Raw genomic sequence first — 115,343 nt, 5'->3', positions numbered from 1 at the left:
CAACTATTCCAAAGTGTAACTCTTTAGCCACGTTTCGACCTAATTGTCGAACCGCAACGATGTCCCACTCATTTAATATCTCTACGCAGGATTGGAGCTCCATAAAGTTAATCCCCCAGTTCCTGTTGTAATTTCTCTAAACCACTATCTAGGTCTATTGCAGTTAGGACATCCTCCAACCGAATCCCCAGTTCAATCAAGGTGATTGCGACGGCTGGCTGAATCCCAGTTATGACAACTTTAGCCCCCATAAGTTTTGACATACTTATGACATCTCCAAGAACCTTCGCAATAAAAGAGTCGATAAAATCGATGGAAGTAATATCGATCACAACACCACGTGCACTTGTTGCATGAATTTTATGTAATAGATCCTCCTGAAATTCCAATGCTGTTTGGTCATCCAGTTCCCATTGAATGGATATAAGCAAACACTCTTTTAGTTTTAAAATCGGTATTCTCACAGTGCACCCTCCCACTTCACAATTTTTCGATTTGTTGCTTCCAATGCTTGCTCTATGCCTTTTCTTAATGTGCTCGTTGTAATAATTTGTGACAAATTAATCCCTAGGTTAATGATCGTTTGTGCAATTTCAGGACGTATTCCTACTAACATACATTTTGCACCTACTAAACGAACGGCATCAGCTGCTTGAATAATATGGTGAGCAACCATTGTATCGACAACGGGAACACCGGTAATATCGATTAACACGACTTCCGCACGATGTTTTACCACTCCATTTAAAAGGTTTTCCATAATAAGTTTTGCTCTTTCAGTATCGATTGTCCCAACAAGAGGCATAACCGATATTTTTTCAAATACAGGAATTAATGGTGCCGATAATTCTTGAAGGGCAATTTTTTGTAAAGAAACGGTTCTTTCCCAAGTACTGTTATATGCTTTAATAATTTCATTATTTATTGGTGTCATCCATTTTTCAAAAATGGTAAAGTATTCGAGTTTTTTCTCTGAAGAAAATAATTTTGTTTCATTTACTTTTTCAAAAATAACTTTATTTAATGTAGAGATACCAGTAGTCACAAAAGTTAAAGGCCAACCAAGTCGAACAAGCCTTTCTGCGAAATCAGTAAGTTTCTCGTTATAGCTTTCACTTGAATCCGTTAATCTCGATAATATGACATTAACAAACTCACTGCTCGTATTAACAAATACTTGATCGGAAACAACATTTATAAAGCGCTCATCCTCGTCACTTTTCATTCGTTTCATCCACTCATCTAAAATCTCGTCTTTGTGGGTTGGAATATATTCTACTAAAAAATTGTACATCTCGACCTCTCCTATCTCAAATCTATTTCTAATTACTTTCTTTTCCATCACTTATCTATATTTATGTTATCAAAAAATAAATAACTTAAATATTTTTTATATCCTTTCTTGGACAAAATAGGTCGTTTTTCCTACCACGTTTTATACTTATAAAAAAAGAAACCCCCCATCTGACTGAGTGTTTCTTTATTGATTCATCCTATTAAAATTCTATAAGTCCTAAACTAATTTGTAATGCATCGTCCACTTTTTCCATCATTTCTTCGTCTAAATGTGTGATTTTGTCTGTTAAGCGTTGTTTATCAATTGTGCGAATTTGTTCAAGCAAAATAACAGAATCGCGTTCAAAGCCATAACGCTTTGCATCAATTTCAACATGTGTAGGAAGTTTTGCTTTTTGGATTTGCGCTGTAATAGCAGCAACAATTACAGTGGGACTAAACCGATTCCCAATGTCGTTTTGAATCACTAAAACAGGACGTACTCCGCCTTGTTCGGAACCGACAACAGGGGAAAGGTCAGCAAAATACACGTCACCACGCTTAACAATCAAAGGACTAACCCCCGCTTACTAAGCGTTCTACTGTATGTTCTGCTTCGTATTCTGCTTGAATCGCCTCAGATGCTATCGCTAAATTAATTTTAGCCATTTCCATGTAGCCACGTCTCATTGATTCACGAATTTGTCTTTTTTTACGCTCACGCAGATACATTTTTGTAGCGCGATAAATAAATTCATTACGATTCACATTCTCTTGTTCTGCAAATCCATCAAGTTCTATTAACAATTGTTGCGGTAACTGAATTAATATTTCTGTTGTTGCGCTGGATTCAGACACAAACTACACCTCCACCAATCACTACACACCGATTCTTAAATACCAATTTAATAATACCACCAAATTTACTATATGCAAATATATTTTAAGCATTCCTAAGTATTATCGCCAAAAAAATCTATTAAATATGCAAATGGATAAAATAATTTTCTAAACATCTATAATTACGATTAATAAAAACAATCAGATTAAACGATTATCCACTTCAATGATCTCACCATGTTGGATGTATACTCTAGGGATTCTTGTTGAAATTAAACATGGTATTTCATAATTGATGGTTTCAAGTTTTTTTGCTATCTCATCCATCGAGATGTATTCAGTTCCTTGTTTTCCGACTAATGTTGCTTTTGTTCCAATCGGTACTTCACGTTTTAGCCTGATCATGCATTGATCCATACAAATACGACCTACAATCGGCACTCTTTCTCCTTCCACGAGCACTTCTTGGCCTTGTAATTTACGGATCCATCCGTCTGCATACCCTATTTGGAGTGTTCCTATCCATTCCTCTTGCTCCGTTTTATAGACAGAACCGTAACTAACCCCTTCACCCGGTGGAACCTTTTTCACGTTTGAAATCCTCGTATGAAGTGAAAACACCTCATGCAAAGGAAACGGAAGAACGCTTTTCATTTCTTCGGACGGGGAAAGCCCATACATTCCAATCCCATATCTTACCGCATTAAATTCGGATTGATCAAAACGTAAGGATGTAGCACTGTTTGCACAATGAATAAATGGAGGTTTTTCATTTAATGCTGCTACCATTTCTTTAAATTTGAAAAGCTGCTGATTATAGTATTGTTGATCAAGTTCATCAGCCGTTGCAAAATGAGTAAATAGACCTTCAAATTGAAAACAATCTGAATGATGAAGAAACGATTCAATCTCTTTTAAATCACTTATTTCCCTTACACCAATCCTTCCCATCCCAGTATCACATTTTACATGGACGAGAAGCTTCTGTTCTTTATTTAAGTGCTTTTCTGCTTGTTCTAGCCACTCTTTTTGAAAAACAGTTAATGAAATATTATATTGGGCAGCTATATATGCATCTGTTGGTCTGCTTGCCCCTAAAACAAGTATAGGTGACATGATTCCTTTTTTCCTTAACGAAATGGCTTCATCTAGAAAAGCCACCGCTAATCCGTAAGCACCCGCTTGTAATGCTGCTCTACCAATTTGTACATCCCCATGCCCATAAGCATTCGCTTTCACTACTGCAAAAATTTTTATTCCACTAGGTAAGTGCTTTTCAATTTGCTTTAAATTCTTAATTAATTGATCTAAATCGATTTCGACCCAAGTATCTCGAAAAAACGGTGTTTTTTCATTCATTCCATCCACTTCCCTAATTAACCTATATGATTATTTCCATCATTATTTAAACATATAACAGACAAAAAAGAAAACAGGTTCCCTTAAAACTGAACCTGTCTGCATAAATATTGTTTACTATTCTTTTTATGTTATATTTCATTTATTTTACGGGTTCTGATTGTACCGATTGAGCTACCTCAATTAATTCATTTTCTGTTAACTCTTTCGATGCAATCATATAATCAACACCATCTTGAGTCCAAGATATGGAGCCTTTTGTTAAAGTACCGATAGCAAATCCTAAATCTACCATATCAGCATCAGCAATTGATGTAGGAACCATCGTTGCCGTTTGCATCGCTTCTGCCTTCTCTTGTATCATCGTAAACGATTTTTTTCCAGTGTATGTCAATACTACACGTTTCCCGTTTTCTGTATTAATTTCTTTTTCATCCAATAGGGTTGTATCACCAATTTTCGCAGTAGGATATTTCACCGTTAACTCAGTTCCCTCTGGTTTTGCACTGGCAGGTATTTCATCTAATATAGAACTCGTTAAATTTTTATGTGTGTCAAATGCATTTTTATCGAATTTCGCATTGAAATCCACTTTCGTAAATTGTACAGAAACTAGTGTTTTACGGTCTGTATCCATAACCTTCACACTTTTCGGAGATAAGTTTCTTTTATTAAAAACAATCTCCTGATAGGGTAACATTTTATTGTTTTGGTAACGAGTCTTTGTTTCAAATACGTATTGGTCTTTCGTTGATTTAAACGTTGCATCTTTATCCAATAAAATATCTTTTACAAGCGATTCAAATAAATATGCTTGGCTGCTGTTTTGTGGCCACTCACTTTGAAATTTATAACTTTTATTAAGAGCAGGTGTTAATACGTACACCCCTTCTTTATTTCTTAAAATCATTTGACTTTGCTCTTTTATATCATTTTTCAAAAGTACTCGATAAAAGTTTGGCTTATTATGCCAAATTTCAATGTCATAGGTTTGTGGTTCATTTCCCACTTGCAACGTCATTTTCGCTTTTGCCTTATACCCTTTTAAGTCCTCTATCTTTTCTTTTAAATTTCCTACTACATCTTCTTGCGACTTGGATCCACAAGCTGATAGTACGATCATTATTGCAAGAGCCATCACAAGCATCCAAACCTTTCTTTTCATCCCTTCAACCCCTTCATAGTGTAATATTCGTTGGTGAAGAGAAAGGCCAGCATAAATCAATTACCAAAAGTCTCTGACTTTCATCATCTACTTATAGCAATGTTCAAATAAGCCTTGTCTCTCCTATCGCACTATGAATATATGAGACAACCTTTAAGAATATGCAAAGGGGCAGTAATTTTTATATTGTCTCAATTACAACTTGCGCAGCCGCAAATTGCTTACTATGTGTGATGGAAAGATGAACACCCTTTTCATGGGGTTTACGAAAGTAGGGCTTTCCATTGTTATCTACCATAATCTCCATATCTTGCAAAGAAAGCTCCTTTCCTATGCCCGTTCCCATCGCTTTCGAGAAAGCTTCTTTTGCAGCAAATCTGCCTGCTAAGTATTCAGATTTTCTTGATTCCTTTAGTTCTAAATATAGTTCCAATTCACTTTCGGTTAAAATTTTTTCGGGAAATCGCGGTTGACGGGTTCTTAATTGATGTATTCGGTCAATTTCAATAATATCTATTCCTATCCCTTGAATCATTTTATTCAATCCCTTCTATCACTATAAGTTGTTGCATATGATGTACAAGACTTTTTGCGAGAGGAGTATATTCTATGTATATTCGTAACGAAGGTTTCTTTCAATATATAAAAAACTACCCAATCGTTAGCACTATTATTTTACTACATGTATTGTTGTTCATAATGAATTTTATCCCACTTATCCCTCACAAATACATTTTCCAATGGTTATCCGGAGTAAATCTTTATATAGCAGATGGACAATTTTGGCGACTCATTACTCCCATTTTTGTACATGCGAGTTTCCCACATTTACTATTTAATTCATTTTCCCTACTCATCTTTGGACCATTTTTAGAAAGATTAGTAGGAAAATTGATTTTCTGCATATTTTATCTTATTTGTGGAGTGATTGGAAATATCGCTACATATCTTTTATTACCACTTACATATAGCCATGTAGGTGCTAGCGGGGCAATTTTTGGTTTATTTGGTATGTATTTAGCGATGATTGTTTTAAAAAAACATATGTTGACGATGACTATTCACCAAGTAATTATACCAATTGTTGTCATTGCCCTCGTTATGACTTTCCTTGAACCAAATGTGAATATCATCTCACATATTTTCGGAATATTGTCGGGCTATTTGATGGGAATTGTATATCTTACTGCTAAAAAAAAGGGCATCCAATAAATTTTTTTGATGATGCCCATTGTCTTTTATTTACGATACCACTGATAAATCCTATTCACATCTGATAATTCTAAGTGATAAACCTTTGAAGTTTTTCCTGACCCGGATGACTTAACTGTGGAAAAGATTGACGCTAAATGCAGCTTTCTTTGAAACCAGCTTTGTTTTACCATCATACTTTGAATACGATTTTTCCTCATAAATATGGTATGTTTTAATAATCCTCGATAGCGAAGCGATAACTGATCTTGTTCCACTCTCCATCCTGCAGCACGATAGCGCAAAAGACCGAAGACTGCAAAGAATGCTAATAATATTATACTTAATAAACCAATGGGCCAGAAGGCGATGGCTAAACCTGCTGATATAGGGAGAACTTTCAATATTTCGCGAATGATATATCGATTTTTCGCACGACTTGGTGCTTTATGAAAAGAAGTATGAAAATTATAGTCTGTTAAAACATCACCTAAAATACTGGGGATTTTGCTTTTTTTCACTATTGGAATAAGTACGACATTCATACTTTCTTTATCTGCAACCGAACCGCCGGCACTTTCAATAAATACCGATGCGTAGCCCCATAATTGTCTTAGCGGGTTTTCAGTAATGCGTACCGCTTGAATTCGATGAAGAGGAATGGTCGTTTGACGTCTTTCTAATAACCCTCTAGTAATAATGAAGTTGCCATCACTTAGTTTCGTTGTAAACCCATTATATTTAATCAATGTAACAACAATTGATCCGATCCAAGCAACTAACAGAATTAGTACGATTAAAAATATAATTAGAAATACACCACTTTCAACGAGGTGACTCAGCTCTTTAAATATTTTTTCATAAGGGATCATTTCATTAAATTGTGAGATAAAGGCTAACAAAGCCGATACAATCACACCTGCGCCTCCGGAGGTAGATGCCATAATAAACATTTCTTTATTAGAAATTTGATAAATGATTTCATTTGATTGTTCGACATCAAATGTGACATCATTAGTTTCAATTTTTACCGATGACTTTTTCGCCTCTGTTATAATCTGTTGAATTTCATCGGCTTCGCTTTTTTTAATCGCTGTTAACTCAGCCTCCGCCTCTGTTACATTGCTGTTTCCCGCTGTTTCAATTTTCACTTTAACTAAACCGAATGGACGATGTAGAATTCCTTCGGATAAATCCAAACTTTGAATTCTTTCGAAAGGTATATAGCGTTTTTTCTTTACAAGTAAACCGTATTCAATTCGCAGTTCCCCCTCTTCCAAACGATAGGTAAACCGGCGCCATTTCACAATCCCTGAAATTAATACAATTAAGATCATCAACATCATAAAGAATATAGGTATATATTCCCATATAGATTCTTTATGCCCTCCTCTACCGATAAAAAGGAAGATGATAATCGGAGCAATCAATTGTTTCAATTCATTAAGAAAATTTGAAATTGCGGTGATCGGATGTAATCTCTTATAATTAGACATCATCTTCATCCACCCTTGCCAACGCAGAAATCGAATGACGTAAACGATCAGCCTCAAACATATCAACAGCCGGGATATGATGAACAGTCGCAGCCGTGGAAATCGTTATTGTAGCAAGATCGTAGTTTCGTAAAAGCGGCCCTTGAACAGTATCAACATGTTGGACACGAATCATCGGAACGAGCGTCCGCTTAATAATAAAAACGCCATGTTGTAATTCTATTTCTTGTTCCCTCACTTCATATTTCCATCTTTTCCATCTTATTTGTGGAATGATGAATATAAAAAGAACTGAATACAATAAGGCGATGATTAGAGCTAATCCAGTAAACCAAGTACTCCAATCCCATAAAGAAATGATAAATATTACCGCTGCACACCCGATCCAAACAAGGAGTGAATGTAAGATGCCGGTTATTTTCCACACCTTTAAAGCAAGCTTTGATATCCTTTTCTGAGGTTCTCTTATTTCCATACCCTACCTCCATCTAATGGACTATGTATATATACGTTTAACTAGAGCTTTTGTTTCATTTTTAAATGAATATTGGATTAAAAAAAGCAACCGGACATCGCTCCGATTGCTTTTTGTTTGCAAGCTCTATGTTCATAATAGCCAGCGTATTGATCGCTTACTCTTTTTTGGCCCTATTACATCAATTTATAATCGCGTTTTATGATCTGTTATGATCTCTTTTGTAATCTTTATTATTATCTCTGTTGAATTCTCTTCTTCCAGATCTTCTTGGCTTACGGTTGGCATTTCCACCGCTTCCACCTTTATTTCCATAAGATGGTTTCCCGCGTCTAGAGGAAGATCTTTGCCCATCTCTCTTCGATGGAAGAGGACGCTCTTCTGTAATATGGACAGGTGTTTTATCAGGCTCTTTCGTCATTAATTTAAGAGCAGCTGCAACAATTTGCGTCGCATCATTTTCTTCTAATAATTCCTTTGCGACATTAGCATACTCATTAAGATTATTTTCTTTCACAATATCCGCTAGTTTCTCCATTGAAACGCGAATTTGCCCTTCAAATGCCTCATCCCAACTTGGTGGACGCATTGGCATCATTCTCTTTTTCGTTGTTTGCTCAACGGTTTTTAAATAACCCATTTCTCGAGGAGTAACAAATGTAATGGCCATTCCTTCTTTACCTGCACGACCTGTTCGACCAATACGGTGAACATAGCTTTCAGGATCTTGCGGAATATCATAATTGTATACATGTGTTACACCTGAAATATCTAATCCACGTGCAGCAACATCTGTCGCCACTAAAACGTCTACTTTTCCATCTTTGAACTTTCTCAGAACAGACAAACGTTTAGCTTGACTTAAGTCTCCATGAATACCTTCCGCTGTATAACCTCTAAGATTTAAGGCATTTGCCAATTCATCGACACGTCGTTTCGTACGGCCAAAGACGATAGCAAGTTCCGGTGATTGAACATCTATTAAACGAGAAAGAACGTCAAACTTTTCTCTTTCCTGTACTTTTACATAATATTGTTCAATTAAAGGAACCGTCATTTCTTTTGCTTTTACGCGTACTAATTCAGGATCTTTCATGAATCTCTCAGCAATTCTTCGAATCGGATCCGGCATTGTTGCTGAGAAAAGTAATGTTTGGCGTTCTTCCGGAACACTAGATAAAATAGATTCAATATCATCAATGAATCCCATATTTAACATTTCATCTGCTTCATCGAGTACTAATGTAGATACTTGATCAAGCTTTAATGTGCGACGTTTAATATGATCTAGAATACGACCCGGAGTTCCAACAATAATTTGCGGACCTTTTTTCAACGCTTTAATTTGGCGTTGAATATCTTGCCCGCCATAAACTGCTAAAACACGCGTTCTTGCATCATATCCAATTTTATATAGTTCTTCAGATACTTGGATCGCTAATTCACGTGTAGGAGCAATAATAATTCCTTGAATATTAGGGTTTTTCGTATCAATTTTTTCAATTAGCGGAATCCCAAAGGCTGCAGTTTTACCAGTTCCTGTTTGCGCCTGACCAATAATATCTTTTCCTTGGGTACTTAATGGGATTGTCTTTGCTTGAATTGGTGATGCTTCTTCAAAGCCCATTCGTTTTAATGATTTTAAAATTGCCGGGCTTAAATTTAACTCTGAAAAATTCGTCAATCTTCTCATTCTCCTTTATTACTTAACAGGGCCAAGAAAACCTAAAATGGTTTGTTTCCCCGATACTATACAAAAAAAAGTCACTCATTTGTAAAATAAAGAGTTGCGGCAAAAAGTGTAAACGATGTATGGGTATCGTACCATTAATTAGCAGGGATTTCAACGAGCAAGAAATCCCAAATTATCTTCTTATTTAATGAATACGAAATACCTTCCCGATTATTATTCCCTATTTACCAAATAAAATATAAGGACCCTGTAAAAATTTAATTTCTTTTAATTTTCAATCAAGGACTTAACTACCTCTTCTAACTTCATTCCTCTAGAACCTTTTACAAGTATCCATTCATCTCCTTTAATAATAGATTTTAATGACTGTATGAGTTCTTGTTTGTCCGAAAAGTGGAAAACTCGTGTTGGCGGAAATTGTTCCGATGCACTTTCTGCTATATATTTTCCCAATTCTCCATAAGTAAAAACATAATGGATTTTTTCCGGATTTAATATACTTCCCACTTCTTTATGGAATTGGATTTCATTTTCTCCAAGCTCAAGCATATCTCCGAGAACAACAATTTTCCGTTCATCCTGATCAAGGTTTTCTAACATATGAATGGCAGCTTTCATCGATGTCGGACTTGCATTATAGGCATCATTTATCACTTGTGTTCCTTTTATTCCGGAATGTAGTTCCATTCGCATAGCTGAGAGCTTTAATGATTTTAGCCCGGACTCTATTTCCTCCAGCGACAAGTCTAATTCAAGCGCTGCGATTATACCCGCCAAAGCGTTTAAAACATTATACTCTCCTAGAACCGGTAGAAAGAGGTGTTTATCTGGTGCGATATTAACGGAGAATATGCTTCCATGATCTTTTTTCTCAATATAAATTGGGAATACATCATTCGACTTAGACTTCCCAAATGTTTTCACCCTAAAGTTGTTGTATAAATGTTCCCGTTCTTTTAAAAGTGGTTCATCACCGATATAAATAAATAATCCATCCTCAGATAAACCTTTCGTAATTTCTAACTTAGCTTCAGCTATTCCTTCCCTTGATCCGAGATCTTGAAGATGTGCTTCACCAATATTCGTGATAATCGCGATGTCCGGTTTTGCCATTTTCGTCAAAAATTCGATTTCTCCTCTAGCACTCATTCCCATTTCGAGGACAGCAACATCAGTCTCTTCATTTAATGAAAGGATTGTGATTGGAAGACCTAAATGATTATTGTAATTGCCTTCTGTTTTTTGCACGACATACTTCTCACTTAACATAGCGGTTACGATGTCTTTTGTCGTTGTCTTTCCGTTACTGCCGGTAACACCAACAATTTTAATAGTAAGTTCTGAGCGATAGTTTCTTGCTAATTCTTGCAAGGCAACTTCGGTATTTTCTACTATGATTATTGGTAAATGCGTAGGCGGATTAGGAACATCCTTTTGCCATAGTGATCCAGCTGCTCCGTTCTTTATCGCATCTTCGACATATTTATGTCCATCGACATTTTGGCCTTTAAAAGGGATGAAAAGATTCCCGGATTGTAATTTTCGAGTATCAATACATACTCCATTAATCATCGTATCAGCAAACGGGGAAACATCATTTTCAACCTTAATCATTTTAGTTATCTGCGAGATCGTTCTTTGAATCATTATTCATTTCCTCCAGGCATTTAAAAAGAATAATAAGGGTGTCTCTACTTGATTTATGAGATACCCTTATAGATATTGAAAATTAAAATGTGTGTTTAATGTTTTGTTTATCCTTATGTCGCTCTTGTGCCAGCTCTACCAATCGTTCAATTAATGCAGGATATTCAACTCCGCTATGCTTCCATAGAAGTGGGAACATACTAAATGGTGTAAAACCAGGCATTGTGTTTACTTCATTAATCAACACTTTCCCTTCGCTTGTAACAAAGAAATCGGCACGAACAAGGCCTGAACAATCTAATGCTTTAAATGCTTGAATAGCCGTTTTTGTTAATTCACGGTAAGTATCTGACGAAATTTCAGCCGGAATAATTAATGCTGTATTTCCATCCTCGTATTTTGCTTTATAATCGTAAAAGTCTTTTTTAGGAACAATTTCTCCAGCCACAGAACATTCTGGATCGTCATTACCAAGCACACCAATTTCTATTTCTCGAGCAATAATCCCTTCTTCAACAATCACTTTTCGATCAAATTGAAAAGCTTCTTCAAAGGCTGCTCCCAACTCATTACGATTCATACATTTACTTATCCCAACACTGGAGCCAAGATTTGCGGGTTTTACAAAGCAAGGATATCCTAGTTCTTTTTCAACTTTTTCATATGCAGCTTCGCGATTACTTTCCCAATTATTGCGGATAAACCAGACATATTTAACTTGTTCTAAACCTGCCTGGGCAAATAAATTTTTCATAATCACTTTATCCATTCCGGCAGCAGATGCTAAAACTCCGTTTCCAACATAAGGTAAATTTAATAATTCAAGCATCCCTTGCACAGTACCATCTTCACCATTTGGTCCATGTAAAAGTGGGAAAATTACATCATACCCACTGTTTGCCTCTGACTCGGAAGGCGCACTTACTAATGAAGTCGAAAGTGCATTAGGAGCGATCATTTCTCCCGTAGAAAACTCTAAAGCTTTAACACTTTCAATCGGACCTGTAATTGCTTCCCCTTTTATCCATTTGCCCTCTGTATTTATATAGATCGGATTGATATCAAATTTTTCATGATCAAGTGCCTGTATAACTGCTTTTGCTGTTTGCAAGGATACTTGATGTTCAGCAGATTTCCCGCCATAAAGTAAGCATAATTTGGTTTTCATGTTTTTCCTCCATCATAATAACTACAAATAGTTTAGCATTATTCCATTGATTGTTGATTTAGGTCATTTGCCTAAATTATCTTATGTAAAAAGTCCGATTTCTGTGCTGGGTCATTTTATTTCACAAAAGCCTTCCATTCTTTAGCTTTTCGATCATAAACAATTTTCCCATCTAATTGACGCCGATCGCGTTCCTTATATTCCTCGTACATTTCGTCCATATCATAGTAATCACCAATGACCCAAATCGGTATTTCTACAGTAGTTCTAGTGTAGGTAGCCTCTTCAATCGCAAAGAGCATTCCCTCTTTCATATCTTCAATAAATGGATAAAGGATTTCGACTGGTATTGAAGGAATATCCTTTTTCTTTTTAAATCCAAGAAGGGTTTTCTCTGCTTTTTCATTTAACCGGTTGGATATGGTGGTTCCTAAAGTTGTATAGAAGTCATCAAAGCGACGATAGTAAGTTTTGTTAACCCAGCCATCGTCATGGGATAAATAGGCAAACCGATTATTCAACTTTCGATAAAATGGCAGACGCAAGTGAGATTTTATATGGCTTAAATATAATAATTCTGCAATCTCCTGACCATCTAGATGATTTAATGTATCCTCATCCTCAAAATCAATCCAGCAAAAATCTTCATAATGATAAATGTTGTCTTTTGTCATTTTCGGAATCAATTCAGCGTCAACATAATCAAGTAATGTATGGAGATTAAAATTCGCATCCTCAAATTGATGTCTTAGTAAAAGAAGATTAGGTAAATCAGGAAAGGCTTGATAAAAATCATAAAAATCAATGCCATGTGATAAGACATAATGATCCACAACATTTGTATGAACGTAGATGACTCCCCGATTCGCAACACGATTTTTCAATAGAGTTCCCTCCGAATTAATATCTCCTAATGGGATACGTAAAAAACAGCTTCATTTTGAAAGGGCTGTTTCACAAAAAACTTTCGTTACTTTTATTTTACCAAATTTTTATGATAAATCCTTAAAATATTTTCTACATATTTTATCATCGATTGTTTTGCAACCTTTTTTATTTAGATTTATTCTGTATGATTTTCGGGTACATTATCAATAAGAGGAGGTGCAAGTTTTACTTATTAGTAAAACAGTCCTATGCCAATAGTCAATTTTATCATTATTATTATTCTTATTGCCATTACTGCTTTTTTCGTCGCTTCAGAATTTGCTATTGTTCGTGTGCGTACTTCTAGAATCGATCAATTAATTGCGGAAGGAAACCAGTCAGCTATAACAGCAAAAAAGGTGATTTCCAATCTTGATAGTTATTTATCAGCTATTCAGTTAGGTATTACCGTTACTTCCCTAATATTAGGATGGCTAGGTGAACCGACAGTCCAAGTGTTATTAAACCCAATTTTGGAAAAAATTCATTTTCCGCCGTCCATTTCTAGCATTATTTCGTTTATTATTTCCTTTGCCCTTATTACTTTTTTTAATGTTGTATTAGGTGAACTGGCGCCAAAATCATTTGCTATTCAAAAAACAGAAGAGATTACTTTATTTGTTGCCAAACCTTTAGTTTGGTTCAATCGCATTATGTTTCCCTTTATTTGGACATTAAACAAATCATCACGTCTCGTAACCAAACTTGCCGGACTAAAACCTGCCTCGGATAGTGAAATTGCACCTACAGAGGAAGAGCTTCGCATCATTTTATCGGAAAGTTTAAAAAGCGGTGAGATTAATCAATCCGAATATAAGTACGTGAATAATATTTTTGAATTTGATAATCGAATTGCAAAGGAAATTATGGTACCGCGTACAGAAATGGTGACATTGGAAAAAGAAGCAACAATTGATGAAATTTTAGAAACTGCAAAGGTTGAAAAGTTCACAAGATATCCTATTACAAACGGTGATAAAGATAGTATTATCGGGATTGTAAACATTAAAGAAGTCTTAACCGATTGTATTTTTGATGAATGTCTCGAAGAAAACCCAATTGAAAAATATATAAAACCTGTTCCAAAAGTGATTGAAACAGTCCCAATAAAAGGGCTTTTATCTAAAATACAAAAAGATCGTACACATTTGGTAATTTTACTTGATGAATATGGCGGGACCGCAGGGCTAGTCACTGTTGAAGATATTCTTGAAGAAATCGTCGGAGAAATTCGTGATGAATTTGACTCAGATGAAATTCCGCTCATTCGAAAGATTAATGATTCCCATTATATTTTAGATGCAAAAGTGCTAATTGAAGAAGTTAACGATTTACTAGGGACCCATATTTTTGATGAAGAGATCGACACCCTCGGCGGTTGGCTCCTTACGAAGAAATATGACTTAAAGAAAGGTGATATTGTGGAATGGGAGAATTTTGAATTTATTGTATCAGATATGGAACAATCACATGTCCAATATGTTGAAGTGAAAAAAATATAGTAGAAATCTAAAAAGTTTTCAAGTGATTGACGCTTTAAAAACAGCACAGAGTGGATTGAGCGGAAAGGAACGGACATAAAAAAAGGAAACCTTTTCTTAAAGTAAGACGTCTATAACTATTGATGTGTTACATAGAAATTAGGTGAAAAAAGTGAAAAAGCAACAAAAAGTGATCGATAAAATTGATTGGACATTAGTGCTTATCTTGTTCTTATTTTTAATAATTAGTTGCATCTCTATTTCAAGTGCACAAACATCTGCTCAATATAAAGGAAATTTTGTTCTGCAACAAGGTGTTTGGTATGTGATTGGCTTTACGATAATCGGAATGGCTATCATTCTAGATCCTAGCCAGTATCGAAAACTTTCCTATTATTTTTACGGATTTGGGATTTTATTACTAGTAGGATTGCTCGTTGCACCACATTGTATTGATACAGGATGTCTAGTTCCTAAAAGGAATGGCGCTACGAGTTGGTACGTATTACCAGGATTAGGGCAAATACAGCCCTCTGAGTTCATGAAAACATTCTTAATTCTTGCAGTAAGTAATATAATTGCCTCTCACAATGAAAAAGTGACCGTAAAAACAACAAAAACAGATCTGTTTCTTTTGCTAAAAATAGGATTAATTACAGCGCTGCCACTTGCTTTAATTTTACTTCAACCGGATTTGGGAACCGGTTTGGTTTTAATTGCGATTGTCGCCGGATTGGTGCTTATTTCGGGGATTACTTGGAAAATCATTTTACCATTATATACGTCCATTCTGACTATCGGGGGCACAGTATTATATTTTGTCATATGGGCACCTGAAACACTTGTAAAATACCTTCCTGTTAAAGCATATCAATTCGATCGAATTTATGCTTGGCTCTACCCCGAAAACTACCCCGAAGAGAGCTGGCATCTCCTTCTCTCGATGAGTGCTATCGGGTCCGGTGAAATATCAGGTAAAGGCTTTTTTAACAAAGAAGTTTATTTACCTGAAAGACATACGGATTTTATTTTTAGTGTAATTGGAGAAGAATTCGGATTTGTTGGAGCAAGTATTGTTATTTGTTTATACTTTTTCTTAATTTACCATTTAACGAAAACGGCCATTTTCACAAAAAGTCCATTCAACTCTTACGTTTGCGCCGGCATTATTTGTATGATTACTTTTCATGTGTTTCAAAACATCGGAATGACCATCCAGGTACTTCCAATCACAGGCATTCCGCTTCCGTTTATCAGCTATGGTGGAAGCTCTTTAATGGGGAATATGTTAGCTTTAGGATTGATATTTAGCATCCGGTTTTACCACAGGGATTACATGTTTTCTTCGGAAAATTGATAAAGTCGATTTTGGAAAAAAATCGACTTTTAATATTAAATATAAAGCATAGTGTACAATATAACTCCATAAATTATGTTAAAGAAGTATGAAAAGTATCACGTTTGACTGTATGGTTTATTTTTTTTATAATATGTTTAACATTTTATTAAGGGGTGATCGAATGGGGCTGTGTACCGAATCGGTGAATTAGCATCAATAGCGAATGTTTCAAAAAGAACAATAGACTACTATACTAGTATTGGCTTATTGAAAGCAAGTCGATCAAAGTCGAATTATCGAATATACGAAACAGACGCAATAGATGACTTGAAATTTATTGAAGACTGTAAAAAGCTGTCCCTGCCTCTTGATACGATCCGAAAAAAATTGGAAATCAAAAAAGGCATTACATTAGATGAGAAGTTACTTTTACAGCGCGTTGATTTTGTCCATCATCAAATAAAACAATTAAATAATGAGCTATCAGATTTAATTTTTGCAATTGAAAAACTAAATCAAGAAGAAAAGGAATCTTTTTACCAAAAGCTAATTTCTGAAAGTACTTGTTTAGTAAACTCTTTAAATCTATTAACAAAATAGGAGGTGACTCCTATCTCGTGTTCATACGGGATAGGTAAACTTATTTGGACGACATATTTAGGCTTGTGCTTGTTTTTATTATCATAGCACTTTCCGCATTCTTTGTTGCATCGGAATTTGCAATTGTAAAGGTAAGAAGTACTCGAATTGATCAGCTAGTAGAAGAAGGAAACAAGAAAGCTCTTGCTGCCAAGAAAATTCTTTCTAATTTAGATGAATATTTATCTACAGTGCAGCTAGGTATTACAATACTTTCGTTAGTATTAGGGTGGATTGGTGAGGCAACGGTTTCCAAGTTACTTATGCCGGTATTTTCTTTTGTCCATATTACTGGACCATCCGTACACGTAATTTCTACCATTCTTTCTTTCCTACTCATTACATTTGTACACGTAGTTGTAGGTGAATTAGCACCAAAAACGGTGGCTATTCAAAAAGCTGAATCGATTAGCTTATTAACTTCACGACCACTTATCTTTATTCATCGCATATTATTCCCATTCGTATGGCTTTTAAATACTTCTTCACGATTGGTAACAAGACTGTTTGGTCTTAAGGAAGTAAATGAGAATGAATTGGCCCATACTGAAGAAGAATTGCGAATTATTGTTTCCGAGAGCTACAAAAGCGGTGAAATTAACCAATCTGAGTTTAAATATGTGAATAAAATATTTGAATTCGATAATCGAATTGCAAAAGAAATTATGGTCCCACGAACCGAAATTTCTTCACTTTCGAAAGAAGATTCTTTAGATGCATTGTTACAAACGATTCGTGAGGAACGATACACTCGCTATCCAGTAATCGATGGGGATAAAGATCACATCATTGGGATGGTTAATGCAAAGGAATTTTTAACAGATTTACTTGGTGATCCTGATACGAAACCAACGCTTAATTCATATATCCGTCCGATTATCCGGGTAATCGATACGATTCCTATTCAAGAGCTTCTATTAATGATGCAAAAGGAACGTATTCATATGGCCGTATTAATTGATGAATATGGCGGAACATCAGGACTTGTGACAGTAGAAGATATACTAGAAGAAATTGTTGGTGAAATCCGAGACGAATTTGATATGGATGAGGTGCCACTTATCCGTAAAGTGAAGGAAAATCATTATATTATTGATTCAAAAGTATTAGTTACTGAGGTGAATGATCTCCTTGGCACGCATATCGACGATGAAGATATCGATACAATTGGCGGTTGGGTTTTAACAGAAAATTATGAAGCCAAACAAGGTGATGTCATCGAATTCGAAAATTTCGATTTCACTATTAAGGAAATGGAAGATCTTCATGTGAAATATGTTGAAGTGAAAAAAAAGCCAACACAAGACGTAAAGCTTAAAAAGCAGCTCCCAATCACAAATTCTGAAGCTGCACTTTAATATAACAGGAAAGCACTGCTTAGCAGTGCTTTTTTATATTTCTTAATACTATATTAGTGCTGTCCCAATACCCCTTTTATCATCGCTGTTTTTTCACAGCGTTTGAACACAACAACACCAAGAAAGAGGTACACTGCAGCGTTAGCAATTAGTGATGTATAATCAACAATTGAAAAATTCATTAAACTTGAGTGATGAATCATAATCCCCCTTGCCATATCTACCCCTTTCACAACCGGAAGAATCGTTAAATAAGGCATAGTTGAAAGCGGGGCAAAAGTTAGACCCATTAATATAAACTGAAAAATTTGAAGAAACGAACCAATTTGTTTAAAAATAATGGCCAAACCGGCAATCATAAAACTCACACCAACCATACTTATTAATGTAAAAATTAATATTGGAAGGATAGACAAAACATCTACATTTAGCCAAGTATTGGTTGTTATCATCGATAGGTATAAAAGAATGACAATCATAACAAGTTGAAGAATAGTAGATGAGATAATTCGGGCGAGTAAAATTTTCCATGCCCCCATTGGTGACATATACATTTGTTCTAGTGTACCTAGTTGCGCTTCATTCATAATGCTCCATCCAATCCCCTGCATCACCATCATAGCTAAAAACCAAAATAAATAATTCACAATCGTATTTTGTACATTCACTTCTACTGTGGACGGGTCACCAACAATTTGAATGCCAAAAAACAGAAACAAGAAAATCGCATAAAAAGTGATAAGTTCACTGATCGTGTTTGGTAAATATCTTTTTAAATAAATATACTCTCTCCGAAAGTTCGCCTTAAACAGATACAGCCACTTCATTTACCATTTCCCCCTTAACAATTTTCATAAAGACTTGCTCAAAGTCAATAATTGAACGATCTACCTTTTCAATGACGATATTTTTCTCTTTAAACATTTCAATGACTTTATAAAAATCATCGCTATGTTGAATGGTCACTGTCACGATTGATTGCCCGGAATCATTTGTGCCTTCTTGTACAATAAAGTGCTCCTTTATTTCTTCAAGAAATTGATGGGACAATGCAGTCCCCAGTGTAAAGGAGTATGCTTTTGTATCAAAAAGAGAAAGTAAGTTACTAACACTATCATCAGTAACAATTCTCCCCTCGTTTATAATTACGACTCGTTCACATATTTCTTGAACGACAGGCATGTCATGTGAGCTTAATAAAATGGTTTTATTATATTCTTTCGCTACTTCTTTTAGTAAATTTCTAATTTCATAGCTAATTTCCACATCTAGCCCTAGTGTTGGTTCATCTAGGAAAATAATCTCTGTATCAGCTAGGATCGCAATTGCAATTGACAGTTTTTGTTGCATTCCCCTCGATAACGAATTCACCAGTTCATTTGCCTTTTGTGTCAAATTTAGTCGTTCAAGTAGCTCATCGATTTTATTTGATATTTCCTTTTTCGACAATCCTCGATTTCCCGAGAAATATTCCATGTTTTCTCGCACCGTCATTCGCCAATATAGATTTCTATTACCTTCTAGCACTGCCGAAATATGTCGAAGGGCTTTAAGTCTATGTTTCACCATATCGATTCCATTTATCGTTACCGTTCCTTCGTTTGGAAGCAAAAGACCGCACATCATTTTAATTGTCGTTGTTTTCCCCGCACCGTTCGGACCAAGCAAACCGACAACTTCCCCTTTTTTCACTTGTAGAGATATCCCTTTTACTGCATCAATAATTTCATTGGATTTTCTTTTTTTATAACTCTTTTTTAATTGTTGAATATCAATTACATATTCCATACCCACACCCCTAATCGCAATATTCTGTATTTATAACACAATAATATCACCCATGGTTTTCCAACTCTAGAATAACTTTGTATTTAGCCAAAAAAATAAGCCCGATAAAATATCGGACTTATTTTATAATAACTAATGATGTAGTTTCGGATATTTTGGGATGTTTTTTACGTCTTCCAGCACTTTGAAGATTTCTAGTCGGGATTTTGTTTTTGAAAGTTTTACCCCAATTTCCGCAAAGTTAGTAATTACCTTCTTCAGTTTATCATGATCTCTTTTCAAGGAAGATCACCTCTTCGAATTTAACATCATATATTATTTTACCCTAAACTATCAATGATGTATATCAATTTCAAAAAATTTTAACATTTTGTTCGCCTTTTTATTTCGCTTTACTAAACACCATTTTTTCCTTACTCATTAAAAATATAAGTAAGAACGCTAATCCAGCGGGCACTAACCCCCACATAAAAGTATGAACGATGGATGAAGATAATGCAGTCGTTATTTTTCCTAAAATTTCAGTTGGAATGTGGGCACGTGCCTGTTCATTTAAAAGTGCATTTGGGTCGATGGCAGTTCCCTTTGGCATTGGGCCCATTTCTAAAAACGCACCATCCATTTTATTGGCAAATATATTCTTTTGAATCATACCAAAAATCGTAATCCCTATCGTCATTCCTAACGAACGAATAAAGTTGCTTGTTGATGTTGCCGATCCTCGTTGCTCCATCCCAAAATTATGGATAGCTGCCATTTGAAGTACCGAAAAGGAGAATCCAACGCCTAAACCAGTGATAATCATATAGATGGTAAGCATGAACCGTTTTGTTTCAGGTGTTATTGTCGTCAGTAAGAACAACCCAACGATAGTAATGACTCCTGAAATAAACATGATGTTTCGATAGCTTAATTTTGTCGTCAAAAATCCACCTAATTGTGCTGTTACAACTGATCCTAGCATCATCGGAAGTAAGATTAATCCCGAATTCGTAGCACTTCCTCCATATACACCTTGAACAAACATTGGTATAAATAAAGTAGCGGTCATAAATGCCGCTCCATAAAATAGTGCTACTAGTGTACTACCCGCAAATAGTCGCTGTTTAAACATAGGAAATGAAATAATAGGCTCTGAAACTCTTTTTTCTATCAAGATGAAAATAAAAGATAGAATAACAAAACCGGCAAAGAGACTGATGATTGTCGTTGAATCCCAATCATATTTTTTTCCGCCTAATTCTAAAGCAAACATAAGGCAAACGACAGCTCCAACTAGTGTAATAGCCCCCCACCAATCAATTTTTTGTTTCACATGCTGTTTTGATTCATGGTAGAACAATGTAACAAAGACAAGTGCAAGAATACCTAATGGTAGATTGATTAAAAACACCCAATGCCAACTGATATAATCAGTAATATAAGCGCCGATAAGCGGGCCAAAAATACTTGATAATCCAAAAACAGCTCCAAACAATCCGCCCATTTTTCCCCGATTTTCCGGAGGGAAAATATCAAACACAATCGTAAATGCTATCGGTACTAAGGCTCCTCCGCCAATCCCTTGAATGGCACGATAAATACTAAGTTGAGTAATGTTTCCTGCCGTTGCACAAAGAATGGAACCTATCATAAATAAAATTAATCCCATCATAAAAAATCTTTTCCTACCAAACATATCTGATAGTTTACCAAATATTGGCATCCCAGCCATCTCCGCTACCATATAAGCAGAAACTACCCATACAAAACTTTCTAGTCCGCCTAAATCTCCTACAATTGTACCCATCGCTGTAACTACGATGGTATTATCCATTGATGCCATTAGTATCCCCAGTAGTAAACCCGCGACAACAAATCCTATTTTACTTTTATTACCAATCATATATCCTTCCCCTTCACCTATATTTTTCTATTTTCTTTTACGTTCGAGTTTTTATGTTGCTTGAAGTTTTCCTTATATTCGACTATCTCGATATTGCATCCAGGTCCAATTTCTATATTATTTCCACGAACGATTTTTGCATCAGTATACTCTATATAAATTATGTCTCCCTCAATCAATTCAGTTGTCATTTTCCCAAAATGTTTGCTCATCCCAAGAAATGAAGGTTTTTTACGAATCGTAATTGATTCTCCGCCAATTTCATTTACTCTGCTTTCTCCGTATTTCATTCCAATGTTAATACTTCCCGCATTTAATAGTCCGCTAATTTGAAACCCGCCATCTAATTGAAAGGTTTCTGCTTCACAATTCCCGTTAACAGACAGACTTCCTTTGATCTCTACTTTTTCCCCATAAAGATTTCCATCAATTTCTCCATTGCCTCGAATTAAAATCTGATTTCCCGAGATATCACCATTGCTGTCCATCGTTCCATTGATTTTTACTACATTTGATTTCAGATTTTCTTTTATATCGACCGTTCCATAAATAATAAATGATTCGGCTTTTACGTTACCTAACAATTGGCTATTTCCATGCGTTTTGAATTCTTGACAGTCAATATCACCTGTTACTGTTCCATCGCCTTTTATTTTCACCTTTGCATAGTGACCACCGGAATAGCTTCCCGAACCAAATATATTTAAATTTCTTCGCTCCATTCTACTTTCCCCTCTTTCATAGTTGTACTACAGCTTAATGCACTCTTTCACAGTTGAGCCTTTATCTATAGAAGATTCTTCATAGTATTCAACTAAATCTATTTCACAATTGCTGCCAATCGTAACATTGTTACCTCGAACGATTTTTGCTCGGACACCTTCCAAATAGATATCATCGCCTTCAATAATGTCGGTTATCAAACGAGTGGGGAACAATGAACGTAAAAATTTAATGATTCCATACGGTTTTTGCCGAATTCTTATGGACTGTCCACCAATTTCCTTTGCTTTACATTCACCATATAAAGCTATATCAATTTCTTCAGCATTCAAAAGACCGCCAATAGTAAAAATACCTTCAGTAACAAATTCCTCGGTTTCACAATCTCCGCCAATCAATGCTTTCCCATTTATTTTCACTTTATCGCCTTTCACTGTTCCACCGATAGAACAATGACCGGAAATCCTAAGTGATTCATGTGAAGTATTTCCGCCTAATGAAGCGTGTCCATCAACCGTAATATCTCTTGCAACAATATTGCCATTGATTTTCCCCTTGCCATTTATTCGTACTTTCTCCGCTGTCACATTGCCATTTAAAGTTCCCATTCCATTGCAGTCATACATCTTGCATTCGATATCACCATCAATCGTACCTTTACCGTTTAAAACAACATCTTCAAATTGGCCACCATTTGATCTTCCAAAGCCATTAATCACTAAATCGTTTTTCCTATCCAACCCCATGGTCAATTCCTCCATTATGTCCATTTTGATTTCAATTCTTCCAAGCAACTAGCTAACGAAAGCCGAACGACAACTTTTGTCCCCTTCTCAAAGAAAAGTTCGTCACTATTTGATGCAAGAAAACAAGTTGACATTCCTAATTTTCGAATAAAAATCAGCTCTGCTGTTTTGGAATCTACTTTCCGATAATGCTCCTGTAGTACATGCAGAACCATTTTTCCTTCTTCCAGATTAATGTCTCCGGACTGAAGCATCTTTTCAAGAATATAAATCGTTAATGTTTGTTCAAAGGAAAACTCTGTTAATTGACCGATATTTTCAATAAAAAAGTCTATAATAGGTTTTGATGAGATGCTTCGTTTTAATATTTCTTCCTTACTTAGACTTACATTCGTTAATTCAGGAGAAAATACATCAGCTAATTCGTCTAAAGATAAGTTTTCCTTCATTAATTGAATCTTTTCAATTCTTTCCAATATCTTTACCTTAGGGAAAAATGTCTCTTGTCCTGTAAAAGTTGATTTTCGAATAAACCATTCTTCTGGTATTAAATTTTTTCGTTTCCATCTATACAATTGCCCATAGGAGATTCCTGTCAGGTCTAACAAGTCCTTTTTGGATATTAAATCTTGACTCATCACATAACGCCCCTTTCATGAAATTAATGTAACATAACACTGTTACGTTATGCAAATGTTTTTTTAAAACAATGGCTGTTTTCGCAAACTTTGTTGCTATTGATAAGTATGCAGGTGATTTCCGCTCCAGGGTGCTCGCTTTCCGCGGGGCAGGCGGTGAGCCTCCTCAACGCTTCGCGTTTGCGGGGTCTCACCTGTCCCGCTGATCCCGCAGGAGTCTCGCACCCTTCCGCTCCAATCAATCTTTTTTAACGGAACTTCAAGTTAAAACAATTGAGAAAAGAAATTCAATAAATCGCTGTATTAACAAATATGAAAACGCAGAGTGGATTGGAGCGAAAGGAATGGTCTATGTTCAAAAAACAACAAAATTTACACAAAGATCCTTTAGAAAAGAGCCTAAATAAAAAACAGCATGACATACATGTCACACTGTTTTCTTAACATTGTTTTATTCCTATATGGTCCCCTTGATTCGATTATATCCATCCACCAGTCCTTGGATTAACTCGCTTACTGTTTTATTTTTGCTTAATCTAGGGCTCTGTCCAGACCATAACGACATGAAGTTAGGATTGTTTTGTTCGCCCGCTGCTTTACGAATATCTTTTGTTAAAGAATTTTGAACGGGATAGCTCGGAATAACTCCTTCGTAAACACTCATCTCTTTAATAAAACGATTATTGATTCCCCTGGCATTCTTACCTGAAAAAGCTGAAGTTAATACTACTTCCTCTTCAGTTGCTTTGAGGATGGCAGCTTTATGCAACTCGTGTGCACCACTTTCTACACAAGTTAAAAAAGCCGTTCCCATTTGTACCCCTTGGGCTCCTAGACAGCGGGCAGCCATTATGCCCCTTTCATCCATTATTCCCCCTGCGGCAATGACAGGGATATTTACTTGGTCAACAATTTGAGGAATGAGAGATATTAATCCGATCATGCTACTTTCCGTTTTTCCAAGGAATGTTCCACGGTGTCCCCCCGCTTCGCTGCCTTGTGCGACAATTGCGTCCATTCCTGCTTTCTCTCCATATTGCGCTTCTTTAACTGTTGTTGCTGTTCCCATTAAAAAGATCTTTGCTTCTTTTAGCTGTTTCACAATTGGTTCCGCCGGTAATCCAAATGTAAAAGTACAGATTGGAATACCTTCTTCGCTGATGATCCTTACTTGCTCTTCGAATACACTGTTATTACTTATTGTTGGCATTTCCATTGGAAGATTTAATTCTTCACGATACTTTTGTAAATGAGTATTCATTTTCAAAATTTCCACTTCTTCTACTGCATTTTTCTCTGGTACGAACAAATTAATCCCAAACGGATTAGATGTAAGTGACTTAACCTCTCGAATGATCTTCCTCGTTTGCTCTGCATTCAAGTAACCCGCTCCAATCATTCCAAGTCCCCCGGCATTTGAAACAGCAGCGACCAGTTCTGGTGTCGTGATCCCGCCAGCCATCGGCGCCTGTATGATTGGATAGTCTATATGTAATGTTTTAATCCAGTTACTGTGAAACATTATAATCCTCCCTTTCGCTTCTTCTAATTATTGTACCAATGATCCTATTCGAATTTAAATACTATCCTTCGAGCTAATTCACCATAATATTACTTATTTTTTTGAAAGGTTGTAATATTTATGTAAAATAAGATAGAATAATGGTAGATATTTTGCCCGACGGAGGTTTATGCATGGTCTACCAATCTCGTATTTTTCACTTATTTAAACCGAAGACTACTTTCTTTCAACTAGGTAAAGCAGAAGTCATTTACGGACTCAAAATGAGACTGTTTTTAATGATTTTATTTAGTGCAGTTATTTTTACATTGGAAGGTTTATTGGGGATTGGATCCGCCTCCATCTCGAAAACTCTCACTCTTGATCCGAAAGGAGTATTCGAATGGCATAAAGCACTTTTCGTCATGGGAAAAACACTTTCAGGAATTATTTATTCCGTTTGTATATTGTACATCACTCCACTTGTATTTAGTGTATTTGCAGATGTATCTTATCGAAAACTCGTAGTGATACAAGTATTTGTATTATTCATCCTCTTAATTGAACATATGACCTATTTCCCTCTTGTATTATGGCTTAACTTGGACTGGTATTCTTCTCCGCTTTCTTTCGGAGTAATCGGCCAATACATTACAACCATTCCATTTCTAATAGCATTATTAGGCTGTCTATCAATCTTTAAGATTTGGGGAATATATATTCAATATAAAAGTTTATGCGCACTTTCTGAAAAAAATCGTATATCCTTGCTAATACTGGTGATTGTCGTCAACCTTATCTTCTGGGGCATCACAGCATTATTTACCGATATCGATTTTTATCGTTTATTTTAAAGTGGGGGTGAATCGTGATGAAAAAATGGTCCTTTTTATTAATAGCATTTGCCCTACTATTTATAGCGGTGAATGTGTATTTAATAGAAAAAAAGAACAATAAAATTGATCGTTTACAGTATGTTTCAAAATGGGAAACTGTAAAACAAAGCCATTTAATTGAATCATTTTCAAGCGATGGAGTTGTCGCACCATCCGAAACACATTATTTCTATGTAGACAAAAAAGCCGGATTTAATCAGTTTTTAGTAAAAGAAGGTGACACAGTCGAGACAGGGACCCCTTTATTTGATTATTCCACTTTAAATATTGAGAAACAAAAAGAGTTACTAGATACAGAAATTGATCGAATCGAACAAGAAATTGATAGTATTGATTCCCATCTGCAAAATCTGTCCTCTTTACTTTCAGATGCCGAAAAGGATGAAGCAACACAAGTGAAGACAGATAAAAAGGAGGAAGAATCAACTTCCATTCCTAAAACCGTATCATATTCAATTAAAATAGAGATTAATCAAAAAGAGCTAGAAAAGGAAAAACTTGAACATCAGCTAAAGCAATATGAAGAGCAAAAAGACAACTATGACAGTGAAGCTAGAAATCTAACGATTGTTAGTAACACTTCCGGAATTGTTAAAAATATTTCTTACAATTTAAAAAACCCTGTCCTTACAATTGTCTCAACATCACCTGTCATTCAAGGAACATTATCAGAGGAACAACTTTCCCAAGTGGAAAGCGGTATGAAAACAATCTCTACCTCCCCTTTATTTAAGGGGAAGATTACCGGTGTATTAGAGAAGATTTCCACTTCACCTAAAAACAAACCAAAAGTAGAAGAAAAGTCACTCTACCCTTATGAAATATCGTTGGATGATTTCGAACAAAAATTACATGAAGGTTATCATGTAAACACCGAAGTGATTACAAAGGAAATAAGTAATGCAATAGTCATTAATAAAGACAGTATGTTCATGCAAAAAAAGAAATATTATATTTGGGTTTTAGATAAAGGATTAATAGAAAAGAAGCCGATTACGCTTGGTTTTCAAATAAACGACAAGCAGCAGGTTAATAGCGGAACACAAATCGGGGAACTTTATATTAGTGAACCTGATTCGATTAAACAATCTGGCAGATTCATCACTCCACTTGATTTAGGAGATATTGATAAAAAATCAATTAAACAAGTGAAGTGGAAATCCGCACTCAAATATGTGACAATCGGGATCCTGCAAAAATAAGAAGAAAAAGTGCCACCAAAGGCACTTTTTTTCATATGAAGAATATTTTTTCGTCAATCTCAAAACCTAAAGTATTAATAGGTTGAGGTGAGTTTATGATGAAAAAAGTTCTTATTATCATGCTATTTCTTTTTCAAACTTCATTATCCTCCATTCATGCAGATACTCAAAAGCCAAGAAACGTAATCTTTATGGTTATGGACGGAACAAATTCCGATGTCGTAACCCTTGCAAGATGGTATAAAGGGCGCCCACTTTCACTAGATAGCATCCTAGTAGGTGGTGTACAAACCTATTCATTACGGTCAGGAATCACTGATTCTGCCGCGGCCGCTACTGCAATGGCAGTAGGAAAAAAAACAAATGAAGATATGATTGGAATGATTCCCTTTTTAGACAAAAACCACGGTTTTGTAGCGAGGCCAACGGTTAATATACTAGAGGCAGCAAAAATGAAGGGGTTGGCCACCGGACTCATTTCTACCTCCCCTATTCAGCATGCAACACCCGCTGCCTTTTCTGCACATTCTGCATCTCGAAATGATTATGATGATATTGCCGAACAACAAGTTTACCAAGGAATCAATGTCGTATTAGGAGGAGGAAAAATAGCTCTCCTTCCAAAAAATCCAGATCTGAATCAACTTCCGCAACAACCAATAGGGATCGGTTCAATACTTCCGCAATATCGAAAAGACGGAGAAAACTTAATTCAGACAATAAAACAGAAAGGCTATCATTATATCGAATCGAAGGAACAATTAAAACATATATCAGGCACAAAAGTATGGGGCAGCTTTGCAAATGAAGATATTGCTTATGAAATTGATCGTCAAAAACTGGCACCTAACCAGCCTTCCCTGGCAGAGATGACGAAAAAGGCGATAGAACTCTTGGCGAAGCAGAAGCAAGGTTTCTTTTTATTTGTTGAAGGAAGCAAGATCGATTGGGCCGCGCATAAAAATGATCCTATCGGAATGATTAGTGAAGTTCTAGCTTTTGATGCAGCCGTTAAGGAAGCACTTCGTTTCGCCAAAAACGATAAAAATACATTACTAATTGCTGTAACAGATCACGGGAACAGTGGGTTAACAATGGGGAATGACGATACGAGACATTCCTATTTTAAAACACCTGTACAAAACTTCGTAAATCCACTTAAAAAGGCGAAATATTCACTGGCCGGCGCAATCTCTCAATTGAATACTGAACACACGAATATTAAACAGGTAGCTAAATCATATGGGTTAGATCCGTTATCCAAACAAGACTTTATTCGCTTAAAAAAAGCAAAAGATATTGAAGAAGAAATGGTCACTCAATTAGCTAAACGCGCCCATTTAGGATTTACAACAAGGGGACACACTGGTGAAGATGTCTTTTTATATGCTTATGGACCGAGTAAACCCGTTGGTCTCATAAATAATACAGAAATCCCGAAAATAATAGCAGAATTTTTAAATGTTCCCTCCTTTAATAAACTGAATCATTCCCTTTTTGTTAATGCGAACGAGTATTACAAAAACTTGGGGTATGAGACGAAAATTGACCTTACAACAAAGGAAAATCCGATTTTCATTGCAAAAAAAGGAGAAACAACGATAACCTACCCTGCAAATAAAAACATTAAAGTTTATAATGAAAATGTTGTAGAATTAAAAGGGATTACGATATTCAACGGAAGTAACTTTTGGATTAGTCTTGATTAGGGAGGATTGATCATCACATGAGCGAAGAGATAAAACAGTACGGAAAACAGCTGCAAGAATTATTAGACCCTGCTAGTGATATCCACCAAAAGCTTGTCCAAAAAGGATTATTACTATATCGACAACAACTTGTTTACAATAAAAAGAAGTCACCGACAGAAATTATCGGTAAAGTACAGGATGTAACCCCTGTCCAAGTAACTTTGACATTGGAAAACCCATCCACTAGTTATTGCAGCTGTCCCCAAGAAGGGATATGCCGTCACCAACTAGCGCTTTTCTTTTCTGCATATAGCGAAAATGGAAGTGTTTTTGAATGGATACAAGATTGGAAAAGGGAAGAATCGACGACAAATATTTTAGCTCATATAAAAAGAGGCAGTGATCTATTGAAAGAAAAAACACCTGCCACTTTGGATGGAGTAGAGGCGTGGCTGGCGCGTTTTCGACATGCCTACCAAGGGATTGATCCGAGAAATGAATTTGTCCTCGAAGTGACCTGTAAAAATAAATACCGCAGTCTAATCGAATACGCTCCCGTTGAAAGAGAATGGAAACCACTCTATCAATTGTTTGCTGCATATGAATCGATGAAAATAGTGAATCAATTATGCTCCGAATATCATATTCGGACGTTTAAACGATTTTTCGAATTCATGCTTGATGAGGCAGATGAAGCTTTAAAAATATTAAAGGTATCGGCTGCACCGTTTGCATTTGATCCATACTTAAGTTATTTACGGGAAGATAGCATTTTTTTATTAAAAGAATCATCATATTATGAATACGAATTAATAGAGTTGTATCAGTTACTTTGGACATTTTTATTTAAACAAACGATCTGGAAAAAATTAGAATACAATCGTTTATCCGATTTAGTAAAAATAGATAATCGAAAGCGCATTAAAATCGGGTTGATTCATCTCGCTATCATGTGCGGATATGACGATACTGCAATCGAGGAAATTAAACAATATGGAGGTGAAATTGCCTCCTTCTCATCTTTTTGGCTAAAATACTTAAATGAACAAAAGCTGTACAATCGTCTCTATTTATATTTAAACACGATTGCTGCTTTCGTACCATCCTATTTAGAAAACGCTAGTGAATATGACCGTTACGCGTTCATTCGGTCATTTTTTCAGTTTATTAATGAGGGCGTTCTGGCGGAACAAAATCCGCTTTTATTAGAAAAAATATATAATCAAACATTGCCACATACCTTTTATCAGTATAGTGACTATTTATTTACAAAAGGGAGATTTAAAGAGTGGGTGGAACTCCAGCAATATAAAGGAATTGAGCTAGAGTTTATCGACCGTTCACGACTTGAAGCAATAGGAAAAAGCCGACCTCACTTACTTATGCCACTTTATCATGAAGCCATCGAACATTTGATTGCTGAACGAAATCGGGATTCTTATAAAAAGGCAGTAAGATATTTAAAAAAGCTCCGAACCCTTTATAAAAAACAAAAAACTTCTGATATATGGGAACGTTTTTTTGAAAGCTTATTACTCAAAACGAAACGATTACGTGCGTTTCATGAAGAATGTAAAAGGGGCAAATTGATACATGCTTAAAACCAGGTTATTACATGTAGTAATAGAAAAATGTGAAGATGGAATGTTCTTTATCCATACTACTGATGAAAATGGAACTCATGTGGATCCAACGGATTGGAAGCGCCAATTATTTATATGGCACCAAGAAAGTTTCTTTGGAACCTCTCTGTCTTTTGAAAAACATCATTCAATTGAAGGAGTGAAAGTAACTAGTTGGGAGCTATTAACCCTATTAGCCACAGAGGGTTTCAGTTCGATGATCCAGTGGGAATGGGATGAACTAGGACAAATATTCTTATCCACCGCCTATACAATGCATGAGGCTATAGTAAAAGGGGCTTTCTCTCCCCTTTTCGCACAAGATGAGCAGATGATCCAATGGCCACTCCCTTCACTCGTTATCGATGATTTCCATGATTCATTTTGGGAGCAAAAATACAATGATATGACCGTCAAATCAATCGTTGAAAATTGGTTTCAATCTGCCGTTGAACACTATTTTCAAACTAGACCTGAATTAATTGATAAAATTAATAGCTTAATGAGCTCCGGACTATCTGCAGAAAAGTTGACTTTGTATTTTGATGAAGTAAGCTTTCAAAAATGGTTAGGATTAAAAAATGATCGTCCATTCAAGATTGCGCTTCGGCTTTCGGAACCGGAGGAACATGAAGATAGTTGGAAACTGGAGACTGTACTACGTGACCGAAGTTTCCCGGATCGTTTATATTCAATGAACGATTCTCCTGCAAAATGGAAACCATTCATCGCTGAGGTACAAGAAGAACACCGAAGATGGGTGAAACTTTTCCCTTGGCTTAAAGGTGTTAACGGCTTGAACGATGAATTAGATGAAGATCAAGCATGGATTTTTTTAACAGAAGCAAGTGAAAAACTCCACGTATTGGGAGTTGAGATATTATTGCCTTCATGGTGGATGGCAATGAAAGATGCTCAAATAGCAGTGAAAGCGAAAATGAAACAAACGAACACTAGTTACTCTCCCTCCTTTGTCGGCTTAAATGCCATGATTGATTTTGACTGGCGGTTATCGGTTAATGGGTCGGAGCTTTCAGAAGATGACTTTCAGCAGTTAATCGAAAGCCAAAGAAAATTAATTAAATTAAATGGCCAGTGGGTACGCTTTGATCCAAAAATGATCAAGCAGATTCAAGATTTAATGCAACGTGCAAAAAAGGAAGGGCTAACAGTACGAGACATCTTTGAACAAGAATTAATTACTGCAGATGAAGAAATAGATGAAGATTTTAATCCAAAAGCATTTGCCAAAATCCAAATTGAATTAAATCGATCAATTAAGAAATTAATCCAACAGCTTACCGATTTAGCAGATATTCCACAACTGTCCGTACCTAATAAGTTTCAAGGGCATTTACGTCCCTACCAAGTACAAGGGTTTAGTTGGTTAGCTTTTCTAAGAAAATTTCAGTTTGGCGCCATTCTTGCCGATGATATGGGTCTTGGAAAAACCATTCAGCTCATCACGTATTTATTACATGTAAAAAATACAATTGGGATTCATACCCCTTCCCTAATCATATGTCCAACTTCTGTTCTCGGCAATTGGCAAAAGGAATTCGAACGCTTTGCACCAAGTTTAAAAGTAGTCCTTCACTATGGGCCGAATCGCCCAAAAGGTGAACATTTTGATGAATCTCTAAAAGATGTCGATGTCATTCTTACCACGTATGGTATATCCCATCTAGATTTTGACGAGCTTTCTGGAATTCATTGGAGTACGATAGCAATTGACGAAGCGCAAAATATTAAAAACTCGGGGACGAAACAATCTCGCGCAATTAGAAAACTAAATGGGGAGCACAAAATTGCCTTGACAGGAACACCGATGGAAAACCGCTTATCTGAATTGTGGTCAATATTTGATTTCACGAATCACGGCTTTCTTGGAACGTTCTCGCAATTTCAAAAGAAATATATACTCCCAATCGAAAAGGACGGCACGGAAGGGAAAATACGAGAACTTCAATCACTTATTCGACCATTTTTATTAAGAAGAACGAAACAAGATCCTGAAGTTGAATTAAATTTACCAGATAAAATCGAAGAAAAAGAATACTGTCCATTAACAACCGAACAAGCTTCTCTTTACGAACAGCTTATCCGTGATACATTTGATCAAATTGAAACATTATCGAGCTTTGAGCGTAAAGGTCTTATTTTAAAAATGCTCAATCATTTAAAACAACTTTGTAATCATCCCGCTTTATATTTGAAAGAGGAAAGACCAAACAATGTAGTGAAACGATCTCATAAAATTGAAAAACTCATTGAATTGCTAACATCCGTACTTGATGCAAACGAAGGATGCTTAATTTTTACTCAATATATAGGAATGGGAAGAATTATTCAGGAAACATTGAATTCCCATTTTAATTTGGATGTACCATTTTTAAATGGGAGTATGCCTAAAGCGAAACGTGATGAATATGTGCAATCCTTTCAGAATGGGGAGTTTCCTATTTTTCTAATCTCTCTAAAAGCCGGGGGGACCGGATTAAACTTAACAGCAGCCAATCATGTCATTCATTTTGATCGCTGGTGGAACCCCGCTGTCGAAAATCAAGCGACTGACCGTGTCTATAGAATTGGTCAAAGTCGTTTTGTTCATGTTCATAAATTCATTACTACAGGCACTTTAGAAGAGAAAATTGATGCGATGCTCGAAAAGAAACAAGCATTAAATGATGAAATTATTCAAAGCGATAATTGGATTACTGAGCTTTCAAATATAGAGCTACAAGATTTACTAGCATTGTCCTAATAATGGATAGAATCAAAAAAAGCGACCAGCGTACGTAGCTGGTCGCAATTTTTTGAGGGAAAATGGGGATATGAAACTACTACTTTTATCTGATGAGGATTGTTTGGAGTAAAAAGATAAATGGTTGTTCTTATGAAACATGTTTTGTAGATAATGTGTGGTCATTTCGATGATTTTTCAGTAGTTGATTTTCTAGATGAGTGGTTTGTATAGAAAGATTAAATACTCTTTGATTGGCTCTTCCTAACATAAAAATAAGGTCTTCTACTAAGTTCTCTAATTTTTCTATTCTTTGTTTTAATTCTTCCATTATCTTGTCCCTTCTTTTTAAGTTGTATGGAGCACCCTATCTTCTGAAGGCTTTCCACCTAAAAATTTCACTGAATCGGCTACTACCTCAGTCACATACACCTTCTTCCCATCTTGATTTTCATAATTTCTCGTTTGAATTTTTCCAACGACGCCTAAAATTGAGCCCCTCGTACAATATTTTGCTGTATTTTCTGCAGCCTTATTCCAAAGTGTACATAGGACAAAATCGGCATCATATTGACCTGCACTATTCTTATAATGTCGATTAAGTGCAAGTGTGACATTTAGTACCGCTTTCCCTTCCAACGTATAACGAAGCTCCGGTTTTTTCGTTAACCTCCCAACTAAGGTCACTTGATTTAGCAAAAATATATCCTCTCCTTTCATTTTCTGTTATTATCATAACTTGATTTAGTCATATGGTAAAATTAGCAAAATAGTATTTTTTGTTCACTGAATTATTGAAAATGACAATTTGCGCAGGATGTATTCTATATTTAGAATTAATTTTCCATTTAAAAAACTTTTTTAAGCATTTTAATTTTTATTTTCATATGAGTGATGTATTTTCTTCATCCGGTGATAATGTGATATAATTTAACAAATATGGAGGAGGAGTTTAAATGAAAACCTTCAAAATTGTATCGTTACAAATTGTTGATGATGGAAATATGATGAATATTCCTTTAGAAGATGGGTTAATTATTAATAAAGAAGATGGGAAAGCAACCTGGCTAATAGAGGCGTACACCGATAAAAAATTTTATGATTATTTTCGTATCATACAGCAAAAAAATGATGATGTTAATGTCCAAGTAATCATCACACATGAAGGGAATGACCCTGCCCCATTTAGCACACATATACGTGGAATAAAGAAATTCGAAAAAAATATAAGCGTACTATTAGAAGGGCATTTAAATGTGAAACGAAGCAAATATGCGGAGCTATTACTAAATGAATTAGTCAATGATGGTTTTAGTGGAGATGAATTAGTACAGGAATTTTCAAACCGTATGAATAAAAAGAAGCGATTTGCGGTTCCGAAAAGTAAGCTATAAAGGGAACGGAATCCGCAATATACATTAGCGCCCTTTTCTTTTCTTTAGAGGAAATGAAAAAGGCGATAGTAACAGATAAGTTTATTTATTTTTATCCTTATCTTTATTAGTATTCATATCTAAATCTGTATCTTCTTTATCAATTTTATTGTCTGTGTCATTCGTTTTATTGTCATGTAAATCGGTTTTATTATTATTTAGGTTGCTATTATCTAAGTTTTTATTTTTTACATCATTTTTGTCTACATCGTTTACACCTTTATTGTTGTTAGGTGGTGGTTTTTGATCATTGTTTGCACAGCCAAATAGCAGCATGGTTGCTAGCAGTGAACCCCCTGCTTTTTTCAATAATTTACCCATAATAATCACCTTTTTCATATTGTTTTTCAAGACCAAAGTGTCGGCCTGCCATTAATATTCCCTCACAATTTAAATGAATACAAAAAAAGAGATTTGTTTTCACAAATCTCTTTCAAAAAGTTATTTACCTAAAGCAAACATCATTTCTGTTTCGCAAACTAATTCACCGTTCACTGTTGCTACACCTTTTCCTTTACCGATCGGCCCTTTAAAACGAATCATTTCTACTTCAAGTCTTAATTGGTCACCGGGCTTTACTTGACGCTTAAAACGGCAGTTATCAATTCCGGTAAAAAAGGCTAGTCTTCCTCTGTTTTCTTCCTTTTTAAGCATGGCTACCGCACCAACTTGTGCTAGAGCCTCGACGATTAATACACCCGGCATGACTGGATATTCAGGAAAATGCCCATTAAAAAAGTCTTCATTGCCAGTGACGTTTTTTACTCCAACAGCACTTTTGCCTTCTTCTACTTCTAATATTTGATCAATAAGTAAAAAAGGGTAGCGGTGTGGAATAATCTCTTTAATTTGTTGAATATCTAACATTTCAAAAAAACCTCCATTTTCAAATAAGGCTCTGCTAAACTTACCTGTTGATTTCCGCTCCAGGCACTCGCTTTCCGCGGGCGGTTCGGGAGCCTCCTCGTCGCTTCGCGCCTGCGGGGTCTCCCGTATACCGTTTATCCCGCAGGAGTCTCGTGCCTTCCGCTCCAATCAACATAGTTGCAAATTCAACAATATGATTTAACATAGACTTCATTAAAAAAGAAAGGGCGTCTACCCTTTCTTATTTTTTATTTACTAAGTCAATTATATGGGTCCAGGTAGATTTTTTCAATGCGTCCATCGGTTTTCCATCTCCAATTACTCCATAACCTATGATTACACCGAGTATTAAACTAATGAACAAAGTAAAGATCACAATGATTACCCTTAACCAAATTGGAATTAAACGAACGCGTACTTTCCTTTTTTCTTTGGTAGATGCCTTTACTTTCTCTTCTTTTAGTTGTTCACGTGTCTTTGGATTGTGCTGGATTTCCTTTTCTGTCATTGATTTAACCCCTTTTAACGAATACCATTTATTAGACCCATCATTTGATCTGACATCGTAATAGCTTTCGATTGAAATTGATAGGAACGTTGTACATTAATCAAATCAGTCATTTCTTTTCCTGTGTCAACATTCGATGTCTCGAGCGAACCTCGTTTCATTGATATTTGATTTCTTAAAGGACCCGTCATCTCTGTTAAAACATCATTGATGTTTATGTTCGCTTTTGCAGGAATTCCTAGAAGATTTTCTCCTATTTGTTCAAGAAACTGAGGCTTTCTTACTGAGATCATACCTAAATTTGCTGTTTGTTGTTTGCCATTGGCTAAAGTAACGGTAATCTTTCCATTTTCTGAAATGGCATAATCCTTCGCATTTTTGTTAAAAATAATCATTTGATTTTTTTCATCCAGTACCGGGTAACCACTACTATTTACAAGAACTACTTCATTCGTTCCCATCGGTGATAACGAAAAGTTTCCGTCACGTGTATAACAAACTTCGTTTTTCCCATTTTTATTTGTCATTACTTTAAAGAATTGCTTTTCATTCGTTAAAGCTACATCTAACGGTCTACCTGTATCTTTAATGTTACCCTGAGTCAATACAAGCTGGGCTTGTGCCATTTTTGCACCTGTCCCTAAACGTAGCTTCTCAGGGGTTAGTCTACCGATTTCATCGTTTTTATTCGGTTGATTATTAAACGATTGGGCTAATAGGTCGGTAAAAGTAGCTTCCCTTTTTTTAAACCCATTTGTATCTGCATTTGCCATATTGTTACTAATAATATCAAGCTGTTTTTGCAGTTGATTCATTGTATTAGATGCGATTATCATTGATCTATTCACAATTCGATTCCCTCACATTAATTTTCTCTTAACCATTTACACGACCAATCTCATTTACCGCTCGTTCCATGCTTTTATCATACGCCTGAAGAACCTTTTGATTTGCCTCAAATGAACGATATGTTGAAAGCATGTCAGTCATTGTTTGAGAGATATCTACATTCGAACGTTCGAGAAATCCTTGCTGAAGACGATATTGATTATTGGCTGCATTGGGAAGCTCACGATTATTTTCAGTACGGTATAAACCGTCCCCTTCTTTCATTAATTTCTCGGGATTATTTGAATACACGATACCTAATTGAGCTCTCGTTCCATCGCCGGTTATCGTTCCATTACTACTAACCTCAAATTGATCACTGTTCAAACGAATCTTATTTTGCTGATTATCTAAAACATACATACCATTCGCAGTTGTTAGGTATCCATTTGGGTCAATTGTAAAATTCCCATTACGGGTATATTTCGTTTCTCCCTTTTGATCTTGAACAGTAAAAAAGGCACTGCTTTTGTTTCCATTTAAATCGATAAGTGCTAAATCTGTCTTTAAACCTGTTTCTTGCATATCGCCTTGCAGAAATTTAGGGATCGCTTCTTGTAAATAAACGCCTGTATTAAGAGCACCAATTTTTTGAAATCTAGAATAAGAAATACTATTTTCAACAGGGATAGATTTCTTGTCAAGTCGTTGTAACAACATTTCAGGAAATGCTCTTATTGCTGATTGGTCACTTTTAAAACCTGGTGTATTTGAATTTGCCATATTATTTGTTAACAGGTCGGTTTTTCTTTGTTGTGCAATCATTCCTGATGCTGCTGTATAAAAGCCTCTTAACATTGTCTACACCTGCCATAATATATTGAATATCCGTAAAAATTATTAAAATCTTCTGCTTGCAATTTTATCCATGTTCTCAAGCATAATGCCCGTACCAATTGCTACCGAGTCCATTGGCTCCTCAGCCACTAATACAGGGACTTTTAACTCTTCAGCTAGTAATTGATCTATTCCGTGTAAAAGAGCGCCGCCGCCTGTTAAAATCACTCCACGATCGATGATATCAGCTGATAACTCCGGTGGGGTTTTCTCTAACACATTTTTAGCCGCTTGTACGATTACAGAAACCGATTCTCTTAACGCTAATTCAACTTCTTTTGAATTAACCGAAATTGTTCGTGGTAAACCGGTGACCATATCACGACCGCGAATTTCCATTTCCTCATTTCTAGAACCTGGGAATACTGTACCTATATTAATTTTAATATTTTCAGCTGTACGTTCTCCAATCAATAGCTTGTATTCTTTTTTTATGTATTGAAGGATCTCGGTATCGAATTTATCCCCAGCCATTTTAATTGATGCTGAAGTAACGATATCTCCCATAGAAAGAACAGCAACATCTGTTGTTCCACCACCAATGTCGACTACCATATTCCCGCTTGGCTGAAAGATATCCATTCCAGCTCCAATCGCAGCGACCTTTGGCTCTTCTTCCAAGTAAACCTTTTTACCGCCGCTTTTTTCTGCTGCTTCTCTAATTGCTTTTTGTTCTACACTCGTAATGTTAGTAGGACAGCATATTAAGATCCGAGGTTTTGATAAGAATCCCTTTACATTTAATTTATTGATAAAATGTCTAAGCATCGTTTCCGTCACATCAAAGTCAGCAATAACCCCATCTTTCAATGGGCGAATCGCCACGATATTTCCTGGAGTTCTCCCAACCATACGACGGGCTTCTTCACCAACCGCCAATACTTTATTCACATTTTTATCAATGGCAACAACAGATGGCTCATTTAAAACAATCCCCTGTCCTTTTACATGTATCAATACATTCGCTGTTCCTAAGTCGATTCCAATATCCTTTGCAAACATTTAATATATACTCCTTCCGTCTTAAATCACGCATTTTAAAGGGTTATCTATGTAAAGTTTTTCTGTCCAAAAGTTTTTATTTCCCTAATTTAATATTCTAGCATATTTTTGTCGATTTTAGGAATGACTTGTCATAAAATATTTTTTAAAATATGGAAAAAATATGTGAAACTTTTCTTATATAAAATAGTCATTAATAAAATAAATTAAAGAAGCAATCTTATTTAGATTGCTCCCCACTCCTCTAATTACTTTGAAATTCTTCTTTTTTATATTTTTGTTTTGTTGCTTCACCACCACGAAGGTGTCGAATTGATTTATGATAATCTAATATTTCCTTTACTTCATTGGCAAGTTCCGGATTTATTTCTGGTAATCGTTCTGTAAGGTCTTTGTGGACAGTACTTTTGGACACGCCAAACTCTTTCGCAATTACGCGAACTGTTTTTCTCGTCTCCACGATATACTTTCCAATCTTGATAGTTCTCTCTTTGATGTAATCGTGCACACCACTCGCCCTCCCCAAATTGGATGTGAGAAGTGTGAAATGAGACTCGTTTATTTTCGACTGAAAATACTGTATTCCCCATATGATACTTTAAAACTTTGCTTTCATATGTGGCAGAAGGTGATTCAAACACCTTCTGTAGGTACTGAGACTAATCAAATATATAACTAAATCTATAGGATCTATGGTTAACGATTCCTCACCTCAAACACTCTCTTTGTTTTTGTCAAGTTTGTAACATTTTATTAGCTTGGGTTAAAATATATGCACAAAAACCGTAACAAGGACAAGGTTTATTACTAAAATTTCTGACGAATAAAAATACGACTTTTCACACGACAAAATCTTTAGGAAAATAATACAAAAACAAATAAAAAAGGACAGAATCTATTAAATTCTGCCCCTTTGGTTATTATCCTTGTGTATCTTCTTGATCGGTACCATTTGTAGTGTCTTCTTTATTATCCTGTTGTTTTGATTGATCACTTTCATCATTTGACTTTTCATTATTTTGATCAACCGCTTGTTCTTTTACAACTTCTTCAATAGAAGATGCTGGTTTATCGAAATAAGAAACAGGATTCACAGCTATATTGTCTTTTCTAATTTCAAAGTGAAGATGTGTTTTTGCTTTTTCGTTTAGTTGACTTGTACTTGCAGTAGCAATAACTTGTCCTTGTTTTACCTTATCTCCAACACTAACTTTATAGTCTTTAATGGATTGATATTGTGTAACAACACCATCTTCATGTTGGATTTCAATGACGTTTCCAAGTACAGAGTCATCTTCCACTTTTGAAACAGTACCACTTAATGCTGCAACAACTTCAAAGTCTTTTGCATCCTTCATGGTAATGTCAATTCCACGATTAGGTTGATACGTTGAACCATAAACAATCATTGCTGCCTCTTGCTTGTCTTCAGAAGCCTTTTCGTCATAGAATTCTTTGTCAATTTGGGCCTGTTCCGTATTTTTGACTGGCCATTTAAAGTTTTCTACAGATTTTCCTACTTCAACCGCGTCATTCTTGTTGCCGTTTTTACCTAGTTTATCCCCTTGCATACCAAATTCATTTTTTGCTGATTGATTACCTGATGATTGGTACCAAAAGATTGCTGAAATAATTAATGCAGCACTTGCTAGATAAATAGCAGGATAAACCCAACGTTTTTTTAAGAAGCTTTTTTTACCCTTTTTTTGAGAAGTTAGTTTCTTTTCTTCCTCTCTCATTTTCATCACCTCAGCAACCATTTTGAACACAAATGCGAAAATATATACATTTTTACGAAAATTTTTTTAATAAATAAAAAAATAGCTTGAAAATCACAAGCTATTGGGCTAAATATTATTTTTTTGCGGTTACTTTATCTAATAATTGCTTTGATTCACTAATCTCTATTCCTTGGTAATAATGTTGTACAATCTCCTTATAACTCTTTCCACTTCGAGCCATACCATTTGCTCCATATTGGCTCATCCCTACCCCGTGACCATATCCTCTCGTTGTCACGATAATTTTATTGCCTTTTCTAGCTAAGCTAAAGTCGGAGGATCGAAGACCTAATTTTTCACGCACCTCTCTTCCGGTAAATTTTTTTCCACCGATGATTACTGTTCCAATTCTTTTACCTTCTGTTAACGTAAAGTTTGTACTTACTTCTTTATTATCTCTTAAAGTCACGCCTAGTTTTTTCTCAACATCATTAACTACAAATTCTTGTTGGTATTGATATTTTGGGGACTTTTTATCCCACGGACTTTCCACACTTTTTAAATACGGAATCGCATTTGCCCAGTAATCCTGCGAATTCTCGGTATATCCATTACTTGTCGAAAAAAACGAGGCAAAGATCGGCTTTCCATCATACGTTAATATTTTTCCTTCTGTTGCTTTTACTGCTTTCGTAATTTTATTTATGTTCTTTTGATATTTTGAACCCCAATGTTTTTTTAATTCCTTTTTATTTTGAAACACCTGATCACTCACTGTATCGGTTACATTGGCTCCTTTAGGAATACCCTTATTCCCGCTTAATAGTTGCCTAACAATATATGTTCGTGCTGCTAATGCTTGTGCCTTGAGTGCTTCCTCTTCAAAGGTTGCATGCATTTCTGAAGCAACTACCCCTACTACATACTCTTCTAATGGTACTTGTTCAACTTTTTGACTAGTATTTCTGAAAACAGCTATATCAATAGATGATTGTAATGTACTTGTATTTTTTTCTTTCATATTTTCATCAAGCTTTCCACTTGCCTTTTCTTTTGAAAAAGGCAGTACAAGGAGCGATGGAATGGCGAATGATACGGCGAGAATTAGGATACTGACAAGGACAATTGGCTTAATATGTTTCATGCTTGATGCCTCCATATTGGTAATTTATTTATTTTCCTCCTTTCATACATATGGGTTAGGACAAGCATTTATGACTGGAAAAGCTAAAACGCCTTGGTCAGCAATGAAATGTTATACTTTCTTAAAACATAAAAAAGGCAGAACTGAATTTGTAATTAACAAATCCAATTCTGCCTTTTACCAGTTTCGGCTGGCTCCGCCTCCACCGGAGGAGCCTCCGCCGCCTCCACGATTTCCACCACTTCCTCCTCCGCCATTTCTCAAAATAGAGGAAAGGAGATTGATTAACACATATGTGAGTGCACCACCGAAAAATTTCATATCGATAATAATTAATATGATGATTCCAATGGCTATTAATATCACTTTCCAAGTAGAAAAAGAGGATTCTTGTTGATAAGGTTCTGCCTTTGCAACATCCTTAATATTATATTCATTTGCCACTTCATTTAAAAGCTGTTTATACGTATTAACAATAGCTAGGTCTGCTTTATTATCTTTTAAATATGGCAACGCATATCGATCAAGGATTCTGCCTACTTTACCATCTGGTAAAGCACCCTCTAGTCCGTATCCAACTTCTACTCTAATCTTCCTATCTTCCTTCTTTTTCCCTATAACTAAGAGTAACAACACGCCGTTATTTAACTCTTTGTTACCTAGCTTAAACTTCCTAAAAGCAGCATTTGCATAGGATTCGATATCTTGGCCGTTAAGAGTAGAAACGGTTAATACGGCTACTTGGGCTTTTGTTTGATCATCGACCTGTCGTCCAAGGTTAATTAACTCTGCCTTTTCTTCCTGTGTTAATACATTTGCAGTGTCTTGAACATATATATCCCCGGTTGGATTAGGTATTTCCGCACTGGCGATTCTTCCTAACAAACTTATTGCTAATACGGCAACAATAGATATGCTAAGAAGGGTCTTTCTAATCATTGACCATTCCCCTCAAAGTCAACTTTAGGAGCTTCCTCAGCCCCATTCTGAGCTTTAAAGTATTGCTTCTGATCAAACCCAAACATACCTGCCATCATCGACCCAGGGAATCGTTTGACCTTTTTATTGTACTGGGCGACTTCATCATTATAATCCTTTCGAGCCACAGCTATACGATTTTCAGTACCTGCCAGCTCATCCATTAGTTGTTGGAAGTTTTGGTTCGCTTTTAAATCTGGATATTTTTCAACTACTACAAGAAGTCGACTTAATGCACCCGAAAGGTTATCATTTGCTGCTGCTTGGTCTTCCGGCGTTTTAGCACCAGCAAGCTTAGCACGAGCATCTGAGACATCTTTAATAACTTCCTTTTCATGTGAGGCATAACCTTTTACAGTGTTTACAAGGTTAGGAATTAAATCAACTCTTCTTTGAAGTTGTGTGTCAATATTTGAATACTTTTGATTAACATTCTCTTCTGCGGAAACAAACCCATTATAGCTTGAAACTGCCGCAATAACACAAATAGCTATAACAACGATGATACTTATTAAGATAATACTTCCCTTTTTCATCTTCTCACTCCTCTTATATGTATACCGATTTGGATAAAAAAAGCCTCTACAAATTAATCATTAATCAAATGTCTGCCGATTATAACATAAAATTAATAATATATTTGGTCCTATAATTATTTTACACAATAAAAAAACCCAAACAATGAATTTGGGCTTTTTTTGTGATTAAAGTTGTTCGGAAAGAAATTCTTTTCTATTTGTTGTTGTAACTTCTACTTCATCATTGACTCTTTCGATATCCGCGCCTAATGATGCTAATTTTTGATGGAAATTCAAATAACCTCTATCCAAATGTTTTAATTCAGTTACTCTCGTATAGCCATCTGCTCTTAATCCAGCAATGATTAAGGCTGCTGCTGCTCGAAGATCAGTAGCAGATACTTCTGCACCTTGAAGCTGACAAGGTCCATTAATAATAACAGATCGACCTTCGATTTTTATATCTGAATTCATTCGACGGAATTCTTCAACATGCATAAATCTATTTTCAAAAACCGTTTCCGTTATCATACCTGTACCTTCTGCGACAACTAGTAGAGACATCATTTGTGATTGCATATCAGTCGGGAAACCAGGATGAGGCATTGTCTTAATATCAACTGCTTTAAGCTTTTCAGGACCAATTACACGAAGACCTTGTTCTTCTTCAATGATCGTTACGCCCATTTCCTCAAGCTTAGCAATCAGCGATGTTAAATGTTCAGGAACAGCACCTTTTACAAGTACATTGCCACCAGTAATAGCAGCGGCAATCATAAATGTACCAGCTTCTATTCTGTCCGGTATGATTGTGTGATCAGCGGCATATAGACGTTCCACACCTTCGATACGAATCGTACCTGTTCCTGCACCCTTTACTGATGCACCCATTTTATTTAAGTAATTAGCTAAATCTACGATTTCTGGTTCCTTTGCACAGTTTTCAATTGTTGATGTTCCTTCTGCCAAAGTTGCAGCCATCATAATATTTTGTGTTGCGCCAACACTAGGGAAGTCTAAATAAATTTTCGCACCTTTTAAGCGACCTTCCGTTTCGGCTTCGATAAAGCCATTCCCGACTTTTACCTTTGCTCCCATTGCCTCAAAGCCTTTTAAATGTAAGTCGATTGGTCTTGAGCCAATCGCACAACCACCAGGTAATGCAACACGTGCTCTTCCCATTCTTGCTAATAGCGGTCCCATAACAAGGACAGAAGCACGCATTTTTCTTACATATTCAAATGGAGCTTCAATTAACAACTCTCTTGATGCATCTACAGATATTTTATTTTCTTGAAACGTTACATCAGCATTTAAATATCGTAACACTTCACCAATTGTATATACATCGGAGAGTGATGGTACATCACGAATAATACTTCTTCCTTCACTAGCTAACAATGATGCAGCGATAACAGGCAGTACAGCATTTTTTGCACCTTCAACTTGAACTGTACCGTTTAGCCGTTTTCCGCCGCGGACGATGATTTTTTCCAAAAGTATTCCCCTCCGCGTCCATTTTCTCTATATTAATATTCAATCGTTATGATAGGTGTGCCAATTACAAAGCTCGTATTGGCGCCCATTCCAGTTTTTCGTAAGCCAATTTGCAGATTCATTCGGTTATCTTTTGTTGGGACTGATTGCATAAACTCCGATGAATATGCAGAAATAGAAACAAAATCTTTTTCTTTTAACGCCTCTTTTTCATTTGCATGTAAGCTTGTCAATATTTGACTTACTTCAGACAATAAAACCTTATCCATTTTATCACTGAATTCGCCTTTTATACAAGAGAAAAACACTGGTTTCTTACTGTAAAGAGCATCCAATTTTACACCTATTGTTTTATTCACATTGAGCGCAATTTGGCTATTCCAATGAATACCTTTTACCTCATATATTAAATACGAAGTATATTGATTATTTGTAGGGGTCGACAAAAGTTTTATTGATTCGACAATATTTTTTTTACTTGATAAGCCTTCTGCTTGCCACTGCCCTTTTTCTTCCCTCACATCCCACTTCAGTTGAGGAAATTGCTCTTTTAATAAGTCTACCTGCTTTAACCAATCATTTTTTGAAGAAATATTTATTGATTCTCTTGTATATAGAGACCATTCAGAAATTTGTCCGTGTTCACGTTTTATTTCTTTGACCAGCATGTCTAAATCAGTAGTAAAATTTGCTAATACCGTTCTATTCCCAATAGTTACACAAAACAAACTAAAAAAAATTGATATTGTTAACAGATATAGTACGCTTTTTTTCATTTGGATTTCCCCTCTCCTTAGTTAAAGTCTTTACCAGTACGGAAGACTACATACTTAGGAAAAGTCGTCATCTTTTGACAATCGAAATGAAAATAAAACAAATAATCTGCCCTTTTATTTAGACGTTATAAATTAAAGAAAGTAACAAATTCCACATACAAAATTAATCATAATCAATATTTATTCAATATGATACAGGAAAGATAGGCCAATTATTACAAAATGATGACAAATTTTAAAATAAAAGTGGAATCTGTTTTGACCATAACAGATAATCTAAGAAGAAGTTACTAATTGCGGATCCAATTGCGATGGTAATTAAAACATAAAGTAATCTTGCCTGTATAACACGATTAGGTTTTAATAATTTTTCAAAGTTTAGTGCTCCAAGTGCCCAAAATGTTAAAACGATAAAAAACAAATGTGAGATTATACTGAGCAACGCTTGTTGTCCAAATTCCGGAACCATATGTATCTCTCCTTTCCAGATAGAAAAAGTTGTAACATATTTATTTAAAAACACCTTCTGACGGCTAAATCAGAAGGTGTTTTAAGCATATTTTAGAAACGGTGTTCGAAAACATTAATACGATTTATTGCTCGTCTTAATGCTAACTCCGCACGCACTCGATCTACTTCAGGTTGGTTTGATTGAATTCGACCTTCTGCACGAGACTTCGCTTCTTTTGCACGCTCTATGTCAATGCTTTCTGCCTTTTCAGCTGATTGAGCTAAAATGGTTACTTGCTCTGGACGTACTTCAAGAAAACCACCGCTAACTGCTACAAGCTCAGTGTTATTGCCGTTTTTTAGTCGTACAGCACCTATTTGAAGTGGTGCCACCATTGGAATATGTCCCGGCAAAATACCCAATTCACCACTTTGGGCTTTTGTACTTACCATTTCAACATTTGAATCATACACTGGGCCGTCTGGAGTGACAATACTGACTTTTAATGTCTTCATTTTGCGATCCTCCTGGTCCCTTATTATACCTCTACGCCCATCTCTTTAGCTTGTTTGATAACATCATCGATTGAACCAACAAGACGGAATGCATCTTCTGGAAGATGGTCATATTTTCCTTCTAATACCTCTTTAAATCCTCTTACAGTTTCTTTTACAGGAACATATGAACCTTTTTGACCTGTAAATTGTTCTGCAACGTGGAAGTTTTGTGATAAGAAGAATTGAATACGACGTGCACGTGCAACGATTAATTTATCGTCGTCACTAAGTTCGTCCATTCCTAAGATGGCAATAATATCTTGTAATTCTCGGTAACGTTGCAATGTTTGTTGTACTTGGCGTGCAACATTGTAATGCTCTTCACCAACAATTTCAGGTGAAAGTGCACGCGATGTTGATGCAAGAGGATCCACTGCAGGGTAAATACCCATTTCCGAAAGTTTACGCTCTAAGTTTGTTGTTGCATCTAAGTGAGCAAACGTCGTTGCTGGAGCCGGATCTGTATAGTCATCGGCAGGAACGTAGATTGCTTGGATAGATGTTACAGAACCTACATTTGTAGATGTAATACGTTCTTGTAATTGACCCATTTCAGTTGCAAGTGTTGGTTGGTAACCAACGGCAGAAGGCATACGACCTAATAAGGCAGACACCTCTGAACCAGCTTGTGTAAAGCGGAAAATATTATCGATAAATAAAAGAACATCTTGACCTTGAACATCACGGAAATATTCAGCCATCGTTAAGCCTGTTAATGCTACACGCATACGAGCACCAGGCGGTTCATTCATTTGACCAAAAACCATTGCTGTTTTCTTAATAACACCTGAATCAGTCATTTCCCAATATAGGTCATTTCCTTCACGTGTACGTTCACCAACACCGGCAAATACAGAAATACCACCATGTTCTTGTGCGATATTGTTAATAAGTTCCTGAATTAATACCGTTTTACCTACACCGGCACCACCGAATAGACCAATCTTACCACCTTTAATATATGGTGCAAGTAAGTCTACTACTTTAATTCCTGTTTCAAGAATTTCAACCTCAGTTGAAAGTTGCTCAAATGATGGTGCAGACCGATGAATTGGGTCACGACGTACATCTGCAGGAATTTCATCATTTAAATCGATCGTGTCACCTAATACGTTAAAAACACGACCAAGTGTTACGTCACCTACAGGAACAGAAATAGGTGCCCCACTATCAATTACTTCCATACCACGTTGAACCCCATCAGTAGAGTCCATCGCAATTGTACGAACGGAATCATCACCTAGGTGAAGAGCAACTTCTAAAGTTAAATCAATATCAACTTCAGTCGCAGTTTGAGCTTTATATTGAATTTTTAACGAATTATAAATATCTGGAAGTTGACCGTTTTCAAACTTGACGTCAACAACCGGACCCATTACTTGAAGAACGCGTCCAGTGTTCATCCTTTTCCCTCCTATCTTGCATTAAAGAAAGACTTAGGTGCTATAAATTTTCCCTAAGCTTCTTGTATTCAATTGGTATGCTAATACAATCTATTCAAGCGCTGCAGCTCCACCAACAATTTCAGTAATCTCCTGAGTAATTGCAGCTTGGCGTGCACGGTTATAAGAAAGTGTTAACGAATCAATCAGTTCTTTCGCGTTATCTGTTGCACTCTTCATCGCAGTCATTCTGGCTGCGTGCTCACTTGCTTTACCATCTAATAATGCTCCATAAATAAGGCTTTCAGCGTATTGAGGAAGCAATGTTTCTAAAATATCCTCTGCAGAAGGCTCAAATTCATAAGAAATAAGCTTATTAGATGAAGTAATATCCGTTAGCGGCAACAGTTTTTTCTCCGTTACTTCTTGACTGATTGCATTTACAAAATGGTTGTAGTACATGTAAAGTTCATCATACGTACCATCAGCAAACATACTTACTGTTTTATTCGTGATTTTCACAATATCTGCAAATGAAGGATGATCGGGAAGTCCAATAACATCTAATACGACATTCATATTACGATTTCTAAAATAATCGGCGCCGACACGGCCAATCGCAACAATGACATATTCATCATCTGAACGATGTCTTTCACGAATTTTATTATGAACTAACTTTAACACGCTGCTGTTATAAGCTCCTGCTAATCCACGATCAGATGTAATGACTAAATAACAAGTTTTTTTAACAGGGCGTGTTTCAAGCATTGGATGACTTGCATCTTTACTGCCTAATGCGATGCTGGCAACAACCTCTTGAATCTTCTCCATATATGGAACGAAAGATTTTGCATTCATTTCTGCTCTATTTAATGCAGATGCAGAAACCATTTGCATCGCTTTTGTAATTTGACTAGTTTTTTTCGTCGAATTAATACGAGATTTTAAATCACGTAAGGATGCCACTATTTCTCACCACCCTTGTTTTTAAGTAGGCCTCACCCTTTAGGACAATTGCTAAAAGGGAGCGAAGGCCTTCATTATTACCTTTATTAGGAAAAAACATTATTCTGATTTAGAGAATGTTTTCTTAAATTCATTGATAGCTGAAGCCATATCTTCATCAGCCGGAAGTCCACCAGTTGTACGAATTTGGCCAAGAAGTTCGGCACGATTTGCATCTAACCAAGTGTAGAATTCTAATTCGAAACGAACAATATCCTGAACTGGAATATCATCTAAGAACCCTTTTGTTAAAGCATAAAGAATCATTACTTGTTTCTCTACTTTAATTGGCTTATTCAAATCTTGCTTCAATACTTCAACAGTACGTTGTCCACGAGCTAATTTAGCTTGTGTTGTTTGATCAAGGTCAGATCCGAATTGTGCAAATGATTCAAGCTCACGGAATGAAGCAAGGTCAAGACGTAGTGTACCTGATACCTTTTTCATTGCTTTAATTTGAGCTGATCCCCCTACACGGGATACAGAAAGACCTGCATTGATCGCCGGACGCACACCTGAGAAGAATAAGTCTGATTGTAAGAAAATCTGACCATCTGTAATAGAAATTACGTTTGTTGGAATATAAGCAGAAATATCGCCTGCTTGTGTTTCAACGAATGGTAGAGCTGTTATCGAACCGCCGCCTAAGTCATCGTTTAACTTAGCTGCACGCTCCAATAAACGAGAATGTAAGTAGAATACATCACCGGGATATGCCTCACGACCTGGAGGACGACGTAATAGCAAGGAAAGCTCACGATATGCAGCAGCTTGTTTCGATAAATCATCATAGATGATTAAAACGTGCTTGCCATTGTACATAAATTCCTCTGCCATTGTTACACCTGTATAAGGTGCAAGGTACAATAATGGTGATGGTTGTGCAGCAGAAGCCGTAACAACGATTGTATAATCCAATGCACCATGTTTACGAAGTGTTTCTACAGTACTTCTAACAGTTGATTCTTTTTGTCCGATTGCAACGTAAATACAAATCATATCTTGGTCTTGTTGATTAATAATTGCATCGATTGCTACAGTTGTTTTACCAGTTTGACGGTCACCAATGATTAACTCACGTTGACCACGACCAATTGGCACAAGTGCATCGATCGCTTTAATCCCTGTTTGTAGTGGTTCATGTACAGATTTACGAGCCATTACACCAGGTGCTTTCTTTTCAATTGGGCGAGTTTTTGCAGTGTTGATTGGCCCAAGACCATCAACAGGCTGTCCTAATGAATTGACAACACGTCCAATTAACTCCTCACCTACAGGAACTTCCATGATTCTACCAGTACGGCGAACTTCATCGCCTTCACGAATATCAGTATATGGTCCTAAAATAATGATACCTACATTGTTTTCTTCTAAGTTCTGAGCAAGACCCATCACTCCGTTAGAAAACTCTACAAGTTCACCAGACATTGCATTGTCGAGACCATGAGCACGAGCAATACCGTCACCGATTGAAATAACAGTACCAACATCGCTAACCTTCATTTCAGACTGATAATTTTCAATTTGCTTTTTTATCAGCGCGCTGATTTCTTCAGCTTTAATGCTCATGAATTTCACCCCTCATGTTAAATTTAGCTAATTAAACTGCGTTCTAGACGGTCTAGTTTGCCACGTAGGCTGCCGTCGAATATTTTATTTCCAATTCGAACCTTCACTCCACCGAGTAGATCCGTATCAATGACATTTTCAATATTTAATGAAACTCTGCCAACTTTTTTTGCAAAAACAGATGATATCGCTTCGCTTTCACTTGCGTTTAACGGTCTTGTGGAATATACAATTGCTTCAGCTATTCCGTTATTTAAGTTAGCAAGCTCGATATATTCATCTGCAACACTAGTTATTTCATTCACACGATGGCGCTCAGTTAATAACATTAGTGTATTTACAACTACATTTGAAGCCGAATGAAAAATCTCTTTAATCATGTCAATTTTCTTTTCAGAAGAAAATTTTGGAGATGTTAAAAGATTAATTAATTCAGGATTATCTTTGATAGCTTTTTTTATGGCACGAAGTTCATCTTGAACTTGCTCCAATAGATTTTGTTCTTTGGCTAGCTCAAAAAGCGCGGTAGCATAGCGTTTTGCAACTGCATTGTTACTCATCGTTTTTCTCCTGCCTCTTGAATATAGTCATTAATTAGCTTCTCTTGATCAGCTACAGTTAGTTCTTTCTCAATCACTTTAGAAGCAATTAATACAGATAAGGATGCCACTTGTTCACGTAAAGCAGCTACTGCCAATTCTTTTTGTTGTTCGATTTCTACTTTTGCACTCTCTTTTAAGCGATTTGCTTCCGCACGTGCAGTAGTAATAATTTCTTCACGTTGAAGATCGCCTTGCTTTTTCGCATTTTCAATTAATCCTTGTGCTTCTACACGTGCTTCTTTTAATAATGCACGTTGTTCTTCTAATAGATTGCTTGCTTCTGCACGGCTTTTCTCCGCTGCTTCAATTTCATTTGCAACATGTTCTTCACGTTGCTTCATGATTCCCATTAATGGGCCCCACGCAAACTTTTTAAGTAATGCCAACAATATAATAAACATGAGCAGCTGGAAAATAATATCACCAGTGTTCAAAAATTTATGTCCACCTTCAGCTACTCCAAGTACAAAACTACTTGTTAACACGCTCTATTCACTCCCTTCAAGAGTCAATACCTAAAACAGGTTTTATATAAACAATCTCTTTTAATCTTTAGTAAAATATACTGATTTCACTTGTTACCCATAAGTAAAATCCATAGACTTTTCGCTTGTCGTAACATAAAGCAATGGCGAAGGTTCTATCAGATGATCTTCGCCATTTTGAATGCTAAAACTATTTATTAACAACCATGAACGCGATTACCGCTGCGATAATCGGTAGGGCTTCTACTAACGCAACCCCGATAAACATAGTTGTTTGAAGCATACCACGTGCTTCTGGTTGACGAGCAATCCCCTCAACTGTACGAGATACAATAAGACCGTTACCAATACCTGCACCAAGTGCACCTAAACCGATAGCAATTGCTGCTGCGATTACACCCAAACTCATTATAAAGTTCCTCCTTTAAATGTATAAAAAAATTTTTTATAAAAATAGTTTTTGTCCTATTGGACGAATATTATATTAATGGTCCTGACTCACTTTGTGTGCCATATACACCATTGTTAACATAGTAAAAATAAATGCTTGAATTGTCCCTACAAAGACTGAGAATCCTTGCCATGCAAGCGTTGGAATGATAGCTCCAATCCAACCGCCGGGACCTGACATTGCAAGACCACCAGCTAAAAGTGAAAGTAAAATTTCACCTGCATAGATGTTTCCGTAAAGACGGAGACCTAATGTTAAAGTGTTTGAAAATTCCTCAATAATTTTGAAAGGAACCATAAACGCAAACGGCTCTTTAAAGCCTTTTAAATATCCACCAAACCCTTTTTGTCTAACACCATAAAAATGAGTTAATCCAACAATCATTATCGCTAAAGTTAGTGCGATCGTAGGGTCGGCAGTAGGTGATTTCCACCATAAGTCTCCTTTTATAACTACTGAAAATGGAAGACCTAACATATTGGAAACAAAAATGTACATAATAATCGTTATGCCTAAAACGTGAAAGGCACCACCTGTTTTCCAATCCATGTTACTCTTAATAATTCCTTTAACAAAGTCCATAATCCACTCAAAGAAGTTCTGCATACCTGTAGGTTTCATCGCTAATTTTCTTGTAGATAGTAACGCGATAATAAATACTATTAATGAAGCAACAGTAATCATTAGCACGTTTGCCAAGTTAAAGGTAAGCCCCATAAATTCCCATAACGGCGCTCCGTGTTCCAATCAAATTCACCTCTCTTCCTGCTATTTATGTGATTGTATAATATGATGAATAATAAAATCTATCATAATGACAACATAAGATGTCACTAATCCCAAAATAACACATAAGAAATTAAAATACTCAGGATACTTCGTAGCAATCATAACTGCTAGGACCGCCGCTATCATTCTCGTGACAGTACCGAACGATCGAAAGCTTTTCCCAGTTTCTATTGCTTCACCAAAACGTTTCGTTCTTCTTACCATGAGCCAATGATTATATAAGCTAATTGAAGTACCAAGAATCAAACCTAAAAAGACAGATTGATATTGGGTAAATCCCCAACCTAAAACATAAAGGGATAAAAGATACAGCATATACTTGCGGTGCCTATTAAACATTAGTTGGAGTTCCGGCATGTCTTTCAAATCTCTCCCGAAAAGAAATGTCGGACTGTATGAAGCAAGACTATTATTTACTAGTAATAGTCAAGGAGTAGTCCGATGAAAAAATTAGTGGTTCAGTATTAAAATGAGGATCTACTCAACTACAGCCAAGTATTTCTAAAACACTGGTTAAGTTTTTATGACTAACTACATTTTTGCGTACCTAGCATACTTCAATTCTCACCTTGCATAAGATGAATGGACAAGAGGTTTTTCATTGTGAAAGCATACTGAAAACCCTATCATTCAACACCCTCTGTTAGCATACAATAGGGTATTATCAATGTCAATTGGTTTCTGTGAAAAACCGCACTATCTCAACCATCCACACTAAAATTGTCACAAAATCATCAAATTTTATAAATAATTTGTTTTTCGAAAATTTATAAATTTTATATCAAACTATTTATTATTTACGTCTACTATTTTATCTATTTTATTTATCGCGCACCACATTTATTTTTTTCCATTATCATTTTGCAATAATTTTAGCGAATGTTCTTGGATGTCCTCTTGCCCATTGTTACGCGCAAAAGCTACCGCTACTACTTTGTTCAAATATTTAGGGGCTTTAAATTCAATTTGGTTTTCTTTTAAACCTGGTCCTACTTTCTTCCTTTCTTCAAGAAATCCTATAAATTTTAATGTATCTTCTTCAAATAATGCGATACCAAACTCTTCTGCACCCATCGGTAAATAAACTTCATAACGGAAAGTTTCCGGTGAATCTCCGGGCACTATTGAAAAGCCCATCAACCTCGGAAAACTCGGTTCCTTTTTTATAAATAGAAAAGGAAGATCAATACTTTTGTCTTTTTCAATCAATGAAAGATATCCATCAATCATTTCTTTATTAGTATGGAAGCTTCTTTTAATAAAAGCGGATATTGACAAGGTTCTTTTCTCTCCGGGTTTTAACGTAAATGGCAGCGGAAGTTTCCAATCTATATTTTCATCATACTTTAAAAGTTTAAAATGATAATGCTTTGTTTGATTACTTATATTTGTTATTGTTACTTGCTTTTTGTTTTCGTCAAATTGTTTTGTAAGTATCCCAAACGATAGACTACTTGGTGAAACTAATGTTTCGGTATGTATCGCTTGATCAATATTAATTCTTCCCGCTCCTTGTTCATAAACTTTATACCGATTTCCCTTTTCATCGTGGAGGATTGTTGCCGTGTTCATAATGGAAGATTTAATTTCGGCAGGCCCCCACTCCGGGTGAGCTTGTTTTATTAAAGCAGCCGCACCGGCAATATATGGTGCTGACATACTCGTCCCTTGTAATTCAATATACCTTTTATCGGGAATCGTACTTTTAATTGCCACACCAGGGGCCGTAATATCAGGTTTTATTGACCAATTTACTGTTACGGGACCTCTTGAGCTAAAATCGGCAAGAAGGTCTTTTTCCACTTTATAAATGGTTGAAGCCAAAATAGGAGATTTTTTGGGGATTAAACTTTCCCCATCAACCATGGATATCGAAACTGCAGGGATATCGATTTCACCATCAATTTTCCCTACGAACGGTCCTTTCGTATTATTAAAAATAATCACGCCAACCGCACCTGCGGCTTCTGCATTTTTTACTTTTTTTGAGAACTCTATCTCTCCGCGTTTTATAAGTGCGATTTTACCAGCTACATTTTTCATATCTTTCTTTTTTCCAATTCCGACGTATTGAACTGGATACGTATGGTTTAAGTTCCATTTTACGCTTCCTACAAAAGGGACTAGTTTGATTGGACTTTTTAATTGAACAGCTGACAAATAAGGTACTTTCAGCACAGGGGTTGAGGCTCCAACTGAAATGGCTTTTGAAGATGTCCCCGGAGTTCCTACCGTCCATAGATTTGGACCTGAATTCCCGTTGGATGTAACGGCCACGATCCCTTTTTCAACTGCCTTATTTAATGCAATGCTAATAGGTAAATCCGGACCATTAACATCTGACCCTAAAGAAAGATTAATGATATCAAGTTTACTTTTCACTGTTCTTTCAATTGCCGCCAATATTTGCTCGGTAGTGCCTTTACCACCCGCTCCTAATGCTCGATACGCGTAGATCTTTACATCCGGTGCAACCCCTTTCATCCTTCCGTTTGCACCGATTATGCCGGCCACATGTGTCCCGTGAATGGTTGGTTCACCTTCATGGATCTGTGTCTCAAGCGGATTATTATCCTCATCAACTAGATCGTAGCCACCACTATAATTGGACCTTAAATCCGGATGGGTATAATCAATCCCAGTATCAATGACCCCTACTTTAATTCCCTTCCCTGTCAGACGATTACCTTTGGAATCATAGTAATTTTGTGCTTTTTCCGCCCCAATTAAAGATAATGCAGACGGATTTAGCTTTTCTACACTGTAGGATTGGTTATCATAAGTAGCCGAGATTTTGCGATACATTTGTGATAATTTGAGTAAGTCTTGTCTTGAGCCGACAACGGAAAATCCATTAAACGTTTCGGAAAAAAGATACCTAAGTTTGATTGAAGGATATTTTTTTATATAATTCTCTATTTCTACCTTGTTAGGTGTTCCTTTTGTTGCAAAAATCATAACTACTTTTTCTAAAGGGGAAGGTGGTGGAAGTGAAGGTATGTTCCAAGCCTTAGCCGAAATACTTGGCGAGAAAGTCAAAAAAAACAAGAGTCCAATAAGTAATTGCTGCCGTTTCACTAGAGGAAACCCTCCTTATTACTTTTTTATTAGCTTTTCACGAAAGGGTAAGGTTATGCAGCAAGAGCATTAAAAAACAAGTCGGATTACTCCGCCTTGTTTTAAAGTGGTTTATATGGTTTCGGTTTTTCATTAATATTTTTAAAATAGTATTGAATGGCTTCTACAATACGTTTAGATGCTTGTCCATCACCATATGGATTGGCAGCCTTAGCCATTTTCTCGTAGGATTCTTTATTTGTTAATAATTCTGTAGCAAGTTGATAGATTGTTTCCTCCTCGACTCCTGCTAACTTAAGAGTACCCGCTTCAATTCCTTCCGGACGTTCAGTTGTATCGCGAAGCACAAGAACAGGAACACCAAGTGATGGTGCTTCTTCCTGCACCCCCCCCGAATCAGTCAAAATGAGATAAGCATGACTGGCAAAGTTATGGAAATCAATAACGTCTAGCGGTTCGATAAGATGAATACGAGGATTGCCTCCTAAAACTTCATTGGCAATATCTCGAACAGCAGGATTTAAGTGAACGGGATAGACTACTTGAACTTTCGGATGTTCATCAACTATTCGCTTTACTGCCCGAAACATATTTCTCATCGGTTCCCCGAGATTTTCCCGACGATGTGCAGTAAGCAGGATTAGTTTATCGTCTCCAAGTTTCCCTAAAATCTTATGTTCGTATTCACTTTTAACAGTCGTTTTTAATGCATCTATTGCGGTATTTCCGGTAATAAAGATACTGTCTTTATTTTTATTCTCAGCTAATAAGTTATTAGATGCTTTCTCAGTTGGAGCAAAATGAAGGTCAGCTAAAACCCCTGTCAATTGACGATTCATTTCTTCAGGATATGGCGAGTATTTGTTCCAAGTTCGTAGCCCGGCTTCCACATGACCTACAACTATTTTGTTATAATAAGCGGCTAGACTGGCAACAAAAGTTGTCGTCGTATCACCATGTACTAGAACAATGTCAGGCTTAGCCTCTTTCATTACATGGTCTAGACCTTCTAAACCTTTAGTTGTGATATCTATTAATGATTGGCGATCTTTCATCATATTTAAATCATAATGTGGTTGAATATGAAAAATATCTAAAACTTGGTCTAACATTTGGCGGTGCTGAGCAGTTACCGTAACAATCGGTTCAATACTTTCGGGATACTTTTGTAGTTCAAGAACTAAAGGGGCCATTTTAATCGCTTCCGGCCTCGTTCCAAAAATAGTCATTACTTTTATTGGTCTTTTCATGTCCTCTCTCCCTCTAAGTATCCATTTATTTCGTTCCGAATAAACGATCCCCCGCATCACCTAGACCAGGAACAATGTATCCTTTTTCATTTAATTTTTCATCTAATCCGGCAATGTATATGTCAATATCAGGATGTGCTTCTTTCAGTGCTTCCACACCTTCCGGAGCGGCAATAAGGCACATAAATTTAATGTTTTTCGCACCACGTTTTTTCAAAGAATTAATTGCTTCGACAGCCGATCCCCCTGTTGCTAGCATCGGATCAACGACAATAAAGTCTCTTTCTTCCACATCATTTGGAAGTTTTGCATAATATTCAACAGGTTTTAATGTTTTCGGATCACGATACAAGCCAATATGTCCTACTTTTGCGGCAGGGATTAGCTTCAACACGCCATCGACCATTCCAATTCCGGCACGAAGAATAGGGACAATTCCTATTTTCTTTCCCGATAATATTTTAGACTTCGATACACTTACAGGTGTTTCGATTTCGATATCTTCTAATGGCATATCACGTGTAATTTCATACACCATAAGTGTTGCTACTTCATCAACTAACTCACGGAATTCTTTAGTACCAGTGTTTTTATCACGTATGTACGTTAATTTATGCTGAATAAGCGGATGATCCATCACATGAACATTTCCCATTTTTTTCGCTCCTTAATATATAAAAATTTATTACTACTACAAATTCACCTATCTCATTCTACACGAAAAGGGAGTTCATTCTCAAGGCTAGACCAATTAGAATAAACTCCCTTTATTATTTATTTTTCTTGGTACAATGGAAACTTATTGGTAAGTGCTGATACTCGTGTTCGTGCTTCTGCTAGTTTTTCATCATCTTCATGATTTTTCAATGTGTTTCCAATAATGGATGCAATTTCGTCCATTTCTTCAAGTCCAAAGCCGCGAGAAGTAACAGCAGCTGTACCGATACGAATGCCACTTGTCACAAATGGACTCTCCGGATCAAATGGAATTGTATTTTTATTTACTGTAATACCGATATCATCAAGAACTTTTTCAGCCACTTTTCCAGTTAAACCTAATGAACGGAGGTCGACCAATAATAAATGGTTATCCGTGCCGTCGGATACTAAACTTAACCCTTCTTTTTTCAAAGATTCACCTAGACGTTTGGCATTGTCAATGATTTTTTGTGAATATTCTTTAAAGCTGTCATCCAGAGCTTCCCCAAATGCGACTGCTTTAGCAGCAATTACATGCATTAGTGGGCCGCCTTGAATTCCGGGAAAAATTGATTTATCAATTTTCTTCGCGTATTCTTCTTTACACAAGATCATTCCGCCGCGTGGGCCGCGTAATGTTTTATGTGTAGTAGTTGTAACAAAGTCAGCAAATGGAACTGGGCTTGGATGTAATCCAGAAGCAACCAATCCAGCAATATGAGCCATATCTACCATCAGATACGCTCCAACTTCATCAGCTATTTCACGAAACTTTTTGAAATCTATTACTCTTGGGTAGGCACTAGCACCCGCCACAATCAGTTTTGGTTTATGTTCACGAGCTTTATTTAATACGTCTTCATAATCGATCGTGTGGCTATGTTCATCTACACCATACTCCACAAAATTATACTGTACACCACTAAAGTTAACTGGACTACCATGTGTTAAATGGCCTCCATGGGAAAGATTCATACCTAAAACGGTATCACCTGGCTCAAGAACTGTAAAATAAACAGCCATATTTGCCTGAGCACCTGAATGTGGTTGAACATTGGCGTGTTCTGCACCAAATATTTGCTTAGCACGTTCACGAGCAAGATTTTCAACTACATCTACATATTCACATCCGCCGTAGTACCTGCGACCCGGATATCCTTCTGCATATTTATTCGTTAAAACAGACCCTTGTGCTTCCATTACAGCTTCACTTACAAAATTCTCAGAAGCAATCAATTCAATTTTCGTCCGTTGGCGTTTCAGTTCATCTTGAATCGCTTGATATACTTCTTTATCTTGTCCAGCTATCTTACTCATTTATGTCCCCTCCTGCGTCAACAATTAGTCAAATACCTTCTTATTTTAACATAGTTTTCTTACAGGCAAGTCTAATACTTAACTTTTTTCTGATAATTTTTGCTTACTGAGTGATAACCATCTTAATGATGAACAAAAAAAGAATCCTGATTATTTAGCAGGATTCTTGATTTTCGTTCATCTGATTTTCATAAACGGCTCTAGCCCCGCCAATTAATTTTGGTCGTGTTTTTGCTAGAGTAACATTGGCAGAACCAAGTGTATGATTTTTGACTCTAATTGGTACGGCAACATGTTTTAGATGCATCCCGATAAATGTATTACCAATGTCGATACCCGCATCTGCTTTAATAAACTCGATCACGACAGGATCTTGAAAATGGTGATAAGCATAGGTCGCCATGGCACCACCGGCCGCCCTTACAGGTATGACGGAAACTTCCTCCCATTCATGACGATTCATGAGTTCTCTTTCTATTACTAAACTTCTGTTTAAATGTTCACAGCATTGAAAAGCTAAATGAATCCCATGGTTACGTGCAAAGGCAGTTAACTCATCAAATATGACGGATGCTACTTCCTCACTTCCTGCTGTCCCAATTTTTTCGCCAATCACTTCAGATGTAGAACATCCAATAACTAGAATTTGGCCTTGTTTAAACGTAACTTGGGAGGAAAAGTCATTAATTATTTCCTTCAACTGTTCTTTCCAAAGTAATAGATCTGTAGTCAATCCAATCACCTAACTTATCGTATAATGAACCATTTATTACAAATTCTGTTCTTCGTAATTCGTTAATTTTTCAATTCGACGTGCATGTCTTCCACCTTCGAATTCCGTTGTTAACCACACTTTTGCAATTTCTAATGCAAGTCCAGGACCAATGACTCTTTCACCCATCGCTAGCATATTTGTATCGTTATGCTGACGGGTTGCTTTTGCACTAAATACATCGTGAACGAGAGCACAACGAATTCCTTTCACCTTATTTGCAGAAATACTCATTCCAATTCCTGTACCACAAATGAGGATTCCACGGTCAAATTCGCCATTTGCCACTTTTTGCGCAACAGGGAGAGCATAGTCAGGGTAATCAACTGAACTTTCACAATTACAGCCAAAATCTTGATATTCGATTCCCATTTCCTCTAATAAATTGCGAATTTCTTTGCGAATATGAACGCCGCCATGATCGGATGCCAATGCTACTTTCATTTTTATACCCCCATTTTCTTATTTCCTACCTTTATTTTTACACATAGTACTAAATTTATAAAGTAATCCATATAAGAAAAGCGAAAAGCGCCTTGGTTGTCTTATAATTGAAATTGAGAGATTGTTGCTTTCAACTTGTCAGCATCATCTTTTAACTGACAAACAAGTTGCTCTACATTTTCCATTACAGCTACTTGCCCATTTGTTGCATCCGTTACTTCTTCGGCACCTGCAGATGTTTCTTCAGCGATCGCTGCGACTTCTTGAGATTGTCTAGACGCTAGCTCGACACTTTCCATCTGTTTGTCCACAAGAGTTGAGATGCTCTTTACTTTATCGGCAACAACATGGATCGTATTCGTCATCGTTTCAATCACTTCATTTGTTTTTGCACCTTTTGATGCTTCATAGTTTGCCGTTGATACTTGATCTGTAATTTGTTTGACGACACTATCTACACCGTGTTGAATATTTTGAATTAATTCGGATATTCCTTGTACTGCTTTTGCACTTTCATCGGCTAATTTACGTACTTCTTCTGCTACAACCGCAAACCCTTTACCATGTTCACCTGCACGTGCCGCTTCAATAGAAGCATTAAGAGCAAGTAAGTTCGTTTGCGCTGCAATATCTCCGACTAATAAGATAATTTGCTCCACTTTTTTAGCGTTTTCCTCTAAATCAAGGACAACTTGTAATGATTCTTGATTTTCCTTCGCCAATTTATCAATACCTTGGATCAGCGAACTAACGACTTCTTTACTTTCTTGCAATTCTTTAACCATTTCTACTGAAACCTGCTCTGAGGATTTTGCATTTTCTTGTACTTTATAGGCAATTTGAATAATATCTTCAACAGATTCAGCTGTTGATTGAATTGCGATAGCTGAGCTTTCTGCCCCTGCAGATATTTCATCAATCGTATGTGCAATACTTTCCGCTTGTTCTGTTGCTCTTGTCGTCTTTTCGGAAATTAAGATGACGTTTCCATTTGTTTGTTGGAAATTTTCTTCTATACTATGTACCATCACACGTAAATTCGCTAACATCTGATTAAACGCCATACCGAGTGAGCGTATTTCATCATCTGACTTTGGCAATTCCACATCTAACTGAATGTTTCCTCTACTTGCATCTATTGCTGCGCGCTCTAAACGTTGTAACGGCTTAGTGATAACCCCTGCAACAAAATAAGCTAATAGGCCTGTCCAAAATATTCCTAATAAAAGTGTAATACTATTAAACAACGATTCATCTACATTTGCTGCAAATTTTGAATGAACAATACTAATAAAAAAGAAACTCGTTGAATAAGTGACTAGAGCTAACAGTGTAACAAACAGCACTAATTTTTTCCGCAGACCAAACTTATACCGCTTTTTCATGTTTCGACTCTCCCCTATGTTGTTGATCTATTTTATTTTTTCTATCGCTTTTTCTATTAGATCGGATAATTCAAGAAATGTTGTTCTATACATTTCTACACTTCCCCCAAAAGGATCTCCGACGTCGATATTATCGCCTTTTCCATTTACAAATTCCTTCAATGTAAATGTTTTTTCTTTAGCAAATGGATAGGATTCGATGATTGAAGATTTATGACTCTCTGTCATCGTCAGGATCAGCGTCGCCCATTGGATATCCTCTTCTGTCAACATTTTTGATGTGTGAGAATGTTCAATATTGTTTTCTTCAAGAACAACCATTGCTTGTTGTGAAGCATTGTGACCATCGACGGCAAATATCCCCGCAGATTTAACGGATATGTTTTGCAGCTTTTTATTTTTTAAAATTGCCTCAGCCATCGGGCTACGACACGTATTTCCAGTACAGACGAATAATATATTCAATGATATCCTTCCCTTCAACAATTAACGATTCTAATTATTCTACCATTATTATAGTCTAAAAGACCCTATTTCAATAGTAGGCTTTGTTAAAATAAGTGAAAATTTAAAGACAAGCAATCAAAGAATTGATTGCTTGTCTTTAAATTTCCCATTATTCTTTCATTTTTATAGAGCTACTAGTAGCTTTATACCAAATCCCAATAATACGCAACCACCTAAGGCTTCACTATACGCCCCAATATATCCTTGAAACTTTCTTCCTATAATTAAGCCCGCCCAAGTCAATACTGTTGCTGCAATTCCAAAGCAGAGCAGTACAGCTGCTGTGCGAGCCCCCAAAATTCCAAGTGAGAGCCCCACTGAAAAGCTATCTAAACTAGAGCTTAAGGCAAAAAATATTAATCCCCAACCATATGGTTTAATGATTGTTTTTTCTTCCTTTTTAAGGGTGGAAAAAACCATTTGTAGGCCTAAAACAATTAGGAGGATTCCACCAATATATTGAGCAATTGTTCCAAATGCGTCAGATATAAAATGTCCAGTTAATATTCCTAATAATGGCATGACAACATGAAAGATTCCTATCGTTAAACCAATATAAAAAATTTGCCTGTATCTAAGCTTAATCATCCCCATACCAAGTCCAATTGAAAAAGCATCCATACCTAAGGCAAATGCCATTAACATTAATGTAATTAATTCTGCGATGATTGCCATCATTCTTTTTCCTCCTTCGGACGTGCCTACTGACAACATATGCATGTCCAAAGAAGAATAGAATTTTATTTTGCAAGATTTTGGTCAAGAAAAGAGATTTAATCCACCTTATTTTGACGAACCCAGCGATGTCCCGCTGCTTTTTCCAATCGATTCATAATAGCAAGGCCTATTCCCTCTATTGGAAAAGTTTCTGAAAATATTATATCGACATCTTGATTATTAAATGCACGTAAAGTGTCATAAAGAGTGTGTGCTACCGTTTTTAAGTCCTGACGGCTTCCGCAAGCAATTACAACATCCGCACGATAGTCCTTTTTTGTTTCCTCTGTCGCTATTACCCCTACTTTTAACCCCTCTTTTTGTTTATTGCTCACCAATTCCTGGATATAAGCAAAAGTTCCATCGACTAAATACACTGGTGCATCCGGTGCATAATGAGTGTATTTCATGCCCGGGGATTTCGGACGATCATTTGTATCACTATTTAAAGCCGGATCAACGAGCACTTCACCAATTACCATTTCCATTTGTTCTTTTGATAAGCCGCCCGGACGAAGAATCATCGGTATATCACCTGTACAATCAATTACTGTTGATTCTACTCCCACACCTGTATATCCACCGTCCACAACTCCGGCAATCCTGCCATTCAAATCGTCTAAAACATGTCGTGCTGTTGTCGGACTTGGTTTTCCGGAACGATTGGCACTCGGTGCTGCAATTGGAAGTTTAGTTAATCGAATTAATTCAAGTGCTAGTGGATGATCCGGCATCCTTATTCCTACTGTATCCATCCCAGCTGTCACTTTCTCCGAAAAGATACCCGGTCTACAATTAAATATAATTGTTAAAGGACCTGGCCAAAATTGTTGAATAAGCAATTGGGCTTGTTCGGATATATTTGTCACAAGTTCTTCTAATTGATTTATTTCAGCAATGTGGACAATTAGTGGATTATCACTTGGTCTTCCCTTTGCTTCATATATTTTTGCAACGGCTATATCTGATTTTGCATTTGCACCTAGCCCATAAACCGTTTCTGTCGGAAAGGCAACCACTTCATTTTGCCTTAATAGCTCCGCTGCTTCTTCTAGCTGTGGATTACCCGATAAATTATCCACATAATTATCCACACTCCACTGAATTGTCTTCATAGCTTCCACCTTTTTTCTTTTTTGTTGAAATTCATTCGTTAAAGTAGAGTTTTGTCGAATAAAGACTTATATTATCCTTTTTTAACCCGATAACAACGAACACCAACATTTTTTCTCTTTTGAAAGTATATTAAAAAGTAGAAGTAAACACAAGCATATCCACAATATGTGGATAATTATAATTAAACGGTGGATAACTTCTGGGGAAAATGTGAATATCTTTTACATTACTTTTTCCATAAAAATTACTTGTTGATAGTTTAATAAATGCTTGCCATATCGCGAATTTCCAAATTCCTTTGGAAGATGAGTCCTTTCTATCTTTTCAAAACCAGCCATTCGAAATAACGGAATTGACTTTTCTTTATTTGTCGTTAAATATAGTGTGGATAATTTTTTATTTGACGCTAATTTATACACATGTTGAAAGATTGTGAATAAATCCTCTTCCTTTATAGCCGGATGGATGACCATTGAACGGAGAATGCCAATGTTATTGAGAGGTTCAATTCCTAATGTGGCTTTTAAATTGCCATCAATATCCTCAATGACTATAAAATATTCGATTAGCTTTTCTACTCCTTCAGTACTTATCCCCACTTCATTAAGAAAACTCTTTACCTTTTCTACATCTTTATGTGTCGCCACTCGAATAACCTGCATGCGATCATCCCCTACCATTCATTATTTTTGATAGACTCTACTAAACTTTCCACTATAATCCTTATGATAGAAACAAAAAAATAGAACAAAAAAAGAAGCCGATATTGACTTCTTTTTAAAAGATTTTCTGAAAAAGCTCGACGATAAAGAATTTTACTTTTGCTTGGTCATCTTCCTCTTTTACATAAAGGGGTTTCTTTGCTTCCTTTGTAGTTTCTTTTTCTGTTTCATCTTTGATTTCACGTTCTGATTTTTCTTTTGTCGTCGATTTGCTTTCCTTTTTCTCTATCACTGGTTCCGTCTCTTTTTCTTTCTTTTCATCAAATCCGGGACTTACCGCGACACCATTTGAGAAATCCATGAAGCAAAGCGGAGGATAGAGAACACACCACCAATTGGCTCCCTCCCCTTTACCTAAAGTAATTAAAACCGCCTCGTACTCACCCGCCGGGTATAAAAATTGTCCATAAAGCTTAGTCGGGAATTGAACTTGACCGAATTCTACCTTTACCAATTGCTTACTATTTTCTTCTTGAACTACTTTTAATGCAATCTTTTTGATATCCGGTAAATGGGATTTAATCACTTTTCTAGCATCATCAATTGAATCTAATTTCTCTACCCATTTCGTAATCTCTTGATTTACTTTATCTCGAATTTTCCTTTTTAATGCTTGGTCTTCTTGATTATCACTATTTGCCAGGATCCTCAGACGAACCGCCTCTTTCGGAATGACAATCGCTTCCTCTGCAGCAATTTCCTGTTTCGGTATATATAAACTTAAGATCGTTCCAATCGATAAGATAATAATATAAACTAATGGATAATATTTTTTATTCATTTCCTCTCCCCATCCCTTCACTAACACAGTTTGGACAAGAAAGAGAAATCTTAAACTAGTAAACTTAAAAAAATTAAAAAACAGGTAAACAGCGAAAATAAAATAAGCGGAATTTTTCCGTCTATTTATCATTTTGGGGTGCATAACCTAATCCATAATCACCCAAGCTTGTTTTTCATTAACCTATTTCGCAGAAAACCATTCGGTCTTTGCCATTGATGTCATGAACAATTTCAGTACGACTTTCTGGGAATGTATTATTTAGTAACTCCGCTACTTGCTCACCTTGTCCCATACCAATTTCAAAGCCGATTATTGCTTCATTGTTAATTATTTGTGGAATTTGTTCCATCAGTCTTCGATAATAGTCAAGCCCGTCCTCTCCGCCAAATAATGCTTGATGTGGTTCATGGTCCTTCACCACTTCTGATAGTATATCGAGTTCTCGATCAGGAATATAAGGTGGATTGGATAGAATAATATCTACTTTTTCCTGACTCGCTATGAGTGGCTGAAGTAAATCACCCTGTAAAAAATGAATATCTGCCTCTAAATTCTTGGCGTTTTTTTCTGCAATAGATAGTGCTTCTTTCGATATATCAACAGCTGAAACCGTCAGATCGGGACATTCAAGTTTCATTGTAATGGCGATAATACCACTCCCCGTACCAATATCGACTAGCTTTAATCCTTCTAAATTAGAAGAGTAGGTCTGTTTTATCCGATTAATCGCCCCTAAAACTAGCTCCTCTGTTTCAGGCCTCGGAATTAATACATTAGAATTCACAATAAATTTCCTTCCAAAAAACTCTTCAAAACCGATAATATGCTGAATTGGAATACCTTCAGCATGAGCGAATACTGCCTGTTGAAACGTTTCTTGAATTTGTTGTGAAAGAACCTCATGCATATTTGCCAGCAATTGTGACCGCGTCATCCCTAGGAAATGGCGAAGCAACAGTTCACCTGCATTTGCATCTCGGTTATTTTTTTGTAAAAAAGAAGAAGCCCAGTTAAGAGCTTCAAATATTTTTTCGGTTTGAACCATTAATCATTCACACTTTCAAGTTTATGGGATTGATCTTCTAAAATTAACGCATCAATAATTTCATCTATTTTTCCTTGAAGAATTTGATCAAGCTTTTGTATCGTTAAACCGATACGATGGTCGGTCACACGGTTTTGCGGGAAATTATAAGTACGAATACGTTCGGAACGATCCCCTGTTCCAACTGCAGATTTACGATTCGCATCATACTCTGCTTGTGCTTCTTGTTGGAACTTATCATATACACGTGCACGTAAAACCTTCATCGCTTTTTCTTTATTCTTAATTTGTGACTTTTCATCTTGGCAGGACACGACAGTTCCTGTTGGAATATGTGTTAAACGAACAGCCGACATCGTCGTGTTTACACTTTGCCCACCTGGTCCGCTTGATGCAAAGGTATCAACACGGATATCTTTTTCATGAATTTCTACTTCAACTTCCTCTGCTTCTGGAAGAACTGCTACTGTTGCTGTTGATGTGTGGATACGGCCACCAGATTCTGTTTCCGGAACACGTTGAACACGATGGGCACCATTTTCAAATTTTAATTTTGAAAAGGCTCCTTTCCCGTTGATCATAAAGATAATCTCTTTATACCCACCAACACCTGTCGTACTCGCCTCGATTACTTCAGTTTTCCAGCCTTGTGCTTCGGCAAAGCGGCTGTACATACGGTATAAATCTCCTGCAAATAATGCTGCTTCATCCCCTCCTGCAGCACCGCGGATTTCCATGATAACGTTTTTATCATCATTCGGGTCTTTCGGTAAAAGGAGAATTTTTAATCGTTCTTCGTAGTTTTCAATTTGTTCTTCTAATTCATTGATTTCTTCTTTTACCATTTCTTTCATTTCAGCATCTAATTTTTCTTCAAGCATTGCTTTTGCATCTTTAAACTGTTGTAGGACTTCTTTATATTCACGATACACAGCAACAGTTTCTTGAATATCTGATTGTTCTTTTGAATAATCTCTTAATTTTTTTGTATCATTAATAATTTCGGGATCGCTTAAAAGCTCATTCAACTTCTCATAGCGATCTTCCACCGCTTGCAATCGATCGAACATTGCATTTCACCTCTATAGTTAAAGCTTAAGCAAATTATCGCTCCTGCTTTCCATTTTATCCATAACAGTACTATTATATTATACAGATCCCTTCATAGTAAAGAACTCATTAATTCAAAACTGCCAGATCCGTTTTGGCTCTGGCAGTTTTTTTATCTTTCTTCAATTTTTACATTAATATCGTATCTCGGTAATGCTTGAATGAGTTTTTTATGAAGTTTGGCTTCCTCTTTCATACGTTCATTTGCTGTTAAGCGATCATCCGTATGGGCTGTTACCCACATATTATTTCCATTCACCCAAACATTCGGATCATAATAATTTTTATACCGTTTTACCACATACTTCGCCTTATCTACATCCGTACCAACCGTAATTGCCGGGTCATTTTGTCTCAGATCAACCATATTAGGATTCTGATCTGTTGGGTTACTCGATATCTTCCTCATCTTATCATTTCCATCATTGGTAGTAGCACTGTCATTCAATTGGTTGGAACCACAACCCGAAAGTATAGCTATCAGAAATAGAAAACCAATTGTTTTTTTCCACATGAAAAACACCTCCATAGGAATATGTTTTCCTATGAAGGAAATGGTTATGTATTTTCAAAAACAAAAAGTCCCTATCATTGACAGGAACTATTTATTAGCAATTTGCTCGCCCGATATACTCACACCCGACGGTACTTCGTGATGGTGACGGCAACGAGCTTCATATGCTTCGGATGCCCCTACTAAAATAATGGGATCATCCGCACATGCAGGATTACCATTAATTAAGCGTTGAGTTCGACTTGCCGGAGAACCACAAACTGTACAAACAGCTTGTAATTTTGTTACCGTTTCAGCAATCGCCATTAATTTTGGCATTGGGCCAAATGGAAACCCACGGAAATCTTGATCTAGTCCGGCTAAAATAACCCGATATCCACTGTTTGCCAACGTTTGTGCAACATCCACAATTTCTTCGTCAAAAAATTGTGCTTCATCAATTGCAATGACATCGATATCCGAAGGTAGGTTCTCAAAGATATCACTAGCTTTTTCAATCGGAAGGGCAATGACAGAGGTACCGTTATGCGAAACAACTGATTCTTTACTGTATCGATTATCCAATTTCGGTTTAAAAACAGCTATTTTCTGTTTAGCAAATTGTGCACGTCGAACACGTCTAATCAACTCTTCTGATTTTCCAGAAAACATACTTCCGCAAATGACCTCAATCCAGCCAGAATGGTTCATAACATACATCTTACTCGTTCCTTTCCGATTTCAAATTGACCTTTAATTCGTATTTATAGAAATAAAAAACAGGCAAGCTTTCTTGCCTGTTTTTGATAATTATTTTATTTTTCTTTAAGACCGTATTTTTTATTGAAACGATCAACACGTCCATCAGCAGATGCGAATTTTTGACGGCCAGTGTAGAATGGATGACATTCAGAACATACCTCTACGCGAATTTCTTCTTTTACTGAACCAGTTTCAAATTCATTGCCGCATGCGCATTTAACCATTGCTTTTTTGTATCCTGGATGAATACCTGCTTTCATTCTTTTCATCTCCTTTGCCCTGAGTCATTACGAAACAGAGTTATATATTTCTATATGGTTTCCTAAGGAAAGTTTAAACAATTTTCCTACACCATTAGAATTTTTTTTACAAACACATGGATATATTATAACAAGCTATATTTTGAAATGCAACAACACAATACTTCCATTTATTCACTTTCCTACACTGTACGTCTGTTTGTTGTGTTGCCTTTCATTTCAGCTGTTAATACTTCGAAGAATTCCTCATTCGTTTTTGTTTTCTTTAATTTCCGTAAAAATCTTTCCACAAAATCTGGAGTATCTGACATAGATTTACGAATTGCCCAAAGTTTATCTAAATGTTCTTTCGGAATTAAAAGTTCTTCTTTACGCGTTCCAGATCGACGTATATCAATCGCAGGGAAAATACGTTTTTCAGATAATGAACGATCAAGATGTAATTCCATATTTCCCGTTCCTTTAAATTCCTCATAAATTACATCATCCATACGTGAGCCTGTTTCAACGAGTGCAGTTGCTAAAATCGTTAAACTTCCACCCTCTTCAATATTACGAGCTGCTCCAAAGAAACGTTTTGGTCTGTGGAAAGCTGCTGGATCGATACCACCTGATAGAGTTCGTCCACTTGGCGGGATGACTAAATTGTATGCACGAGCCAAACGGGTAATACTATCCATAAGTATAACAACATCACGTTTATGTTCTACAAGACGCATCGCTCTTTCTAATACAAGTTCAGCTACTTTTATATGATTTTCAGGAACTTCATCAAAAGTTGAGCTTACTACTTCTGCATTTACTGATCGTTCAATATCAGTAACCTCTTCAGGTCGTTCATCGATTAATAAAACGATAAGCTCAGCTTCCGGGTTATTTGTTGTTATAGAATTAGCAATTTCCTTTAAAAGCATCGTTTTTCCTGCTTTCGGAGGTGCAACGATCAAACCACGCTGTCCGAACCCAACAGGTGCAATTAAATCCATAATACGAGTAGATAGCTTATTAGGAGCCGTTTCTAATTTAATCTGTCTATCCGGATATAACGGAGTTAATGCTGGGAAATGTACTCTCTCTTTTGCCGATTCAGGATTTTCACCATTAACCGCTTCTACATGAAGCAATCCATAGTAACGTTCATTTTCTTTTGGAGGTCTTACTTTCCCAGAGACTTTATCGCCATTTCGTAAATCAAAACGACGAATTTGAGAGGCGGAAATGTAAATATCCTCTGAACTTGGGGAATAATTAATTGGTCTTAAGAAGCCAAAACCTTCAGACTGGATGATTTCAAGAACACCTTCCATAAAGAAATAGCCTTCTTGTTCTGCGCGGGCTTTTAATATCGCAAAAATTAATTCTTTTTTTGTTAATTTACTATAATAAGAAACTTTATACTCACGAGCTAATGCATATAGTTCCTTTAATGTCATATTATCAAGACTTGAAATTGATAAGCTCTCCATATCTACACCACACTTTAATTTTTTCAAAAACAAAATTTCATATCTTTATTTCATTTCATCTTAAGGGAAATCCTGTTTTATATCATGATATCGACTAAAGAAGTATTCACCTAAAAGAGATGAAGGAATGGTTGAATAAGAAGGTTTATATAAAATAAACCTGTAAGAAAATATTGAAGATTCAGAAGCTAGAGAAGTACTCTATTAATATAAATGCAAAACAATATCTATTTTAACCATATTTACAAAAAAGAATCAATACTAAGGAAGGAAATAAATTTGTACAGGTGACAAAACCTGTACAAATTTATTTTATTTTGAAGGAATTCTTTTCTTTTTAAAATAGTAATGGATCAATATTAATACAAATTGTTGATTTCCGGCTCCAATCAACTAACGGTTATATTAATAGTGATCTTTAACAAAGCTTATTTAATAACAAGATTTGGTTTCTTCTTTAAACTATGCTGCCCTTCAATGAAACGAACTGTTCCTGATTTTGCACGCATGACTACTGAATGTGTAGATCCATAGGAACCTTTAAATTGTACTCCTTTGAGTAGTTCACCATCTGTTACTCCAGTCGCAGAAAATATTGCATCGTCACCGCGTACAAGATCTTCCATTAGTAATACTTTATGAATATCATCTAAACCCATTTTTGCACAGCGCTCTACTTCGGCTTCATTTTGTGGAAGGAGTCGACCTTGCAATTCTCCTCCTAAACATTTTAGAGCTACTGCAGCAATAACTCCTTCCGGTGCTCCACCTGAACCAAATAAAATATCGACACCTGTATGATCAAAGGCCGTATTGATAGCACCAGCCACATCACCATCATTGATCAGCTTTATTCTTGCTCCAGCTTCTCGAAGCTGTGCAATAATATGCTCGTGTCTTGGTCTGTTTAAAACAGTGGCAACAACATCTTCAATATCCTTATTTTTCGCTCTTGCAACAGCTTTTAAATTATCTAAAACGGAAGCATTGATATCTATTTGTCCAACTGCTTCAGGTCCAACAGCAATTTTGTCCATGTACATATCTGGAGCATGAAGCAGGTTACCATGATCAGCAACCGCTAAAACGGAAAGCGCATTCCACCCACCTGATGCAACGATATTTGTTCCTTCAAGCGGGTCAACAGCAACGTCAACTCTCGGCCCATATCCTGTCCCTAATTTTTCACCGATATAAAGCATCGGAGCTTCGTCCATTTCTCCTTCCCCAATGACAACTGTACCTTTCATAGGGATCGTATCGAAAACATCACGCATTGCGGATGTAGCTGCTTCGTCTGCTTCATCTTTCTTTCCTCTTCCCATAAGACGGGCTGATGCCAAAGCTGCCGCCTCAGTAACACGAACTAACTCCATTGATAAGCTTCGTTCCATCACTCTTCCCCCTATATTATCAACAAAAACGGATTAGTATAACACATTTCTGTTATATTGTAGCACAATATTCGTAAATTGTGTGTACTATTTTGGAATATAGAGGGATAACATCGATTAATAGGCAAACACGTTTCGCTCAAATCAACATATTACTGTAGCATAGCCTTCCTTGTTATAAGCTTTTTTGTTGTTCCATTTCTTCTTCCGTCATCTTTTCACGCCAAATGGTTGCTCCTAATCCTTCAAGCTTCTCTACGAGATTACTATATCCGCGATCAATATGCTCTAAACCGGTTACTTCTGTCATGCCTTCTGCCATTAAACCAGCGATAACTAAAGCAGCCCCAGCTCTCAGATCACTAGCCTTAACCTTAGCCCCTTGAAGAGTTACAGGACCATTTATGATGGCAGATCTACCTTCAACTTTAATATTAGCATTCATTCGTCGAAGTTCATCAATATGTTTAAAGCGGGCTGAATAAATAGTATCCGTGACAACTGATGATCCTTCTGCTCTCGTAAGAAGTGAAGTAAAAGGCTGTTGCAAATCGGTTGGAAAGCCAGGATAGACTAGTGTTTTAACATCAACTGCTTTTAGCTTTTCGCCTTTTCCGATAAAAATTTGTTCATCTCCAACCTCGATTGGAACACCCATTTCTCTAAGCTTCGCTGTTAATGATTCTAAATGATGAGGAATGACATTATCGATAAGGACCCCTTCTCCGGCAGCAGCCCCTAGTAACATAAATGTACCTGCCTCAATACGATCAGGAATAATTGTATGTCTGCAGCCGTTGAGCGTTTCAACGCCTTCAATCCGAATGACATCTGTTCCAGCACCTTTAATCTTTGCTCCCATATTAGTTAAAAGTGTTGCTACATCAATAATTTCCGGTTCTTTTGCCGCATTTTCAATTACTGTTTTTCCTTTTGCTTTAACTGCAGCAAGCATAATATTGATTGTTGCCCCTACACTAACAACGTCTAAGTATATACGGGCTCCTCGTAATTCGTCGGCACGCAAATAGATTGCACCTTGCTCATTAGTTACCTTTGCTCCTAATGCTTCAAAGCCTTTAATATGTTGATCGATCGGCCTTGGTCCTAGATGGCAGCCTCCCGGTAAGCCAATAACAGCTTTGTTAAAACGGCCAAGCATTGCTCCCATTAAATAATAGGAAGCTCGGAGTTTTTTCACCTTTCCATTTGGAAGCGGCATTGAAACCATTTTGGTCGGGTCTACTACCATATCATCACCATCAAAAGTGACTGTACCGCCTATTTCTTCGAGTAATACTTTTAAAGTAGCTACATCAGAAATATCTGGTAATCCCTCAATTGTTACAGGGGATTCAGCCAAGATAGTAGCAGGAATCAAAGCGACGGCACTATTTTTTGCACCACTAACTTTTATTGTTCCTTTTAACGGGTATCCCCCTGCAATCTTCAGTTTTTCCATTTTTGACTCCCTTCCACAACCAATGGAAATTGGTTATTTAAAACAAACTTACATTTGGTTCATTAATGACCTCTATAAATGAACAATTTACTATTCACTTATACAGGTCAACCTTTCAGCAAGGCTAAAAGGCAGAAGAAATTTCTTCTCATGAATGAACCAAAATAAACTAATATTCAAAAAACTAAACGTATATAGACTTAATCATACTCTTCGTATCACTGATAATAACAATATCATAAATGATACAATAGATTAACAATATTAGCTTTTCCAAATATTAATTTTTATAGTATAGATATGGGATTTTATCCATTTTTCTGACTTGAATTCCAATCTTGTAAAAACTGATCAATTCCCTTGTCTGTTAAAGGGTGTTTAAATAATTGATTAATTACCTTTAATGGAACAGTTGCAATATGCGCACCAGCTAAAGCAGCATCTGTTACATGTTGCGGATGACGTATCGAAGCAGCAATTATTTCTGTTTCAATTTGATGGATAGAAAAAATTTCTGCAATTGTTGAAACAAGTTCAACCCCATTATGTCCAATATCATCCAGTCTTCCTAAGAAAGGGGAGACATAGGTTGCACCCGCTCTTGCAGCCATTAATGCTTGATTCGCGTTAAAGATTAAAGTTACATTTGTTTTTATTCCCTCAGAAGCGAAAATATGTACAGCTTTTAAGCCTTCAGGAGTCATAGGAACTTTAATTGTAATATTCGGAGCAATTTTAGCTAGTTCTCTACCTTCTTTCACCATTCCTTCAGCATCTAAAGCAATTACTTCAGCGCTTACAGAACCGGAAACCAGACTAGTAATTTCCTTTAGGCGATCATGAAACGAAACGTTCTCTTTCGCTACGAGAGAAGGATTAGTCGTAACTCCAGATAAAATCCCCAATTCATATGCCTGTTTAATTTCATCAATATTAGCTGTATCAATAAAAAACTTCATTTTCTCCACCCCTAAAAATTTTAATATAGGGAAACCGCCCAAAAAAGGCGGTTTCTCAAGCTTTGCGTATTTCTAAAGATGTTAAAATATTTTTATCAGCAATTATGCTTTATTTGAGGAACCAAATTCGCGAATTTTTCCAATGACTGTTTCTTTAATTACTTCACGAGCTGGTCCAAGGTATTTACGTGGATCATATACTTCAGAATCCGCTGCAAGTACTTCACGAACTTTTTTAGCAGAAGCAATTTGGTTTTCAGTGTTTACATTGATTTTCGCAGTTCCTAAAGAAATAGCTTTTTGAATATCTTTTGTTGGAATACCAGTTCCACCATGAAGCACTAGTGGAAGTCCAGTTGCAGCACCGATTTCTTCCATTTCCTTGAAACCAAGGTTTGGTTCACCTTTGTATGGTCCGTGAACAGATCCAAGTGCTGGTGCTAGTGTATCAATACCAGTACGTTCGACTAATTCTTTACACTCATTTGGATCGGCATAAATTACACCATTGGCAACAACATCATCCTCTTGTCCACCAACTGTTCCAAGTTCAGCTTCTACAGAAACTCCTTTTGAATGAGCATATTCCACAACTTTTGAAGTAATTGCTACATTTTCTTCAAATGGATGATGGGACGCATCGATCATTACAGAAGTAAATCCTGCATCAATTGCTTCTTTACATTTTTCAAAGCTTGAACCGTGATCTAAATGAATTGCAACTGGTACAGTAATATTGTAGTCTTCCATTAATCCTTCAACCATTTTTACAACTGTTTTAAATCCACCGATATAGCGTCCTGCACCTTCAGAAACACCAAGAATTACCGGAGACTTTTCTTCTTCAGCTGCTTGAAGAATCGCTTGTGTAAACTCTAAATTATTAATGTTAAATTGACCTACTGCATAATGCTCATCTTTCGCTTTATTCAGCATTTCAGTCATTGAAACTAATGGCATGACTTGTTTCCTCCTTTGATATTCGTCAAAATGGTTTATTTCATCCTAAGTTAGGCAGGTCATTAAACCATAAAGGTTTTCTAAAGTGTCTTCTTCTATAGATTAAACAAACAATTTGACTTCATACAAGTTAAAATTTCATTTTCATCATACCAAACTAATTTTTCTTTTTCCAATGAACTTTATTGGATTTTGCAAAGATAGAATTTTGCATTTTTTCATTCTATTTTTTAACAGGCAAATGATCTTTTACCGCTTTTCTTATATCATCAATATCAAACGGTTTCGCAAAATGAGTTAATGCCCCTAAATCTTTTGCCTCTTGAATCATATCCAATTCACCGTAAGCTGTCATAATAATTACTCGAATATTAGGGTCAAGTACTTTCATTCGTTTCAAAATTTCAATACCGTCCATTCCCGGTATTTTCATATCTAGCAGCACAAGATCAGGTGCGTATTTTTTTGTAATTTCTAATGCTTGTGCTCCATTTGCTGCTTGAAATGTTTTGTACCCTTCTTTTTGCAAAACTTCATTTAATAAAATACGAATACCAAATTGATCATCCACAATTAATATTTTTTCCTCCATTAAAATCCCCCCAAATAAACCTTGTCTAAATTTTCAATATGATCGGCCTTGTATATTTAATTTGGAAAATCTGGTTAATTGAGAAAATTTTCTCTTTACTCTTATTGTATTATACTAAAAAATTAATAAAATTTTTACACTTTTATTTTGCTTTTACAAAGCTTTATGTATCATCTACATATGTGTATTCTATTAATGTTAATCATTTTCCTGCACAAATAGGATTCTATGCTAGAACAAATATTTTTATTATCTCGTTTTTAAGGAGTGTTAATTTTATGAAGATGTTTTTAACCCAAGTTAATGGTTTATTTTCAAGAATTTATGAAAAAGAACAGTTTTCCATCGAAGATAGTGCAAGGTTTTTAGCTCAAGCTGCTATAGGGGAAGGAAAAATATATATTAAAGGATTTAATGAAATGGAGGCTGTTACATTAGAGGCTTTGGAAGGTGCGGAGCGATTGAAAGGTGCTTTGCGGCTTACGAAACTGGATGATGTGTCTGACACGGATCGTGTTATTCTTCTATCAAGGTTTTCCAATGATGCCGAGGCATTAGCTCTTGCTGAAAAACTTGAAATAAAAGGTGTACCTTTTATTTCCATCTGTGGTGACGTGAAAAGTGATGAAAATGATTTGTCTAAACTAGCGGAAATACATATTAATACTACTCTATTAAAGCCTATGCTTCCTACAGAAAGCGGCGAGCGAATTTGCTTCCCAACCTCTATGGCCGCATTGTTTATTTATCATTGTATTAAGCTTACTTTCGATGAAATTATCGAAGAATATAAATAAAAAAATCCCATTAAGGGATTTTTTTATTTATTATTTAATGCCGCTCCAATAAATCCACGGAACAATGGTTGTGGGCGAGTTGGTCTAGAAGTGAACTCTGGATGGAATTGTGATGCAACAAACCATGGGTGATCCTTCAATTCAACCACTTCAACAAGTCTCCCATCCGGACTTGTCCCCGAGAAAACAAATCCTGCTTTCTCCATTTGTTCACGATACTCATTATTGAATTCATAACGATGACGATGACGTTCGTTAATCATTTCATTTTGATAAACTTCATATGCCTTTGTTCCTTTTTCAATTTTACAAGGATATAGTCCTAAACGAAGTGTTCCACCTAAATCTTCGATATCCTTTTGCTCTGGGAGAAGATCGATAATTGGATAATTTGTATTTGGGTCAAGCTCTGCGGAGTGAGCCCCTTCAAGCCCAAGAACATTTCGTGCAAATTCAACGGAAGCTAGCTGCATCCCTAAGCAAATACCAAGGAATGGCACTTTGTTCTCACGCGCATATTGAGTAGCATAAATTTTTCCCTCTACGCCACGATCGCCAAATCCACCAGGAACTAAGATTCCATCAACATCTTTTAATAAAGATTGAACGTTTTCCGCTGTGACATGTTCAGCATTTATCCAATCAATATCAATATCCGCATCATAAGCATATCCTGCATGTTTTAATGCTTCGACTACAGAAAGGTACGCATCTTGTAATTCTACATATTTACCAACTAAAGCTATTTTTGTTACTTTTGATAAATTCCTTACCTTTTCTACAAGCCCCACCCATTCAGTCATATCTGGTTCATGACATTGTAATTTCAAATGGTCACAAACGATTTGATCGAGGTTTTGGTCACGTAGGGCCAATGGAATTGAATATAAAGTATCTGCATCTCTGGACTCAATTACTGATTTTTCATCAATATCACAGAATAGCGCTATTTTATCCTTCATATCTTGAGAAATAGGCATTTCCGTACGAACAACAATTATATTTGGCTGAATACCAAGGCTGCGCAGTTCTTTTACACTATGTTGTGTTGGTTTTGTTTTCATTTCACCAGCCACTTTAATATATGGCACAAGTGTACAATGGATATACATAACATTATCGCGACCTACATCACCTTTAATTTGACGAATAGCCTCCAAGAAAGGTAATGACTCAATATCTCCTACCGTTCCTCCAATCTCTGTAATAACAACATCGGAATCTGTTACTTCACCTGCTCGGAACACACGACTTTTAATTTCATTTGTAATATGAGGGATAACTTGTACTGTACCTCCAAGGTATTCGCCACGTCTTTCTTTTCTTAATACCTCTGAATACACTTTGCCTGTTGTGACACTGCTATATTTCGTTACATTAATATCGATAAAACGCTCATAGTGTCCTAAATCCAAATCTGTTTCAGCACCGTCATCTGTTACAAACACTTCACCGTGCTGATATGGACTCATCGTTCCGGGATCGACGTTAATATACGGATCAAATTTCTGCGTTGTCACTTTCAATCCTCGATTTTTTAATAATCTTCCTAAAGATGCAGCAATAATTCCTTTACCAAGTGAAGAAACAACCCCACCGGTTACAAAAATGTATTTTGTCACTTTTCTTCCCCCTTCTATTTGATGTTATTGTGTCACAATATTGTATCAGTTAATCTGATAATTAAATTGATTAAGTAGGGTTAAAAAAATAAAAATGCCCCCCTTATTTACTAAGGGGAGCATTAGAATATTCATTCTTCGTCCTTTTTAAGGAGCCCAAATAAAATACTACCTTCCTAATGGAAAGAAGTCAAGAAAGATTATTTTTCCTCTTCTTCCTCTTCTGGGTCAAGATCATCTTCTTCATCTTCACCTAGGTCATAATCGTCTTCGCCAATTAATTCCTCATCATCTTCAAATACTTCATCATCATCTTCATCAAAGTCTTCGTCATCTACTTCTTCATCATCATCGATTAGATCATCTTCATCCTCAAAGTCATCTAAATCATCATAATCAAGATCTTCATCATCCAGTAGATCTTCGTCTTCCTCTTCGACAACCTTTTTCGATTTTTTCTTTTTCGTTTTAACAGGCGCTACTACTTCTTCGTCAATTTGATCATAAGGATACCATATACGTAAGCCCCATCTGTTATCACCTAGACTGATGAATCGTCCATCAATATTTAAGTCTGTGTAGAATTGGACCATTCGAGAGCGCATATCCTCCATTGGTATACCTAGGAGATTAGCAATTTCCTCAACTAACTCATTAAAAGATAATGCTTGTTTGTTTTGCTCTAAATATTGATAACCTAGCTCAATAAGTGACATTTCACGTAATTCTTCTTTTGATAATTGCTGTAAACTCAACTTTCGCACTTCCTTTCTCTATTTCAAACTCCTATATATTAGGAGCAAAAAAGGGCAGAGTTTAAAAATAATTGCAAAATACATACTTACCATTATAAACAAATTCAAAACATTTATGCTAGCTTTAAAACGCCTTTTAGAATGTTTTTTGTAAAAAAAGAATGTAACTCTTTACTTTTTTTTAGAACGTATACTTATTCCAAGATAAAAAAGAATAATAGACAAAATTAAAAAGGGAACCGCACCTAGCTGTTTCATATAAAGAAAGTATCCAAAAATAAAAAAAGCAATAATACCGATTATTTTCAGTAAGTTCTTATAATGCATTTTTTCACATCCCGTTAGGCACTGTACCACTTCTTCGTTGTTTATTCATATCTATCTAGATTTTACCTTTAATTCACATTAGCATTCAATAGCTACACAATTATTTTCGGAAAAACTCCTTAGCATTTGTATACTAAGGAGTTTTTTGATCATTTTCACTTACATATTTCTTCTATATTGACCACCGACATCATACAAAGCTTTTGTAATTTGTCCTAAGCTAGCTACTTTTACCGTCTCCATTAATTCCGCAAAGATATTTCCGCCATTCATTGCAGTATTTTTCAATTGTTTTATCGCCTGTTCAACTTTATCGCTATTTTTTTCTTTAAATTTGTTTAAGTTGCGAATTTGTGTTTCCTTTTCTTCTTTCGTAGCGCGAGCTAGTTCAATGCTGTTCATTTCTTCTTCTGTAGGCGGGTTAGGATTTAAATAGGTGTTAACACCGATGATTGGTAATTCTCCGCTATGCTTTTTCATTTCATAATACATCGACTCTTCTTGAATCTTTCCACGTTGATACTGCGTTTCCATTGCTCCTAATACACCACCGCGATCATTCAAACGATCGAATTCAGCAAGAACCGCTTCCTCAACTAAATCCGTTAACTCTTCAATAATAAATGACCCTTGTAATGGATTTTCATTTTTCGTTAATCCATGCTCTTTCGTAATGATCATTTGAATCGCCATCGCCCGCCTTACCGATTCTTCGGTAGGGGTGGTAATCGCTTCGTCATAGGCATTCGTGTGTAAAGAATTACAATTATCATGCAATGCCATTAGTGCTTGTAAAGTTGTTCGAATGTCGTTAAAGTCAATTTCCTGAGCGTGAAGTGAGCGGCCAGATGTTTGAATATGATATTTCAGTTTCTGGCTTCGTTCATTCGCTCCGTACTTATCTCTCATTACCGTCGCCCAAATCCTTCTTGCCACACGTCCAATCACGCTATATTCAGGATCAAGTCCATTAGAAAAGAAGAAAGATAGGTTAGGAGCAAAATCATTTATATCCATTCCTCGACTTAAATAATACTCAACATAGGTGAAACCATTAGCTAAAGTAAAAGCAAGCTGTGAGATAGGATTAGCTCCTGCCTCAGCAATGTGATACCCTGAAATCGAGACAGAATAATAATTACGTACTTTATGATCGATAAAGTATTGTTGAATATCCCCCATCATTCGAAGGGCAAATTCGGTTGAAAAGATACACGTATTTTGTCCTTGATCTTCTTTTAAAATATCTGCTTGAACGGTACCTCTTACAACTTGTAACGTCGATTCTTTTACGGTTGTATACTCCTCTAACGTTAAGCTTCTTCCGAGTTCTTTTTCCTTAAATTGCACTTGCTGATCAATGGCTGTGTTCATATACATGGCTAAAATAATCGGTGCAGGCCCGTTAATAGTCATCGAAACAGATGTCGATGGGTGACATAAATCAAATCCTGCATAAAGTTTCTTCATATCATCAAGTGTACAAATACTTACACCCGATTCGCCAACTTTCCCATAAATATCTGGTCGATAATCCGGATCCTCGCCATATAATGTTACTGAATCAAAAGCAGTGCTCAAACGTTTTGCCGGATCATTTTCCGATAAGTAGTGGAACCTCTTATTCGTTCGTTCTGGTGTTCCTTCACCTGCGAACTGCCGCTTCGGATCCTCGCCTTCGCGTTTAAACGGGAATACACCTGCCGTATACGGAAAAGAACCGGGAACATTTTCTTTATATACCCATTTTAGAATTTCTCCGTAATCCTCATACTTTGGTAAGGAAACTTTCGGAATATCTAGTCCTGACAAGCTTTTGGTCGTCAACTCGGTAATAATTTCTTTATCGCGAATTTTCGTTACAAACTGTTTTCCGGAGTATTTCTCCTTTAATTTCCCCCAATTATTGATGATGCTTTTTGATTCTTTTGTTAGACTTTCGTACACGTCATTTTTCAATGCTTCCAAGGAAGAAATAACATCATCATTTGTTTCCTTTTCCCGAACCGCTTGAAGTGCGCCTTCAAGTTGGAAAAGCCTTCTTGCCAATCGTACTTGCTCCTCCGCTTTCTTATGATAGTTTCGCACTGTTTCGGAGATTTCCCTTAAATAGTAACGACGGCTATTCGGAATAATCACATTCTGTTTTTCCACAAGAGCATCTTTCGAAAAAGGAACCTCCCAATTCGTAGACATTTTTTCATTAATTTTTTCTACAAGTGCGGCAAATAGCGCATTTGTACCTGGATCATTGAACTGACTTGCGATCGTTCCGTAAACGGGCATACTTTTTAAATCTTTATCAAATAGTAAATGACTTCGTTGATATTGTTTCTGGACTTGGCTTTTGGCGTCTTCAGAACCTTTCCGTTCAAATTTGTTGATCACAATTAAATCTGCAAAATCGATCATATCGATTTTTTCGAGTTGTGAAGGTGCACCAAATTCGCTCGTCATTACATACATAGCAATATCACTTATTTCAGCAATCTCTGCATCCCCTTGGCCGATACCGCTCGTTTCAACGATGATCAAATCATATCCTGCTGCTTTTACTACATTAATCGCATCTCTTATAGCAAGTGATAATTCAGTTCTTGAACCCCTTGTCGCCAAACTTCTCATATATACTCGTGAATGAAAAATTGCATTCATTCGAATTCGGTCACCTAGTAAAGCTCCACCCGTTTTTTGCTTTGTTGGATCAATCGATAGAATAGCTACCTTTTTATCCGGAATCTCATTGAGAAACCGGCGAATAAGTTCATCTGTTAAAGAGCTCTTTCCCGCTCCCCCTGTACCTGTAATACCAACAACAGGTGCCTTTTTCGCTAATAATTTTATTTCGTCAAATGCTGTTTCTACAGAGGAGGCAACTTCTTGTTTTGCACCAATTTGATTTTCCGCAAGTGTGATAAACTTAGCTACTGAACGGATATTCCCCTCTTTTAACTGATTTATCTCATCTGTTAGTTGGCTTGTAATAGTAGGATAATCACATTCTTTCAGCATGATGTTGATCATCCCTTGAAGACCAAATTTCCGCCCATCATCCGGTGAAAAAATCCATGCAATTCCATATTCATGGAGTTCCTTAATTTCACGCGGAATAATAACCCCGCCTCCACCACCATAAATACGAATATGTGAAGCGCCTTTTTCCTTTAATAAATCATACATATATTTAAAATATTCAACATGGCCACCTTGATATGATGAAATAGCAATCCCTTGAACATCTTCTTGGACAGCTGCATTGACAACTTCCTCAACCGACCGATTGTGTCCAAGATGAATGACCTCTGCCCCGCTTGCTTGCAGAATTCTTCGCATAATATTGATTGATGCGTCATGGCCATCAAATAAACTTGATGCAGTTACAAAGCGTACAGGATTTTTTGGTTTATAAATCTCAACCGTGCTCATTCTTCTCCCCCTGTTCCATACTAAATTTCAAACCCGGCAATACCCTTAAAAAGTAAGTTCGTTTGTAATTCAATATATTCTTCTTTGGAATAATTCTTTTTGAGTGCCCATCTTCTAAATCCCCACATTTGTCCTTGAACAAAAATATTATGAGCTAATAAATCGATATGTGAATCATCCATCATCAATTCACCATTTTCAATGCAACGGCGAATTAAAGTTTCAAACATGCCTACCATTTCCATTTCCTTTTTTAGCACATATGGGAGCGCATCTTTCGATAATGATTTTGCCTCCTGGTACATAACCAAAACCTCATCTTGCATTTCGTTCATAATGTTAAAATAGTAGGCGATTCCAAGCTTTAAACTTTCAAGAGTGCCCTGTTCCAAATCCATCCCTTGCAGACGCTCTCGAACCTGGTCATAAATACTATCACAGACAAGATATAAAATATCTTCCTTCGTTCTGATATATTCATATAAAGTGCCGATACTAAAACCAGCCGCTTGGGCAATTTCCCTCGTTGTCGTTCGATGGAATCCTTTTTCCTTAAAAAGTGCTACCGCTCCCCGAATCATTTGGGTTCTTCGTATATTAACAAGTCGCTCATCCTTTACAGACGCATGAACAGCTCTTTTTTTACTCAGAAAACATCACCTTCTCCCGATACAGATGAAGGACCTCCCCACGTTCCTTATCTGCACATCACTATCTATTAAAAATACCCCTTTATGACTGTTTTTTCATGACGATGTTGTTATTTTGTTAGCATTCTCGAGATTACCAATCGTTGAATCTCTTGTGTACCTTCATAAATTTGTGTGATTTTTGCATCACGCATGAATCTCTCAACTGGATAATCCTTTGTATATCCATAGCCACCAAAGATTTGCACCGCTTCTGTCGTAACTTTCATTGCTGTATCACCAGCTAAAAGCTTAGACATCGCTGATTCCTTGCCGTATGGCAAACCATTTGATTCAAGCCATGCTGCTTGATAGGTCAATAGGCGAGATGCTTCAACACTTGTTGCCATATCAGCAAGTTTAAAAGAAATGCCTTGATTCGCAGCAATTGGTTTCCCAAACTGATGACGTTCTTTTGCATATGCGACAGATGCATCTAATGCTCCTTGAGCAATTCCTACCGCTTGTGCAGCTATTCCGTTACGACCGCCATCAAGAGTCATCATCGCAATTTTAAAGCCATCCCCTTCTTGACCTAGTAAATTCTCTTTTGGAACTTTACATTCCTCAAAAATAATTTCAGTTGTCGGTGAGGAGCGAATACCTAATTTTTTCTCCTTTTTCCCTACAGAAAAACCTTCAAAATCTTTCTCAATAATAAACGCACTCGTTCCTTTATGTTTGCTAGATGGATCTGTCAATGCAAAAACAATATAAATATCCGCTACTCCGCCGTTTGTAATAAAAATTTTCGATCCATTTAAAACATAATGATCACCTTCTAAACGTGCAGTCGTGCGCATGCCACCCGCATCCGACCCTGAACCCGGCTCGGTTAATCCATAAGCGCCAATCTTTTCACCCTGTGCCATTGGTTTTAAATACTTCTGCTTTTGCTCCTCGGATCCAAATTTATAAAGTGGCCATCCAGCTAAAGAAGTATGGGCAGAAAGAGTAACTCCAGTAGATGCACAGACCCTTGATAGTTCCTCAACTGCTATGCAATAAGCTAAATAGTCGCTGCCGATTCCACCATATTCCTCGGGCCAAGGGATCCCTGTTAAACCTAACTCAGCCATTTTATCGAAGATTTCTCGATCGAAACGCTCCTCTTCATCACGTTCAGCAGCACTTGGAGCCACTTCTTTTTCCGCAAAATCGCGAACCATTTTTCTAATCATTTCATGCTCTTCTGATAAACGAAAATTCATAATTTAGTTCCTCCACTTATTGTTATAATTGTTTGCTTATTACGATTCGTTGTATTTCACTTGTTCCTTCATAGATTTCAGTAATTTTCGCATCCCGGAAATATCTTTCTACCGGGTAGTCCTTTGTGTATCCATACCCGCCAAAGATTTGAATTGCTTCTTTCGTCGTTTCTACTGCAGTTCGTGAGGCGAATAATTTAGCCATAGAAGCTTCTGTTTTGCAAGGAAGACCTAATGATCGTAGATTAGCTGATTGATAAACTAACAGTTTAGCCGCCTCTACATTTGTTGCCATATCAGCAAGTTTAAATCCAACTCCTTGTTGAGAAGCGATAGGCTTGCCAAATTGGATTCGCTCTTTCGCATATTCTATCGATTTTTCAAGAGCGGCTTCAGCAATTCCTAAGCTTTGAGCCGCAATGCCAATTCTTCCGATATCCAAATTGGCTAGTGCTATTCTCATCCCTTCTCCTTCTTTTCCAAGTAGATTTTCAACAGGAACGGCCATGTCGTCAAAAGTAAGCTGTACAGTACGAGACCCATGAAGTCCCATTTTATGTTCATCTTTTCCTATGATTAAACCGGCAGTATTTTTCTCAACGATGAAAGCCGATATGCCATCTTTTCCTGCTGTTGAATCGGTCACGGCAAAAACAATATACGTATCAGCTTCACCTCCGTTTGTAATAAATACTTTTGAACCATTGATAATATAGTGATCCCCTTTTTTAATGGCTCTTGATTTTAAATTTCCCGCATCGGACCCTGCGCTAGGCTCTGTTAAGCAAAACGCTCCCAAATATTCACCAGTTGCCAGCTTCGGAAGATACTTTTGTTTCTGTTCCTCTGTACCGAAATAAAGAATTGGATTCGTTCCTACTGATGTATGGACTGAAAGAATGACACCGATTGTTGCACTAACTCTTGATAACTCGTGAATCGCAATAATATAAGAGGTAAAGTCCATCTCAGATCCGCCATACTTTTCTGGAACGGTAATACCCATTAGCCCTAATTCCGCCATTTTTCGTAAAATAGCCCTTGGGAACTCTCCTTCTTCCATCTTTTCTATGAAAGGGGCAATTTCTGCTTCTGCAAACTCATGAACCATTTTTCTCATCATTATTTGCTCTTCGTTGAAATGTAGATTCATCATGGTCTCCCCTTAGTTCTTTCAAAAATAATTAGTTATAAATATAAAAGCCTCTTCCTGATTTCTTCCCTAGCCACCCAGCTTTTACATACTTTCTTAACAATGGGCAAGGTCGATATTTGTCATCACCAAAGCCTTCATGTAATGTTTCCATAATGTATAAACAAGTGTCCAAACCAATAAAATCAGCTAGAGTTAGTGGTCCCATCGGATGATTCATCCCGAGCTTCATTACCTCATCGATTGCTTCCTTTGTTGCAACCCCTTCATACAAGGTATAGATCGCTTCATTAATCATCGGCATGAGCACACGGTTAGAAACAAAGCCCGGAAAATCGTTTACTTCGACTGGAATTTTTGATAACGATTTTGTCATGTCCTCTACAGCCTGATATACTTCATCAGAAGTTGCTAGACCGCGAATAATCTCAACTAATTTCATAACTGGGACCGGATTCATAAAATGCATACCAATGACTTTTTCCGGACGATCGGTGGCTGCTGCAATTTCAGTTATCGGCAATGAGGATGTATTGGAAGCTAAAATCGCATGATTTGGCGCGTATTGATCCAATTCTTTAAAGATTTTACTTTTCACTTCCATATTTTCAACGGCAGCTTCAATGACAATATCAACATTTTCAGAGTCTTGTAGATTCGTAGACGGAATAAAATTTGAAAGAACTTTGTCTTTTTCTTCTTCTGTCATTCTCCCCTTAGTAACCTGCCTTGAAAAGTTTTTAGAAATGACTCCTAATCCTTTTTGAACAAATTCCTCTTTTAAATCATTTAAATAGACGATGTATCCCGCTTGTGCGCATACTTGAGCGATTCCGGATCCCATTTGCCCAGCACCGATCACCATTACTTTTTTAATATCCATTCGCGTCTTCCTCCCTAGTTTTTCTTCACTTCAATTAATACCGCGTCTCCTTGACCACCACCGGAACAGATAGCAGCTAGCCCTAATCCGCCACCACGGCGTTTAAGCTCGTAGATAAGTGTCAAAATAATTCTTGCTCCGCTCGCTCCTATCGGATGTCCCAGGGCAATCGCTCCTCCGTTAACATTCACCTTTTCAGGATCCAAATGAGCGATTTTACTACTAGCAAGTGATACTGCGGCAAAAGCTTCATTTATTTCAAATAGATCAATTTCCTCTACCGCTTTTCCTGTTTTCTTAAGTAGTTCATTAATGACTAAACCAGGTGTTTGCGGAAAATCCTTCGCTTCAACCGCAATGGCTGTATGACCTATAATTGAGGCTAACGGCTCCAAACCCATTAATTGAGCCTTTTCTTCGCTCATTAGAACCATAGCTACAGCCCCATCATTTACCCCTGGTGCATTACCTGCCGTAATTGTCCCATCTTTATCGAAAACGGGTGGTAATTTTGATAATTTTTCTAGGGATGTATCACTTCTTGGTGCCTCATCATCTTTAACAATTAGCGGAGTTCCTTTTCGTTGCGGAATCTCTATAGACACAATTTCTTCTGCAAACTTTCCTTCTTCAACTGCTTTTACAGCCCGTTCATGGCTTCGTAATGCCCATGCATCCTGTTCTTCCCTTGAAATACTAAATTCGCTGGCCGTCCGATTTCCATATGATCCCATATGAACACCTGAGAATGAACAAGTTAAACCGTCATATATCATTAAATCTTTTAAAGGAGCATCACCCATTCTTAAACCAAAACGGGCATTCGGTAGAATATATGGTGCATTGGACATCGATTCCATTCCACCAGCTACAATGATCTCTTCATCACCTAATCGAATAATTTGATCAGCTAACGTTACACTTCGCATTCCGGAAGCACATACTTTATTAATCGTTTCCGTCTTTACTTCCCATGGAATATCTGCCAATCTTGCAGCCTGCCTTGAAGGAATCTGCCCTTGCCCCCCTTGCAGAACAGAACCGAAAATTACTTCACCTACATTAGCAGGTTCAACTTTTGCTCTTTTTAAAGCCTCTTTAATTGCAATTCCACCTAATTTAGGTGCAGTTAGCGAACTTAACTTACCTCCAAGCTTGCCGAAGGGAGTTCTTGCCCCACCCACAATGACTGTCTTTGCCATTTTATCCACTCCTTCATAAGTAATTTCGAGAAATCGCTTACAAAACATTGACTGAACGCTCGCTCAACAACTTGGTTTACAAAAAGGGACTAAAAAGCCCCTTTTTGTGCCCTATTCCTACTAAATGTCTATAAAACTATATTAACTGAAAAGTTGTAAGAATTGAAACATTTTATTAAAAATTGCCAATAAATTTTATGTTCAATTTCATCGAAATAGAACATTAATTATGATGCGAGATTTTGTTCTGGCTCACCACAAACTGCCTTTTCAAGTAATTCTGCGACATCATATGTTTTGACTGTTTCTTCTACTTCCTTCGCTTTCGTACCATCAGACAGCATTGTTAAACAATACGGACATCCAGAACTAATGATAGAAGGGTTCACTGCTAAAGCTTGTTCAGTACGAGAGACATTAATGCGGTGACCCGTATCTTCCTCCATCCACATTAAACCGCCTCCAGCTCCACAGCACATCCCTTTTTCTCGGTTACGTTCCATTTCAACTAGCGTAACACCAGGAATCGCTTTTAAAATTTCCCGAGGTGGATCATACACATCATTATATCTTCCTAAATAACAGGAATCATGGAACGTAATTTTTTCATTCACTTCATATTTAGGTTTTAAGCGCCCTTCTTTAACTAGTTCATAAAGAAGTTCTGTATGATGATAAACTTCCGCTTCTAAACCAAAGTCAGGATATTCCTTTTTAAAGATGTTATATGCATGAGGGTCAATTGTGACGATCTTTTTCACTTCATTTTTCTCAAATTCAGAAATATTTTGTCCCGCTAATTCTTGGAATAAGAATTCATTTCCTAGTCTTCGTGGTGTATCTCCCGAATTTTTCTCTTTATTACCTAAAATCGCAAATTTCACTCCCGCTTCATTAAGTAGCTTTGCAAAAGATAATGCGATTTTTTGACTGCGATTATCAAAAGATCCCATCGATCCAACCCAGAATAGATATTCAAATTCTTCACCGGATTTTTTCACTTCTTTTACAGTAGGTACGTGAACATCTTCGCGGGCATCACGCCAATTTTCACGTTCTTTCCGATTAAGTCCCCATGGATTTCCTTGACGTTCAATATTTTGCATTGCACGCTGGGCGTCCGCATCCATTTTTCCTTCTGTTAAAACGAGATAACGTCTAAGATCGATAATTTTATCAACATGTTCATTCATTACCGGACATTGATCTTCACAGTTACGGCATGTTGTACACGCCCAAATTTCTTCCTCGGTAATGACGTCTCCGATAAGGTTTGGAGAATAATTTAAAGCGGCTGCTGATTCTTCTGCCCCTTGTCCGGCACTTGCTAATGCAATTTGATTTCCTTTTGTATTAGAGAATGCGAAAGTTGGTACCCACGGTTGTTTCGATGTCACTGCCGCACCATGGTTCGTTAAATGATCCCTTAATTTAATTATTAAATCCATTGGGGATAGCATTTTTCCTGTTCCTGTTGCCGGACACATATTTGTACAACGTCCACATTCCACACAAGCATATAAATCAATCAATTGTAATTGGGAGAAGTCTTCAATTTTTCCTACACCGAATGATTCTTGGGACTCATCTTCGAAATCGATTGATTTCAGTTTTCCTGCACCATCTAAACGATTAAAGTACACATTTGCTGGTCCGGCAATTAAATGTGCATGCTTCGATTGTGGTACATAAACAAGGAATGAGAGTAGGAAAATCAAATGGATCCACCAAGCGATATAGAAAATAACGAGCGATGCTGTTTCACCTATCCACCCAAATGCTTGTGCGATAAGTGATGCAATTGGCTCCGTCCACGATACTTCTTCACCGTGCCAAATTATTCCCATCCCATTTCCTATTAGCACAGATACCATTAAACCACCAATAAATAAAAGAACAAGTCCAGATTTGAAGCCTCTTTTTAAACGAACTAATTTCTCAATATAACGACGGTAAAATGCCCAAACTACTGCAACTAAGATGACGAGTGTGACAATTTCCTGGAAGAATGTAAATCCTGCATATAATGGACCTAACGGTAAGTGTGATTCAGGTGCAAGACCCTTCCAAATAAAATCAATTGCCCCAAATTGTACAAGAATAAAGCCATAGAAGAACATCACATGGATCGCGCCACTTTTCTTATCCTTCAAAAGCTTTTTCTGACCAAACACATTGACCCAAATCTTTTGTAGACGTTCTTTGACCCGATTATCGAATTCAACTTTTTTGCCTAGCTTAATATATTGAATTCTAGTCTTTACTACATAAACAAATAACGAGATTGCGTAAACGGTTACAAATAGAAAAGCAATCCAATTTACCCAAAGTAACCAAGACATATAATAAACTCTCCCCTCCAAAGAATAACTTTAGGATTTAAAACCCCTAATTTTCTGAATGTTACTTACTTACATTATATAATGAATGAGCATTCAGTCAATGACTTTATTCAAAGTTTTTTGACTTTTGCAATGTAATTTTTTCTTTTTATGTATAAGAGCGATGATATTCCCTTATTTTATTATACGCCGTGAAATTTGAATTTTTCGAAAATATTATAAATCGGCTATTTTTTATGTTTCTCTAAATTATGGAGATACTATTGAAACATTATTTTTTTGTTAGGGAGGAACTTATGCTGACATGGCTTTGGATAGTGTTTCTATTCATTCTACTTATCATCGCTTTATGTACAGCTGACTATGTTTTTGGGAAAAGAAGTTATTTACGTCATTGTAAAAAAAGAGAATATCCTAAACGAATGGGAGAAATTCATCTAATTACTAGGGGAGATGACTTATTTAATTTATTTTACTCCGACATTAAAGCAGCTAAATCAAGCATTCATATTCTTTTTTATATTGTCAAAGGCGACCAATTTAGCAAAAACTTTTTAGAATTACTGGCACAAAAGGCACTTGAAGGTGTAGAAGTTCGCTTATTAATGGATTGGATGGGAAGTTATAGTGTATCCAAAACATTAATAAAGGAATTAAAAAGTATTGGAGCGAGAGTTGAGTTTTGCAATCGGCCCCGTTTTCCTTTTTTATTTTTCACCCTTCAACAAAGAAATCACCGAAAATGTTCGGTGATTGACGGAAAAATTGGATATGTGGGTGGTTATAATATCGGCAAAGAATATATTGATAAAGATCCGGTTCTGTCTCCTTGGAGAGATTATTGCTTTCGCTATATAGGTGAAAGTGTTAAAGATATTCAGGAGGAATTTTCCATCAATTGGGAAAGAGCAACGAAACAGCCTTTATCATTACAGTATTCCCCTGAAGCAGTGAACGGAACGATGATACACAAGTTCTTTCCAACAGAAGGGAAATATTTTGAGGAAGTAATATGCGGTTTAATTGATCGCGCAAATGAAATGATCTATATTGGAACTCCTTATTTCATACCTTCACACGAAATTTTAGAAAGGCTTCTTGCTGCTTTAAAAAGAGGGGTTACGTTAAAAATCCTCGTACCTGAAAAAGCTGATCATATTTTAGTGAAAGAAGCGTCGTTTCGTTATTTTCGGAAGTTAATGTCTAACGGTGGAGAAGTGTACCAATATATGAACGGCTTTTATCATGCGAAAGTGATGATTATTGATCAGTCAATATGTCAAACCGGGACAGCTAATTTTGATCGGAGAAGCTTTTTCCTTAATCATGAATTGAATTGTTATATTTATGATCGCGACTTTATTGAAAGAATAACGAAAGTAGTTGAAAAAGATCTATTAGATTCACATCAGCTTGCCATTGAAGAACTTCATAACACTTCTTTCGGCACTAAAATAAAAGAACTGTGTGCAAATGCAATAGCAAATATTTTATAGTTTAAAAAAATCCAATTCATAGGAATTGGATTTTTTGATGTTACATTTTTTCCGGTGCCGATACGCCAATCAATGCTAATGCATTTTTTAATGTGATTTGTACGGATTTAATTAAAGCAAGGCGTGCCTTTGTTAATTCCACATTGTCTTTATCCAATACTTTTTCCGCGTTATAAAAGCTGTGGAAGGTAGATGCAAGATCATTAATATAATTTGTGATTCTGTGTGGTATCCGCTTTTCGGCTGCTTCAGCAATCACCGCTGGGAAATCACCGATTTTCTTTAATACTTCAATCTCTTTTTCCGCTTTAATTAAATCATATTTTGCATTTTTTTCTACCGTAAATCCTTGTTCTTCACCTTGGCGTAAAATACTGCAAATCCTCGCATGTGCATATTGTGCATAATAAACAGGGTTTTCATTTGATTGTGAAACCGCAAGATCTAAATCAAAATCTAAATGTGTATCCGCACTTCTCATTGCAAAGAAGTAACGAACCCCATCAAGGCCAACTTCTTCGATCAAGTCACGCATCGTTACAGCTTTCCCTGTACGTTTGCTCATTTTCATTTTTTCGCCATCTTTATATAAATGAACAAGCTGAATAATTTCTACTTCAAGATTATCCGGATTGTATCCTAAAGCTTCCATTGCTGCTTTCATCCGCGGGATATATCCGTGATGATCGGCTCCCCATACATTAATTAACTTATCAAAGCCGCGTTCAAATTTATCATTATGATAGGCAATATCTGGTGTTAAGTACGTATATGAGCCATCATTTTTAATCAACACGCGATCCTTATCATCACCAAATGCAGTCGATCTAAACCAAGTAGCCCCATCTAATTCGTACACATGGCCTCTTTCACGAAGAGTCTTTAACATGGCATCAATTTTTCCATTTTTATAAAGTGATGTTTCTGAGTACCAAACATCGAACGGAACACGAAAGTTTTCTAAGTCGGTTTTCAGTTTTTCCATTTCATAGTCCAAACCATATTGACGGAAAAATTCAAAGCGTTCTTCTTCGCTCTTTTTCGTGTACTCATCACCGAATTGTTCGGCAATCTTCTTGCCAATACCGACAATATCTTGACCATGGTACCCATCTTCAGGCATTTCCTTCTCCAATCCAAGGGCTTGATAATACCGTGCTTCAACAGAACGTGCCAAATTATTTATTTGATTACCAGCGTCGTTAATATAATATTCACGACTAACATCATAACCCGCTTTTTCGAGAATATTACATAAAGAATCGCCTACTGCCGCCCCACGAGCATGTCCTAAATGCAAATCTCCAGTTGGATTGGCAGATACGAATTCAACTTGAATTTTTTGACCTTTCCCTGCATCTGTTTGTCCGTACTGATCACCGGCTTCAATAACTGTCGGAATCAGATCTGTTAAATAACTATTATTCATGTAAAAATTTATGAATCCTGGACCGGCGATTTCAATTTTTTCAATAGAGGCTTTAGATGTATCAAAATGGGAAACAATTTCTTCTGCAATCATTCGGGGGGCTTTCTTTGCTATCCGCGCTAGTTGCATCGCCGTATTCGTTGCATAATCTCCATGTGATTTATCTTTTGGTGTTTCTAGAATAATTGCGGGAATTTGTTCTTCTTCTGCTAAACCAGCCTTTAATACGGCATTTTTAATTTCATTTTTGATATTCATTTGAATTTGTTCAACTATATTCATTTATTATGCCTCCTTATAGTTTATCGACATTTCGTATTTACCTGATGAGGAGCCCTGCATAAGAAGATCGTATGCTAGATTAATTCGTCCCTCATTCTTCGTCGTTTTTATATGTTCAATTTTTTCTGTTTTCGTTGAAAGTAAAAGTGTGCCAAATGTACTTTCATAGGAACCATTTTTTTCTACATCCATATGGAAACTTAGGCGCATTTTAATGGCGCCGCTTCGCAAAATAACCGCGTTGTTATCTGCTATTTTAACAATGGTATGTACCGTTCCTTCCTCAACCTCTTCATCGTATTTTAAGAAAAATGCATTTCCTTTTTGATAAAAATTTCCGAAAAGCATTAATTCATAGCTTTCACTTTCCGCATCCTGTTTAATTACTGTCTTTAAGTGAATTTTGACAGGTGTTTGTTGGGTCATTTCTTCTGTCAAATGATTCACATCCTTTTTCTTATGGGCTGTTTGCGTAAACATTGTTGTTTTTGGGAACATAGACCGTTACTTTCCACTACAGGAACCTGCTTTCCGCGGGGAGGAAGTCGAGCCTCCTCGGCTTGCGCCTGTGGGGTCTCGACCTTTCCTCTATATCCCGCAGGAGTCAGGTTCCTTTCGCTCCAATCCACTCTGCGTTTTCATATTTATTAAATATATATAGGCTTTCAAAGCGAAAGCCAGTCCTTTCCATTATAACCTTTTAAGTATAAAAATAAATCTCGGGAAAATCAATGGTTATACGATGAGGATCAATGCGCTAACTGCTGGTGTTAAGATCATTGCTGTTTTCAAAATTCCTTTAGGAACAAGATTTGTAAATTTTGCACCTAGGTATGCGCCAAGCATCGTTCCTATTAATACTTGAATGAGTAATGTGACATCTAGAAATCCTTCTGATGAAAAGCCGACTCCGCCCCCGATTGCAATCGGAACAATGACTAGCATGGTTGTCCCAACTGATTGTCGAAGGGAAAGTCCCAAAAATGTGAGAAGGCCTAATTGAATAAAAGGTGTGGAGCCAATTCCAAACGTACCCGAAAGAATCCCTGTAGCAATTCCTAATATGGCAGCTTTCATTAATAGTTTCGCATTTAGTGTCCATGCTTCATTATCCACTTCTTTCTTTTTCATAAAAAATAAGCGAAAAACTAATAAAATTGCCGATAGAAACAGCATACCACCCGTTAAATAATGCATATCATTTGTCGGGATAAATGCTGCAATTTTTGAGCCAACAAATGCACCAATTGCACCAAATCCGCCTACTAAAAGCCCAGCCCTTACAGAAATATTTCCTTCACGGTAATGGCTAAACGCACCTGATAAACTAGTGAACGCCATTGCCGTTAAAGAGGTAGCTAATGCGACATGTATCGGAATCTTAAATACAAGTGTAAGAATGGCTATGATAAATCCAGAACCACCTGCTCCAATAAATCCTAGTATTGCTCCCAGTATAAGCATCGTAAAAACAATCGCCACTATTGCCACTCCTATCACATTCAAAATACATTAAGTTATCCTTATGATTACTAAAACATTATACCTTATTTCCTTTTGCGAACTAAAGCCGTTTTAAAAAAAGGGCTTTTTCATATAGGGATGGAATAGTATTTATATGATTTCATTTAACATAGGGGGACGAAGGATTGCTATTTTTTAAATACCTTTTCATGGTGGGTGTACTGTGTTTTACAATTATACGTACATTAATTAAGGATCCTGAAAAAGAAACAGAGGATTATGATCCGAAGAAGCTTTTAAGCTTGAGTCACTTCTTATCTTTAAGTTTTTTCAACTCCTCAGTTGCTTGGATTATTTTTAAAGTCGATTCCTTTTTATGGTTAGCCTTTTTTTCTGTGGTTTGTAAAATTATATTACTAGCATCAGACAAAACCAAAAATGCTTGGCTCGTAAAGCCAGTAGTTATATGTATTTGTCTTATTTTCGTTTTCATCCTCCGTGTTCCTAAAGAAAGTGATTCTTTCATCAACTATTTAAGTAGTAAAGGGACCTATCACTGCCCCTTACGTTACGAATGTGTAAAAATAACAACTCCCGTAAATAAAAAAGATGAAATACATACAAAGGCGGAGATCATTCCTATAGATGATTCCTCATTTAATTGGTATGTTCTTTTTTCAAAAGGAGCTATTCGTTTAAAAGGAAAAGAAGGAAAGATAGTTGAAATAAAAGGAACGAATATTGCAGGCTGGTGGATTGTAACCGAAGAAAAAGGACCCTCTTAATGAGGATCCTTATTTTACCCAACCTAATATCATTTAACGAATCAATTTACTTGCAGTATGCGCGAACTAAAACCTACTATACTAATAATTTATTGGAAATTTATGTTTAATAACCTTATCCCCTATATATTCAAGAAAAAAAAAGTCTGCTTTTGTATTAGGATTTATTCCCCACTCCTTTTGCATAGAAAATATTAAAACAAGCTGCTCGGAGGAATTCGCCGCTACTCCTTCCCAAGGAAAATCTTTATTGATCGGATTGGATAAAAATCGCTCTCGATCCAGCATATTGTTTGTAAAATTACTTCTTATATGGAAGTTCTCTACACCGAGTTTTTGCATTTCTGAGGTTTTATTATCAATCGATAATGGAATTTCATAGAAAATTTCATTTTTATTTTCCTTTAATGTCGGTTTTCCTAATTTATAGGAAAGATCCCGAACAGTAAAATGTTTCCCGCTTTGTTCCACTTTTTCAACTACAGAATAATTTTTAAATGGACGATTAACTTGTTGATAACGATAGACACTAAAGGAAACAAAGATAATAAACAAAACAATGATAATGCTCCACTTTGCCTTTTTAGACAGCGACATGAGAAATCACCTCATGCCCAATAATTTTTCCGCCATCGATTTGATAAATTTCATCTGAAACTTTATCTAACGATTCCCGGTCATGACTAGCAATTAATATTGTTTTCCCAGATTTCTTTAAATCTAAGATGATTTGATTAATAATCGTAACACCTTCTTCATCCAAAGCATTCGTTGGTTCGTCTAAAATGATTAAATCGGGATTTTCCATAATAGCTTGTGCAATTCCTAGTCTTTGTTTCATCCCAAGAGAATACTTTTTATATTTCCTTTTATCCTTTGGATCTAAGCCCACTTTCATGATTGCCTCTTTTACCTGCTCCTTGTTAATCTTCCGTTGGATAAAAGATAGAAGCTCTAAATTTTTTAATCCTGTATATTCCGGAATGAAACCTGGGTTTTCAATCAGTAATCCTAGATTTTCAGGAAAAGAGATATCTTTCCCAATAACTTTTCCATTAACAGTTATGATCCCTTTTGATGGGCGAATAAGACCAGAAATGGCTCGAAATAGCATTGTTTTCCCAGAACCATTCTTCCCTCTAAATCCATAGATTTTCCCCTTCATTAATTCTAAATTAATATCATTTAATACCGCATGACCTTGTATTGTTTTAGATAGATGATCAACTTTAATGTATTTATTCATTTCGTATCAGTCCCTTTCCTTTTGAAATATATCCATTTTCTTAAAGAGTACATATCCACTACAAATAATCACAAATAGGACCACTAATATATAGATAAAGACGTTCATCCAAGTGAACCCATTTTCAATGTCTAATGAATGATGTCTCAAAATCATACTGTAACTTCCGGGTAACAATCGACTAGTCGAAAATACAGAGACAGCTAAGGCAGATAATAAAATAAAAAATGCATAAATAGGACGAACAAATACAGTTAAAATACCCTGAGCAATGACTATAAGAAGTGTAACTAAAAATGGAAGTATCAAAATATCTATAGAAAAGTCAACCGGATCCAAGGTTGTAGATAATAACGGTTTAATCATTTTCTCCCCATAGTCACTCCATTCGAATGAAAAGGATAGAAATAAGGAAGTTAATAATATCGCTAATATAAAAAATAGATACATCGAAATAGCAACAGTAAAAGAAAATAGTAATTTGCTCAACCATAATGATAAACGGTGCTTAGCTCGGACAATTAAAAATGAAGATTGATCAAACAAATCTTCTCGTACATAGCCCCCGATAATAAACGGACCCATCATTTGAAGGATTAACCATGAAAACGGAAATTTCGCATTTGGTTCATCTAGTATTTGATATTCAGTTCCTTTAAAAATAGTATAAAATAGGTCGGTATAGGTTATAGAAGAAATATTAAATCCCTCGACTTCTGAGGATAGCTTTATTTGATAAAAAGAAATTAATAGAATCATCACGAATAAAATCATAGAAGCAAGCCAGCGAAAACGAACAGCAAAAAACCCAAGAAATAAATCACGCTGAAATAAAGATAGAGTTTCTTTTACCATTGTTAGTCATTCTCCTCTGATATAGGGATGAAATCTCTTTTGGAAGCTGCTATGTAAATACCTAAGCATAAAATAAGGATGATACCAAAAAAGTAAAGTACATTACCAAAAAAGGTTGCATTATTTCCCCATCCATCTAATGTAACTGCTGCCTGCAATAAAATGAAAGTGAAGTGGAATAAGGATTGAATCACTGTATCAAGCAACACAAACCCTACAACAATAAAAAAAACAAGTACATACCTTGATACAAGTAAATAAAGAAATGCTGTTAATAAACCGATGGCCATAAATGCAAAAAATTCTGTAACCGTATAACGAAGAATCATATTTCCAGTACTAAACAGAGATAAATCAACTTGCCCCTTTGACTGTTTAAATGGAGTCCCTGCTTCAGTAACCCATAGATTCTCTAAAGAACCGCTTTTCCACCATCCATATAGAAACCCACAAATAAAGTAAATACATAGAAAAACGATAACAGTTATAAGTACACTTAATATCATAATAGAACCTATTGTTTTTCTTTCCTTAATCCGAGCCAATCGTAAAGGATCAATGATGACTGGTATTACAAAGGAAAGGAAAAATAAAAATAAAGGGACAGTTAATGTAATCAAACTACCTTTTGTAAATAAATTATTAAAAACATCAGGAATAGAATTAGATGTATTCAAAATACTGGTGTATTCAGAAGCAGTGATCACTCCAAAAATCAATATAAATAAACATACAACTATCTTCCAAAGTGATTTTTTACAATCTAAAAATAATAGTTTCGTATAGTTAAGTAATGACACGTTTCTTCACTCCCAATATATAAACGAGTGTACTTATAATCATCCCTAAACAAAAAATAATGACAGTAGTTGAAAAAGAAACATTTGCTGAACCGATTTCCATTAAAAAATAAGATGGAATCCATTCATAATGCTCCGTAAATTGTGCCAGTAATGAAAGAACCATTTGGACTAAAAAACCGGCGACCAAAATAATAAATCTATTTCTAATAAATATAGAAATACTTAAACAAATCGTTGCAAACATTCCTGCAAAGAAGAAAGCTAAAAGTAAATACAATAACATATGTAAAAAAGGATGACTATAATATAATGCTGGAAAAAAAGTATTCATTAAATCTAATGCCATTTGATTATTAACCAAGGGATCTGGCTTTATATTGGGTAACATCATAAAAGATAAATAAATGTTAACGAGAAGCGGAATTATTATTATTACACCTGAAACAATGAAGTTTGAAAGGTATAAACCTTGAAAATACTGTTTCATTTGCCCTTTAGATAATATCGAGCGAAGATAGCCAGATTGCTTATCTTTTGCATATGTATCTGCAAAAGGGAGAGCAGCTAATATAGGCAACAAAAGAAAGTAGAAGCCTGCAAGTTGTGATGCCGATCCAAATTCAAACCATTTCGTATATGGGGTGAACGCAACACCCAGGTTATATTTATACATATTTTGTAAAGGGAGAATTTCAAACTTAAATTGTAGAAAAACAGATGTTAGACCGATGAGTAAAACAAAATATAAAGATTTACTCCTTACAATACGTTGAATAAAAAATCGACCCATATTGGTTAATCCTCCTTTTGCTAAACGCAGGCAGTGAAATACACATAAAGTAAAAACTATTTCTCTTTCTTATATTTAGAAACTTCTTTATAAAAGATATTTTTGTCTAACCCTCTATCAATTTTAATGTTTCTAGTTTTTATATAATATTTGACTGTATTGTTTTCATCATAGCTTTTAAAATCCAATACAAGTCCTGAATTTTTTGTAACAATCATTTCGAACTTTCCAGCTAAACTATTTGATACTTTCTCATCTATTACACCTGTCAACTTATAACTAGGAATCCCAGAGAAGGTTGCTTCACTATAATTCCAGCTATCGAAGTCTTTTAATAAAAGTGATAGTTCTGAATGAACAACATTACGAGCAACCCGGCCGAAATCGTCATCCATCCGATTATCAGAAATCAATCTTTCAGTTGCGCTCTGTTTACTTATTTCCTCATTTTTTGTGTCTTCCAATAATTTATATGTTTTATACGTATGTTTTTTTTCATCATACATTATCTTTTTATCTTCTTTTCGTAAAATAACAATTGTATCTTCTGGTGTATTATTAGTAAATGTTGTTGCAATACCCCTTTTATTCACCACATCTACTGCAAATTTATAGGTTGTTTTTTGGTCATATTTTTTGTCGTATTCTTCTACTTCTCCTTGTAAATCCTTGAAGTAATCAATAGAGTCAAGCATTTTCAACACTATTTTTTCCTTATCTGGAGATTCAGAATTCGCTTCTATGTTGTTTTTTATGACGTCCCTTGTAAGCTCCTCTTCAGTAGTAGTTGATTTTTTAAAACGGTCAAAAAAATCGAGTTGATACAATACAAAAGCTACTATGACGAAAGCAACAATGGCCGAAACCCCTAATTGTTTCCCCTTCACAAATTTCCCACCCTTCCTTTTCCATTCACTATAGAAGATTGAAATACCAATACCACATTTTCTTAGAAAAAGATAAAGAGAAGAAGTTTCTTCTCTTTATCTGGGTCAGGCTGATTACTAGGAATCATAAAACTTTTCAGATTTTTACTCAGCCATTTAATCCTTATTAAATTTAAATGATTTCATAGATTGGTGGTTTAAGGTCCACCGACACTATCTGGACTCCATACACCAGAGGCTGCAAAAGTGCTAGTACCAGCAATTTTCCTACCCTCTAAACGAATCAAGACATGTTTTCCATATTCTTCGTATGCCCAATTTTTCATGAATACATCTTTATTTTTTGGTACCTGATAATGGTTACCTCTTGAAATATCAGTACCATTATTTAGAGCTACCCAAGAAGTGATATATGAGCCCCCACCTATGCTAGAAGCTCTTATATAGGCAGAAGTACTGTCAAGCTTTTCTCTTGATGCAGTGTGCTCTGACTCTCCAAACACAAATGTGAAGCTGGTGTCTCCAACATTCCCGGCAGCATTAGCGTAATGAAAACCAAACCCACTTACAAGGACTCCTAAAATGACAAGTCCCGAAACTATTAGTTTCTTCATAGCTCATTTCCTCCCCTTTTATCAATGTTTTTCATAAGTCCCTATGATAATTCAATAATAAAACAGAATTAGACAACCCTACACCGAAATTTTTTTGTTAATTCACGCAATTTTTTTGCGGTGTTGTTATATCCTGTTTTTCTCTATAATATTCCACATTCTTTCGCCCTTTTTACTGCCTCTATACGTGAACGGGCGTCTAGTTTGCGAAAGATAGTCGATAAACTATATTCCACAGTTCTTTGGCTTGTAAAGAGGCTTTCGGAAATCTCCCTATTCGTTTTCCCCTTTTCTACTTCTAACAAAATATCCCGTTCTTTATCAGTTAATACACTTCTATATTCTCCACTCAAATTTCTTCCATTTTGCATACGTAACTGTTGAAATAATTCTAGTGGGATGACGACATCGCCTTGAACAACTGATTTTATCGCATTTACTAAGGTTCTATTAGTTGCAGATTTACTCACCATTCCCGACACACCACAATCAACAAGCTTATTAAAAAGAGGCTTTATGTCATAGCCGGTATAGATTATTACATTAGCCTCAGGATATTTATGCAAAATACTTGTCGTTATTTCTATACCATTAGTATCGGGCATTTGTAAATCTACTAAATAAACATCATGTTTTCGTTCAGATAGAGTCTTAGTCAGATCGTTATTGAATGATAGGATGTCCACACTAATTTCTGTATCTTTCTCAATTAAGGATTTTACTCCGTGACCAACTACCTCATGATCGTCAATAATTAATACGGATATCATCTAATCACTCCTTTTCATTTTCCTAAATTTGAATGTCCAAATGAAGAAACCTAGTTTACCAAAGAATACTGTTTCAACTGTAAAACTATTTCAGCTTGAAATCCCTTCCCTACTTCTGAGTTGATTTTTAATGAGCCGTCTATTCCTCTGACTCTTTCTTTAATCCCCGATATTCCTCTTGTACTAAATGGTTGTTCTAGATTATTCCAATCACACCCAACACCATCATCAACGTATTGTAAATAAAGAAGATCATCCTTCCTAAACAAATTCAGATGTACTTCTGTTGCTTTTGAATGCTTCATAGCATTATTTAGTAGCTCTTGAATAATTCGATATAAAGCCAATTCATGAGACTTTTTAGCCACAGTTACATCTTCACCTAATTCGCTGTAAAAAAGGAAATTTGCATTTAAATTTATCTTTTCAAAAAGGGAAAGCAGAGATTCGCGCAAGCCTAATTCATGCAAAAAAGAAGGATGTAGTTCAGTTGTCACTTCTCTTAAAACATGGGCTTGATCTAGTATTGACTCCCTCGTATCGTTTAATAGATTAATAAAAGATACGTCATTTATTTTTGTCATTTCATCATCTATTTTTCGCGCAAGGCTTAACTGATCCTGTAAAATGGTATCGTGTAAATCTATAGCCAAGTTCTTGCGTTCTTTTTCAGAAATGGAAAGCAATAATTTTGATATATATACAGGAATCGATTGATTCTTTTTAAGACCGCTTAGTTTTCCCATTATTTCTTCGATTTTATAAAGATTTTCTATCATAATTTGAGTATAATTAATAATCGTTTCTAACCAGATCTGTTCTGTGGTAGTTAATTTTTTTCTTGGTTTTCTCCATTCTGCTATTAATACTAAAAAACGCCCATTTTTTTCTGACAAAGGCACTGAAAATCCTGTAGAGTTTTTATGAATCATTCCTATTTGACCTTTATCCTGAATCATCGTTTCAATCGCATGGTGAATGATTTCCTTTTTTTCAAGATACGAAAAAAGCCTATTATCCTCCTGTACTTGTACAAGTGTTGCTTCTGAAACGGGCAAGTTAACTTCTATTTCTTTTTGTAGTCCCGCAGTAAGTTTTTCAAGTTTTGTCTCGTTCTTCATCGTATGCAAAAATCGGTTTAAACTTACTTGAAAATCCTTTTCCTTTGGATATAACCTTTTTCTTAATAGAAAGTCGATCTTATCCTTAAAATAAAGAACACAAGTAAATGCACCAAATATAATTAAACTTAATCTCATTATTTCAATGTGATTATCAAGAATATTCGATTGAGTAAAAAGTAAAAAGCCTATAATAATAAACGCTGTTGCAACAAAACTTATCAGCAAGCAATAATATAATTTTCTAATCACGAATTCCATATCGATAAATTCTTCGGAGACAACCAAATACAATAAACTAAGAGGTAGTAGAATAAAAAACACAGTTGTCATTTCAGCACGCATAATTGGTTGATTGAATAAAAGAGTTGGAATCGCAAATAAAATTATAAAAGGAACGAATGAAGCGTATAATCCGGTCACTAGTATTTGAATGATTTGTTTATGCTCTGTTGCACGATTATTCAAATACAGTTTAGTGATAAGAACATTTATACCAATAAAAGTAATTGAAAAAAAGATTAAATCTGGGGGTAATAAATTAATTGATTTTACACTTTTTAATACCTCAGTGAAAATAAATATCAATAAACCAATGCCATACATGTAATTAATATAATTCATTTTTATAAAAGATAAATTCCATTTAGAAAAGTATTTTTTCAAGAAATGCATTAGTAAAATAAGGGTAAAAACTACTGAAAAAGTAGTAACAGTATCTCCTATAACATCTTTCCTTGAAGAAGCACCTGTACTTATCAACGTAATACCAAAAACGTTTAATAAATATATTAAAATAGTAACAGAACTACCGTATTCCTTTCTTATCATTAAAAATAACGAAATTGAAATACATGATAAATAAAAGATAACCGGAAAAACTAAATGATACACGTAATAATGATCAAATCCACTATATTTAATCGTGTAATGCTTGATTTCATTATCCTTCAATAATTGAATGGAATCGGCTTGTTCAATCGTGTCATATTGATCGACAGTAAAATGTTGATTAGGGTCCTTATCATTAATAGAAAGCACAATATCTCCCTTATGAATGGAATTTTCTTTTCCCCAACCTGCCGATGATACTTTTTTTACTATAAGCTGCTCTCCTTTTTTTACTACATCAATCCCTACAAAAGGATTTTTAATAGTTACATTTATCATATGAAGTGCAAGAAACACTCCAACTAACATTACAATGAGTGGTAAAATTCCCTTTTTATAATTTTTCAACAATATCATTTCCAGTATTCGAGTGGGTTAACAACTTCATCCCCAACCAAAGTTGCTAATACCACTTTTCTCTCATTTTCATTATTCGTTAGCAAACAAAGATTTCCTTTCTTCAATTGATCCTTCATTTCTGGATTCATGATTAGGTTATATATTATTTCTTTCATTTCGACATATCTCCTTTTTCTATATGTATGATGATAAAAGAATTTTGAATTTTTCCTCTGCCTTTATTTGGTTCACTGCCTCTATTGCTTGGTTTTGATACATCTTTATCATTGCATTCGAATATAAGATTACCCCTGACTCTTTTAACGTACTTTCTATGAATTTTCTGTTCGATAAAAGTTCTTGTTTAGATAAAATGCCTTGATAATACTCTCGAATAAAGTTAAACATTGGATCTGGATGTTCTAACAAATATAATGTGGCTAAAGTTTTCTTTCGATTTATTAGATCACTTTTCCGATCCAATCGTAATACATCTTTTAAATCATTGCGTATTTGCGCAGCTATTCCGATATTTGTTGCGTAATCTTCAATTAAACTGATATCCTTGTCCTGACCAGCTGCTAAAACGCCAAGAATACATGCTAACGCAGTTAAAGTACCCGACTTTTGTTTCATAATCTCTATATAGTTAGATTCATTATCTACATTATTAGTCAAATCCACATGCTGCCCGTTAATTGCAATCAAAGCATGTTTGCAGTATTTTTTTATTATTTCGTCTCTTTTGCATACTTTTATAGATTGAATTCCCGACAGCGCAGCGAAAATAAATCCTGTTGCAATATTCAATGCCTTTTCATCATCTTTCATCCATGGTGGTTCATCATTATCTTTATCTTCTAGATCATCAAAAATATCATATGATAGAACCAATAACTCTACTGCAGCTGCAATTGTAGTAATCTCCTTGCAACTGCCACTAAACATGTCATGATGAATGAACGTTAAATTACCAAACGGAAAATGACCTTTAGCATGGTATTCAACATATTGACTAGCTACTTCATTCATATCTTTTTGGTAGAAATACTGATTTATCCAATTAGTTATTTCCCTTTTAATTTCATTTGTACTATTTATTTCTCCAACAACTCCTAATTAATTTTGGTCCCAGATTTCAAAGCACTACTTTAGAAAGATTATTTTACATTATATTTACAATTCCTATTTTATCAGACAATTTTAATAATATAAACACAAAAAGCTAAAACCCAATTATATGAGTCTTAGCTTTTTCTTAGATTTAAATTAACTAAAATACCTTTATATCCTATTTCACCCAACCAAGTATCATTTCACGAATCAACTTACTTGCTGTATTTGCCGTTTGTTCTGATGAATCATAGATAGGGGCTACTTCTACTAAATCTCCGCCAACAACATTCACTTGTGAACGTGCGATTTCATGGATTGATGCTAGTAATTCTTTTGAAGTAATCCCGCCACAATCAACTGTTCCTGTTCCGGGTGCATGTGCAGGGTCTAGAACATCAATGTCAATTGTTACGTAAACTGGACGACCAGCAAGCTTCGGAAGCACTTCCTTCAATGGCTCAAGTACTTCGAACTTTGAAATATACATTCCATTTTCTTTTGCCCATTCGAACTCCTCTTTCATTCCGGAACGAATGCCGAAAGAATATACATTTCCAGGACCAATTAATTCAGCCACTTTTCTGATCGGTGTGGAATGGGAAAGTGGCTCTCCTTCATATTCGGAACGCAAATCTGTGTGTGCATCCATATGAATAATCGCAAGATCCGGATACTTTTTGTACATCGCCTTCATAACTGGCCATGAAACAAGATGTTCCCCACCCATTCCTAATGGAAATTTATTATCCTTTAATAGCCCATCAATATATTCCTCGATAAGATCAATACTGCGCTGCGGGTTTCCGAAAGGCAATGGAATATCACCTGCATCGAAGTATTTCACCTCTTCTAATTCTCGGTCCAAATATGGACTATACTCTTCTAAGCCAATTGAGACTTCTCTTATCCGCCCCGGACCGAAGCGTGAGCCTGGTCGGTAGCTAACTGTCCAATCCATTGGCATTCCGTAGATAACCGCTTGGCTTTCCTCATAGTTCGGATGGCTTTTAATAAAAACATTTCCGGAGTAAGCTTCATCAAATCGCATATGTGTACCTCCTCTTCCTTATTCAGTTAAATCTTTAACAAACTTAGGCAGTACAAATGCTGCTTTATGAAGTTCTTTCGTATAGTATTTAGTTTCAATATCATGGAAGCGGTCTTCACTTACTTCAAGTGGATCATATTTTTTTGATCCTACTGTAAATGTCCACATCCCACTTGGATAGGTTGGAACATTCGCGATATATAGACGAGTGATTGGGAAAATTTCTTTTACATCCTTTTGTACTTCACGAATTAAGTCAGCTTTGAACCAAGGATTGTCCGTTTGTGCAACGAAAATACCGTCTTCTTTTAATGCTTTGGAAATTCCTGCATAGAAGCCCTTTGTAAACAAATTAACTGCTGGTCCAACTGGTTCTGTTGAATCAACCATAATTACGTCATATTGATTTTCACTTTTTGCAATATGCATGAAACCATCATCGACTTGAACATCAACACGAGGATTTTCTAGTTCACCTGCGATTTCGGGCAAAAATTTCTTGGAATACTCAATCACCTTGCCATCAATATCTACAAGTGTCGCTTTTTTTACGCTTGGATGTTTTAATATTTCACGTATAACTCCTCCGTCACCGCCGCCTACAACAAGAACGTTTTCTGGATTTGGATGAGTAAACAATGGAACATGTGCCACCATTTCATGGTAGACGAACTCATCTTTTTGCGAAGTCATCACCATATCATCCAAAAGAAGCATATTGCCCCATTCAGCTGTCTCTACCATATCTAGCTTTTGAAATTCCGTTTGTTCTGTATGTAAAGTTTGTTTGATCTCCATTGTAATTCCGAAATGATCAGTTTGTTTTTCAGTAAACCATAATCCACCCATTTCCATCTTCCTTCCTATTATAAATATTAGCGTCCATGAATTACGTACTTCTAACTCATTTTTCCCTAAGACACTAAATACAAACATGAGAAAAAGTATAGTGAATTCTGGCAAAATTGCAAGAAAAATTTTCACTCATATATTAAAAATATTTCTACTAAAAAATTATTTTTTGCATGTTTAAAATAGGGTCTGTTTTTTCATACTGATACAATAGGCATTTTTAGAAGCTTGAGGTGAGCGTCATGGAAACAATGACAAATCCAAAAATTAAAAAATCAAAACGTTTTTTATGGTTATCATTATTTGCCTTACTTATTGTTCTTACTATAACGATTATTTCTATAGCTGGAATTTTAATATATGCAAAAATATTAGGTCCTCCCCCTCTTTCTGTCCCGCAATCTACTCTATATTATTCAAATGATGGTACTCTTATCGGAGAAAGTAGTAACGGAGATAAAAGATATTGGGTTGATTTAGACGATGTAGCAGGAGACTTGATCCATGCGACAATATCCATTGAGGATCAAAACTTCTACTCACACCACGGGTTTGATTACAAACGAATTGTAGGTGCTGTTCTAGCAGATATAAAAGCGATGGAAAAGGTGCAAGGTGCTAGTACGATTTCGCAACAATATGCAAGAAACCTTTTTTTAACGCTTGATAAAACATGGAAGCGGAAAATTTCTGAAGCCTTTTATACGCTTCGACTAGAGATGAATTATGATAAAAAAGAGATTTTAGAGGGCTATTTAAACACAATAAATTATGGTAATAAAGCATATGGAATCGAAGCCGCCAGCCAATTTTATTTCGGAAAAAAAGCGAAAGATCTCAGTCTAGCAGAGTCGGCCATGTTAGCAGGAATACCAAAAGGGCCAAATATTTATTCACCTATTGGTCATTTTGATCGAGCAAAATTAAGACAAAAGATTATTCTACAATCAATGGTTCAAAATGGCTATATAACACAAAAAGAAGCTGATAAGGCAGCAAGCAAGAAGCTCAAAATTATCGGTGAACATTCCTATTCGCAAACACAGGTTGCCCCTTATTTTCAAGATACGGTGAAACATCTTTTAAAAACTAAAATTGGGCTTGACGATCGAACCATTGATTTAGGCGGTCTTCGTGTGTACACAACATTGAATACCGAACAACAAGAAATTGCCGAAAAGGTGATTGACGAAACCATTTCCGAGGATTCTAAAATCCAAGTAGGATTTACAGCTATGGACCCTAATACAGGCTTTGTATCTGCATTAGTTGGTGGGAGGAAATACGAGGCTAGTCAGTTTAATCGGGCTGTACAAGCTATTCGCCAACCAGGCTCCACCATTAAACCATTACTATACTATGCAGCTTTAGAAAAAGGATTTACGCCAACAACAATGATGAAAAGCGAACCGACTACTTTCCGTTTTGATGATGGTAGGAAGGATTATACTCCACATAATTTTAATAGTAAATACGCGAATGATGAAATTACTATGGCACAAGCACTCGCACTTTCTGATAATGTATTTGCAGTGAAAACACATTTATTTTTAGGGGAAGACGTTTTAGTACAAACAGCCAAACAATTTGGAATCGAGACAAAAATGTCTAAAGTTCCTTCTTTAGCTTTAGGAACATCCGGTGTCCGTGTCATTGATATGGTCAATGCCTATAGCCTTTTAGCAAATGGCGGTAAACAAGTGGAGCCAGTCTTTATTACGAGGGTAGAGGATTATCAAGGGAAGGTTATATATCAGTATGAACCTCCTAAGAAGCAAGTACTTGATTCAAAACTTGCCTTTATAATGGATCAAATGATGACAGGAATGTTTGATAAAAAGTTAAATGGGTATTCGAGTGTCACAGGGTCAACGATTGCTAGTCAAATAACAAGACAATATGCAGGTAAATCCGGGTCAACCGATACGGACAGCTGGATGATTGGATTCACTCCACAGCTTACTGCGGGAATATGGACGGGATATGATCAGGGGAACCAGATTACACTAAATGCAGATAAACTATATGCCAAAAACATCTGGGTGCGCTTTATGGAAAAGTCCCTTGAAGATCAGCCAATCAAAACATTTAAACAACCAAAAGGTGTAATTGCTGTACCAATCGACCCGGAAAGTGGAAAAATTGCAACCGATGACTGTCCAGTTTCTCGATTAACATATTTCATCGAGGGAACAGAGCCTACTGATTATTGTGATAAACACATTAATGAAGAAAATCTTTGGAAGCACGATAAAAGACATGAAAAAGAGAACAAAAATTGGCTTAAAAGGTTATTTAAATGGTTTTAAAGATCAAATGCGGAAGCGCCTTGGTCAGCCCCGACAAGCAAATAACCTTTCACCAATGAAGTCTGCTTTTTGACTTCATTGGTGAAAGGTTATTTGACCTCGAGGGGCTAGGCGCTGGAGCTGGACGTAGACTTCACCAGTAGGAAAGTTATTCACAATCGATTATTTTATAGTTTCCCAAACGTTGAAAAAACTCGGGGTGTGCGTCCCCGAGTTTTTTCGTGTCCTAGTTTGTATATGCAAACCATCAATTCTAGTTTACTTATTTTCCATGGAATCAGCAAGTAGCTGCAAATAAATTCAAACAAATGTCACGATTTATTCACATTTACTTTATTCCGCTGCCAAGCCTTTTTTTAACTCTTCACTAGACAGCTCCCACATTTTTTCATCGTGACTTTTCAAGAAGTCTGCCAATATTTTTTTAGATTTTGCATCCATATGGTCAACAATAATATGGCGCTTTAATGATTTATCTAAACGATTTACGTGCTCTGGCAATGATTTATACCCACGTCTTGCTTCTTTATTAACAGTCATTTCACAAGCTGTCACACCCGCAAAATATGGTCCTTCCTCTTTTCTGTCGATCGTCACCCAAACTAACCAATAAGGCTTAGCCCCTTCTGGAACATCCTCACGATTAGGTAAAAATTTCACCCTTTTCTCAACAGAACTTCGTGCATGCATAGCACCAATATCAACAAAGGCTTCTCCTTCATTTACATCTACAAATACCGGTGATACATTCTCTAAACTTAATGATCCGATTCCGAATCCTCGATGCCCATCGGTAGGATCGTTTTTAATAATATTGAATTCTAGCTTTTTCTTCCCTTCCATTACGAAACCTCCTGACTACATAAACATTGAAAAAATTGTTTGAAAGCTAGATAGAAAAAAGTTACTAACTTTTTGCATCAGCGGAAAAATGGTGTATTCATCTAATGGTGTTACAATAATAATTAGAAATACTAAAATACTGTATTGTTCAAATTGAGTCATTTTTGCCCGTACGGTAGGGCTCACTAAGTCCTCCACAATTCTATACCCGTCTAGCGGCGGAAGTGGAATTAAATTGAAGACAAATAACATCATGTTTAGTTGGACAAAAATATTTAAAAAATCCATGATGAAGCTTGATGCATTCGTCCATGAACCTGAAGAAATTAAAAAATAGAAAACCCCATATCCGATAAATGCCAATAATAAATTACTTAACGGACCCATAATCGAAACTAAAATTCCTGCAGCTCTCGGGTTTTTAAAATGGCGCCGATTGACGGGTACAGGTCGTGCCCAACCAAAACCAGCAATTAAAATAAGAATCGTCCCAAATGGATCAAGATGTTGAATCGGATTTAATGTTAAACGACCTTGATCCTTAGCTGTTGGATCGCCAAATTTATATGCCGTATACGCATGGGCAAATTCATGCACGGTAAAAGCAATTAATAATGTAATAACTACAAACGGAAGTTGTTCAATTGGATATTTCAAAATACCAGACAAAAAATTAATCAATTGATCCACATGCAAACCCCTTTTTCAATCATTCTATTCATTCTAACTATTAGTATACAACAATCCAATGATAAATTCCTTGTAGTGAAGCTCTTTTTATTAATATCCCCTTGCATGCCCTTTCATAAAGCAATACACTTTGAATTGTATATACTATTTTTCGTAAAAGGAGATGTCAATTGAATGCCATACATTACAGTAAAAATGTTAGAAGGTCGTACAGAGGAACAAAAAAAGGCTTTAGTAGAAAAGGTAACAGAAGCTGTTAGTGAAACTGCTGGTGCACCAAAGGAAAATATCGTCGTTTTTATTGAAGAAATGTCAAAAAATCATTATGCAGTAGGCGGAAAAAGATTAAGTGATAAGTAAAAAGAACCGGGCATGCCCGGTTCTTCTTGGATTAATATGGAGCATTATATATAAAATCACTAAAAGGCCTTAAAAATTGGTAGTTTCCTGTTCAATCGGGTCTCTTTTGTTTCTTGCGGTACCATTGGCGGTGGTGCTCCTGCTCTATCGGTTCGCTTTTGACTCTTGCAGTACCATTGACGTTCGTGCTCTTGCTCTATCGGATCGCTTCCGTCTCTTCAGGTACCATTGACGTTCGTGCTCCTGCTCTATCGGTTCGCTTTTGACTCTTCCAGTACCATTAGCGTTCGTGCTCCTGCTCTATCGGTTCGCTTCCGTCTCTTCAGGTACCATTGACGTTCGTGCTCCTGCTCTATCGGTTCGCTTTTGCCTCTTCCAGTACCATTAGCGTTCGTGCTCCTGCTCTATCGGTTCGCTTTTGCCTCTTGCAGTACCATTGGCGGTGGTGTTCCTGCTCTATCGGATCGCTTCCGTCTCTTCAGGTACCATAGGTGGCGGGACGCCTGCCCTATCGAATTGATCCTTCATTCTATTAATTCCTTACTTTTTAATTAAAACAAACAGCTAAGCCTATTCCTGTGGCTTAGCTATTTTTTTCAATGACTCAATATATTTATAAGCTTCATCAATTTCAGCTGCACTATAATTCTGTTTTGCCTTAACAGTTTGGATTTTTTCGATGACCTCTTGCTGAGGAAGATTATCAAAATAAAGAACCGTAGATACCAACTCTAGAAAACGAGAGTTTTGTTCGTTCATATTGACTAAACATTCATCTAAATGTGGAACCTTCGTTTCATACATACTTAAAAACTCTTTACCACTATCAGTGATTGTATAGCGATATTGAAAGTATCCACCTTTTTTTTCTTTCACTTCTTCAATAAAACCTAAATTAGTAAGTTCCTCTACCCGAAGAGTTAACTCCTCTGAATAAGGACCATAAAAGTGAAATTGAAATCTTTCTTGAAAAGGAAAATCTAACTTTTTCGATATATAGATCATCTTTTGTAACTTCTTTCGTCCAATAATCTCTCCTGAAGCTGCAAGTGCCCCCATCAATCTAACATGATCATTTAACAAAGAAACTCATCTCCCGCTTAATAAAAACTAAAAACTTATCAATCGTGATTCATCTATATACTCTCTAGTATGGAGCGAATCTTCTGCTTTGTTTCGCTATTCATCGTGTCATCATGAATAAAGTCAGCTGGATAATATAATTTATGATCCGTTCTGCGTTTTCCTGAAATTGCATCGACAATATCGGATGCCCTCGATAATTCTCGTAATTCACCATTTGACTTTAATAAATGAATAGGAAGTCTTTCCTCTTCTTCACCTGGACGATAAAAATCATATGGAAGGTCAGATGAAGAATCAACCACTAAATAATAGTTAGGATCTATTCCTGCTTCTTTAAAAAGATTTTCTAATTTACTATGTACTTTGAATTGCTTTGCTGGATCAAAGTCAACATATTTAAATAAGTTTCTATTCACAAATCTTGTACACAAATCACTTAAAATCGAATCATCTTCGTCCTGCCACATTTGAAAATAATATAATATGACATTTTCATCTAATTTTAAATAGTCTTCTAATGTCATTTCATCCTCAAAAAGGGAATAAAAATGAACCGGATGCTGTTTAAAGGAGTAATATTCATCATGTAACTGCTTTGCCCGATGCAAGATTTTCGTTAAGATTACTTCTGCACTGCGGGTGACTGGATGAAAATAAATTTGCCAGTACATTTGATAGCGACTCATAATATAATCTTCGACCGCATGCATTCCGCTATATTTAAACACTACCTGTTCTTCACGCGGTCGCATTACTCGCAATAGCCTTTCTATATCAAAATGGCCATAACTAACTCCTGTAAAATAGGCATCCCTAAGCAGGTAATCCATTCGATCGGCATCAAGTTGACTCGATATTAAACTAACGATCAATTTATTTTCATAAGTTTTAGCAATGACTTCCGCTACTTTCTTCGGAAAATCAGGACCAACTTTAGCCAATACTTTGTTCACTTCAGTATTTCCAACAATAATTTTCTGTGTAAATTCCTCATGATCAAGTTGAAAAACCTTTTCAAAGGAATGTGAAAATGGACCATGTCCTAAATCATGTAAAAGAGCCGCACATAAGGTAAGAAGACGATCCTCTCGATTCCAATCTTTTCTTCCATCAAAAACATCATCAATAATTCTTCTAATAATTTCGTAAACACCTAGGGAATGATTAAACCGACTATGTTCTGCACCGTGAAATGTAAAATAAGTGGTTCCGAGCTGACGAATTCGACGCAGACGTTGAAATTCTTTTGTAGCTACTAAATCCCATATGACCCTATCTCTTACATGGACGTAGCGGTGAACAGGATCTTTAAAAACCTTTTCCTCGCTTAACTTCTGTTTAGAATATTCCATGTCTAACCCTCTTCCCAGACTATCTTTTTTATATTATAGCGTTCTTTTTTTGAATATGAAAGACGTTGAATATTGCTCTTATTTTACAAACCCAACATGCTAATTTGAGAAACTATTATATTTTTTACAATATTGGTATAAAAGAGGTCCGTTTTGTCCATCCTTTGAATATTGGGGAAAGTTAATTATGAATATGGGAGTTGAGAAGTATGAAAGAGCGCCAAGATGCTTGGACAGAAGAAAATGATTTACAATTAGCAGAAACTGTTTTGCGACATGTACGTGAAGGAAGTACCCAGTTAAACGCATTTGAAGAAGTGGGAGACAAATTAAATCGAACATCTGCAGCATGTGGTTTTCGTTGGAATGCCGTTGTTCGACATGATTATGAACAAGCTTTGCAACTTGCAAAAAAACAACGTAAACAAAGACAGCGTTTACTTGGGAAAGATCAGGGTGGTAAGAAAAAACTACTCTATCAACCACCTACGCCATCCTTTGAGGAAGTGGAAGGTACACCTTTAGAAACTATTAATCAAGAATTTGCTGAAGAGATGGATGCTGTTAAAACACCAAGTGCAACGAATTCCGCGCCGATTAGTAACAACAATGGTGAATTAAATCTTCAAAAAGTAATTAGTTATTTACAGTACCTAAATAGCACCCAGTTCCAATCAACCATTTTAAAAAGTGAGAATGCAAGATTAAAACGCGAAAACTCAGAATTAAAGCAACAAAACGAAGAACTTCAAAAACGAATTCGTGATTTAGAAAAGAACTCTGTTACAATGCAAGAAGATTATGAAACGATGATGAAAATCATGAACAGAGCGAGAAAACTTGTCCTATTCGAAGAAGACGAACCTTCCACTTCAACGTTTAAAATGGACAGAAACGGAAACCTGGAGAAACTGGCGGAATGATATAGAAAAACAAACAAGATCCGGAAGCAGTACCCGTTTTTTAACAGATTTTTTGGGATTCGGGTAGATGAACCCATGTGGGCTGCTGTGAACTTCCCGTATCTTTTGGAATCGGGTACTTCATGCAAAGCTGGCTGATGCGATCTTCCCGTATCCCTGGGATTCGGGTACTTCATGCAATGCTAGCTGCCGCGATCTTCCCGCATCATCGGGATTAGAGTACTTCATACAATGTGGGCTGTCGGGATCTTCCCGCATCCATTAGATTCGGGTAGATAAACCACTGAAAGCAATAGCCATGACAAATAGAAAAGCACAACTTTTCCTTATGAGAAGTTGT

The 115,343-nt window shown here is 36.2% G+C and carries 116 protein-coding genes (1 of these 116 only partly in view); 17 read left to right on the top strand and 99 right to left on the bottom strand.

What is annotated here, in order from left to right; translation table 11 throughout:
- The 8 genes from MKY81_RS06250 to acpS form a co-directional block, all read right to left on the bottom strand.
- On the bottom strand, positions 1-103 hold the 5' end (the start) of the coding sequence (locus MKY81_RS06250) for an anti-sigma regulatory factor (protein WP_327990227.1). It extends 299 nt beyond the left edge of the window; the window shows 103 of its 402 coding nt (coding positions 1-103); its start codon is at positions 101-103; the stop codon falls past the left edge of the window.
- 4 nt (positions 104-107) lie between these two features.
- Positions 108-464: an STAS domain-containing protein gene (locus MKY81_RS06245; protein WP_325948905.1), complete on the bottom strand. Its 357-nt coding sequence runs from the start codon at positions 462-464 to the stop codon at positions 108-110.
- A complete protein-coding gene (locus MKY81_RS06240; RefSeq protein ID WP_325948906.1) occupies positions 461-1,294 on the bottom strand; it encodes an RsbT co-antagonist protein RsbRA in 834 nt (277 codons plus the stop codon). The genes MKY81_RS06245 and MKY81_RS06240 overlap by 4 nt, the downstream gene beginning before the upstream one ends.
- A 202-nt stretch (positions 1,295-1,496) precedes the next feature.
- Positions 1,497-1,847, bottom strand: coding sequence for a type II toxin-antitoxin system endoribonuclease NdoA (gene ndoA / locus MKY81_RS06235; RefSeq protein WP_055741345.1), 351 nt, complete (start codon positions 1,845-1,847; stop codon positions 1,497-1,499).
- A 4-nt stretch (positions 1,848-1,851) separates the two neighbouring features.
- The gene (locus MKY81_RS06230) at positions 1,852-2,133 is read right to left on the bottom strand and encodes a CopG family ribbon-helix-helix protein (RefSeq protein WP_066236184.1); all 282 of its coding nucleotides are present in this window, start codon (positions 2,131-2,133) and stop codon (positions 1,852-1,854) included.
- A 183-nt stretch (positions 2,134-2,316) separates the two neighbouring features.
- Entirely contained in the window at positions 2,317-3,474 is a 1,158-nt protein-coding gene (alr, locus tag MKY81_RS06225) for an alanine racemase (protein WP_108072224.1), read from the bottom strand.
- 142 nt (positions 3,475-3,616) lie between these two features.
- Positions 3,617-4,639, bottom strand: coding sequence for a LolA family protein (locus MKY81_RS06220; protein ID WP_325948908.1), 1,023 nt, complete (start codon positions 4,637-4,639; stop codon positions 3,617-3,619).
- Between the two features lie 181 nt (positions 4,640-4,820).
- On the bottom strand, positions 4,821-5,174 hold the full coding sequence (gene acpS / locus MKY81_RS06215; RefSeq protein WP_108072220.1) for a holo-ACP synthase: 354 nt from the start codon (positions 5,172-5,174) through the stop codon (positions 4,821-4,823).
- Between the two features lie 74 nt (positions 5,175-5,248).
- Here acpS and MKY81_RS06210 point away from each other — a divergent pair, with 74 nt between their 5' ends.
- Positions 5,249-5,851 carry a rhomboid family intramembrane serine protease gene (locus tag MKY81_RS06210; protein ID WP_107920413.1) on the top strand — a complete coding sequence of 201 codons (603 nt, stop codon included), beginning with the start codon at positions 5,249-5,251 and terminating at the stop codon, positions 5,849-5,851.
- A gap of 26 nt (positions 5,852-5,877) precedes the next feature.
- Here the strand turns inward: MKY81_RS06210 and MKY81_RS06205 are convergent, their stop codons facing one another.
- The 6 genes from MKY81_RS06205 to MKY81_RS06180 all read right to left on the bottom strand — a co-directional run bounded on the left by MKY81_RS06205 (position 5,878) and on the right by MKY81_RS06180 (position 13,193).
- Positions 5,878-7,326, bottom strand: coding sequence for a PH domain-containing protein (locus MKY81_RS06205; protein ID WP_108072237.1), 1,449 nt, complete (start codon positions 7,324-7,326; stop codon positions 5,878-5,880).
- Positions 7,319-7,801: a PH domain-containing protein gene (locus tag MKY81_RS06200; RefSeq protein WP_108072218.1), complete on the bottom strand. Its 483-nt coding sequence runs from the start codon at positions 7,799-7,801 to the stop codon at positions 7,319-7,321. The genes MKY81_RS06205 and MKY81_RS06200 overlap by 8 nt, the downstream gene beginning before the upstream one ends.
- 199 nt (positions 7,802-8,000) lie before the next feature.
- Positions 8,001-9,485: a DEAD/DEAH box helicase gene (locus MKY81_RS06195; protein ID WP_066236173.1), complete on the bottom strand. Its 1,485-nt coding sequence runs from the start codon at positions 9,483-9,485 to the stop codon at positions 8,001-8,003.
- 276 nt (positions 9,486-9,761) lie between these two features.
- Positions 9,762-11,141, bottom strand: coding sequence for a UDP-N-acetylmuramoyl-tripeptide--D-alanyl-D-alanine ligase (locus MKY81_RS06190; RefSeq protein WP_108072216.1), 1,380 nt, complete (start codon positions 11,139-11,141; stop codon positions 9,762-9,764).
- 82 nt (positions 11,142-11,223) lie between these two features.
- Positions 11,224-12,309, bottom strand: coding sequence for a D-alanine--D-alanine ligase (locus tag MKY81_RS06185; RefSeq protein ID WP_066236169.1), 1,086 nt, complete (start codon positions 12,307-12,309; stop codon positions 11,224-11,226).
- A 116-nt stretch (positions 12,310-12,425) separates the two neighbouring features.
- Positions 12,426-13,193 carry a hypothetical protein gene (locus tag MKY81_RS06180; RefSeq protein ID WP_066236167.1) on the bottom strand — a complete coding sequence of 256 codons (768 nt, stop codon included), beginning with the start codon at positions 13,191-13,193 and terminating at the stop codon, positions 12,426-12,428.
- Positions 13,194-13,445: 252 nt separating this feature from the next.
- Here MKY81_RS06180 and MKY81_RS06175 point away from each other — a divergent pair, with 252 nt between their 5' ends.
- The 4 genes from MKY81_RS06175 (at position 13,446) to MKY81_RS06160 (ending at position 18,053) form a co-directional block, all read left to right on the top strand.
- Positions 13,446-14,738, top strand: a complete 1,293-nt coding sequence (locus MKY81_RS06175; RefSeq protein ID WP_341117129.1) for a hemolysin family protein — start codon at positions 13,446-13,448, stop codon at positions 14,736-14,738.
- A 151-nt stretch (positions 14,739-14,889) separates the two neighbouring features.
- The gene (locus MKY81_RS06170) at positions 14,890-16,074 is read left to right on the top strand and encodes an FtsW/RodA/SpoVE family cell cycle protein (protein ID WP_108072210.1); all 1,185 of its coding nucleotides are present in this window, start codon (positions 14,890-14,892) and stop codon (positions 16,072-16,074) included.
- A gap of 171 nt (positions 16,075-16,245) precedes the next feature.
- Positions 16,246-16,656, top strand: a complete 411-nt coding sequence (locus MKY81_RS06165; protein ID WP_107920953.1) for a MerR family transcriptional regulator — start codon at positions 16,246-16,248, stop codon at positions 16,654-16,656.
- Between the two features lie 65 nt (positions 16,657-16,721).
- Complete coding sequence (locus MKY81_RS06160) at positions 16,722-18,053, top strand: hemolysin family protein (protein WP_328019039.1); 1,332 nt, start codon at positions 16,722-16,724, stop codon at positions 18,051-18,053.
- A 53-nt stretch (positions 18,054-18,106) separates the two neighbouring features.
- Here the strand turns inward: MKY81_RS06160 and MKY81_RS06155 are convergent, their stop codons facing one another.
- The 8 genes from MKY81_RS06155 to MKY81_RS06120 form a co-directional block, all read right to left on the bottom strand.
- Positions 18,107-18,880, bottom strand: coding sequence for an ABC transporter permease (locus MKY81_RS06155; protein WP_066231256.1), 774 nt, complete (start codon positions 18,878-18,880; stop codon positions 18,107-18,109).
- Positions 18,858-19,841 (bottom strand): ABC transporter ATP-binding protein, encoded by a 984-nt coding sequence (locus tag MKY81_RS06150; RefSeq protein WP_066231253.1) that lies wholly within the window; start codon positions 19,839-19,841, stop codon positions 18,858-18,860. The genes MKY81_RS06155 and MKY81_RS06150 overlap by 23 nt, the downstream gene beginning before the upstream one ends.
- A 132-nt stretch (positions 19,842-19,973) precedes the next feature.
- Positions 19,974-20,123 carry an Lmo0850 family protein gene (locus MKY81_RS06145; RefSeq protein WP_165797707.1) on the bottom strand — a complete coding sequence of 50 codons (150 nt, stop codon included), beginning with the start codon at positions 20,121-20,123 and terminating at the stop codon, positions 19,974-19,976.
- Between the two features lie 100 nt (positions 20,124-20,223).
- Complete coding sequence (locus MKY81_RS06140; RefSeq protein WP_066231248.1) at positions 20,224-21,726, bottom strand: MDR family MFS transporter; 1,503 nt, start codon at positions 21,724-21,726, stop codon at positions 20,224-20,226.
- A gap of 17 nt (positions 21,727-21,743) precedes the next feature.
- Positions 21,744-22,448, bottom strand: a complete 705-nt coding sequence (locus MKY81_RS06135) for a polymer-forming cytoskeletal protein (RefSeq protein WP_108072208.1) — start codon at positions 22,446-22,448, stop codon at positions 21,744-21,746.
- Between the two features lie 27 nt (positions 22,449-22,475).
- Complete coding sequence (locus MKY81_RS06130) at positions 22,476-23,195, bottom strand: bactofilin family protein (protein ID WP_108072206.1); 720 nt, start codon at positions 23,193-23,195, stop codon at positions 22,476-22,478.
- A gap of 14 nt (positions 23,196-23,209) precedes the next feature.
- A complete protein-coding gene (locus MKY81_RS06125) occupies positions 23,210-23,833 on the bottom strand; it encodes a YhbD family protein (protein ID WP_107920950.1) in 624 nt (207 codons plus the stop codon).
- Between the two features lie 457 nt (positions 23,834-24,290).
- Positions 24,291-25,355, bottom strand: coding sequence for an NAD(P)H-dependent flavin oxidoreductase (locus MKY81_RS06120; protein ID WP_108072205.1), 1,065 nt, complete (start codon positions 25,353-25,355; stop codon positions 24,291-24,293).
- A 173-nt stretch (positions 25,356-25,528) separates the two neighbouring features.
- Between MKY81_RS06120 and MKY81_RS06115 the strand changes: the two genes are divergently transcribed.
- The 5 genes from MKY81_RS06115 to MKY81_RS06095 all read left to right on the top strand — a co-directional run bounded on the left by MKY81_RS06115 (position 25,529) and on the right by MKY81_RS06095 (position 33,509).
- Positions 25,529-26,188 (top strand): hypothetical protein, encoded by a 660-nt coding sequence (locus MKY81_RS06115; RefSeq protein WP_108072203.1) that lies wholly within the window; start codon positions 25,529-25,531, stop codon positions 26,186-26,188.
- Positions 26,189-26,205: 17 nt separating this feature from the next.
- Positions 26,206-27,432 (top strand): efflux RND transporter periplasmic adaptor subunit, encoded by a 1,227-nt coding sequence (locus tag MKY81_RS06110; RefSeq protein WP_108072201.1) that lies wholly within the window; start codon positions 26,206-26,208, stop codon positions 27,430-27,432.
- A gap of 98 nt (positions 27,433-27,530) precedes the next feature.
- Positions 27,531-29,141, top strand: coding sequence for an alkaline phosphatase (locus tag MKY81_RS06105; RefSeq protein ID WP_108072199.1), 1,611 nt, complete (start codon positions 27,531-27,533; stop codon positions 29,139-29,141).
- Between the two features lie 17 nt (positions 29,142-29,158).
- On the top strand, positions 29,159-30,724 hold the full coding sequence (locus MKY81_RS06100; RefSeq protein WP_107920947.1) for an SWIM zinc finger family protein: 1,566 nt from the start codon (positions 29,159-29,161) through the stop codon (positions 30,722-30,724).
- Positions 30,717-33,509, top strand: coding sequence for a DEAD/DEAH box helicase (locus tag MKY81_RS06095; RefSeq protein ID WP_341117123.1), 2,793 nt, complete (start codon positions 30,717-30,719; stop codon positions 33,507-33,509). The genes MKY81_RS06100 and MKY81_RS06095 overlap by 8 nt, the downstream gene beginning before the upstream one ends.
- A gap of 130 nt (positions 33,510-33,639) precedes the next feature.
- On the opposite strand, the gene MKY81_RS06090 is transcribed toward MKY81_RS06095, so the two are convergent.
- The gene (locus MKY81_RS06090; protein WP_108072195.1) at positions 33,640-33,819 is read right to left on the bottom strand and encodes a hypothetical protein; all 180 of its coding nucleotides are present in this window, start codon (positions 33,817-33,819) and stop codon (positions 33,640-33,642) included.
- 17 nt (positions 33,820-33,836) lie between these two features.
- Complete coding sequence (locus MKY81_RS06085; RefSeq protein WP_066231212.1) at positions 33,837-34,187, bottom strand: single-stranded DNA-binding protein; 351 nt, start codon at positions 34,185-34,187, stop codon at positions 33,837-33,839.
- Between the two features lie 257 nt (positions 34,188-34,444).
- On the opposite strand from MKY81_RS06085, the gene MKY81_RS06080 reads away from it, so the two are divergent.
- Positions 34,445-34,882: a YwpF-like family protein gene (locus MKY81_RS06080; protein WP_066231210.1), complete on the top strand. Its 438-nt coding sequence runs from the start codon at positions 34,445-34,447 to the stop codon at positions 34,880-34,882.
- A gap of 81 nt (positions 34,883-34,963) precedes the next feature.
- Here MKY81_RS06080 and MKY81_RS06075 read toward each other — a convergent pair whose 3' ends face one another.
- From MKY81_RS06075 to MKY81_RS05850, 46 genes are all read right to left on the bottom strand, one after another.
- The gene (locus MKY81_RS06075) at positions 34,964-35,260 is read right to left on the bottom strand and encodes a hypothetical protein (protein WP_142406481.1); all 297 of its coding nucleotides are present in this window, start codon (positions 35,258-35,260) and stop codon (positions 34,964-34,966) included.
- A 102-nt stretch (positions 35,261-35,362) separates the two neighbouring features.
- Positions 35,363-35,788, bottom strand: a complete 426-nt coding sequence (gene fabZ / locus MKY81_RS06070; protein WP_066231207.1) for a 3-hydroxyacyl-ACP dehydratase FabZ — start codon at positions 35,786-35,788, stop codon at positions 35,363-35,365.
- Positions 35,789-36,029: 241 nt separating this feature from the next.
- Entirely contained in the window at positions 36,030-36,296 is a 267-nt protein-coding gene (locus tag MKY81_RS06065) for a DNA-directed RNA polymerase subunit beta (RefSeq protein WP_107920943.1), read from the bottom strand.
- 14 nt (positions 36,297-36,310) lie between these two features.
- The gene (locus tag MKY81_RS06060) at positions 36,311-37,144 is read right to left on the bottom strand and encodes a flagellar hook-basal body protein (protein WP_066231202.1); all 834 of its coding nucleotides are present in this window, start codon (positions 37,142-37,144) and stop codon (positions 36,311-36,313) included.
- A gap of 28 nt (positions 37,145-37,172) precedes the next feature.
- Positions 37,173-37,982, bottom strand: a complete 810-nt coding sequence (locus MKY81_RS06055; protein WP_341117118.1) for a flagellar hook-basal body protein — start codon at positions 37,980-37,982, stop codon at positions 37,173-37,175.
- 42 nt (positions 37,983-38,024) lie between these two features.
- Positions 38,025-39,023, bottom strand: coding sequence for a rod shape-determining protein (locus MKY81_RS06050; protein WP_066231196.1), 999 nt, complete (start codon positions 39,021-39,023; stop codon positions 38,025-38,027).
- 244 nt (positions 39,024-39,267) lie between these two features.
- Positions 39,268-39,531, bottom strand: coding sequence for a sporulation transcriptional regulator SpoIIID (spoIIID, locus tag MKY81_RS06045; RefSeq protein WP_066231193.1), 264 nt, complete (start codon positions 39,529-39,531; stop codon positions 39,268-39,270).
- Positions 39,532-39,943: 412 nt separating this feature from the next.
- Positions 39,944-40,783: a M23 family metallopeptidase gene (locus tag MKY81_RS06040; RefSeq protein WP_235993027.1), complete on the bottom strand. Its 840-nt coding sequence runs from the start codon at positions 40,781-40,783 to the stop codon at positions 39,944-39,946.
- Positions 40,784-40,877: 94 nt separating this feature from the next.
- Positions 40,878-41,888 carry a stage II sporulation protein D gene (gene spoIID, locus MKY81_RS06035; RefSeq protein ID WP_066231188.1) on the bottom strand — a complete coding sequence of 337 codons (1,011 nt, stop codon included), beginning with the start codon at positions 41,886-41,888 and terminating at the stop codon, positions 40,878-40,880.
- 177 nt (positions 41,889-42,065) lie between these two features.
- Entirely contained in the window at positions 42,066-42,827 is a 762-nt protein-coding gene (locus tag MKY81_RS06030) for a TPM domain-containing protein (RefSeq protein ID WP_066231185.1), read from the bottom strand.
- Entirely contained in the window at positions 42,824-43,402 is a 579-nt protein-coding gene (locus MKY81_RS06025) for a LemA family protein (protein WP_066231182.1), read from the bottom strand. The genes MKY81_RS06030 and MKY81_RS06025 overlap by 4 nt, the downstream gene beginning before the upstream one ends.
- Positions 43,403-43,570: 168 nt before the next feature.
- Positions 43,571-44,881 carry a UDP-N-acetylglucosamine 1-carboxyvinyltransferase gene (gene murA, locus MKY81_RS06020; protein WP_066231178.1) on the bottom strand — a complete coding sequence of 437 codons (1,311 nt, stop codon included), beginning with the start codon at positions 44,879-44,881 and terminating at the stop codon, positions 43,571-43,573.
- Between the two features lie 32 nt (positions 44,882-44,913).
- Positions 44,914-45,657 carry a YwmB family TATA-box binding protein gene (locus MKY81_RS06015; RefSeq protein ID WP_108072193.1) on the bottom strand — a complete coding sequence of 248 codons (744 nt, stop codon included), beginning with the start codon at positions 45,655-45,657 and terminating at the stop codon, positions 44,914-44,916.
- A 235-nt stretch (positions 45,658-45,892) separates the two neighbouring features.
- Positions 45,893-46,126 (bottom strand): DUF1146 family protein, encoded by a 234-nt coding sequence (locus tag MKY81_RS06010; RefSeq protein ID WP_066231172.1) that lies wholly within the window; start codon positions 46,124-46,126, stop codon positions 45,893-45,895.
- A 92-nt stretch (positions 46,127-46,218) separates the two neighbouring features.
- Positions 46,219-46,623 (bottom strand): F0F1 ATP synthase subunit epsilon, encoded by a 405-nt coding sequence (locus MKY81_RS06005; protein WP_066231169.1) that lies wholly within the window; start codon positions 46,621-46,623, stop codon positions 46,219-46,221.
- A gap of 23 nt (positions 46,624-46,646) precedes the next feature.
- On the bottom strand, positions 46,647-48,068 hold the full coding sequence (gene atpD, locus MKY81_RS06000; RefSeq protein WP_066231167.1) for a F0F1 ATP synthase subunit beta: 1,422 nt from the start codon (positions 48,066-48,068) through the stop codon (positions 46,647-46,649).
- A 90-nt stretch (positions 48,069-48,158) separates the two neighbouring features.
- Positions 48,159-49,016, bottom strand: coding sequence for a F0F1 ATP synthase subunit gamma (locus tag MKY81_RS05995; protein ID WP_066231166.1), 858 nt, complete (start codon positions 49,014-49,016; stop codon positions 48,159-48,161).
- 99 nt (positions 49,017-49,115) lie between these two features.
- The gene (atpA, locus tag MKY81_RS05990) at positions 49,116-50,624 is read right to left on the bottom strand and encodes a F0F1 ATP synthase subunit alpha (protein WP_066231163.1); all 1,509 of its coding nucleotides are present in this window, start codon (positions 50,622-50,624) and stop codon (positions 49,116-49,118) included.
- 23 nt (positions 50,625-50,647) lie between these two features.
- Positions 50,648-51,184: a F0F1 ATP synthase subunit delta gene (locus tag MKY81_RS05985; RefSeq protein ID WP_066231159.1), complete on the bottom strand. Its 537-nt coding sequence runs from the start codon at positions 51,182-51,184 to the stop codon at positions 50,648-50,650.
- Entirely contained in the window at positions 51,181-51,711 is a 531-nt protein-coding gene (gene atpF, locus MKY81_RS05980; protein WP_066231155.1) for a F0F1 ATP synthase subunit B, read from the bottom strand. Before atpF ends, MKY81_RS05985 begins: the two co-directional genes overlap by 4 nt.
- Positions 51,712-51,901: 190 nt before the next feature.
- Positions 51,902-52,120: a F0F1 ATP synthase subunit C gene (atpE, locus tag MKY81_RS05975; RefSeq protein ID WP_058005271.1), complete on the bottom strand. Its 219-nt coding sequence runs from the start codon at positions 52,118-52,120 to the stop codon at positions 51,902-51,904.
- Positions 52,121-52,195: 75 nt separating this feature from the next.
- Complete coding sequence (gene atpB / locus MKY81_RS05970; protein WP_108072190.1) at positions 52,196-52,909, bottom strand: F0F1 ATP synthase subunit A; 714 nt, start codon at positions 52,907-52,909, stop codon at positions 52,196-52,198.
- A gap of 21 nt (positions 52,910-52,930) precedes the next feature.
- Complete coding sequence (locus tag MKY81_RS05965) at positions 52,931-53,308, bottom strand: ATP synthase subunit I (protein WP_066231150.1); 378 nt, start codon at positions 53,306-53,308, stop codon at positions 52,931-52,933.
- A gap of 483 nt (positions 53,309-53,791) precedes the next feature.
- The gene (locus MKY81_RS05960; RefSeq protein ID WP_108072188.1) at positions 53,792-56,029 is read right to left on the bottom strand and encodes a S8 family serine peptidase; all 2,238 of its coding nucleotides are present in this window, start codon (positions 56,027-56,029) and stop codon (positions 53,792-53,794) included.
- A gap of 101 nt (positions 56,030-56,130) precedes the next feature.
- Positions 56,131-57,279, bottom strand: coding sequence for a non-hydrolyzing UDP-N-acetylglucosamine 2-epimerase (wecB, locus tag MKY81_RS05955; protein ID WP_107920568.1), 1,149 nt, complete (start codon positions 57,277-57,279; stop codon positions 56,131-56,133).
- 25 nt (positions 57,280-57,304) lie between these two features.
- The gene (upp, locus tag MKY81_RS05950) at positions 57,305-57,934 is read right to left on the bottom strand and encodes a uracil phosphoribosyltransferase (RefSeq protein ID WP_066231139.1); all 630 of its coding nucleotides are present in this window, start codon (positions 57,932-57,934) and stop codon (positions 57,305-57,307) included.
- 119 nt (positions 57,935-58,053) lie between these two features.
- Positions 58,054-59,295: a serine hydroxymethyltransferase gene (gene glyA / locus MKY81_RS05945; RefSeq protein WP_066231136.1), complete on the bottom strand. Its 1,242-nt coding sequence runs from the start codon at positions 59,293-59,295 to the stop codon at positions 58,054-58,056.
- Positions 59,296-59,449: 154 nt separating this feature from the next.
- Positions 59,450-60,028 carry a TIGR01440 family protein gene (locus tag MKY81_RS05940; RefSeq protein WP_108072187.1) on the bottom strand — a complete coding sequence of 193 codons (579 nt, stop codon included), beginning with the start codon at positions 60,026-60,028 and terminating at the stop codon, positions 59,450-59,452.
- Between the two features lie 36 nt (positions 60,029-60,064).
- Complete coding sequence (rpiB, locus tag MKY81_RS05935) at positions 60,065-60,511, bottom strand: ribose 5-phosphate isomerase B (RefSeq protein ID WP_107920567.1); 447 nt, start codon at positions 60,509-60,511, stop codon at positions 60,065-60,067.
- 101 nt (positions 60,512-60,612) lie between these two features.
- Positions 60,613-61,896, bottom strand: coding sequence for a methyl-accepting chemotaxis protein (locus tag MKY81_RS05930; RefSeq protein WP_108072185.1), 1,284 nt, complete (start codon positions 61,894-61,896; stop codon positions 60,613-60,615).
- A 27-nt stretch (positions 61,897-61,923) separates the two neighbouring features.
- Positions 61,924-62,367, bottom strand: coding sequence for a low molecular weight protein arginine phosphatase (locus tag MKY81_RS05925; protein ID WP_084347762.1), 444 nt, complete (start codon positions 62,365-62,367; stop codon positions 61,924-61,926).
- Between the two features lie 159 nt (positions 62,368-62,526).
- Positions 62,527-63,078 carry a manganese efflux pump MntP gene (locus MKY81_RS05920; RefSeq protein ID WP_066233613.1) on the bottom strand — a complete coding sequence of 184 codons (552 nt, stop codon included), beginning with the start codon at positions 63,076-63,078 and terminating at the stop codon, positions 62,527-62,529.
- A gap of 98 nt (positions 63,079-63,176) precedes the next feature.
- A complete protein-coding gene (locus tag MKY81_RS05915; protein WP_341117102.1) occupies positions 63,177-64,235 on the bottom strand; it encodes an L-threonylcarbamoyladenylate synthase in 1,059 nt (352 codons plus the stop codon).
- 222 nt (positions 64,236-64,457) lie between these two features.
- The gene (locus MKY81_RS05910; RefSeq protein WP_108072182.1) at positions 64,458-64,898 is read right to left on the bottom strand and encodes a GNAT family N-acetyltransferase; all 441 of its coding nucleotides are present in this window, start codon (positions 64,896-64,898) and stop codon (positions 64,458-64,460) included.
- Between the two features lie 115 nt (positions 64,899-65,013).
- Positions 65,014-65,739, bottom strand: a complete 726-nt coding sequence (gene spoIIR, locus MKY81_RS05905) for a stage II sporulation protein R (RefSeq protein WP_108072181.1) — start codon at positions 65,737-65,739, stop codon at positions 65,014-65,016.
- A 178-nt stretch (positions 65,740-65,917) separates the two neighbouring features.
- Positions 65,918-66,787: a peptide chain release factor N(5)-glutamine methyltransferase gene (prmC, locus tag MKY81_RS05900; RefSeq protein ID WP_066235097.1), complete on the bottom strand. Its 870-nt coding sequence runs from the start codon at positions 66,785-66,787 to the stop codon at positions 65,918-65,920.
- Positions 66,787-67,857: a peptide chain release factor 1 gene (gene prfA / locus MKY81_RS05895; protein ID WP_066235102.1), complete on the bottom strand. Its 1,071-nt coding sequence runs from the start codon at positions 67,855-67,857 to the stop codon at positions 66,787-66,789. Before prfA ends, prmC begins: the two co-directional genes overlap by 1 nt.
- 152 nt (positions 67,858-68,009) lie before the next feature.
- Positions 68,010-68,411 (bottom strand): hypothetical protein, encoded by a 402-nt coding sequence (locus MKY81_RS05890; protein ID WP_108072179.1) that lies wholly within the window; start codon positions 68,409-68,411, stop codon positions 68,010-68,012.
- Between the two features lie 87 nt (positions 68,412-68,498).
- On the bottom strand, positions 68,499-69,110 hold the full coding sequence (locus tag MKY81_RS05885) for a thymidine kinase (protein ID WP_108072178.1): 612 nt from the start codon (positions 69,108-69,110) through the stop codon (positions 68,499-68,501).
- Positions 69,111-69,205: 95 nt separating this feature from the next.
- Complete coding sequence (gene rpmE, locus MKY81_RS05880) at positions 69,206-69,412, bottom strand: 50S ribosomal protein L31 (RefSeq protein ID WP_066235110.1); 207 nt, start codon at positions 69,410-69,412, stop codon at positions 69,206-69,208.
- 182 nt (positions 69,413-69,594) lie between these two features.
- Entirely contained in the window at positions 69,595-70,878 is a 1,284-nt protein-coding gene (gene rho / locus MKY81_RS05875) for a transcription termination factor Rho (protein ID WP_066235112.1), read from the bottom strand.
- Between the two features lie 428 nt (positions 70,879-71,306).
- A complete protein-coding gene (gene glpX, locus MKY81_RS05870) occupies positions 71,307-72,272 on the bottom strand; it encodes a class II fructose-bisphosphatase (RefSeq protein WP_066235115.1) in 966 nt (321 codons plus the stop codon).
- 175 nt (positions 72,273-72,447) lie between these two features.
- Positions 72,448-73,734: a UDP-N-acetylglucosamine 1-carboxyvinyltransferase gene (locus MKY81_RS05865; protein WP_341117100.1), complete on the bottom strand. Its 1,287-nt coding sequence runs from the start codon at positions 73,732-73,734 to the stop codon at positions 72,448-72,450.
- Between the two features lie 308 nt (positions 73,735-74,042).
- Complete coding sequence (gene fsa, locus MKY81_RS05860; protein ID WP_066235119.1) at positions 74,043-74,693, bottom strand: fructose-6-phosphate aldolase; 651 nt, start codon at positions 74,691-74,693, stop codon at positions 74,043-74,045.
- Positions 74,694-74,795: 102 nt separating this feature from the next.
- A complete protein-coding gene (locus tag MKY81_RS05855) occupies positions 74,796-75,653 on the bottom strand; it encodes a class II fructose-bisphosphate aldolase (RefSeq protein ID WP_107920563.1) in 858 nt (285 codons plus the stop codon).
- Between the two features lie 223 nt (positions 75,654-75,876).
- The gene (locus MKY81_RS05850) at positions 75,877-76,245 is read right to left on the bottom strand and encodes a response regulator (RefSeq protein WP_066235124.1); all 369 of its coding nucleotides are present in this window, start codon (positions 76,243-76,245) and stop codon (positions 75,877-75,879) included.
- Positions 76,246-76,523: 278 nt separating this feature from the next.
- Here MKY81_RS05850 and MKY81_RS05845 point away from each other — a divergent pair, with 278 nt between their 5' ends.
- Positions 76,524-77,042, top strand: a complete 519-nt coding sequence (locus tag MKY81_RS05845) for a DUF2529 domain-containing protein (RefSeq protein WP_108072175.1) — start codon at positions 76,524-76,526, stop codon at positions 77,040-77,042.
- Positions 77,043-77,065: 23 nt separating this feature from the next.
- On the opposite strand, the gene MKY81_RS05840 is transcribed toward MKY81_RS05845, so the two are convergent.
- From MKY81_RS05840 to MKY81_RS05800, 9 genes are all read right to left on the bottom strand, one after another.
- A complete protein-coding gene (locus MKY81_RS05840; protein ID WP_108072173.1) occupies positions 77,066-78,664 on the bottom strand; it encodes a CTP synthase in 1,599 nt (532 codons plus the stop codon).
- 200 nt (positions 78,665-78,864) lie between these two features.
- Positions 78,865-79,419, bottom strand: a complete 555-nt coding sequence (gene rpoE / locus MKY81_RS05835; RefSeq protein WP_108072171.1) for a DNA-directed RNA polymerase subunit delta — start codon at positions 79,417-79,419, stop codon at positions 78,865-78,867.
- Between the two features lie 486 nt (positions 79,420-79,905).
- Complete coding sequence (gene icmF / locus MKY81_RS05830; RefSeq protein WP_327990208.1) at positions 79,906-83,172, bottom strand: fused isobutyryl-CoA mutase/GTPase IcmF; 3,267 nt, start codon at positions 83,170-83,172, stop codon at positions 79,906-79,908.
- 20 nt (positions 83,173-83,192) lie between these two features.
- The gene (locus tag MKY81_RS05825; RefSeq protein ID WP_066235142.1) at positions 83,193-83,822 is read right to left on the bottom strand and encodes a TetR/AcrR family transcriptional regulator; all 630 of its coding nucleotides are present in this window, start codon (positions 83,820-83,822) and stop codon (positions 83,193-83,195) included.
- A gap of 110 nt (positions 83,823-83,932) precedes the next feature.
- A complete protein-coding gene (locus tag MKY81_RS05820) occupies positions 83,933-85,072 on the bottom strand; it encodes an acyl-CoA dehydrogenase (RefSeq protein ID WP_066235144.1) in 1,140 nt (379 codons plus the stop codon).
- Positions 85,073-85,094: 22 nt separating this feature from the next.
- Positions 85,095-86,225 carry an acyl-CoA dehydrogenase gene (locus MKY81_RS05815; RefSeq protein ID WP_341117096.1) on the bottom strand — a complete coding sequence of 377 codons (1,131 nt, stop codon included), beginning with the start codon at positions 86,223-86,225 and terminating at the stop codon, positions 85,095-85,097.
- Positions 86,226-86,256: 31 nt separating this feature from the next.
- Positions 86,257-87,108, bottom strand: a complete 852-nt coding sequence (locus MKY81_RS05810) for a 3-hydroxybutyryl-CoA dehydrogenase (protein ID WP_108072167.1) — start codon at positions 87,106-87,108, stop codon at positions 86,257-86,259.
- A 14-nt stretch (positions 87,109-87,122) separates the two neighbouring features.
- Positions 87,123-88,310, bottom strand: coding sequence for an acetyl-CoA C-acetyltransferase (locus MKY81_RS05805; protein ID WP_108072165.1), 1,188 nt, complete (start codon positions 88,308-88,310; stop codon positions 87,123-87,125).
- A 227-nt stretch (positions 88,311-88,537) separates the two neighbouring features.
- Positions 88,538-90,652 carry a 4Fe-4S dicluster domain-containing protein gene (locus tag MKY81_RS05800; protein WP_341117094.1) on the bottom strand — a complete coding sequence of 705 codons (2,115 nt, stop codon included), beginning with the start codon at positions 90,650-90,652 and terminating at the stop codon, positions 88,538-88,540.
- Positions 90,653-90,948: 296 nt separating this feature from the next.
- Between MKY81_RS05800 and cls the strand changes: the two genes are divergently transcribed.
- Positions 90,949-92,148, top strand: coding sequence for a cardiolipin synthase (gene cls, locus MKY81_RS05795; protein WP_107921134.1), 1,200 nt, complete (start codon positions 90,949-90,951; stop codon positions 92,146-92,148).
- A gap of 40 nt (positions 92,149-92,188) precedes the next feature.
- On the opposite strand, the gene argS is transcribed toward cls, so the two are convergent.
- The 3 genes from argS to MKY81_RS05780 form a co-directional block, all read right to left on the bottom strand.
- Positions 92,189-93,859, bottom strand: a complete 1,671-nt coding sequence (argS, locus tag MKY81_RS05790; protein ID WP_066235163.1) for an arginine--tRNA ligase — start codon at positions 93,857-93,859, stop codon at positions 92,189-92,191.
- A gap of 3 nt (positions 93,860-93,862) precedes the next feature.
- Positions 93,863-94,357 carry a DUF1934 domain-containing protein gene (locus tag MKY81_RS05785; RefSeq protein WP_235598370.1) on the bottom strand — a complete coding sequence of 165 codons (495 nt, stop codon included), beginning with the start codon at positions 94,355-94,357 and terminating at the stop codon, positions 93,863-93,865.
- A 237-nt stretch (positions 94,358-94,594) separates the two neighbouring features.
- Positions 94,595-95,341, bottom strand: coding sequence for a sulfite exporter TauE/SafE family protein (locus tag MKY81_RS05780; RefSeq protein ID WP_066235167.1), 747 nt, complete (start codon positions 95,339-95,341; stop codon positions 94,595-94,597).
- A gap of 167 nt (positions 95,342-95,508) precedes the next feature.
- On the opposite strand from MKY81_RS05780, the gene MKY81_RS05775 reads away from it, so the two are divergent.
- On the top strand, positions 95,509-96,108 hold the full coding sequence (locus MKY81_RS05775) for a hypothetical protein (protein WP_066235169.1): 600 nt from the start codon (positions 95,509-95,511) through the stop codon (positions 96,106-96,108).
- An 81-nt stretch (positions 96,109-96,189) separates the two neighbouring features.
- On the opposite strand, the gene MKY81_RS05770 is transcribed toward MKY81_RS05775, so the two are convergent.
- The 13 genes from MKY81_RS05770 to speE all read right to left on the bottom strand — a co-directional run bounded on the left by MKY81_RS05770 (position 96,190) and on the right by speE (position 107,437).
- Entirely contained in the window at positions 96,190-96,705 is a 516-nt protein-coding gene (locus tag MKY81_RS05770) for a hypothetical protein (RefSeq protein ID WP_066235172.1), read from the bottom strand.
- Positions 96,692-97,354, bottom strand: coding sequence for an ATP-binding cassette domain-containing protein (locus MKY81_RS05765; RefSeq protein WP_066235174.1), 663 nt, complete (start codon positions 97,352-97,354; stop codon positions 96,692-96,694). Before MKY81_RS05765 ends, MKY81_RS05770 begins: the two co-directional genes overlap by 14 nt.
- A 6-nt stretch (positions 97,355-97,360) precedes the next feature.
- Positions 97,361-98,209 carry a hypothetical protein gene (locus tag MKY81_RS05760; RefSeq protein WP_066235175.1) on the bottom strand — a complete coding sequence of 283 codons (849 nt, stop codon included), beginning with the start codon at positions 98,207-98,209 and terminating at the stop codon, positions 97,361-97,363.
- Positions 98,210-98,211: 2 nt separating this feature from the next.
- Positions 98,212-99,009 (bottom strand): hypothetical protein, encoded by a 798-nt coding sequence (locus MKY81_RS05755; RefSeq protein ID WP_066235177.1) that lies wholly within the window; start codon positions 99,007-99,009, stop codon positions 98,212-98,214.
- Positions 98,996-99,802, bottom strand: a complete 807-nt coding sequence (locus MKY81_RS05750; RefSeq protein WP_066235179.1) for a hypothetical protein — start codon at positions 99,800-99,802, stop codon at positions 98,996-98,998. Before MKY81_RS05750 ends, MKY81_RS05755 begins: the two co-directional genes overlap by 14 nt.
- Before the next feature lie 56 nt (positions 99,803-99,858).
- Complete coding sequence (locus MKY81_RS05745) at positions 99,859-100,689, bottom strand: hypothetical protein (protein ID WP_066235181.1); 831 nt, start codon at positions 100,687-100,689, stop codon at positions 99,859-99,861.
- Positions 100,690-100,886: 197 nt separating this feature from the next.
- Complete coding sequence (locus MKY81_RS05740) at positions 100,887-101,303, bottom strand: hypothetical protein (protein WP_066235183.1); 417 nt, start codon at positions 101,301-101,303, stop codon at positions 100,887-100,889.
- Positions 101,304-101,446: 143 nt separating this feature from the next.
- A complete protein-coding gene (locus MKY81_RS05735) occupies positions 101,447-102,073 on the bottom strand; it encodes a response regulator (RefSeq protein ID WP_066235185.1) in 627 nt (208 codons plus the stop codon).
- 50 nt (positions 102,074-102,123) lie between these two features.
- On the bottom strand, positions 102,124-104,442 hold the full coding sequence (locus tag MKY81_RS05730) for a sensor histidine kinase (RefSeq protein ID WP_066235187.1): 2,319 nt from the start codon (positions 104,440-104,442) through the stop codon (positions 102,124-102,126).
- The gene (gene comX / locus MKY81_RS05725; RefSeq protein WP_115943906.1) at positions 104,439-104,600 is read right to left on the bottom strand and encodes a competence pheromone ComX; all 162 of its coding nucleotides are present in this window, start codon (positions 104,598-104,600) and stop codon (positions 104,439-104,441) included. Before comX ends, MKY81_RS05730 begins: the two co-directional genes overlap by 4 nt.
- Before the next feature lie 19 nt (positions 104,601-104,619).
- Positions 104,620-105,456, bottom strand: coding sequence for a polyprenyl synthetase family protein (locus MKY81_RS05720; protein WP_084347853.1), 837 nt, complete (start codon positions 105,454-105,456; stop codon positions 104,620-104,622).
- A 259-nt stretch (positions 105,457-105,715) separates the two neighbouring features.
- Positions 105,716-106,588 (bottom strand): agmatinase, encoded by an 873-nt coding sequence (speB, locus tag MKY81_RS05715; protein WP_066235191.1) that lies wholly within the window; start codon positions 106,586-106,588, stop codon positions 105,716-105,718.
- 18 nt (positions 106,589-106,606) lie between these two features.
- Positions 106,607-107,437, bottom strand: coding sequence for a spermidine synthase (gene speE, locus MKY81_RS05710; RefSeq protein ID WP_162492897.1), 831 nt, complete (start codon positions 107,435-107,437; stop codon positions 106,607-106,609).
- Between the two features lie 245 nt (positions 107,438-107,682).
- Between speE and MKY81_RS05705 the strand changes: the two genes are divergently transcribed.
- A complete protein-coding gene (locus MKY81_RS05705; RefSeq protein ID WP_341117084.1) occupies positions 107,683-109,749 on the top strand; it encodes a transglycosylase domain-containing protein in 2,067 nt (688 codons plus the stop codon).
- A 333-nt stretch (positions 109,750-110,082) separates the two neighbouring features.
- Here MKY81_RS05705 and MKY81_RS05700 read toward each other — a convergent pair whose 3' ends face one another.
- Both MKY81_RS05700 and MKY81_RS05695 read right to left on the bottom strand, forming a co-directional pair.
- Complete coding sequence (locus MKY81_RS05700; protein WP_066235197.1) at positions 110,083-110,592, bottom strand: YwhD family protein; 510 nt, start codon at positions 110,590-110,592, stop codon at positions 110,083-110,085.
- A 15-nt stretch (positions 110,593-110,607) separates the two neighbouring features.
- Positions 110,608-111,261: a site-2 protease family protein gene (locus MKY81_RS05695; protein ID WP_373454633.1), complete on the bottom strand. Its 654-nt coding sequence runs from the start codon at positions 111,259-111,261 to the stop codon at positions 110,608-110,610.
- A 195-nt stretch (positions 111,262-111,456) separates the two neighbouring features.
- Between MKY81_RS05695 and MKY81_RS05690 the strand changes: the two genes are divergently transcribed.
- Positions 111,457-111,642 carry a 2-hydroxymuconate tautomerase gene (locus tag MKY81_RS05690; protein WP_107920458.1) on the top strand — a complete coding sequence of 62 codons (186 nt, stop codon included), beginning with the start codon at positions 111,457-111,459 and terminating at the stop codon, positions 111,640-111,642.
- A gap of 570 nt (positions 111,643-112,212) precedes the next feature.
- Here the strand turns inward: MKY81_RS05690 and MKY81_RS05685 are convergent.
- Positions 112,213-112,725, bottom strand: coding sequence for a YwgA family protein (locus MKY81_RS05685; RefSeq protein WP_325948955.1), 513 nt, complete (start codon positions 112,723-112,725; stop codon positions 112,213-112,215).
- A 53-nt stretch (positions 112,726-112,778) separates the two neighbouring features.
- Positions 112,779-114,080 carry an HD domain-containing protein gene (locus MKY81_RS05680; protein WP_108072147.1) on the bottom strand — a complete coding sequence of 434 codons (1,302 nt, stop codon included), beginning with the start codon at positions 114,078-114,080 and terminating at the stop codon, positions 112,779-112,781.
- Between the two features lie 209 nt (positions 114,081-114,289).
- Here MKY81_RS05680 and MKY81_RS05675 point away from each other — a divergent pair, with 209 nt between their 5' ends.
- Complete coding sequence (locus MKY81_RS05675) at positions 114,290-115,003, top strand: RsfA family transcriptional regulator (RefSeq protein WP_107920456.1); 714 nt, start codon at positions 114,290-114,292, stop codon at positions 115,001-115,003.
- Positions 115,004-115,343 lie beyond the last annotated feature (340 nt).

It is taken from the genome of Heyndrickxia sp. FSL W8-0423 (assembly GCF_038009395.1).
Lineage (GTDB): Bacteria > Bacillota > Bacilli > Bacillales > Bacillaceae_C > Heyndrickxia > Heyndrickxia sporothermodurans.
Note: the sequence above shows the minus strand (reverse complement) of the source record. Positions and strands in the feature narration are given on the sequence as shown.

Excerpts from the sequence above, each read along its gene's own strand:
- MKY81_RS06205 (WP_108072237.1), bottom strand. The coding sequence starts at position 7,326 with ATGTCTAATTATAAGAGATTACATCCGATCACCGCAATTTCAAATTTT.
- MKY81_RS06190 (WP_108072216.1), bottom strand. The coding sequence starts at position 11,141 with ATGATTCAAAGAACGATCTCGCAGATAACTAAAATGATTAAGGTTGAA.
- MKY81_RS05735 (WP_066235185.1), bottom strand. The coding sequence starts at position 102,073 with ATGATATCCGTATTAATTATTGACGATCATGAGGTAGTTGGTCACGGA.
- alr (WP_108072224.1), bottom strand. The coding sequence starts at position 3,474 with ATGAATGAAAAAACACCGTTTTTTCGAGATACTTGGGTCGAAATCGAT.
- MKY81_RS06005 (WP_066231169.1), bottom strand. The coding sequence starts at position 46,623 with ATGAAGACATTAAAAGTCAGTATTGTCACTCCAGACGGCCCAGTGTAT.
- MKY81_RS05675 (WP_107920456.1), top strand. The coding sequence starts at position 114,290 with ATGAAAGAGCGCCAAGATGCTTGGACAGAAGAAAATGATTTACAATTA.
- MKY81_RS05885 (WP_108072178.1), bottom strand. The coding sequence starts at position 69,110 with ATGTATGTTATGAACCATTCTGGCTGGATTGAGGTCATTTGCGGAAGT.
- MKY81_RS06150 (WP_066231253.1), bottom strand. The coding sequence starts at position 19,841 with ATGGAATATGTAATTGATATTCAACAATTAAAAAAGAGTTATAAAAAA.
- MKY81_RS05910 (WP_108072182.1), bottom strand. The coding sequence starts at position 64,898 with ATGCAGGTTATTCGAGTGGCGACACATAAAGATGTAGAAAAGGTAAAG.
- MKY81_RS06015 (WP_108072193.1), bottom strand. The coding sequence starts at position 45,657 with ATGAAAAAAAGCGTACTATATCTGTTAACAATATCAATTTTTTTTAGT.
- MKY81_RS05865 (WP_341117100.1), bottom strand. The coding sequence starts at position 73,734 with ATGGAAAAACTGAAGATTGCAGGGGGATACCCGTTAAAAGGAACAATA.
- MKY81_RS06125 (WP_107920950.1), bottom strand. The coding sequence starts at position 23,833 with ATGAGTCAAGATTTAATATCCAAAAAGGACTTGTTAGACCTGACAGGA.
- MKY81_RS05965 (WP_066231150.1), bottom strand. The coding sequence starts at position 53,308 with ATGCCGGAACTCCAACTAATGTTTAATAGGCACCGCAAGTATATGCTG.
- MKY81_RS05690 (WP_107920458.1), top strand. The coding sequence starts at position 111,457 with ATGCCATACATTACAGTAAAAATGTTAGAAGGTCGTACAGAGGAACAA.
- MKY81_RS06075 (WP_142406481.1), bottom strand. The coding sequence starts at position 35,260 with ATGAAAAAGGTGATTATTATGGGTAAATTATTGAAAAAAGCAGGGGGT.
- MKY81_RS05705 (WP_341117084.1), top strand. The coding sequence starts at position 107,683 with ATGGAAACAATGACAAATCCAAAAATTAAAAAATCAAAACGTTTTTTA.
- MKY81_RS05920 (WP_066233613.1), bottom strand. The coding sequence starts at position 63,078 with ATGGCAATCATCGCAGAATTAATTACATTAATGTTAATGGCATTTGCC.
- atpD (WP_066231167.1), bottom strand. The coding sequence starts at position 48,068 with ATGAACACTGGACGCGTTCTTCAAGTAATGGGTCCGGTTGTTGACGTC.
- atpE (WP_058005271.1), bottom strand. The coding sequence starts at position 52,120 with ATGAGTTTGGGTGTAATCGCAGCAGCAATTGCTATCGGTTTAGGTGCA.
- MKY81_RS05915 (WP_341117102.1), bottom strand. The coding sequence starts at position 64,235 with ATGAAGACAATTCAGTGGAGTGTGGATAATTATGTGGATAATTTATCG.
- MKY81_RS06130 (WP_108072206.1), bottom strand. The coding sequence starts at position 23,195 with ATGGGGTTGGATAGGAAAAACGATTTAGTGATTAATGGCTTTGGAAGA.
- MKY81_RS05855 (WP_107920563.1), bottom strand. The coding sequence starts at position 75,653 with ATGCCATTAGTTTCAATGACTGAAATGCTGAATAAAGCGAAAGATGAG.
- MKY81_RS06090 (WP_108072195.1), bottom strand. The coding sequence starts at position 33,819 with ATGGAAGAATTAAAACAAAGAATAGAAAAATTAGAGAACTTAGTAGAA.
- MKY81_RS05760 (WP_066235175.1), bottom strand. The coding sequence starts at position 98,209 with ATGGTAAAAGAAACTCTATCTTTATTTCAGCGTGATTTATTTCTTGGG.
- spoIIR (WP_108072181.1), bottom strand. The coding sequence starts at position 65,739 with ATGAATAAAAAATATTATCCATTAGTTTATATTATTATCTTATCGATT.
- MKY81_RS05680 (WP_108072147.1), bottom strand. The coding sequence starts at position 114,080 with ATGGAATATTCTAAACAGAAGTTAAGCGAGGAAAAGGTTTTTAAAGAT.
- icmF (WP_327990208.1), bottom strand. The coding sequence starts at position 83,172 with ATGAGCACGGTTGAGATTTATAAACCAAAAAATCCTGTACGCTTTGTA.
- MKY81_RS05810 (WP_108072167.1), bottom strand. The coding sequence starts at position 87,108 with ATGGATATTAAAAAAGTAATGGTGATCGGTGCTGGGCAAATGGGATCC.
- speE (WP_162492897.1), bottom strand. The coding sequence starts at position 107,437 with ATGGGTGGATTATGGTTTACTGAAAAACAAACTGATCATTTCGGAATT.
- MKY81_RS06210 (WP_107920413.1), top strand. The coding sequence starts at position 5,249 with ATGTATATTCGTAACGAAGGTTTCTTTCAATATATAAAAAACTACCCA.
- MKY81_RS06010 (WP_066231172.1), bottom strand. The coding sequence starts at position 46,126 with ATGGTTCCGGAATTTGGACAACAAGCGTTGCTCAGTATAATCTCACAT.
- MKY81_RS06240 (WP_325948906.1), bottom strand. The coding sequence starts at position 1,294 with ATGTACAATTTTTTAGTAGAATATATTCCAACCCACAAAGACGAGATT.
- MKY81_RS05700 (WP_066235197.1), bottom strand. The coding sequence starts at position 110,592 with ATGGAAGGGAAGAAAAAGCTAGAATTCAATATTATTAAAAACGATCCT.
- atpA (WP_066231163.1), bottom strand. The coding sequence starts at position 50,624 with ATGAGCATTAAAGCTGAAGAAATCAGCGCGCTGATAAAAAAGCAAATT.
- MKY81_RS05785 (WP_235598370.1), bottom strand. The coding sequence starts at position 94,357 with ATGTTCCCAAAAACAACAATGTTTACGCAAACAGCCCATAAGAAAAAG.
- MKY81_RS06050 (WP_066231196.1), bottom strand. The coding sequence starts at position 39,023 with ATGTTTGCAAAGGATATTGGAATCGACTTAGGAACAGCGAATGTATTG.
- MKY81_RS05730 (WP_066235187.1), bottom strand. The coding sequence starts at position 104,442 with ATGATATTGTTGAAAAATTATAAAAAGGGAATTTTACCACTCATTGTA.
- MKY81_RS06185 (WP_066236169.1), bottom strand. The coding sequence starts at position 12,309 with ATGAAAACCAAATTATGCTTACTTTATGGCGGGAAATCTGCTGAACAT.
- acpS (WP_108072220.1), bottom strand. The coding sequence starts at position 5,174 with ATGATTCAAGGGATAGGAATAGATATTATTGAAATTGACCGAATACAT.
- MKY81_RS06155 (WP_066231256.1), bottom strand. The coding sequence starts at position 18,880 with ATGAAGTGGCTGTATCTGTTTAAGGCGAACTTTCGGAGAGAGTATATT.
- rpiB (WP_107920567.1), bottom strand. The coding sequence starts at position 60,511 with ATGAAAGTAGCATTGGCATCCGATCATGGCGGCGTTCATATTCGCAAA.
- MKY81_RS05930 (WP_108072185.1), bottom strand. The coding sequence starts at position 61,896 with ATGAAAAAGCGGTATAAGTTTGGTCTGCGGAAAAAATTAGTGCTGTTT.
- MKY81_RS06110 (WP_108072201.1), top strand. The coding sequence starts at position 26,206 with ATGAAAAAATGGTCCTTTTTATTAATAGCATTTGCCCTACTATTTATA.
- MKY81_RS06140 (WP_066231248.1), bottom strand. The coding sequence starts at position 21,726 with ATGATTGGTAATAAAAGTAAAATAGGATTTGTTGTCGCGGGTTTACTA.
- MKY81_RS05740 (WP_066235183.1), bottom strand. The coding sequence starts at position 101,303 with ATGAAGAAACTAATAGTTTCGGGACTTGTCATTTTAGGAGTCCTTGTA.
- MKY81_RS06220 (WP_325948908.1), bottom strand. The coding sequence starts at position 4,639 with ATGAAAAGAAAGGTTTGGATGCTTGTGATGGCTCTTGCAATAATGATC.
- MKY81_RS05805 (WP_108072165.1), bottom strand. The coding sequence starts at position 88,310 with ATGGCAAAGACAGTCATTGTGGGTGGGGCAAGAACTCCCTTCGGCAAG.
- MKY81_RS06095 (WP_341117123.1), top strand. The coding sequence starts at position 30,717 with ATGCTTAAAACCAGGTTATTACATGTAGTAATAGAAAAATGTGAAGAT.
- MKY81_RS06025 (WP_066231182.1), bottom strand. The coding sequence starts at position 43,402 with ATGAAAAAGGGAAGTATTATCTTAATAAGTATCATCGTTGTTATAGCT.
- glpX (WP_066235115.1), bottom strand. The coding sequence starts at position 72,272 with ATGGAACGAAGCTTATCAATGGAGTTAGTTCGTGTTACTGAGGCGGCA.
- MKY81_RS05985 (WP_066231159.1), bottom strand. The coding sequence starts at position 51,184 with ATGAGTAACAATGCAGTTGCAAAACGCTATGCTACCGCGCTTTTTGAG.
- MKY81_RS06040 (WP_235993027.1), bottom strand. The coding sequence starts at position 40,783 with ATGGTTGCTGAGGTGATGAAAATGAGAGAGGAAGAAAAGAAACTAACT.
- argS (WP_066235163.1), bottom strand. The coding sequence starts at position 93,859 with ATGAATATAGTTGAACAAATTCAAATGAATATCAAAAATGAAATTAAA.
- MKY81_RS05750 (WP_066235179.1), bottom strand. The coding sequence starts at position 99,802 with ATGGGTCGATTTTTTATTCAACGTATTGTAAGGAGTAAATCTTTATAT.
- MKY81_RS05720 (WP_084347853.1), bottom strand. The coding sequence starts at position 105,456 with ATGAATGAAGTAGCTAGTCAATATGTTGAATACCATGCTAAAGGTCAT.
- fabZ (WP_066231207.1), bottom strand. The coding sequence starts at position 35,788 with ATGTTAGATATTCAACAAATTAAAGAGATTATTCCACACCGCTACCCT.
- MKY81_RS05845 (WP_108072175.1), top strand. The coding sequence starts at position 76,524 with ATGAAGATGTTTTTAACCCAAGTTAATGGTTTATTTTCAAGAATTTAT.
- rho (WP_066235112.1), bottom strand. The coding sequence starts at position 70,878 with ATGGAGAGCTTATCAATTTCAAGTCTTGATAATATGACATTAAAGGAA.
- MKY81_RS06135 (WP_108072208.1), bottom strand. The coding sequence starts at position 22,448 with ATGGAGCGAAGAAATTTAAATATATTTGGTTCGGGAAGCTATTCCGGT.
- MKY81_RS06200 (WP_108072218.1), bottom strand. The coding sequence starts at position 7,801 with ATGGAAATAAGAGAACCTCAGAAAAGGATATCAAAGCTTGCTTTAAAG.
- spoIID (WP_066231188.1), bottom strand. The coding sequence starts at position 41,888 with ATGAAACATATTAAGCCAATTGTCCTTGTCAGTATCCTAATTCTCGCC.
- fsa (WP_066235119.1), bottom strand. The coding sequence starts at position 74,693 with ATGAAGTTTTTTATTGATACAGCTAATATTGATGAAATTAAACAGGCA.
- prfA (WP_066235102.1), bottom strand. The coding sequence starts at position 67,857 with ATGTTCGATCGATTGCAAGCGGTGGAAGATCGCTATGAGAAGTTGAAT.
- rpmE (WP_066235110.1), bottom strand. The coding sequence starts at position 69,412 with ATGAAAGCAGGTATTCATCCAGGATACAAAAAAGCAATGGTTAAATGC.
- MKY81_RS06100 (WP_107920947.1), top strand. The coding sequence starts at position 29,159 with ATGAGCGAAGAGATAAAACAGTACGGAAAACAGCTGCAAGAATTATTA.
- MKY81_RS06065 (WP_107920943.1), bottom strand. The coding sequence starts at position 36,296 with ATGACAGAAAAGGAAATCCAGCACAATCCAAAGACACGTGAACAACTA.
- MKY81_RS05770 (WP_066235172.1), bottom strand. The coding sequence starts at position 96,705 with ATGTCGCTGTCTAAAAAGGCAAAGTGGAGCATTATCATTGTTTTGTTT.
- MKY81_RS06175 (WP_341117129.1), top strand. The coding sequence starts at position 13,446 with ATGCCAATAGTCAATTTTATCATTATTATTATTCTTATTGCCATTACT.
- comX (WP_115943906.1), bottom strand. The coding sequence starts at position 104,600 with ATGAAAGAAATAATATATAACCTAATCATGAATCCAGAAATGAAGGAT.
- MKY81_RS06115 (WP_108072203.1), top strand. The coding sequence starts at position 25,529 with ATGGTCTACCAATCTCGTATTTTTCACTTATTTAAACCGAAGACTACT.
- upp (WP_066231139.1), bottom strand. The coding sequence starts at position 57,934 with ATGGGAAATGTTCATGTGATGGATCATCCGCTTATTCAGCATAAATTA.
- MKY81_RS06055 (WP_341117118.1), bottom strand. The coding sequence starts at position 37,982 with ATGTTAAGAGGCTTTTATACAGCAGCATCAGGAATGATTGCACAACAA.
- MKY81_RS05800 (WP_341117094.1), bottom strand. The coding sequence starts at position 90,652 with ATGTCTTGGTTACTTTGGGTAAATTGGATTGCTTTTCTATTTGTAACC.
- MKY81_RS06080 (WP_066231210.1), top strand. The coding sequence starts at position 34,445 with ATGAAAACCTTCAAAATTGTATCGTTACAAATTGTTGATGATGGAAAT.
- MKY81_RS06120 (WP_108072205.1), bottom strand. The coding sequence starts at position 25,355 with ATGTTTCACAGTAACTGGATTAAAACATTACATATAGACTATCCAATC.
- MKY81_RS06105 (WP_108072199.1), top strand. The coding sequence starts at position 27,531 with ATGAAAAAAGTTCTTATTATCATGCTATTTCTTTTTCAAACTTCATTA.
- MKY81_RS06030 (WP_066231185.1), bottom strand. The coding sequence starts at position 42,827 with ATGATTAGAAAGACCCTTCTTAGCATATCTATTGTTGCCGTATTAGCA.
- MKY81_RS05815 (WP_341117096.1), bottom strand. The coding sequence starts at position 86,225 with ATGAATCTACATTTCAACGAAGAGCAAATAATGATGAGAAAAATGGTT.
- cls (WP_107921134.1), top strand. The coding sequence starts at position 90,949 with ATGCTGACATGGCTTTGGATAGTGTTTCTATTCATTCTACTTATCATC.
- MKY81_RS05820 (WP_066235144.1), bottom strand. The coding sequence starts at position 85,072 with ATGAATTTTCGTTTATCAGAAGAGCATGAAATGATTAGAAAAATGGTT.
- speB (WP_066235191.1), bottom strand. The coding sequence starts at position 106,588 with ATGCGATTTGATGAAGCTTACTCCGGAAATGTTTTTATTAAAAGCCAT.
- MKY81_RS05765 (WP_066235174.1), bottom strand. The coding sequence starts at position 97,354 with ATGAATAAATACATTAAAGTTGATCATCTATCTAAAACAATACAAGGT.
- prmC (WP_066235097.1), bottom strand. The coding sequence starts at position 66,787 with ATGGTTCAAACCGAAAAAATATTTGAAGCTCTTAACTGGGCTTCTTCT.
- wecB (WP_107920568.1), bottom strand. The coding sequence starts at position 57,279 with ATGAAAAGACCAATAAAAGTAATGACTATTTTTGGAACGAGGCCGGAA.
- MKY81_RS05850 (WP_066235124.1), bottom strand. The coding sequence starts at position 76,245 with ATGGAGGAAAAAATATTAATTGTGGATGATCAATTTGGTATTCGTATT.
- MKY81_RS05890 (WP_108072179.1), bottom strand. The coding sequence starts at position 68,411 with ATGTGGAAAAAAACAATTGGTTTTCTATTTCTGATAGCTATACTTTCG.
- glyA (WP_066231136.1), bottom strand. The coding sequence starts at position 59,295 with ATGAGTAAGATAGCTGGACAAGATAAAGAAGTATATCAAGCGATTCAA.